The sequence below is a fragment of the Nocardia sp. NPDC050406 genome, assembly GCF_044459025.1.
GTDB lineage: Bacteria > Actinomycetota > Actinomycetes > Mycobacteriales > Mycobacteriaceae > Nocardia.
This window is the reverse complement of record NZ_JBITIM010000001.1, coordinates 1,394,420-1,503,032: the sequence shown is the minus strand read 5'-3', so window position 1 is coordinate 1,503,032 and position 108,613 is coordinate 1,394,420. Positions and strand designations below refer to the sequence as shown.

Annotated in this window: 117 protein-coding genes, 7 tRNA genes and 2 pseudogenes (2 of these 126 cut by a window edge); 63 read left to right on the top strand and 63 right to left on the bottom strand. The window is 67.0% G+C overall.

The features are described 5' to 3' along the window. The 4 genes from msrB to ACIBH2_RS07200 form a co-directional block, all read right to left on the bottom strand. On the bottom strand, nt 1–321 hold the 5' portion of the coding sequence (msrB, locus tag ACIBH2_RS07215) for a peptide-methionine (R)-S-oxide reductase MsrB (protein ID WP_397114396.1). Its footprint begins 123 nt before the window's first position; 321 of the gene's 444 nt are visible here — the first part of the coding sequence; the start codon lies at nt 319–321; its stop codon lies beyond the left edge, outside the window. A gap of 28 nt (nt 322–349) precedes the next feature. Further along, the gene (locus ACIBH2_RS07210; RefSeq protein WP_397114394.1) at nt 350–1,669 is read right to left on the bottom strand and encodes a glycosyltransferase family 87 protein; all 1,320 of its coding nucleotides are present in this window, start codon (nt 1,667–1,669) and stop codon (nt 350–352) included. Nucleotides 1,670–1,768: 99 nt separating this feature from the next. Further along, nucleotides 1,769–3,328 (bottom strand): alpha/beta hydrolase, encoded by a 1,560-nt coding sequence (locus ACIBH2_RS07205; RefSeq protein ID WP_397114392.1) that lies wholly within the window; start codon nt 3,326–3,328, stop codon nt 1,769–1,771. Nucleotides 3,329–3,395: 67 nt separating this feature from the next. After that, nucleotides 3,396–4,160, bottom strand: coding sequence for a pyrimidine reductase family protein (locus ACIBH2_RS07200; protein ID WP_397116862.1), 765 nt, complete (start codon nt 4,158–4,160; stop codon nt 3,396–3,398). Between the two features lie 44 nt (nt 4,161–4,204). Here ACIBH2_RS07200 and zapE point away from each other — a divergent pair, with 44 nt between their 5' ends. Both zapE and ACIBH2_RS07190 read left to right on the top strand, forming a co-directional pair. Beyond that, entirely contained in the window at nt 4,205–5,227 is a 1,023-nt protein-coding gene (gene zapE / locus ACIBH2_RS07195) for a cell division protein ZapE (RefSeq protein WP_397114390.1), read from the top strand. Between the two features lie 98 nt (nt 5,228–5,325). Next, a complete protein-coding gene (locus ACIBH2_RS07190; RefSeq protein WP_397114388.1) occupies nt 5,326–6,132 on the top strand; it encodes a tyrosine-protein phosphatase in 807 nt (268 codons plus the stop codon). A 54-nt stretch (nt 6,133–6,186) separates the two neighbouring features. Here the strand turns inward: ACIBH2_RS07190 and ACIBH2_RS07185 are convergent, their stop codons facing one another. Next, nucleotides 6,187–7,137, bottom strand: a complete 951-nt coding sequence (locus tag ACIBH2_RS07185) for an oxygenase MpaB family protein (protein WP_397114386.1) — start codon at nt 7,135–7,137, stop codon at nt 6,187–6,189. 159 nt (nt 7,138–7,296) lie between these two features. Here ACIBH2_RS07185 and ACIBH2_RS07180 point away from each other — a divergent pair, with 159 nt between their 5' ends. Further along, on the top strand, nt 7,297–7,977 hold the full coding sequence (locus ACIBH2_RS07180) for a TetR/AcrR family transcriptional regulator (protein ID WP_397114384.1): 681 nt from the start codon (nt 7,297–7,299) through the stop codon (nt 7,975–7,977). A gap of 1 nt (nt 7,978) precedes the next feature. On the opposite strand, the gene ACIBH2_RS07175 is transcribed toward ACIBH2_RS07180, so the two are convergent. The 3 genes from ACIBH2_RS07175 to ACIBH2_RS07165 all read right to left on the bottom strand — a co-directional run bounded on the left by ACIBH2_RS07175 (nt 7,979) and on the right by ACIBH2_RS07165 (nt 10,252). Next, nucleotides 7,979–8,476, bottom strand: a complete 498-nt coding sequence (locus ACIBH2_RS07175) for a GbsR/MarR family transcriptional regulator (protein WP_397114382.1) — start codon at nt 8,474–8,476, stop codon at nt 7,979–7,981. A 73-nt stretch (nt 8,477–8,549) separates the two neighbouring features. Continuing rightward, entirely contained in the window at nt 8,550–9,329 is a 780-nt protein-coding gene (locus ACIBH2_RS07170) for an ABC transporter permease subunit (RefSeq protein ID WP_397114380.1), read from the bottom strand. Nucleotides 9,330–9,364: 35 nt separating this feature from the next. Further along, the gene (locus ACIBH2_RS07165; RefSeq protein WP_397114378.1) at nt 9,365–10,252 is read right to left on the bottom strand and encodes an ABC transporter ATP-binding protein; all 888 of its coding nucleotides are present in this window, start codon (nt 10,250–10,252) and stop codon (nt 9,365–9,367) included. A 284-nt stretch (nt 10,253–10,536) separates the two neighbouring features. On the opposite strand from ACIBH2_RS07165, the gene ACIBH2_RS07160 reads away from it, so the two are divergent. Both ACIBH2_RS07160 and ACIBH2_RS07155 read left to right on the top strand, forming a co-directional pair. Continuing rightward, nucleotides 10,537–10,713 carry a hypothetical protein gene (locus ACIBH2_RS07160; protein ID WP_397114376.1) on the top strand — a complete coding sequence of 59 codons (177 nt, stop codon included), beginning with the start codon at nt 10,537–10,539 and terminating at the stop codon, nt 10,711–10,713. After that, a complete protein-coding gene (locus ACIBH2_RS07155) occupies nt 10,656–11,390 on the top strand; it encodes an alpha/beta fold hydrolase (RefSeq protein WP_397114374.1) in 735 nt (244 codons plus the stop codon). Before ACIBH2_RS07160 ends, ACIBH2_RS07155 begins: the two co-directional genes overlap by 58 nt. 4 nt (nt 11,391–11,394) lie before the next feature. Here the strand turns inward: ACIBH2_RS07155 and ACIBH2_RS07150 are convergent, their stop codons facing one another. Both ACIBH2_RS07150 and ACIBH2_RS07145 read right to left on the bottom strand, forming a co-directional pair. Then, nucleotides 11,395–11,922, bottom strand: a complete 528-nt coding sequence (locus ACIBH2_RS07150; protein ID WP_397116860.1) for a GNAT family N-acetyltransferase — start codon at nt 11,920–11,922, stop codon at nt 11,395–11,397. Between the two features lie 11 nt (nt 11,923–11,933). Beyond that, on the bottom strand, nt 11,934–13,148 hold the full coding sequence (locus ACIBH2_RS07145) for an MFS transporter (RefSeq protein ID WP_397114372.1): 1,215 nt from the start codon (nt 13,146–13,148) through the stop codon (nt 11,934–11,936). Between the two features lie 346 nt (nt 13,149–13,494). Here ACIBH2_RS07145 and ACIBH2_RS07140 point away from each other — a divergent pair, with 346 nt between their 5' ends. Beyond that, a complete protein-coding gene (locus tag ACIBH2_RS07140; protein WP_397114370.1) occupies nt 13,495–14,334 on the top strand; it encodes a hypothetical protein in 840 nt (279 codons plus the stop codon). A 98-nt stretch (nt 14,335–14,432) separates the two neighbouring features. On the opposite strand, the gene ACIBH2_RS07135 is transcribed toward ACIBH2_RS07140, so the two are convergent. Continuing rightward, nucleotides 14,433–14,936, bottom strand: coding sequence for a cation transporting ATPase C-terminal domain-containing protein (locus ACIBH2_RS07135; RefSeq protein WP_397116858.1), 504 nt, complete (start codon nt 14,934–14,936; stop codon nt 14,433–14,435). A 465-nt stretch (nt 14,937–15,401) separates the two neighbouring features. Continuing rightward, nucleotides 15,402–17,402: pseudogene (locus ACIBH2_RS07130) on the bottom strand (HAD-IC family P-type ATPase); the annotation flags it as partial. Nucleotides 17,403–20,192: 2,790 nt separating this feature from the next. Between ACIBH2_RS07130 and ACIBH2_RS07125 the strand changes: the two are divergent. Continuing rightward, complete coding sequence (locus ACIBH2_RS07125) at nt 20,193–21,206, top strand: hypothetical protein (protein WP_397114368.1); 1,014 nt, start codon at nt 20,193–20,195, stop codon at nt 21,204–21,206. Nucleotides 21,207–21,266: 60 nt separating this feature from the next. On the opposite strand, the gene ACIBH2_RS07120 is transcribed toward ACIBH2_RS07125, so the two are convergent. The 9 genes from ACIBH2_RS07120 to ACIBH2_RS07080 all read right to left on the bottom strand — a co-directional run bounded on the left by ACIBH2_RS07120 (nt 21,267) and on the right by ACIBH2_RS07080 (nt 31,276). Then, nucleotides 21,267–22,451, bottom strand: coding sequence for a hypothetical protein (locus tag ACIBH2_RS07120; RefSeq protein ID WP_397114366.1), 1,185 nt, complete (start codon nt 22,449–22,451; stop codon nt 21,267–21,269). Between the two features lie 112 nt (nt 22,452–22,563). Further along, nucleotides 22,564–22,848, bottom strand: a complete 285-nt coding sequence (locus ACIBH2_RS07115) for a hypothetical protein (protein WP_397114364.1) — start codon at nt 22,846–22,848, stop codon at nt 22,564–22,566. Between the two features lie 164 nt (nt 22,849–23,012). Further along, nucleotides 23,013–23,085, bottom strand: a tRNA-Gly gene (locus ACIBH2_RS07110). Nucleotides 23,086–23,843: 758 nt separating this feature from the next. Then, complete coding sequence (locus tag ACIBH2_RS07105) at nt 23,844–25,787, bottom strand: hypothetical protein (RefSeq protein ID WP_397114362.1); 1,944 nt, start codon at nt 25,785–25,787, stop codon at nt 23,844–23,846. Further along, on the bottom strand, nt 25,784–27,427 hold the full coding sequence (locus tag ACIBH2_RS07100) for a cutinase family protein (protein ID WP_397114360.1): 1,644 nt from the start codon (nt 27,425–27,427) through the stop codon (nt 25,784–25,786). Before ACIBH2_RS07100 ends, ACIBH2_RS07105 begins: the two co-directional genes overlap by 4 nt. A gap of 42 nt (nt 27,428–27,469) precedes the next feature. Continuing rightward, the gene (locus ACIBH2_RS07095) at nt 27,470–28,087 is read right to left on the bottom strand and encodes a hypothetical protein (RefSeq protein WP_397114358.1); all 618 of its coding nucleotides are present in this window, start codon (nt 28,085–28,087) and stop codon (nt 27,470–27,472) included. Continuing rightward, nucleotides 28,084–28,908 carry a MinD/ParA family protein gene (locus ACIBH2_RS07090; protein ID WP_397114356.1) on the bottom strand — a complete coding sequence of 275 codons (825 nt, stop codon included), beginning with the start codon at nt 28,906–28,908 and terminating at the stop codon, nt 28,084–28,086. The genes ACIBH2_RS07095 and ACIBH2_RS07090 overlap by 4 nt, the downstream gene beginning before the upstream one ends. A 75-nt stretch (nt 28,909–28,983) precedes the next feature. Beyond that, nucleotides 28,984–29,742: a hypothetical protein gene (locus tag ACIBH2_RS07085; RefSeq protein WP_397114354.1), complete on the bottom strand. Its 759-nt coding sequence runs from the start codon at nt 29,740–29,742 to the stop codon at nt 28,984–28,986. Between the two features lie 67 nt (nt 29,743–29,809). Further along, complete coding sequence (locus ACIBH2_RS07080) at nt 29,810–31,276, bottom strand: hypothetical protein (RefSeq protein ID WP_397114352.1); 1,467 nt, start codon at nt 31,274–31,276, stop codon at nt 29,810–29,812. 330 nt (nt 31,277–31,606) lie between these two features. Here ACIBH2_RS07080 and ACIBH2_RS07075 point away from each other — a divergent pair, with 330 nt between their 5' ends. Next, complete coding sequence (locus ACIBH2_RS07075; protein ID WP_397114351.1) at nt 31,607–32,239, top strand: hypothetical protein; 633 nt, start codon at nt 31,607–31,609, stop codon at nt 32,237–32,239. Nucleotides 32,240–32,283: 44 nt separating this feature from the next. Here ACIBH2_RS07075 and ACIBH2_RS07070 read toward each other — a convergent pair whose 3' ends face one another. The 3 genes from ACIBH2_RS07070 to ACIBH2_RS07060 all read right to left on the bottom strand — a co-directional run bounded on the left by ACIBH2_RS07070 (nt 32,284) and on the right by ACIBH2_RS07060 (nt 35,497). Beyond that, entirely contained in the window at nt 32,284–33,192 is a 909-nt protein-coding gene (locus tag ACIBH2_RS07070; RefSeq protein ID WP_397114349.1) for a ketopantoate reductase family protein, read from the bottom strand. A gap of 90 nt (nt 33,193–33,282) precedes the next feature. Beyond that, nucleotides 33,283–34,113, bottom strand: a complete 831-nt coding sequence (locus ACIBH2_RS07065; protein WP_397114347.1) for a DUF559 domain-containing protein — start codon at nt 34,111–34,113, stop codon at nt 33,283–33,285. Between the two features lie 157 nt (nt 34,114–34,270). Then, nucleotides 34,271–35,497 (bottom strand): cytochrome P450, encoded by a 1,227-nt coding sequence (locus ACIBH2_RS07060; RefSeq protein ID WP_397114345.1) that lies wholly within the window; start codon nt 35,495–35,497, stop codon nt 34,271–34,273. Nucleotides 35,498–35,567: 70 nt separating this feature from the next. Here ACIBH2_RS07060 and ACIBH2_RS07055 point away from each other — a divergent pair, with 70 nt between their 5' ends. Continuing rightward, the gene (locus ACIBH2_RS07055) at nt 35,568–36,014 is read left to right on the top strand and encodes a hypothetical protein (protein ID WP_397114343.1); all 447 of its coding nucleotides are present in this window, start codon (nt 35,568–35,570) and stop codon (nt 36,012–36,014) included. Nucleotides 36,015–36,121: 107 nt separating this feature from the next. Beyond that, nucleotides 36,122–36,508 (top strand): phage holin family protein, encoded by a 387-nt coding sequence (locus tag ACIBH2_RS07050; RefSeq protein ID WP_397114341.1) that lies wholly within the window; start codon nt 36,122–36,124, stop codon nt 36,506–36,508. Nucleotides 36,509–36,511: 3 nt separating this feature from the next. Here the strand turns inward: ACIBH2_RS07050 and ACIBH2_RS07045 are convergent, their stop codons facing one another. Continuing rightward, on the bottom strand, nt 36,512–36,955 hold the full coding sequence (locus ACIBH2_RS07045; RefSeq protein WP_397114339.1) for a hypothetical protein: 444 nt from the start codon (nt 36,953–36,955) through the stop codon (nt 36,512–36,514). A gap of 270 nt (nt 36,956–37,225) precedes the next feature. Here ACIBH2_RS07045 and ACIBH2_RS07040 point away from each other — a divergent pair, with 270 nt between their 5' ends. After that, a complete protein-coding gene (locus ACIBH2_RS07040) occupies nt 37,226–37,735 on the top strand; it encodes a hypothetical protein (protein ID WP_397114337.1) in 510 nt (169 codons plus the stop codon). Between the two features lie 16 nt (nt 37,736–37,751). Here ACIBH2_RS07040 and ACIBH2_RS07035 read toward each other — a convergent pair. Both ACIBH2_RS07035 and ACIBH2_RS07030 read right to left on the bottom strand, forming a co-directional pair. Continuing rightward, a tRNA-Val gene (locus ACIBH2_RS07035) sits at nt 37,752–37,826 on the bottom strand. A 12-nt stretch (nt 37,827–37,838) separates the two neighbouring features. Then, nucleotides 37,839–37,911 (bottom strand) — tRNA-Gly (locus tag ACIBH2_RS07030). A gap of 233 nt (nt 37,912–38,144) precedes the next feature. Here ACIBH2_RS07030 and gvpJ point away from each other — a divergent pair. Genes gvpJ through ACIBH2_RS06990 form a run of 8 tightly spaced genes read left to right on the top strand, consistent with a single transcriptional unit; the run spans nt 38,145 to nt 41,535 of the window. Further along, a complete protein-coding gene (gene gvpJ, locus ACIBH2_RS07025; protein WP_397114335.1) occupies nt 38,145–38,624 on the top strand; it encodes a gas vesicle protein GvpJ in 480 nt (159 codons plus the stop codon). Continuing rightward, nucleotides 38,621–39,388, top strand: coding sequence for a GvpL/GvpF family gas vesicle protein (locus tag ACIBH2_RS07020; RefSeq protein ID WP_397114333.1), 768 nt, complete (start codon nt 38,621–38,623; stop codon nt 39,386–39,388). Before gvpJ ends, ACIBH2_RS07020 begins: the two co-directional genes overlap by 4 nt. Next, nucleotides 39,385–39,612: a gas vesicle protein GvpG gene (locus tag ACIBH2_RS07015; protein ID WP_397114331.1), complete on the top strand. Its 228-nt coding sequence runs from the start codon at nt 39,385–39,387 to the stop codon at nt 39,610–39,612. The genes ACIBH2_RS07020 and ACIBH2_RS07015 overlap by 4 nt, the downstream gene beginning before the upstream one ends. 3 nt (nt 39,613–39,615) lie before the next feature. After that, a complete protein-coding gene (gene gvpO, locus ACIBH2_RS07010) occupies nt 39,616–39,912 on the top strand; it encodes a gas vesicle protein GvpO (RefSeq protein ID WP_397114329.1) in 297 nt (98 codons plus the stop codon). After that, a complete protein-coding gene (locus ACIBH2_RS07005; protein WP_397114327.1) occupies nt 39,909–40,274 on the top strand; it encodes a gas vesicle protein in 366 nt (121 codons plus the stop codon). Before gvpO ends, ACIBH2_RS07005 begins: the two co-directional genes overlap by 4 nt. Next, nucleotides 40,264–41,031, top strand: a complete 768-nt coding sequence (locus tag ACIBH2_RS07000) for a GvpL/GvpF family gas vesicle protein (protein ID WP_397114325.1) — start codon at nt 40,264–40,266, stop codon at nt 41,029–41,031. The genes ACIBH2_RS07005 and ACIBH2_RS07000 overlap by 11 nt, the downstream gene beginning before the upstream one ends. Further along, nucleotides 41,028–41,246, top strand: a complete 219-nt coding sequence (locus ACIBH2_RS06995) for a gas vesicle protein (RefSeq protein ID WP_397114323.1) — start codon at nt 41,028–41,030, stop codon at nt 41,244–41,246. Before ACIBH2_RS07000 ends, ACIBH2_RS06995 begins: the two co-directional genes overlap by 4 nt. Then, the gene (locus tag ACIBH2_RS06990; protein ID WP_397114321.1) at nt 41,239–41,535 is read left to right on the top strand and encodes a gas vesicle protein K; all 297 of its coding nucleotides are present in this window, start codon (nt 41,239–41,241) and stop codon (nt 41,533–41,535) included. The genes ACIBH2_RS06995 and ACIBH2_RS06990 overlap by 8 nt, the downstream gene beginning before the upstream one ends. Nucleotides 41,536–41,575: 40 nt before the next feature. On the opposite strand, the gene ACIBH2_RS06985 is transcribed toward ACIBH2_RS06990, so the two are convergent. Beyond that, complete coding sequence (locus ACIBH2_RS06985; protein ID WP_397114319.1) at nt 41,576–42,526, bottom strand: NAD(P)/FAD-dependent oxidoreductase; 951 nt, start codon at nt 42,524–42,526, stop codon at nt 41,576–41,578. A gap of 79 nt (nt 42,527–42,605) precedes the next feature. Between ACIBH2_RS06985 and ACIBH2_RS06980 the strand changes: the two genes are divergently transcribed. Together ACIBH2_RS06980 and ACIBH2_RS06975 are read left to right on the top strand one after the other, a co-directional pair. After that, nucleotides 42,606–43,187, top strand: a complete 582-nt coding sequence (locus ACIBH2_RS06980) for a helix-turn-helix domain-containing protein (RefSeq protein WP_397114317.1) — start codon at nt 42,606–42,608, stop codon at nt 43,185–43,187. A 299-nt stretch (nt 43,188–43,486) separates the two neighbouring features. After that, nucleotides 43,487–44,467, top strand: a complete 981-nt coding sequence (locus ACIBH2_RS06975) for a cation diffusion facilitator family transporter (RefSeq protein ID WP_397114315.1) — start codon at nt 43,487–43,489, stop codon at nt 44,465–44,467. An 8-nt stretch (nt 44,468–44,475) separates the two neighbouring features. Here ACIBH2_RS06975 and ACIBH2_RS06970 read toward each other — a convergent pair whose 3' ends face one another. Beyond that, complete coding sequence (locus ACIBH2_RS06970) at nt 44,476–45,276, bottom strand: hypothetical protein (protein ID WP_397114313.1); 801 nt, start codon at nt 45,274–45,276, stop codon at nt 44,476–44,478. Between the two features lie 89 nt (nt 45,277–45,365). Beyond that, nucleotides 45,366–45,797 carry an AbfB domain-containing protein gene (locus ACIBH2_RS06965; RefSeq protein WP_397114311.1) on the bottom strand — a complete coding sequence of 144 codons (432 nt, stop codon included), beginning with the start codon at nt 45,795–45,797 and terminating at the stop codon, nt 45,366–45,368. Nucleotides 45,798–46,062: 265 nt separating this feature from the next. On the opposite strand from ACIBH2_RS06965, the gene ACIBH2_RS06960 reads away from it, so the two are divergent. From ACIBH2_RS06960 to ACIBH2_RS06945, 4 genes are all read left to right on the top strand, one after another. Beyond that, nucleotides 46,063–46,362, top strand: coding sequence for a hypothetical protein (locus ACIBH2_RS06960; protein WP_397114309.1), 300 nt, complete (start codon nt 46,063–46,065; stop codon nt 46,360–46,362). A gap of 124 nt (nt 46,363–46,486) precedes the next feature. Further along, on the top strand, nt 46,487–47,170 hold the full coding sequence (locus ACIBH2_RS06955; RefSeq protein ID WP_397114307.1) for a GAP family protein: 684 nt from the start codon (nt 46,487–46,489) through the stop codon (nt 47,168–47,170). A 140-nt stretch (nt 47,171–47,310) separates the two neighbouring features. Next, complete coding sequence (locus ACIBH2_RS06950; protein WP_397114305.1) at nt 47,311–47,655, top strand: hypothetical protein; 345 nt, start codon at nt 47,311–47,313, stop codon at nt 47,653–47,655. 328 nt (nt 47,656–47,983) lie between these two features. After that, nucleotides 47,984–48,352, top strand: a complete 369-nt coding sequence (locus ACIBH2_RS06945; RefSeq protein ID WP_397114303.1) for a hypothetical protein — start codon at nt 47,984–47,986, stop codon at nt 48,350–48,352. A gap of 102 nt (nt 48,353–48,454) precedes the next feature. On the opposite strand, the gene ACIBH2_RS06940 is transcribed toward ACIBH2_RS06945, so the two are convergent. The 3 genes from ACIBH2_RS06940 to ACIBH2_RS06930 all read right to left on the bottom strand — a co-directional run bounded on the left by ACIBH2_RS06940 (nt 48,455) and on the right by ACIBH2_RS06930 (nt 50,588). Continuing rightward, nucleotides 48,455–48,970 (bottom strand): hypothetical protein, encoded by a 516-nt coding sequence (locus ACIBH2_RS06940; RefSeq protein ID WP_397114301.1) that lies wholly within the window; start codon nt 48,968–48,970, stop codon nt 48,455–48,457. A 192-nt stretch (nt 48,971–49,162) separates the two neighbouring features. Next, nucleotides 49,163–49,591 (bottom strand): hypothetical protein, encoded by a 429-nt coding sequence (locus ACIBH2_RS06935; protein ID WP_397114299.1) that lies wholly within the window; start codon nt 49,589–49,591, stop codon nt 49,163–49,165. Between the two features lie 94 nt (nt 49,592–49,685). Then, entirely contained in the window at nt 49,686–50,588 is a 903-nt protein-coding gene (locus ACIBH2_RS06930; protein WP_397114297.1) for a LysR family transcriptional regulator, read from the bottom strand. 122 nt (nt 50,589–50,710) lie between these two features. Here ACIBH2_RS06930 and ACIBH2_RS06925 point away from each other — a divergent pair, with 122 nt between their 5' ends. Then, on the top strand, nt 50,711–51,022 hold the full coding sequence (locus ACIBH2_RS06925) for an EthD family reductase (RefSeq protein WP_397114295.1): 312 nt from the start codon (nt 50,711–50,713) through the stop codon (nt 51,020–51,022). A 349-nt stretch (nt 51,023–51,371) separates the two neighbouring features. On the opposite strand, the gene ACIBH2_RS06920 is transcribed toward ACIBH2_RS06925, so the two are convergent. The 4 genes from ACIBH2_RS06920 to ACIBH2_RS06905 all read right to left on the bottom strand — a co-directional run bounded on the left by ACIBH2_RS06920 (nt 51,372) and on the right by ACIBH2_RS06905 (nt 53,177). Continuing rightward, nucleotides 51,372–52,106, bottom strand: a complete 735-nt coding sequence (locus ACIBH2_RS06920; RefSeq protein WP_397114293.1) for an alpha/beta hydrolase — start codon at nt 52,104–52,106, stop codon at nt 51,372–51,374. An 803-nt stretch (nt 52,107–52,909) separates the two neighbouring features. Next, nucleotides 52,910–52,984: transfer RNA gene (locus ACIBH2_RS06915), tRNA-Val, on the bottom strand. A gap of 26 nt (nt 52,985–53,010) precedes the next feature. Beyond that, nucleotides 53,011–53,081: transfer RNA gene (locus ACIBH2_RS06910), tRNA-Cys, on the bottom strand. Between the two features lie 23 nt (nt 53,082–53,104). Further along, nucleotides 53,105–53,177: transfer RNA gene (locus tag ACIBH2_RS06905), tRNA-Gly, on the bottom strand. A 368-nt stretch (nt 53,178–53,545) separates the two neighbouring features. On the opposite strand from ACIBH2_RS06905, the gene ACIBH2_RS06900 reads away from it, so the two are divergent. Continuing rightward, nucleotides 53,546–53,620, top strand: a tRNA-Val gene (locus ACIBH2_RS06900). 380 nt (nt 53,621–54,000) lie between these two features. Here ACIBH2_RS06900 and ACIBH2_RS06895 read toward each other — a convergent pair. Continuing rightward, nucleotides 54,001–54,249, bottom strand: coding sequence for a hypothetical protein (locus ACIBH2_RS06895; RefSeq protein WP_397114291.1), 249 nt, complete (start codon nt 54,247–54,249; stop codon nt 54,001–54,003). Nucleotides 54,250–54,297: 48 nt separating this feature from the next. Here ACIBH2_RS06895 and ACIBH2_RS06890 point away from each other — a divergent pair, with 48 nt between their 5' ends. The 3 genes from ACIBH2_RS06890 (at nt 54,298) to ACIBH2_RS06880 (ending at nt 55,921) form a co-directional block, all read left to right on the top strand. Then, nucleotides 54,298–54,942 (top strand): class I SAM-dependent methyltransferase, encoded by a 645-nt coding sequence (locus ACIBH2_RS06890; RefSeq protein ID WP_397114289.1) that lies wholly within the window; start codon nt 54,298–54,300, stop codon nt 54,940–54,942. A 216-nt stretch (nt 54,943–55,158) separates the two neighbouring features. After that, nucleotides 55,159–55,578, top strand: a complete 420-nt coding sequence (locus ACIBH2_RS06885; protein ID WP_397114288.1) for a hypothetical protein — start codon at nt 55,159–55,161, stop codon at nt 55,576–55,578. A gap of 142 nt (nt 55,579–55,720) precedes the next feature. Continuing rightward, a complete protein-coding gene (locus ACIBH2_RS06880; RefSeq protein ID WP_397114286.1) occupies nt 55,721–55,921 on the top strand; it encodes a hypothetical protein in 201 nt (66 codons plus the stop codon). Nucleotides 55,922–55,980: 59 nt separating this feature from the next. On the opposite strand, the gene ACIBH2_RS06875 is transcribed toward ACIBH2_RS06880, so the two are convergent. Next, complete coding sequence (locus ACIBH2_RS06875; RefSeq protein ID WP_397114284.1) at nt 55,981–56,451, bottom strand: carboxymuconolactone decarboxylase family protein; 471 nt, start codon at nt 56,449–56,451, stop codon at nt 55,981–55,983. 733 nt (nt 56,452–57,184) lie between these two features. Here ACIBH2_RS06875 and ACIBH2_RS06870 point away from each other — a divergent pair. Then, a complete protein-coding gene (locus ACIBH2_RS06870; RefSeq protein ID WP_397114282.1) occupies nt 57,185–57,730 on the top strand; it encodes a peroxiredoxin-like family protein in 546 nt (181 codons plus the stop codon). A 33-nt stretch (nt 57,731–57,763) separates the two neighbouring features. Here the strand turns inward: ACIBH2_RS06870 and ACIBH2_RS06865 are convergent, their stop codons facing one another. Next, nucleotides 57,764–58,237 (bottom strand): hypothetical protein, encoded by a 474-nt coding sequence (locus ACIBH2_RS06865; RefSeq protein WP_397114280.1) that lies wholly within the window; start codon nt 58,235–58,237, stop codon nt 57,764–57,766. 290 nt (nt 58,238–58,527) lie between these two features. On the opposite strand from ACIBH2_RS06865, the gene ACIBH2_RS06860 reads away from it, so the two are divergent. The 3 genes from ACIBH2_RS06860 to ACIBH2_RS06850 all read left to right on the top strand — a co-directional run bounded on the left by ACIBH2_RS06860 (nt 58,528) and on the right by ACIBH2_RS06850 (nt 61,691). Beyond that, entirely contained in the window at nt 58,528–59,316 is a 789-nt protein-coding gene (locus tag ACIBH2_RS06860) for a response regulator transcription factor (RefSeq protein WP_397114278.1), read from the top strand. 161 nt (nt 59,317–59,477) lie between these two features. Beyond that, nucleotides 59,478–60,671, top strand: coding sequence for an NAD(P)/FAD-dependent oxidoreductase (locus ACIBH2_RS06855; protein WP_397114276.1), 1,194 nt, complete (start codon nt 59,478–59,480; stop codon nt 60,669–60,671). Between the two features lie 111 nt (nt 60,672–60,782). Continuing rightward, nucleotides 60,783–61,691: an RNA polymerase sigma-70 factor gene (locus ACIBH2_RS06850; protein ID WP_397116856.1), complete on the top strand. Its 909-nt coding sequence runs from the start codon at nt 60,783–60,785 to the stop codon at nt 61,689–61,691. A gap of 121 nt (nt 61,692–61,812) precedes the next feature. Here the strand turns inward: ACIBH2_RS06850 and ACIBH2_RS06845 are convergent, their stop codons facing one another. The 7 genes from ACIBH2_RS06845 to ACIBH2_RS06815 form a co-directional block, all read right to left on the bottom strand. Further along, nucleotides 61,813–62,121 carry a hypothetical protein gene (locus ACIBH2_RS06845; protein ID WP_397114274.1) on the bottom strand — a complete coding sequence of 103 codons (309 nt, stop codon included), beginning with the start codon at nt 62,119–62,121 and terminating at the stop codon, nt 61,813–61,815. Then, nucleotides 62,121–62,528: a ricin-type beta-trefoil lectin domain protein gene (locus ACIBH2_RS06840; protein WP_397114272.1), complete on the bottom strand. Its 408-nt coding sequence runs from the start codon at nt 62,526–62,528 to the stop codon at nt 62,121–62,123. Before ACIBH2_RS06840 ends, ACIBH2_RS06845 begins: the two co-directional genes overlap by 1 nt. A 122-nt stretch (nt 62,529–62,650) precedes the next feature. After that, nucleotides 62,651–63,115, bottom strand: coding sequence for a DUF6653 family protein (locus tag ACIBH2_RS06835; RefSeq protein ID WP_397114270.1), 465 nt, complete (start codon nt 63,113–63,115; stop codon nt 62,651–62,653). 34 nt (nt 63,116–63,149) lie between these two features. Continuing rightward, the gene (locus ACIBH2_RS06830) at nt 63,150–63,602 is read right to left on the bottom strand and encodes a hypothetical protein (RefSeq protein WP_397114268.1); all 453 of its coding nucleotides are present in this window, start codon (nt 63,600–63,602) and stop codon (nt 63,150–63,152) included. Beyond that, complete coding sequence (locus tag ACIBH2_RS06825; RefSeq protein ID WP_397114266.1) at nt 63,595–63,888, bottom strand: AbrB/MazE/SpoVT family DNA-binding domain-containing protein; 294 nt, start codon at nt 63,886–63,888, stop codon at nt 63,595–63,597. Before ACIBH2_RS06825 ends, ACIBH2_RS06830 begins: the two co-directional genes overlap by 8 nt. Before the next feature lie 57 nt (nt 63,889–63,945). Next, entirely contained in the window at nt 63,946–64,623 is a 678-nt protein-coding gene (locus ACIBH2_RS06820) for a hypothetical protein (protein ID WP_397114264.1), read from the bottom strand. 11 nt (nt 64,624–64,634) lie between these two features. After that, complete coding sequence (locus ACIBH2_RS06815; RefSeq protein WP_397114262.1) at nt 64,635–65,285, bottom strand: LemA family protein; 651 nt, start codon at nt 65,283–65,285, stop codon at nt 64,635–64,637. A 294-nt stretch (nt 65,286–65,579) separates the two neighbouring features. On the opposite strand from ACIBH2_RS06815, the gene ACIBH2_RS06810 reads away from it, so the two are divergent. Beyond that, on the top strand, nt 65,580–67,124 hold the full coding sequence (locus ACIBH2_RS06810) for an alanine/glycine:cation symporter family protein (protein WP_397114260.1): 1,545 nt from the start codon (nt 65,580–65,582) through the stop codon (nt 67,122–67,124). A gap of 6 nt (nt 67,125–67,130) precedes the next feature. On the opposite strand, the gene ACIBH2_RS06805 is transcribed toward ACIBH2_RS06810, so the two are convergent. After that, nucleotides 67,131–67,910 (bottom strand): hypothetical protein, encoded by a 780-nt coding sequence (locus ACIBH2_RS06805; protein ID WP_397114258.1) that lies wholly within the window; start codon nt 67,908–67,910, stop codon nt 67,131–67,133. A 20-nt stretch (nt 67,911–67,930) separates the two neighbouring features. On the opposite strand from ACIBH2_RS06805, the gene ACIBH2_RS06800 reads away from it, so the two are divergent. The 3 genes from ACIBH2_RS06800 (at nt 67,931) to ACIBH2_RS06790 (ending at nt 71,107) form a co-directional block, all read left to right on the top strand. After that, complete coding sequence (locus tag ACIBH2_RS06800; protein ID WP_397114256.1) at nt 67,931–68,482, top strand: hypothetical protein; 552 nt, start codon at nt 67,931–67,933, stop codon at nt 68,480–68,482. A gap of 177 nt (nt 68,483–68,659) precedes the next feature. Beyond that, the gene (nhaA, locus tag ACIBH2_RS06795; RefSeq protein ID WP_397114254.1) at nt 68,660–70,048 is read left to right on the top strand and encodes a Na+/H+ antiporter NhaA; all 1,389 of its coding nucleotides are present in this window, start codon (nt 68,660–68,662) and stop codon (nt 70,046–70,048) included. Between the two features lie 441 nt (nt 70,049–70,489). After that, nucleotides 70,490–71,107, top strand: coding sequence for a class I SAM-dependent methyltransferase (locus ACIBH2_RS06790; RefSeq protein ID WP_397114252.1), 618 nt, complete (start codon nt 70,490–70,492; stop codon nt 71,105–71,107). 59 nt (nt 71,108–71,166) lie between these two features. On the opposite strand, the gene ACIBH2_RS06785 is transcribed toward ACIBH2_RS06790, so the two are convergent. The 4 genes from ACIBH2_RS06785 to ACIBH2_RS06770 all read right to left on the bottom strand — a co-directional run bounded on the left by ACIBH2_RS06785 (nt 71,167) and on the right by ACIBH2_RS06770 (nt 75,852). Then, complete coding sequence (locus ACIBH2_RS06785; protein ID WP_397114250.1) at nt 71,167–72,354, bottom strand: zinc-dependent alcohol dehydrogenase; 1,188 nt, start codon at nt 72,352–72,354, stop codon at nt 71,167–71,169. A 43-nt stretch (nt 72,355–72,397) separates the two neighbouring features. Beyond that, nucleotides 72,398–73,414, bottom strand: coding sequence for a DNA topoisomerase IB (locus ACIBH2_RS06780; protein ID WP_397114248.1), 1,017 nt, complete (start codon nt 73,412–73,414; stop codon nt 72,398–72,400). A gap of 220 nt (nt 73,415–73,634) precedes the next feature. Then, on the bottom strand, nt 73,635–74,843 hold the full coding sequence (locus ACIBH2_RS06775; protein ID WP_397114246.1) for an FAD-dependent monooxygenase: 1,209 nt from the start codon (nt 74,841–74,843) through the stop codon (nt 73,635–73,637). Between the two features lie 40 nt (nt 74,844–74,883). Further along, on the bottom strand, nt 74,884–75,852 hold the full coding sequence (locus ACIBH2_RS06770) for an alpha/beta fold hydrolase (protein WP_397114244.1): 969 nt from the start codon (nt 75,850–75,852) through the stop codon (nt 74,884–74,886). 78 nt (nt 75,853–75,930) lie between these two features. On the opposite strand from ACIBH2_RS06770, the gene ACIBH2_RS06765 reads away from it, so the two are divergent. From ACIBH2_RS06765 to ACIBH2_RS06755, 3 genes are all read left to right on the top strand, one after another. Continuing rightward, entirely contained in the window at nt 75,931–76,056 is a 126-nt protein-coding gene (locus tag ACIBH2_RS06765) for a hypothetical protein (RefSeq protein WP_397114242.1), read from the top strand. 120 nt (nt 76,057–76,176) lie between these two features. Further along, nucleotides 76,177–76,569 carry a YciI family protein gene (locus tag ACIBH2_RS06760; protein ID WP_397114240.1) on the top strand — a complete coding sequence of 131 codons (393 nt, stop codon included), beginning with the start codon at nt 76,177–76,179 and terminating at the stop codon, nt 76,567–76,569. Beyond that, on the top strand, nt 76,566–77,801 hold the full coding sequence (locus ACIBH2_RS06755) for an RNA polymerase sigma factor (protein ID WP_397114238.1): 1,236 nt from the start codon (nt 76,566–76,568) through the stop codon (nt 77,799–77,801). The genes ACIBH2_RS06760 and ACIBH2_RS06755 overlap by 4 nt, the downstream gene beginning before the upstream one ends. Nucleotides 77,802–77,807: 6 nt before the next feature. Here the strand turns inward: ACIBH2_RS06755 and ACIBH2_RS06750 are convergent, their stop codons facing one another. Continuing rightward, nucleotides 77,808–78,314 carry a nitroreductase/quinone reductase family protein gene (locus ACIBH2_RS06750; RefSeq protein WP_397114236.1) on the bottom strand — a complete coding sequence of 169 codons (507 nt, stop codon included), beginning with the start codon at nt 78,312–78,314 and terminating at the stop codon, nt 77,808–77,810. A gap of 74 nt (nt 78,315–78,388) precedes the next feature. Here ACIBH2_RS06750 and ACIBH2_RS06745 point away from each other — a divergent pair, with 74 nt between their 5' ends. Together ACIBH2_RS06745 and ACIBH2_RS06740 are read left to right on the top strand one after the other, a co-directional pair. After that, entirely contained in the window at nt 78,389–78,892 is a 504-nt protein-coding gene (locus ACIBH2_RS06745; protein ID WP_397114234.1) for a hypothetical protein, read from the top strand. Nucleotides 78,893–78,949: 57 nt separating this feature from the next. Beyond that, nucleotides 78,950–79,972: a DUF6301 family protein gene (locus ACIBH2_RS06740; protein WP_397114232.1), complete on the top strand. Its 1,023-nt coding sequence runs from the start codon at nt 78,950–78,952 to the stop codon at nt 79,970–79,972. 64 nt (nt 79,973–80,036) lie between these two features. Here ACIBH2_RS06740 and ACIBH2_RS06735 read toward each other — a convergent pair whose 3' ends face one another. Beyond that, nucleotides 80,037–81,032, bottom strand: coding sequence for a DUF6301 family protein (locus ACIBH2_RS06735; protein WP_397114230.1), 996 nt, complete (start codon nt 81,030–81,032; stop codon nt 80,037–80,039). 180 nt (nt 81,033–81,212) lie between these two features. Here ACIBH2_RS06735 and ACIBH2_RS06730 point away from each other — a divergent pair, with 180 nt between their 5' ends. The 7 genes from ACIBH2_RS06730 to ACIBH2_RS06700 all read left to right on the top strand — a co-directional run bounded on the left by ACIBH2_RS06730 (nt 81,213) and on the right by ACIBH2_RS06700 (nt 88,712). After that, on the top strand, nt 81,213–81,830 hold the full coding sequence (locus ACIBH2_RS06730; protein ID WP_397114228.1) for a TetR/AcrR family transcriptional regulator: 618 nt from the start codon (nt 81,213–81,215) through the stop codon (nt 81,828–81,830). A 189-nt stretch (nt 81,831–82,019) separates the two neighbouring features. Beyond that, on the top strand, nt 82,020–83,300 hold the full coding sequence (locus tag ACIBH2_RS06725) for a cytochrome P450 (protein ID WP_397114226.1): 1,281 nt from the start codon (nt 82,020–82,022) through the stop codon (nt 83,298–83,300). 52 nt (nt 83,301–83,352) lie between these two features. Next, a complete protein-coding gene (locus tag ACIBH2_RS06720; protein ID WP_397114224.1) occupies nt 83,353–84,429 on the top strand; it encodes a glycosyltransferase family 1 protein in 1,077 nt (358 codons plus the stop codon). Continuing rightward, a complete protein-coding gene (locus ACIBH2_RS06715; RefSeq protein ID WP_397114222.1) occupies nt 84,426–85,538 on the top strand; it encodes a glycosyltransferase in 1,113 nt (370 codons plus the stop codon). The genes ACIBH2_RS06720 and ACIBH2_RS06715 overlap by 4 nt, the downstream gene beginning before the upstream one ends. Further along, entirely contained in the window at nt 85,535–86,536 is a 1,002-nt protein-coding gene (locus ACIBH2_RS06710) for a glycosyltransferase (protein ID WP_397114220.1), read from the top strand. The genes ACIBH2_RS06715 and ACIBH2_RS06710 overlap by 4 nt, the downstream gene beginning before the upstream one ends. Then, the gene (locus ACIBH2_RS06705) at nt 86,533–87,393 is read left to right on the top strand and encodes a glycosyltransferase family 2 protein (RefSeq protein ID WP_397114218.1); all 861 of its coding nucleotides are present in this window, start codon (nt 86,533–86,535) and stop codon (nt 87,391–87,393) included. Before ACIBH2_RS06710 ends, ACIBH2_RS06705 begins: the two co-directional genes overlap by 4 nt. A 500-nt stretch (nt 87,394–87,893) precedes the next feature. Continuing rightward, nucleotides 87,894–88,712: a bifunctional allantoicase/(S)-ureidoglycine aminohydrolase gene (locus ACIBH2_RS06700; RefSeq protein WP_397114216.1), complete on the top strand. Its 819-nt coding sequence runs from the start codon at nt 87,894–87,896 to the stop codon at nt 88,710–88,712. Nucleotides 88,713–88,777: 65 nt separating this feature from the next. Here the strand turns inward: ACIBH2_RS06700 and ACIBH2_RS06695 are convergent, their stop codons facing one another. Next, nucleotides 88,778–89,155: a hypothetical protein gene (locus ACIBH2_RS06695; protein ID WP_397114214.1), complete on the bottom strand. Its 378-nt coding sequence runs from the start codon at nt 89,153–89,155 to the stop codon at nt 88,778–88,780. Between the two features lie 153 nt (nt 89,156–89,308). On the opposite strand from ACIBH2_RS06695, the gene ACIBH2_RS06690 reads away from it, so the two are divergent. Beyond that, nucleotides 89,309–89,926, top strand: a complete 618-nt coding sequence (locus ACIBH2_RS06690) for a hypothetical protein (RefSeq protein WP_397114212.1) — start codon at nt 89,309–89,311, stop codon at nt 89,924–89,926. Nucleotides 89,927–90,237: 311 nt separating this feature from the next. Here ACIBH2_RS06690 and ACIBH2_RS06685 read toward each other — a convergent pair whose 3' ends face one another. The 3 genes from ACIBH2_RS06685 to ACIBH2_RS06675 are packed head-to-tail and all read right to left on the bottom strand — an operon-like array spanning nt 90,238 to nt 93,703. Beyond that, nucleotides 90,238–91,407 carry a zinc-binding dehydrogenase gene (locus ACIBH2_RS06685; protein ID WP_397114210.1) on the bottom strand — a complete coding sequence of 390 codons (1,170 nt, stop codon included), beginning with the start codon at nt 91,405–91,407 and terminating at the stop codon, nt 90,238–90,240. Between the two features lie 5 nt (nt 91,408–91,412). Beyond that, entirely contained in the window at nt 91,413–91,991 is a 579-nt protein-coding gene (locus ACIBH2_RS06680; protein WP_397114208.1) for a nuclear transport factor 2 family protein, read from the bottom strand. Between the two features lie 23 nt (nt 91,992–92,014). Next, complete coding sequence (locus ACIBH2_RS06675) at nt 92,015–93,703, bottom strand: AMP-binding protein (protein ID WP_397114206.1); 1,689 nt, start codon at nt 93,701–93,703, stop codon at nt 92,015–92,017. A gap of 222 nt (nt 93,704–93,925) precedes the next feature. Here ACIBH2_RS06675 and ACIBH2_RS06670 point away from each other — a divergent pair, with 222 nt between their 5' ends. After that, nucleotides 93,926–94,450, top strand: coding sequence for a DinB family protein (locus tag ACIBH2_RS06670; RefSeq protein WP_397114204.1), 525 nt, complete (start codon nt 93,926–93,928; stop codon nt 94,448–94,450). A 139-nt stretch (nt 94,451–94,589) separates the two neighbouring features. Here the strand turns inward: ACIBH2_RS06670 and ACIBH2_RS06665 are convergent, their stop codons facing one another. Further along, on the bottom strand, nt 94,590–95,033 hold the full coding sequence (locus tag ACIBH2_RS06665; protein WP_397114202.1) for an SRPBCC domain-containing protein: 444 nt from the start codon (nt 95,031–95,033) through the stop codon (nt 94,590–94,592). Between the two features lie 44 nt (nt 95,034–95,077). Between ACIBH2_RS06665 and ACIBH2_RS06660 the strand changes: the two genes are divergently transcribed. After that, the gene (locus ACIBH2_RS06660; RefSeq protein WP_397114201.1) at nt 95,078–96,001 is read left to right on the top strand and encodes a MerR family transcriptional regulator; all 924 of its coding nucleotides are present in this window, start codon (nt 95,078–95,080) and stop codon (nt 95,999–96,001) included. Between the two features lie 63 nt (nt 96,002–96,064). Next, nucleotides 96,065–96,568, top strand: coding sequence for a DUF6301 family protein (locus ACIBH2_RS06655; RefSeq protein ID WP_397114199.1), 504 nt, complete (start codon nt 96,065–96,067; stop codon nt 96,566–96,568). A gap of 3 nt (nt 96,569–96,571) precedes the next feature. Here ACIBH2_RS06655 and ACIBH2_RS06650 read toward each other — a convergent pair whose 3' ends face one another. After that, entirely contained in the window at nt 96,572–97,237 is a 666-nt protein-coding gene (locus ACIBH2_RS06650; protein WP_397114197.1) for a hypothetical protein, read from the bottom strand. 181 nt (nt 97,238–97,418) lie between these two features. Between ACIBH2_RS06650 and ACIBH2_RS06645 the strand changes: the two genes are divergently transcribed. Next, on the top strand, nt 97,419–98,117 hold the full coding sequence (locus tag ACIBH2_RS06645) for a bleomycin resistance protein (protein ID WP_397114195.1): 699 nt from the start codon (nt 97,419–97,421) through the stop codon (nt 98,115–98,117). Nucleotides 98,118–98,218: 101 nt separating this feature from the next. Here the strand turns inward: ACIBH2_RS06645 and ACIBH2_RS06640 are convergent, their stop codons facing one another. Continuing rightward, nucleotides 98,219–98,602, bottom strand: a complete 384-nt coding sequence (locus ACIBH2_RS06640) for a hypothetical protein (RefSeq protein WP_397114193.1) — start codon at nt 98,600–98,602, stop codon at nt 98,219–98,221. A gap of 5 nt (nt 98,603–98,607) precedes the next feature. Then, the gene (locus ACIBH2_RS06635) at nt 98,608–99,165 is read right to left on the bottom strand and encodes a GtrA family protein (RefSeq protein WP_397114191.1); all 558 of its coding nucleotides are present in this window, start codon (nt 99,163–99,165) and stop codon (nt 98,608–98,610) included. A gap of 117 nt (nt 99,166–99,282) precedes the next feature. Here ACIBH2_RS06635 and ACIBH2_RS06630 point away from each other — a divergent pair, with 117 nt between their 5' ends. The 3 genes from ACIBH2_RS06630 (at nt 99,283) to ACIBH2_RS06620 (ending at nt 102,796) form a co-directional block, all read left to right on the top strand. Next, a complete protein-coding gene (locus tag ACIBH2_RS06630; RefSeq protein WP_397114189.1) occupies nt 99,283–100,215 on the top strand; it encodes a M48 family metalloprotease in 933 nt (310 codons plus the stop codon). A 59-nt stretch (nt 100,216–100,274) separates the two neighbouring features. Then, nucleotides 100,275–101,924, top strand: coding sequence for a bifunctional 3'-5' exonuclease/DNA polymerase (locus ACIBH2_RS06625; RefSeq protein ID WP_397114187.1), 1,650 nt, complete (start codon nt 100,275–100,277; stop codon nt 101,922–101,924). A 320-nt stretch (nt 101,925–102,244) separates the two neighbouring features. Continuing rightward, nucleotides 102,245–102,796, top strand: coding sequence for a hypothetical protein (locus tag ACIBH2_RS06620; RefSeq protein WP_397114185.1), 552 nt, complete (start codon nt 102,245–102,247; stop codon nt 102,794–102,796). Nucleotides 102,797–102,813: 17 nt separating this feature from the next. On the opposite strand, the gene ACIBH2_RS06615 is transcribed toward ACIBH2_RS06620, so the two are convergent. Then, nucleotides 102,814–103,257 carry a hypothetical protein gene (locus ACIBH2_RS06615; protein ID WP_397114183.1) on the bottom strand — a complete coding sequence of 148 codons (444 nt, stop codon included), beginning with the start codon at nt 103,255–103,257 and terminating at the stop codon, nt 102,814–102,816. Nucleotides 103,258–103,510: 253 nt separating this feature from the next. On the opposite strand from ACIBH2_RS06615, the gene ACIBH2_RS06610 reads away from it, so the two are divergent. From ACIBH2_RS06610 to ACIBH2_RS06590, 5 genes and pseudogenes are all read left to right on the top strand, one after another. Continuing rightward, a complete protein-coding gene (locus ACIBH2_RS06610) occupies nt 103,511–104,053 on the top strand; it encodes a TetR/AcrR family transcriptional regulator (RefSeq protein ID WP_397114181.1) in 543 nt (180 codons plus the stop codon). Nucleotides 104,054–104,221: 168 nt separating this feature from the next. Beyond that, entirely contained in the window at nt 104,222–105,808 is a 1,587-nt protein-coding gene (locus tag ACIBH2_RS06605) for a GMC oxidoreductase (RefSeq protein WP_397114179.1), read from the top strand. Between the two features lie 34 nt (nt 105,809–105,842). Then, a complete protein-coding gene (locus tag ACIBH2_RS06600) occupies nt 105,843–107,144 on the top strand; it encodes a lipase family protein (protein WP_397114177.1) in 1,302 nt (433 codons plus the stop codon). Nucleotides 107,145–107,213: 69 nt separating this feature from the next. Then, the gene (locus tag ACIBH2_RS06595; protein WP_397114175.1) at nt 107,214–108,200 is read left to right on the top strand and encodes an LLM class flavin-dependent oxidoreductase; all 987 of its coding nucleotides are present in this window, start codon (nt 107,214–107,216) and stop codon (nt 108,198–108,200) included. A gap of 350 nt (nt 108,201–108,550) precedes the next feature. Beyond that, nucleotides 108,551–108,613: pseudogene (locus ACIBH2_RS06590) on the top strand (M23 family metallopeptidase); its annotated part runs 366 nt beyond the window's last position; the annotation flags it as partial.

Sequence of the window (108,613 nt, the reverse complement as noted above, 5' to 3'; positions counted from 1 at the left end):
GGCGCACAGCACCTCCACTCGTCGCATCCCCAGGCTGTCGTCGGCGCGCAGGATCACCGCCTCCGACTTCGCCGGGTCGAAGAACGACGGCCAACCGCAGTGGGAATGGAATTTCTCTGTGCTACGGAATAGTTCGGCCCCACACGCCCGGCAGGAGTAGACGCCCTCGGTCTCGGTATCGGTGTATTCGCCGGTATAAGGACGCTCGGTCCCCGCTTCGCGCAGAACCGCGTATTCCTCGGGGGAGAGCTTGGCTCGCCATTCCTGCGGCGTGAGCTGGATGCGAGGTGCCGGTAGCGAAGTATCAGCGTCGGAACTCATATCCCCACGCTAATACTTCGCGGCGGTGTCAGCGGGTGCGGCCGTTGATTCCCGCGGGTTCGACGGCGGGATCCTGGCTGCGGCCATTGCGGGAAACAGCGGCTTCGGTGGCGGGTTCCGCAGCGGCTTCCGCATGCATCCACGCCGGGTCGAGAGTCTTGCCGTCGCGCAGTCGGCCCTCGCGGCGGGCGGCGAGGTAGCGGTCGCCGAGGACGCAGAAAACCACGACCAGCAGCAATCCCCAGCCGAAGGTGGTGCGCAGGTATTCGACGGTGCGACCGGTGCTCTGCCAGCGGTCCGACAGCCATTTGTCGTAGGACATGAAACCGAAGACGGCCACCCAGGCGGGCCAGTTCCGCAGCACCGAATTGCGCAGCACCACGGTCATCAGGAATGGGAACAGCAGCATCGAGTAGTACATCTGGCCGAGCGACCCCAGCAGCCACTGCGCGGTGAGCAGTACACCGGTGGCGGTGCAGACGAAGAACAGCTCCTCCTCGCGGTAGTAGCGGTACAGCAGCCACAGGCTGATCAGCACGATCGCCGCCATCGCGAGGCGAATGATCCAGGTGAGCCAGTCGGCGACACCGTAATAGGCCGCATTGCCCACGATGGCGCTGTTGAAGTAGTCACGCGACTCGGCCAGATACGGCAGGGTGTGGGTGAAGAAATCCTTCGCGTCCTTCATCATCGGCCACGCGATAGCGGTGAGCGCGACGGGAACACCGATCGCGGTGACGAACACCTTCCACTGCCCGCGGACCAGCACGATCAACAGCATCGGCGCGAGCACGGGTTTCACCGCGATCGTCAAACCCATTGCCACTCCGGCCCATAGGTCCCTGCGCTTCAGCAGCAGCTGAATGAACACCACCTCGGCCAACAGAACACAGCCGTTGACATTCGTGAACACCAGCGTGTTGATCACGGTCTCGGACATGAACATCGCCAGCAGAAGTGCCGGTGCGGCAACGGACTTCAGCGTGAAGTCGAACAGTCGCAGCAGCAGATACCCGGCCAGAATGATCGCCGCGGCATTGAGCAGGATGAAACACCAGCGCGATTTCTCGGGATCGAGAATTGCCAGCGGTGCGATGAGCAGCGTGCCGCTCGGGGGATACAGGTAGTGCGGGTCGGTCGAATCGAAATTGGCGGTGTAGACCGGTTGATGGTTCAGGAACGCCAGCGAAGCGTTGTACACCGGGCGATAGTCATCGGTGATATTGCCGTTGACAGCCTTGATGAACACGCGGTTCAGCACAGTCAGGATCGCGAACGGCCACAGTGCGAAGTTCAATACCTCGGCGGTGGTCCGCGCGGTGCGGGGCTCGAGCTGACGAAGGAACACTGGGGCACGGTACACCGGAACCCACCGTCATGCGTGCGCGGACCCGCCGTAGACGTGCCAGACCGCACATCCGAGCGACACGCGGCTGACCGGGCGGGCTCAGGCGGGGCAGGCGGTTCCGTCGGCGGGCAGTTTCGCGTCCGCGAGGTACTCGGTGACGGCCTGCTGCGCACAGGCAGAATGGGTCAGCACCGGATGCCCCCAGCCCTGCCATTCCACGGTCGCCGTGCGCGCCCCGGCGGCGCCGAGCGCACCGGTCACCGACGAGCGGCCCTCGTCGCCCACCACCGGGTCGGCCTTGCCGGTGAGCACCAGCGTCGCCCGGTCGAATTTCTCCGGCATGGCCTGCGGTGCGGTGGCGGGCCACGCCGAACAGGTCATCAGGTCGATGGCCGCCACGCGCCCGAACGCCGGGTACTGGGTGCTCCAGCTGCCCAGCACCTCCTTGGCCCGCGCGGGGGTGGCGGGCTGCGCGTTGTCGCTGCACCGGTTCACGAATTCGCCGTCATTGGTGATGGCGGCCTGCGCGCCCAGCACGTACGGTCCGATCGGCGCGGCGTTGCCGCGGCCCAAAGCCGCCAGCGCGTCGGCGAATTCGGTGAGGCGCTCATTGACGGCGACGCGCGGATCGCTCAGGAATCCGGAGATGGCCGTCACCAGCGCGGCCGCCGACAGATCGCCGAATTCACCGCGCCCGGCCCGGTTCACCAGCTCGACGGTGGCCGCGCGCGGATCCGCGCCGAGCGCGCAGCCCAGCGAGGCGCACCGCTGCGCGAAGGCGGTCAACGCGGCCTCGGAGCCCTTGACCTGCTGTTCGGCCCGCCCGAGCGCATCGGTGTTCACGGCCTCGGGGGCGTCGACCACCAACCGCGCCAAGTGATCTCCGTACTTGCGCGCGTAGGCCAGCGCGACCCGTGCGCCGCTGCCCGAGCCGACCAGCGCGATGTGCTCCACCTGCCACTGCCGCCGCAGCTGTTCGATGTCGTCGGCGGCGTGGGCCGCGTCGAAGGTGCCCTGTCCGGGTTGCAGGTAGTCCTGGCAGGAGATGGTGGCGTCCTGGCTCAGTCCGGCCACCGCCTGCACGGGATCGTTTGCGCCCGGGCTGAATTGGGCCTGGTCGAGCATGGGCTTGCGCACCTCGTTGCCCATGCAGTTGATCGGCTCGGAGCTGCCGATGCCGCGCCGGTCCACCGCGACGACGGGCCGGGCGGACAGCAGCGCGCTGGTCGGTCCCGCGGCGAATCCCGCGAGGGTGGCGGTGGAGGCGCGATCGGAGCCGGAGGTCAGCACCAGCGGCGCGGCGTCGAGGGGCGTCTTGTCGTAGCGCGCCCGCATGGCGGCGGTGCGGAAGTTGCCGCCGACTCCGCCGGTGGCGTCGACCTGTGTGGTGTACTCCGCGCACTCCAGGATCAGTCCGGCGGGCGGCGCGCCGAGCGCGAGCAGGTTGAAGCTCGGCACGGTGCAATCACGCCAGGCGAGCTCGGTTTTCGGTACCTCGGGCGCGGGCGGCGGTGCCGCGGCGGTGGTGGTCTCCACCGCACCCGCCTGATGCGGGCGTTCCACGGCGACGGCGGGGCGGTCCGACGGTCCGGCCCCGCAGGCGGTGGTCACCAGGATCGAAAGTGTCGACGCCAGCAGAGCGGCCCGAGTCCAGCGCATGCGCTACAGCCTGCCAGGTCCGGCAAGCGCTTTCAGCGCTGGGTGTGCGACCTGGGCCGCGACCCGCTCAGGGGTGCGGGTGGCAGCGCTCCCAGCGCATGAGCTGAGTGCCGTCCACGGCGACGATCAGATGGCGGCAGGCCATGGGTGTCGGCATGGCGTTGGGCGACAGCGCGATTCGCCGTCCGGAACCGCCGACCAGCAGCGGTGTCACGGTCAGGCACAGGTCGTCGACGGCCTCGGCTTCGATGAGATCACCGAAGAGCGCGGGACCGCCCTCGCACAGCACCCGCAGGAAGCCTCGCTCGGCCAGAGCGGTGCGAATTCCCCCGGCGGTGCACGCGGTCTCGCCCGCCTCCACCACTTCGGCTCCGGCGTCGGTGAGGGCCTTCTTGCGGTCGGCGGGCGCGTCGGCGGTGGTGAGAATCAGGGGGTGCGCACCGCTGTCGGTGAACAGCCGACTGGTCGGGTCGAGTGCCGCGCTGGCGGTGACCACCGCGATGCGCGGCGGCGCGCCGTCGGGATGGCCGCCGAATCCGTGGTGGTGCAGCCGGATTCGCAGGCGCTCATTGGTGTGCGCGGCCCCGTAGTTCTCCGCCCGCGCGGTGCCCGCGCCGACCAACACCACATCGGCGAGGTCGCGCAGCAGATGGAAGACCTTCTTGTCCGACGGCGTCGCCAGTCCGCCCGAACGACCGTCCAGGGTGGCCGCTCCGTCGATACTGGCGACGAAGTTGACGCGCATCCACGGCCGATCCAGTCGCGCCGGATAGGCGTACATCCCGACGAGTTGGTCCTCGCCGAGATCTGCGAGCTGAGTCACATTGGGCATACGCTGCATGACTGTCCATCACACCACGTCAGTACGCTACGCGCGTGCAACAACGCCTCGTCGATCGCCATCCGGAGGTTCCGGCAGATCAGCTCGTCGCCCAGATGGTGCCTCCGCCCACCTTCGACGAGGTGAGCTTCGCCTCCTACATCCCCGACCCCAAGGAGCCCTCGCAGGCCGCGGCGGTCCAGAAGGCGGAGGAATTCGCCCACCAGGTCGCCAAGGTGCGCAAGGCCGCCGACAAGAAGGGCCTGTTCGGCAAGAAGAAGCCGGTGCAGGGCGTGGGCCTGTACCTCGACGGCGGGTTCGGTGTCGGCAAGACCCACCTGCTGGCCTCGATCTTCCACAGCGTCCCCGGCCCGAAATCCTTCGGCACCTTCGGTGAGGTCACCAATCTGGTTGGCGCACTGGGCTTCAACAATGCCGTCGAGCGGCTCAGCGCCAACAGCGTGCTGTGCATCGACGAATTCGAGCTCGACGATCCGGGCGACACCATGCTGGTCTCGCGCCTGCTCGCCGAACTCACCGCGCGCGGCGTGTCGGTGGCCGCCACCTCCAATACCCTGCCCGGCCAGCTCGGCGAGGGCCGTTTCGCCGCCCAGGACTTCCTGCGCGAGATCAAGAAGCTCGGTTCGCTGTTCGAGGCCGTGCGCGTGGACGGCCCGGACTACCGCCACCGCGACCTGCCGCCCGCCCCGGAGCCCACCGCTCCCGAGCTGCTGGCCGAAAGGGCCGCCGCCACACCCGATTCCACGCTCGACGATTTCGACGAGCTGTGCAAGCACCTGAGCACGCTGCACCCCTCGCGCTACAACGCGCTCATCCAGGGCGTGTCGGCGGTGTTCGTCTCCGGGGTGCATCCGGTGAGCGATCAGGCGGTGGCGCTGCGCATCGTGGTGCTGGCCGACCGGCTCTACGACGCGGGCACCCCGGTGACCGTGTCGGGGGCCAAGCTCGACCAGATATTCACCCAGGAAATGCTGGACGGCGGATACCGCAAGAAGTACCTGCGCGCCATCTCCCGGTTGCTGGCGCTGTCGCGCTTCGCGGAACCGGCCGCGTCCTGACCTGCCGACGCGAGATGGTCGCCTGTCCGGTACGTTGCTGAAGTATTGCCAGTCCCGTGGTTCGGGCGCGCTCCACGGCTGATCCAGGAGAGGAAACCGTGCTACGCACCCGAGCCTTCCAGGCCGCAGTAGTTCTCACCGTCGGCATGTCGGCGACCGTCACCTCGACGGGTATCGCCCTCGCGGTCGACCCGCCCGCCACCACCAGCAGCGTCGCGGTGAACACCGACGACCGCTCGCTGCACCTGCAGGGCGTGCTGAACGCGCGCGACGGGGGCGGCTACCGCACCACCGACGGCAAGACCGTCCGCACCGGCCTGGTGTACCGCAGCGGCGACCTGAGCAAGGCCACCGACGCCGATCTGACCGAGCTCGCGCGGCGGGATGTGAAGGTCGTCGACGATCTGCGCACCTCCTACGAGCGCGCCATGTCCCCGGACAAGCCCGTGGCCGGTGCGCAGGAGAACTACGACGACATCATCGGCCAGGCCCCGCCGCAGGTGCTCGCGTCCACGCTCTCCGCCGGAACCGACCTGTACCGCGCCTTCATCACCGCGCCCGGCGCCAATGACGGCTTCGCGAATGTGCTGCGCGATATCGCCTACACCGACGGCGCGGTGCTGTTCCACTGCACCGCGGGCAAGGATCGCACCGGCTGGACCAATGCCGTGCTGCTCACCATCCTGGGCGTGGACCGCGACACGGTCACCTACGACTACCTGCTGTCGAACTACTACCGCGGCGCGAGCGAAGGCGACATGCTCAACGGCGTCACCGCCTCGGCGCTGGATTCGGCGTTCGACCAGGTGAACCAGAGCTACGGCAGCTTCGACGACTACGTGCACGAGGGTCTGAAGCTCACCGACGCCGATATCGCCGCCCTCAAGGCGAAACTGCTCGCCTGACAGCGCGTTACGAAAGGCCCGGCCGGAATTCGCTTCCGGCCGGGCCTTTTTCGATCAACTCGCCTCGGCGACCGCTGGAATGGTGTTCCCCCGCAAGCTGTACAGCTCCCGCGCCCGCGCCGGGGTAATGGTCTCCAGCGTGGTCGGCGGCTCGTTCTTCAAGTGCTGCTTCAGAATCTGTCCCGCCATCGGCGCGATGAACGGCGCGGCCTTGATGAGCCCGAACGACCCGAACAACGTGAACGCCCACACGATGAGCCGCGCCGGAATCTTGACCAGCGGATCCACGACGCGAGGGACGTTGTAGCGCCCCAGCTTTCGCATCCACATCGGGGTGATGGCCGACGAGGCGAGCGACAGCACCCGGCTGCCGAGTGCGTAGGACAGACCCGCGCCATTGCGCGGCGAGGTGCGCAGCAGATGGTGCATTCCGGCTTCGGCGCGTTCGGAGCTGCACAGCCGCGACCGCACCCGCTCGTAGTAGGCCCGCATTTCCTCGCGGGAGCGCGGCACATCCTCGGGCTTGCAGGTCTGCAACTCCGCCGCGATGGCGCACTCCTCCCAGAACCGCGTCTCCTCCTCGGGCGTCAGCCCCGGCCCGAACACCTCGTAGGCCTTGAGCACCGAATGCCACCCGGTGATGTGAATCCACAGCTGCGTCTCGGGGCTATTGGCGCTGTAGCGCTTGCCGGTGATCGGCTCGATCCCGGTCATGGGCGCGTGCACCTGCATGAGGTGCTCCGAGGCCTGGATGGCGGTGCGTCCGTCGGCGATGGCGACCAGCAGGAAGTAGGCGAAGGTGTTGTCGAGGCGCTTGCGCGGATCGCTGTAGATGCCCTGCGAATCCGCGACGGCCGCGGTCAGGAAGGGATCGAAGTGTTCGAGAACCACCGCGCGCTGGAAGCCGATGACCGCGGTCGGCGAGGTCCACACCTTCCAGCTGGGTGATCCGGGACCGAAGAATCCATAGTCGTCCCGGCGAAGAGTGGTCGGATCGAAGCCCATCAGCTGCTCCCTCGTACGGCGCGCCCGCGTTGGCGAATACAACGCCACCGTAGCAATTGAGCGGCCTCAATACAACGGTCCCGTAGTATTTGTTGGGGAGCCGTTGTCCGAGAGCCGGGCCGGGGCTGACACCATGGGCGGCGTGGAGGTGAAGTGGCGGTGACGACATCACGGGCGGCGGCGAGCGCCGGGTCCGACGCTGACGAGCGGGCGGCGACGACCAAGCCACGCCGCCGCTACGCGCCGCGACTGCCTCCGGCACAGCGCCGGATTCAACTGCTCGATGCCGCCTACGCCGTACTGAGTCGGGTGGAACTGCACGAGCTGAGCATGGAGGCGGTCGCCCAGGAGGCGGGCGTGGCGAAACCGGTGCTCTACACCGTGTTCAAGACGCGGGCGGAGTTGGTGCAGGCGCTGTTGGAGCGCGAACGCGAACTAGGTCTGGAACAGGTGGCCGACACCCTGCCGACCGACCTCGTCGGGGCCGATCCGGTGCTCGCCGCCTCCTCGACGGTGGCCGCGTTCGTCGGTGTGGTGCTGGAGAATCCGACGCGCTGGCGGTTGATCCTCACCTCGCCGGGCAGCGCGCCGGAGGAGTACCGCGCGGCCCTGCGCGATTCGCGCACCGGCATCTTCGATCAGGCGGAGGCGCTCATCCGCATGGGGTCGGCCCTCGATTCCCGCTGGGCGGCAATCGATTCCGGGCTGCTGGCCAACTCGTTGCTGACCATTGCCGAAATGCTCGGCAGGCTCGCGGTGAGCGAACCCGCCGACTATCCGAAGGAGCGGCTCGAGGAGTTCGTTCGCTCGATCGTCCGACTGCTGAGCGGCGTCGGCTGAGTCACCGTGTGCCGCTTTCCCGTTCGGCGTACCAGCGGTCCAGCAGTGCGGGCAGTTCCTTGCCCATCCAGACGAAGAAGTCGTGCATGTCGCGCACGCGTGCGGCGTCGGCTCCGTTCGGATCGTCGAACAACGACAGTCCGCGCGAGGTCATCTCGGTGAGGCTGTCGTACATGCCGCTCTGCTGCCGGGTCAGCTCGGGCAGAATGCCGGGCCGGACCGAGTAGTAGTCGCGGCGGTCGCCGGGCTTGCTGGTCTTGTCCACCCAGCGCATGGTGGTCAGGGTTTTGAGCGAGCTGGAGATGGACCCCTTCGAGGCGCGCAGGGCCTCGGCGATCTGATTGAAGGTCTGCTCCGGCGGGTCGCAGATGAGCAGCCAGCCGACGGTCCGCCCGACCATGCGGACCAGCCCCATCTGTTCGAGCACGAGCGCGAAATCCTCCACGAAGGCGAGTTGCGCGTCGGTGGGAGCGGTGGTCGGTTCGGGTGCGCTGGTCATGGGATGATTATCCTTCCGCTGGATACGACTGTGCGGGGCGGGTTCTCGGAACCCGCCCCGCCGGGGCAATGTCTCACACCGCGAGGTCACGGCGTTCGAAGACGGTGAGCGCCAGTCCGACCGCCGCCGCGGCGAGTACCGCCAGCACCGCGAGGTGGCCGATATTCCAGCCGTTCACCAGTGGCGAGTCACCGATCGCGTAGTAGAACGGCGACAGGTTCTTCAGCCACGACGCTCCGTCGACCAAGCCGCTGAGGCTGTTCGCCAGGTAGCCGCCGAGTACCAGTAGCGCCGCCAGTCCCAGGGTCTGCGCGCGGTGCCCGCTCACCGCGCCGACCAGCTGTGTCAGCGCCCCAACGGCGAGTCCGAGCAGTCCGAGTCCGGTGACGGCGGCGACAATATTGCCCGCGGGGATCTCCATCTTCCCCACGCTGGCACCGGCCAGCACGCTGAGTCCGAGTGTCGCGGTGACGATGGCGATCTGTGTGGCCAGCGCCGCGAACCGCTGCCGGATCAGGCTGGCGCGGCTGATCGGTTGCGCCAGAATCACATCCAGTGTTCCGCTCTCCTCCTGGGTGGCCGACCGGGTGCCCATGGTGACCGCGAAGATCACGATCAGCAGCAGTCCCATGAGCGCGAAAATGGTGGAGTGCAGGTATCCGGCGGCCGAGGCGAAGTCGCCCATGCCCATGGCGTCGTAGAGGCTGCTCTGCTTGATGTTCAGGGAGCCTTGCTCTTTCAGCGATTGGTAGGAGGGCAGGTACAGCATCGGCACGACGGCCAGGCCGACGGTCCAGCCGATCAGGCCGCGCTTCTGTTCCTTCAGCGTCTGGGTGTAGACCGAGGTGGTCATGGTGAATTCCTTTGGGTGCTTAAGCGGGTTGGTGGTCAGCGGCCGTAGAGGCTGAAGAACATCTGCTCGAGGTCGGGTTCGGTGGACAGCACGCTCACAAGTGGGTATTTGGCGGCCGCTTTGAACAGGGCATCGACCTCGCCCTCGGTGGTGCAGTGCAGGGTGCGGTTCTCGATACGCAGGTCGCGCAGGTTCGGCAGGTGGGCGAAGTCGTCGGCGAAAACGTCCGCGCCGAAGACCATTTCGACCGAGCGGGGCGCGCGGCGGCGCAGGTCCTCGACATTCTCGGTGGCGAGCAGCTGTCCGGCGCGCATGATGACGGCGCGGTCGGCGGTCTGCTGCACCTCGGTGAGAATGTGCGAGGACATGAAAACCGTCTGCCCGTTGTGCTTGGCCGCGGTCACCAGATCCAGAAACCGTTGCTGGAGTAGTGGATCCAGTCCGGACGTGGGTTCGTCGAGAATGAGCAGGTCGGGGGAGTGCATGAAGGCGGCGATGATCCCGACCTTCTGCTTGTTGCCCTTGCTCATGGAGCCGACCTTCTTGGCCAGGTCGAGGTCCAGCAGCTCGGCCAGTTCCTCGATGCGTCCGGCCGCTACATTGCCGTGCTGATCGGCGAAGAAGGTCAGCAATTCCCTTGCGGTATTGCGTCCTTCCAGGGCGAGCTCGCCCGGCAGATATCCGATGCGCCGCCGCAACCGCGCCCCGCCGACGCGCGGTTCGATGCCGAAGACCTCGACCTGTCCGGAGGTGGGGCGAATGAGGTCCAACAGAATGCGGATGGTGGTGGACTTCCCCGCGCCATTGGGGCCGAGGAAACCGAACACCTCGCCCTGGGCGACCTCGAGGTTCAGGTCGGTGAGGGCGGCGTGCTTGCCGTAGCTCTTGTGCAGGCCTGCGACGCGGATGGCGGGGGCGGTCATCTCAACTCCTATTGGCTCTACATGTTCTGTAGGTGCGATGTGTTCAGTAAACACTGAACATGTAGAACGAGTCAATCGGCGCGTGGAAACGCCTGTTCATAAACGCTTTCTGGTCTGTAGGGCGCGTTCGTGCACCGCATGCCGGGCCGGTTGGTGGCCCGGAAAATGCCTTGCTCGCCCGATGCTGCATCCGTCAGGGTCGGGTCGGGCTGGGTACTCCGGCCCTAGGGGTGCCGGTTGTCCGCGCGCCCGGTCAGTTCGCCGCGAACGGAAGGATCGGCCCCATGCTGCACTCGGACCCCGAGCGACTCGGCACCACCGAACTGGCGGACGGCAGAACCCTCGCCTGGTCGGAATGGGGTCCGCGCGACGGTACGGCGGTATTGTTCTGCACCGGTGCCGGATGGGGCGCTGGCTCGGCTTCGGCACGGAAGACCTTGCCGCCCTGGATATTCGGCTGATCGCGGTGGACCGCCCCGGGCTGGGCGCTTCCGATCCGGATCCGGAGCGCACCCTGCTCGACTGGGCCGACGACATCCGCGCGCTCGCCCTGCCGAATCCGGCGGTGGTCGGCTTCTCGCAGGGCGCGCCGTTCGCCTTGGCCTGCGCCGCAACGGGTCTCGCGTCGGCGGTGGCGATCGTGTCCGGGGGAGACGAGCTCGCCTACCCGGCCTTCGCGGATACCCTCATTCCCGAGGTCCGCCACCTCGTGCGGCTGGCCGAGACCGATCCCGCCGCCGCGGAGATGGCGTTCACGCCGTTCGCCGAACCGGAAGCCATGTGGCGCATGGGGATCGACGCCAGCCCCGCCGAGGACCGGGCCGTGTACCTGGCCCCCGAATTCGACAAGGCCTTCCGACGGGCCCTCGCCGACGGGTTCACCCAGGGACCGTCCGGATATATTCGCGACACCCTGCTGCACATGACGCCGTGGCCGTTCGACCTGTCGAAAATCGCTGTCCCCGTGGACCTCTGGTACGGCGAACGGGATACCAACCCGACCCATTCACCCGACCACGGGTCGACGTTGGCCGCCCGCATCCCCGGCGCGCACCTGCACCTGGTTCCGGAGGCGGGCGGCGCGCTGCTGTGGACGCACGCCCGCTCGATTCTGGAGACCCTGCTCGCGCGGCGCTAGGGGATCACAGGTCGCGCTGCATGACGAAATCGCTGTGCAGCTGAGTGCCGACCAGGAAGGTCTTGACGCCCACCACCTCGAAGCCTTGTTTGCCGTAGAAGCGTTGGGCACGAAGGTTTTCCTGGTTCACGCCCAGCCACACCGCGGCCACGCCGTCGCCGCGGGCGATCTCGACGGTCGCGGCCATGAGCGCGGCGGAGACGCCATTGCCGTGGTGGCCGGGCAGCACGTACATCTTGCTGAGTTCGAGCACGGGGCGCACCGTCACGGCCGCGGCGACATCCGGATCGGCCGGTTCGGCGGCGTGCAGCAGGCTGTAGCCGATGATGCGGTCACCGTCGACCGCCTTGAGGACGGTGCGGGTCGGGTCGGTGAGATACCGCGAAAAGCTCTCCGGGGAGAGCACATCGGCGACGAAGGCGGCGATGTCCTCGGCGGTCGAGCCGGGCGGGCAGGCCAGCGGGAAGGTGACGGCCGCGACCGCACTCAGCTCGGCTGCGTCCTGTGTGTCGGCCCGTTCGACGGTCACCACGGAATTGCTGCTCACCGGTCCAGTGAAGCACGGCGCTCGGAGCTCGTCGGCGTGACCGTCGCGGCCGGGTGGAAGGCACGGGCGAAGCCGACCAGGATCGCGGCGAAGATCAGCGACAGCACGAACCCGACCCGCTGGTTCACCAGGCCCGCGACCGCGCCGATCACCGCGCCGCCGACCAGGGTTCCGGCGTAGTTGAACAGGTTCAGCCGGGCGATGAGCGCGTCGAGGCCGCGTCCGCTGGTGAGCCGTCCCGCCTCGCCGAAGGCCAGCGGCGCGAGCACGGGCAGACCGATTCCGGCGATGAGGAAGCCGACGATCGCCACGGTCGGACCCGGTGCGGCGACCACGACCGCCAAGCCCACGGCTCCGAGCGCGGCGGCGGCGCGCACGACCGCGCGCGGGCCGAAACGGCGCACCCAGAAATCGCCGGTGAGGCGGCCGGTCAGTGACGCGCCCTGGTAGGCGGCCAGCGCCAGCGCCGCGGTCGACGAGGACGCCAGCAGCTCGTCCTTCAGGTACAGCGCCGACCAATTGCCCACCGAGAAGTCCACGGCGAAGACCAGCGCCACCACCGCGCCGAAGGCGAGGAAGGCGCGTCGGGGGACGGCACCGGTCGGGACCGCCTCGGCCGGGCCCGCTTCCGCCTCCCGGGTGCCGAGCAGTCGTCGTCCTGCCAGCGCGCCCGCCACCAGGACGAGCGCCGCGGCGCCCAGGAACGACTCCCGTAGCGCCACATCGAATTTCTCGCAGGCGGCGACGAACAGCGCGCCGAGGATCGACCCGGCGCTCCACGCGGCATAGAACGACGACAGGATGAATCGGCCATAGCCATGCTGTATGAATACCGCTTGCATATTGGTACCCGCGTCCACGATGCCGACCGCGAGCCCGTAGCAGGCCAGCGCCGCGAAGAGCGCGAACTTGTTCGGCGACAGGGCGATCGCGACGCCGAAGGCCGCGAGGAGGGTCAACCCGATCCGCAGCGCCGTGCGACTGGACCAGCGCAGCGCCAGCCGCTCCGCGAGCAGGCTGCCGACCCCGGCCACGATCGACACCATCACGACAGAGGCCACAATGAGCCCCTCGCTGAGATCGAATCGGTCACGCTGCTGCGGGAGTTCGGTGAGGACGACCGCGAGGAGGAAGCCCTGGAGTCCGAACGCCACCGAAGTGGCGGCTCGCGCCGCGACGAGCTGCGGAAATAGGGGTGCCTGCGCCGACATCTCGAAAGGGTATCCGTCGCAACGCCGTCCGGCATCCGTTGTGAGGATTACTTTTCGCGCCTTCGATGATCACGTACACCTCGCGATCGGGTAACGAAAGTAGTCACTGTCGTGCTTGGTTCCCCACTCGCTGCGGCACTCTGGAAGTACGGCTTTGGCTGGTGGTTTTCCGGACCGACGGGAAGCGGCCTGAGCCGTGAGTTGTTGGGGCGGTGATCGTGTGAGCACGAGGCGAGTTGAGGTTCCGCGTGGGCGGTCGGTAGTGCTGGCCGAACCCGCGCCGCCCATCGAACGTGTGGAGCTGCGAAGTCCGGAGACGGAGGCGAGGGGCCACCGCCCGGGGGAGGTGTGCCGCAGACCCGGGTGCGCCGACTGCCGATGGGACGAGCAGCGACTCAAGTACTGGCTACGGGGGCGTCTGCTGGCCGCCGGTGCCGAAGAGGCCCATGTCGATGCGACCGTCGGGCCGCTCGACCCGGATGTGCTGTGGCGGCTCGACGATCGGGTGTGCGCCATCCAGGTGACCAGCGTCGTACCGGATCTCACCCATGCCCGCGCCCGCACGGCAGCCCTCAAGGCGGCCGGGTGCACGGAGGTGCTGTGGTTGTGCCCGCCCGGTTGGCAGACCGCGCATCTGCCCGCCCTGGCCGTGGCGGATTTCGCGGCCGAGGCATGCGAATATCGCGCGGTCGGCGGCCAACTCTCCGCTGGCCCGGGCGGTTTGGCGACTCCCAGCGAAACGCCCTGGGAGGTACGGGATTTCATTGCAGGATGGGTCACGGGTGAGCTGGCGTACGGCTACCGCGACGAGCACACAGGAGGATGGGCGACGGTGACCGACTGGGAACGGCACACCCGCACACAGGCCGCTGTCATCGCACGGCAGCGCCGCGAACTCATGAACCAGCGCACCGCCCTCGCCCTCGCCCGCAAGGCCACCCGGGAGAAGGCCAAGCAGTTGATGAAGGCGTCGCATCGGCTGGAACGTGCGGAGAGCGCCGCCCAACAGCACGCCGATGAACTGGCCTTGGCGCAGCGCCGCATCGCCGACCACGACCGGGTTGATGCCACGCTTCGCTTGACGGTTCGGGGGCAGAAGCAAGCGCTCATGCATTGGCAGCTGATCGCTTGGTTCGCGCTGATGGTGATTGTGACGTTTTTGGCCAGTGCTTTCGTGGTGCTGTAGGGGAGTTGGCCTGAGCGGTCGGAAAAACCACTTGGAACCCGTATTTCGCGGGTTCAGGAGGATTTTCGACCGCTCAGGCCAAGCGGACCACCACCCCCCTACGCGAGCGACTTCCCGGTGTAGGCCGCACCCACGGTGCCCGCCACCGCACACCCCCCGACAATGCTCCAAGCCACCGGCCCCAGCGGCACACAACCGAAGAAGTAGTTCACGCCCGGCGTCATGATGATCGCCGCGAGCAGGGCTGTGCTGCCCGCGACCGTCGCCCACACCAAGGGACTGTTACGCCCGATCATGAGCGTCTGGCCGAGCTGGGTGCAGATGAGCGCTGCCAAGGCCATGGTTTCGGCCCGCTTGGGGCGGCCGGTGGCCCGGCCCAGGATCCAGGCGGCTCCCGCCCCCGCGGTGGTGTACGCGCCGCGGATGGCGACGGCGCGCAGGAAGTCGCCGCCCAGTTCGGGTTCGGGGAGTTCGCGCAGGGTGTCGCCGGTGTCGGCCGGGGTGGTGTTGTCTTCGGCGGTGCGAGTGCCCGACAGCGCCACCGCCATGGCGGGGCCGAGGTCGGTGAGGAGGTTGACCAGCAGGAATTGGCGGGTGCCGATCGGTGCGCGACCGGAGACCATGGTGCCGAGAACGGTGAACGCCACCTCGCCCGCATTGCCGCCGACGAGCACCCCGATGGCGTCGCGGACCCGCTGCCACATGCCGCGGCCTTCGACGAGTGCGCTCAGCAGGACGGTGAGGTCGATTCCGCTTGCGGCGCCGGGTGATTCAGCGGTCGCCTGCTCGGGTTCGGTCGTGCTGGTGCCGCTCTCTCGCCCGCGTCCGGCCGCATTGGCGCTCGCTTGCTCCGATCCCGCGGCAAGGCCGCCCCGTCTCTCGGCGCGTTGTCGCTGGATTCCGTCCTTGTCCGCGCGTTTCCGTCCCGAGCATTGCCGCTCGGATTCGGCGGAACCGTGTCGCTGGGAACCATTCGCGTCGCGCGCGTCATCCCGGTCCTTGTCGGAACGGACCTCATCGGAGCCGGTGATGATCAGATCCGCCGCCTCACGCGCCGCCACCGACCCGCGTGCGGCGAGCCCGATGCCGATGTCGGCGGTCCGGATGGCCGCGGCGTCATTGCTGCCGTCGCCGGTCATGGCTACGACGTGGTCGCGCTTCTGCAGCGCGGTGACTATGCGCACCTTGTGTTCCGGGCTCACCCGCGCGAAAACGGTCGCACGGTCGATGAGTTCGGCTTGGGCGTCCTCGTCGAGTTTGTCGATGTCGGAGCCGGTGGCGATGGTATCCGCCGGAATGCCGAGTTGTTCGGCGACGGCGCGGGCGGTCACCGGGTGGTCGCCGGTGATCATGCGCACGCTGATGCCGGTGCGGGTCAATTGTTTGACCAGGTCCCGGGTTTGCGGGCGCGGGGTGTCGGCGAGGCCGATGAAGCCGAGCAGGGTGAGCTGTTCGATCTCGTCGATGACATCGTCGGGTGTGCTGGGGAAGTCGCGGCGCGCCACCACCAGTACGCGCAGGCCGCGTTCGGCGAGCCGCTGCACGCACTCCTCGGCATGGGCGCGTTCCTCCCGCGTGAACTCGATGCGGGTGCGTCCGCCCTCGCCGTTGCCGCGCAGCACTTGGGTGCAGCGCGGGAGCAGGACTTCCGGCGCGCCCTTCACCGCCAGCCGAATGTGGTGCGCGGTATGCCCCACCGCCGCGGCGTAGCCGCGATTGCTCTCGAAGGGGATCTCCTCGATCGGGTCCCAGGTGTGCGCGGCGTCCGGTCCGAGGGTCGCGTCGGCGGCGCTCACCACGGCGCGGTCGGTGGCGTGCACGAGCGGACCGTCCTCCGGGTGCGGGCAGGCCCGGGCCGCCGCGCGCAGCAGCCGCCGTGATTGCGGTGAGTCGGAGGCCTTGTCGGTGTCCCAGGTTTCGTCGAGATCGGCGAGCGCCTCCAAGTGCAGGCGTCCGGCGGTGAGCGTGCCGGTCTTGTCGAAGCACACGGTGTCGAGTCGTCCGAGTGCCTCGATGGTGCGGCTGGAGCGCACCAGCACACCGCGGCGCGACAGTCTGCGGGTGGCGGCCAACTGCGCGACGGTCGCCACCAGCGGCAGCCCCTCCGGGACGGCCGCGACCGCGACCGCCAACCCGTCGGCGAGCGCGGGTCGCAGCGGCAGGCCGCGCAGGAAACTCGTTGCGGTGACCAGGGATCCGCCGCCCAGGGTGAGCGGCAGTACCCGCTCCGACAGCGACCGCAGATGCTCCTGCACACCCCCGGTGCGCGGCGGTCCGGCCACCGCGAGCGCGCGTCCCGCCTCGGTGGCCGAACCCACCGCGACCACCACCGCGCGGGCGCTGCCGTTCACCACGACACCGCCCTCGAACACCATGCAGGCCCGATCACCCAGTGCCGCACCGGGTGTCGCGGCCGTCTGCTTGTCGACCGTGACCGATTCGCCGGTGAGCCCCGACTCGTCCATCTCCAGGCCGTCGGTCTCGATGAGCCGTGCGTCGGCGGGCACCACGTCGCCGTTGCGCAGCACGATCACATCGCCGGGCAGCAATTCCTCTGCGGGAGTCTCGATTTCACCGTCGTCGGTGACGCGTCGGGCGAGCAGCCGTTCGCCGACCAGCAGCCGGTGCAGGGATTGCCCCGCGCGTCGCCGCTGCATGGCTGAGACCACCGCGTTGAGTCCCAGCACCGATCCGACCAGCACGGCGTCGGTGGGGGAGCCCAGCAGCGCCGAGGCCACCGCGCCGACCGCGAGCAGCGGTGTCAGCGGATCCGACAGCTCCTTGCGCACCTGCTGCGCCAGATCCGCGAAAGTCGCCGCGGGAGAGGCGAGCCAGTGCGTCGCGCGTAGCGCTTCGGTGACCACCGGCCCGTGCTGCGGTGCCTCCCGTTCGGGCGCGGGCAGTCGCGCCGACACCTCATCGGGTTCGAGCGCGTGCCACGGCACCAACGGCACCTGCGTGACCGAGTCCTCGCGCCCCGCCCTGCGACCGGCGAGCAGCCCGCTCGCGAATCCCAGCAGCGTGGCCGTCGCCAGCGGCGAACTCGCCGACGCGGGCCGCGAACCCATCGGCCCCGAGGCCAACAGCAGTCCACTCAAGGTCGCCGCCGACAGCGTCAGCACCCGCCCCCGCTCACTGACCTCCCGCGCGGTCCCCGCGGCCGCCACGATCCGCCGAGCACACCGCAGATCCGGGCACACCACATCCGCCTGCCACGGCACCCGCACCGTCTCGCCGTCCCGTTCGGCCAACCCGATCCCGAGATCCGCCACGGCCAGGGCCTTGTGGGCATGCCCACTGAGCACCGCCACCACATGCCCCTGCTTCTGCAACCGCCGCACCAACCCCGACGTCGACCCACCCGCGGCCACGAATTCATCAGCACTACGCCGCAATTCAGCCGTCGAATCATCCCCGATCAGCACCACCCGCAACCCCGCCTTACGCGCCGCCGCCAGCAACCCCACCGCCTCCGGATGCAACTCCCACCCGATCAACACCCGCCCCACAACCCGATCCCCCTCACGCAGCTCATGCCACCGCGGCTCACCCTGCTCCGAATCAACCTCTGCCGGAGCGGGTTTCGAGGTATGGGTGCGGTACGACGACGCATGATTCGCGGCCGGTTCATCGGTAGGTGTGTGCTGCGCATCGGCCACCGTGGATTCCGTGACTGTCACCTCGGTGTCGATATGGTTCGACGGGGGAGCGGCGACCGTGCGAGCCCGATCGGCCCGGTCTCGCTCACCCGCGGGCGCGGTACCCGGTGACGTGGTTTCCCGCTGTTCGGCTGTCTCGGTAGCGGTCTGGTGATCGGCTACCTCTGCGGGATTCTGATCGTCTGCCTCCGGGGCGCTCTGGCGAGTGGCCTGCTCTGCGGAGGTCCTCTGATTCGCTACTCCAGTCGGGGTTTCCTGATCGGCTGTTCCGACAGCGGCTTGCTGATCGGTTTTCGTAGTCGGGTTGACCTCGGTGCCTCCCTCATGCGTGGCAGGCTCATCGCCGCCATCTGCGGCGGTGGAGTCTGTCCGCCGCTGGGATGTGCTGTCGGAGTGCGCTTCCGGGACCAGGCCCATGTGGTCGCGGTGGCGGCCGCGTGGGGGTGGGATGGGGAGGTCGCCGTCGCGCCAGAGTAGGCGTTGGGCGACGCTCCAGACGTGTTCGGTGGACCAGTCGGAGGTCGCGGGTTCGGCTGCCAGGACGACCGGGCGGTCGCCGCGGACGGCGTGGCGGTCCACCACCAGCGCGGAGGCGCGGTCCAGGCGTCGCCACAGTTGTGGGTCGAGGGTGAGGACGCCCTGGGTGGACATGATGGTCGCCAGTGTTCCGGCGAAGGTTTCACGACCGGCGCGGGCGGCCTTGGGCACGCCCGCGACGACGGCGTCCGCGGCGTCGGAGGTGCCGCGACCGCCCGTCAGGGTGGCGAGGGAGACCAGGGCCGAGCCGGTGCCGAGTTGCGCGGTGCAGCGCTCGACCGGACCGGGCGGCAAGGGCGCCGGGCGCGACTTCGGCGTGCGGTAGTCGTACACGCCCGGATGGTGGGGTTCGCCGAGCAGGTCTTCCCATTGCCGCCACCGGCTGTATCGCGCGGTGGCCTCGACGAGTCGCACGGTGCGGCCCAGACTGTCGGCGACAAGCCCGGTGACCTGTCCGTCGAGGGCCTGCCCGAGTGCGTTCCCGGCGGCGATGAGCGTATCGGCGCGGCTGCGGCCGAGGCGCTTCTCCAATGCCTCGCGCAATGCCGGTTGACCGTCCACCAGCGCCACGCTCGCGCGCACGAGATGTGCGGGGGTCGAGGTGGGTAGCGCGGATTCGACCACCGCCAGGCCGAGTCCGACAATGTCCCCGGCGAGCTGAATGGCCGAGGTGAGCACCGGTTCGCGGTCCGAGGGATCCTCGAAATGCCTACTCCATTGCTCGCTCTCGGTCCCCGCGAGCCGCTCCGCTCCGCTCAGCAACTCCTCGAGTTGCGCCATCCCGAACCGCGCCGAATCCACCGCGACGGTCACCCGCCCCGTGGCCGCGTTCACCCGATGCCAGCGCACCCCTTTCGCGCGGCCGAGCCGATCGGTGACCGCCTTGGCGACCCCCTCGGCCCCATCCGACCGCAGCCCCTTGACCTCCGCGTGAATCCGATTGCCCCGCACCAGAACCCGCCGCTGCTGCCGCCGAGGCCCCGGATCGAGCAGCGCCTCGACCTCCCTGGCGAGATCATCGGTCAACTCGGCCACGGTATCCGGCACCATCGGCTCCACCAGCGCCCGAGTCTGCCGTGCCACTCCCACCACCGGCTTACCGACGAACGTCACCGCCGCCGCAGCCGTCATCACCGGAATCCGAACTGGCGCGGTCACCAAAGACCGCCACGACCCCATCGCCATCACTCCACCGACCGCCCCGGCTTACGCTGCGCCCCCCGCACCCCCGGCGTCCGCTGCCCCCGCTCACTCCCAGGCCGACTCCCCGCAGCCGCCCTCCGCCGTCTCCGCAAACCGGCCTCAGCATCCTCACCCCCAACAGGCCCAGCCTGCGGGCCATCGCTCACGCCCGCGCCACCTGCCTCGCCGAGCGCGTCGCGCCCTGCACCCCCACCGGCCTTCTGACCCTCACCTTCAACCTGAGGGGCCTTACGGCCCTTGGCTTTCGACGACGCCCCACCCGCAGCTTTTGGTGACATGCCGCTACCGGTATCGCGCTTGTCAGTCCCTTCGAGAACACCCCCCTCCGCAGTGCGCCTCACATCATCAGCCTCAGCCCCCGCCGCCCGGAGAGCCCCACGCTCACCCCCGCCCCTTTTCGCCCGAGCACCCCCACTGGCCTTCCGGTCCTCATCTTCAACCTTCGGTGTCTTGCCGCCCTTGGCCTTCGACGACGAGCCGCCCACCACTGCCGATGCCGCGCTGCCCACGGCTGGTGCCGCGTCGCCCACTGCCGTCGGTGCCGTGCTGCCCACGGCTGTTGGTGCCGCGTTGCCCACGGCCGTTGGTGTCGTGCTGCTGCCCACGGCTGTTGGTGTCGCGTCGCCTACCGCCGTCGGTGTCGCGCTACCCACGGCTGTTGGTGCCGCCTCGCCTACCGCCGTCGGTGTCGTGCTGCCCACGGCTGTTGGTGTCGCGTTGCCCACGGCCGTTGGTGTCGTGCTGCCCGCGGCTGTTGGTGTCGCGTCGCCTACCGCCGTCGGTGTCGTGCTCCCCACCTCTGAAGGTGGCGTGCCGTCTGCTGGCTTCGTTGACCTTCCGGCCCTGGCCTTCGAAATGCCGCTTTCGGTCTTTCGTTTGCGGGTGCTGGCCTTTGGTGGGTCTTCGTTGTTCTTGCGGGTGCGGTTGCTGGGCTTGGATGCGTCGTTGCTGGTCTTGCGTGTGTTGGTGGTTTTCTTCGTTGGGGGATTGGCCGTTTCAGGGGTGCTGATGGCGTCGAGCGCGTGGCCGATGGGGGCGGGCACTTGGGGGGTCTTCTTCGCGGGGGCGTCGCCGCCGTTCGTCGAACCCTCTTGCTGCCGCTTCTTTTTCAACACGTACACGACCCCGGCCAAGGCGCCCGCGCCCAACACCACCGGCCACTCCACCACGCCCGTCAACCCCGCGGCGGTTGCCCCGAGTACCACCGCCGTCGGCTTGTCGATCCTGGATTTCGCCCCGGAGTACGCGCCCGTGACCGCTCCGCGGGCCGCGCCACGCGCTGCGCCGACGGTGGCGCCCACCACCGTCGCGCCGACTGCACCGACCGCGTTGGCCGTCGCGCCGCCGAGCACACCGAAGGTTTTCGTCGTCACCGCGCCTACGCTGCCGACCGCATGCGCTGTCGCGGACGCCGTGTTGCCCAATGCTTTCGCCGTGCCCGATGCAATGCCCATGATCGATCCCCGGGGATAGGAAGTTGCAGACGGTTTGGGCGTGCCCAGCTATAGGGAAGGCAAACCTGTGGGGGAGTGATCAGGACGTGCGGGCGAGACGGAATGGCCCACGGTCCCAACGCCACTCGTGCTTCAGGACGAGGGCGGCGAGATCGAGGAGTTCCATACCGGTTTCGTCGCGGCAGCGGCGTAGTTCGTCCCAGTCGACCGGTCCGTCCGCTAGTCGGTTGCGGAGAATGTTCTCGATGCGCGGATCGACGGCGCGGCGCGCCAGATCGGCGACCCCGGAGTGGCTTCCGGTCCAGACCAGCCACCCCCACCCGTGCGCGTGCGCGTATGCCCGCCCGGCGGCCGCCTTCGCGCGATTGGCGTGCACGGCGGCGTGCCCGAGCGGCATCACGTCGATGAGCACCACCCGCCCGTCGCTGAAGCGCGCGACGGCCGTGGGGTAGTGGACCCGATCGGCCCCGTCGAGCTCGTACTCCACCCCGACCGGCGACTCCTGGAACGCCTCGACGCGTTCACTCCCGTCCAGCATGCGCAGCAGCCGCGCCTGCAACCCGGTATCGAAACTCACTTCGCGGCCCAGCTTCTCGGCGAACATGGACCCGCGCCCGTCGTCGGCGTAGTCGAGCACGCGAGCCGGACCGTCCGGCAGCTCGTCGGGCGTGCCCTCGGCCCACTCCACCCGCCGCAACCACGGATTCCACGCCGCCGCCGGAACCTTCTCGACCTGCGCACTCGGCAGCAGATGCCAGCGCCCCTTCTGCTGCCATCCGGCAATGCGCTGAAACACGAACCCGGCGAGCCGTTTCGAATCCTGCAGATCGTGTCCGGCCAGCCGCAGTTTCAGATACGCCCAGTCCTGCGCGGCGATATCCCCGTCGGTGGCATAGGTTTCCGCCAGCAAGGTCCGCACCAGCCGCTGCTCACCCCACCCCACGGGATAGCGTTCGGCGAATACGGCGGTCTCCGGATACCCGGTCGCCTGCACCCGCCGCACCATCTGCCCCACGGCTCGCGTGTACAACTGCCGCGCCCGATCCCGCGACACCCCGGCCCGCGCCCCCAACAGGGTGAGCGTCTCCGGACTCTCACCGTCGAGCCCCAGCCGACAGGTGACCAACTCCCGGTCCCGGGGCCGCTCCTCGGCCTGCTCGTCGACCATGATGGCAACCACCTCGTTGACGTCCTCGAGTCCGAACGTCACACCGTTGCTCGGGTCGTCGAGCAACCCGCTCGCACTCCGCACCGTTCTCGTCACCCGCGGCCCCTACCGTGTTCGCCAGTCTGTTCGACGAGATTAGCGTCGCCCACCGACAACCACGTCCATCCGCGCCCGTGTTCGGCGAACTCGGCGCGCGGAGCGAGCCGCGTCAGCCGATGGCGGCGTTCATGATGGTGCCCGCGCTGGTGGCGATGATGCCGCCGATCATGGCGCCCGCCACCATCTTCGGCGATTGCAGTCCGCCGCCGGTCCACTTCTCCCAGGCGAACTTGCCGCCCGCGAAGGTGATGCCCAGCACCCCCGACAGCAGGACGAACCACGTGAAGTACCGCACCAGCTTCATGAGCTTGTCCGCCGCGGGCGGCGTCTCGGGAGTCGGGTTCCCGATCTGGGCGAGCACGGTGTCGTGCAGAGCGCTGATGATCGTCACCACCCGAAGGTACCGCGAAATCGCCCCGGGGTGTTCCCGAATGTGCGCGAGATCTACTGTGCCCGAGTACCTTTCACAGGCCAATCACCCCGGTAACCGCCGATCCCCGACAAATATGACAAAAGCCCCACTACAAACCGATTGGTCCGTAGTGGGGCCTTCGAGAGAGCGGATGACGGGATTCGAACCCGCGACCCTCACCTTGGCAAGGTGATGCGCTACCAGCTGCGCTACATCCGCACACACTCACCAGGGCTTTCACCCCGCCTCGTGCGAGAGAAGACATTAGCCGACGACCCACCGATTCACCAAAACGCCCCGCACGGGTGCGAGATTTCACCGGTGAGGCCGGTCAGACGCGGGTTCGCGTCCAGTGGTCGAGGGGTAGGTCGCTCGCCGAGATGAACCGGGTCGCGTGGCTATTGATCGGGAACGATGCAGCGGCCCACCGTCGCGTCGACATCCATCGAGGCGGTGAAAGCACCTCGGTGGTGCCCGGGCAAGGGAGCTATCTGTGGTTCGCGGGGCGGTCAGCGGATGCGCCCGGAATGAGGTAGCCGTGGTGCGCGCGGTCAGCGGATACGGCGGGGGAGGGAGGTATCTGTGGTTCGCGGAGCGCTCAGCGGATGTGCCCGGAGACGGTCGGCGGATGTGCCCGGAGACGGTCGGCGGATGTGCCCGGAGACGGTCAGCGGTTGCGCCCGGAGACGGTCAGCGGTTGCGCCCGGAGACGGCCAGCGGATGTGCCCGGGGAAAGGAAACAGCTGCGGTACGCGCGGTCAGCGGCTGCGGCCGGGAGGGAGCTGGCTGCGGCACGCTCGAGGCAAGTGGACGTGCTTGTAGGGCCAAGTGATTTCGGGTAGATCTTCGGGGGCGGATGTGCCGGGGTGGCCGGGGGCCGTGGAGGTTTGGCCTAGGCGGTCGAAATTCCCACTGAGGACCCGGTTCTCGCTGTCTCGGCTCGATTTGTGACCGCTCAGGCCAAACCCTCCGAACATTCACCGCGGGGCTACATCATCCGCCAACGGCACTATCGCGGTAATCACCGTCCGCTCCCCCCTAGCCGTGGTCATAACGAGCTGCGGACTCCAAATCCGTGTGGTCTTGTCCGGCCGGAACTCGGTGATGATGACCGTGTACTGGCCGGAGAACGCACCGGGAGAAATCTGCACACAATGTGTGGTTCCCTCCGGGACGGTATCGATCCCCGCCTGAATCTCCGGTGCCGACGGAATCGAGGCGTCGAGGTCGACGAGGCTGCGGACGAGAGCGCCGGAGCGCGCCACGTAATAGGCGTGCTGGAGCGCCAGAATCGCTTCCGGCCCGGTCGCGTACCCGCCCGGCCCGTTGCCGCGGACATGCGAACCGTTGGTCTCGGCCGGGCAGTCCCCGCCGGTGGCCGCGGCGGGTGCCGCCGGTTCGGTCGCGGGTTGCAGTTGCGGTGGCGCTTCCGCCGCCGCGGCTGGTGGCGGCGTCGCGTCGGACTTGGTGAGCTGCACCGTCACAGCTGCCCCGATCGCGCAGATCCCCAGAATGCCGAGCAATGGCACCGCCCACCGCTCCCGCGACTCCGCGAGCCATTCCCGAATCGCCCACCCCTCCCAGGACGATCCGCCCCGTCGCCGATGCGACGCGGGCGCGCGATGCAAGCGCGCCGCGGCCGACGCCGCGGGCCGCGCCTCCCCGGGCTCGAACTCCGCTCGCGAGCGCGTGGACGACCGCGTCGCGTATTCGACATACGGTTCCGAGTCGCCGAACGCATGTGTGCGGTACCCGGTTTCGCGCGGTTCGCCGGAGCCCGCCCCGCCCGGCCGAGACGCGGCGGCGCGTGCCCGTGGGTCGACCGGAGCCTGAGCGCGGGCGGCCGCACTCGAGTACGGATGCGGAATCGCACTGGCCGCAGGCGCGTCTGGAATCCAATGCGGATCCGACGACGGAAACGGATGCGGCCGAACCTTGCGCCCCCGCCGCGCCCCAGCGACCTGCCCTCCCCGCTGCCCACCTACAGGCGACCCGCTCCCGCCACTCGCGCCCCTCTTACCCCCAACGCCGGTGCCACCCCCGCTGCCCCTGAACCCCGCCTGCACGTCATCCGCAACAGATTCACCCTCGTCCGCCCCTGATTTCGCCCGGCGCACATCGAACTCGTCTTCTGCAACCTCCGGCTTCACCTGGCGAGCGTCAGATTCGCCTCCTGCACCCTGTGGCTTCTCCTCGCGTGTGCCGGAGACGTGTGCTGCATCCCCCTCCCCGCGTGTATGGGAGACATCTGCTGCATCCCCCGGCTTCTCCCCGCGTATATCGGAGACGTTCGCTGCATCCCCCGGCTTCTCCCCGCGTATATCGGAGACGTCCGCTGCATCCCCCGGCTTCTCCCCGCGTGCATTGGAGACGCCTTCCGCAGCCTCCGGTTTCACCCCGCGCGCGTCGGAGACGCCTTCTGCATACCCCGGCTCATCCCCACCCACATCAGCCTCACCGTCGCCCGCCCCCGGTCTCGCCTCGCGCGCAGCAGACCCAGCAAAATCTGTACTCGCTTCGTCCACACCGGAACCGAACTCCTCGCCACGCCCTCCCGCTTCCATCGCGGCATAGGCGAGCGCTCGCGCACTGGATTCGGCGTCGGCCTCGTCGTAGTCCAAGTCCTCCTCAGAGCCGGTGTCGAGGTCCTCGAAGTCAGGGCCGACTTCATCGACATCGAGTGGCACCTCGGAGTCGTATTCGTCCCCAGCGCCGCTGTATTCAGCCCAGTCGTCCTCCGAACCGTCGTATTCGTCCGGGGTGCGGCCGTACCCGTCGACCTCGTCGTATCTCCCCGCGTAGAACTCCGCCGCCCGTCGACGGCGGGCGGATCGTTCGCTCCCGCCGATGCTTTCGCCGATCCAATCGGCCCAACTTCCGGAGTAGCCGTCCGCTGCCGGGTTGTGGATGTCGGTGTTCATGGTGTCGCCTGCGGGGTGTCGGGTGCGAGCGGGAATCCGCTGTAGCCACTGGGATTCGTGGTGGGAGCGGTGGAGGTGAGGACCGGCGGCTGGCTGGTCGTCGTCGGGGCGGCTCCGAGGTCGCCGAGGGGGAATTGACCATTGGACGTGGTGGTGGGGGCGGTGCCGGTGGTCGAGAAGTCGAATCCCGCACTGGGACGGTCGCTTCCGCCGCGCGGCGTCCCACCGGCCTCGGCCACGCCGGAGAGATCGACGGCGAGCGCCGCGAACCACTGGCCCACGAACATGGCGGGACTCTCCCCGAAACCGCTGCCCTGCGGGTTGGAGTAGTCGTGCTTCTGGGCCGTCTGCCAGTACCGCACCCAGGTGGTCACATCCAGCAGATCCTGGTTGTCGGTCAGATTCTCCTTGACGGCCGAGAACGCCGACGTCACCAGGTTGTCCACCGTCGTGGGCGTCACCAGCTGCGTCACCGCGCCGACGACCTTGGTGCCGAGCACCGCGAGCCCCGCCAGCGGATTGGCGAGGCCCGCGGTGGCGATCTCGGCGATATTTCCCGCCGTGAGCACCGATTTCGCCACGCTCACCACGGTGTTGATGGCGATGGTCCCCAGCTTCAGCAACGCTTGGAACGCCCCGGGAATATCCACGGTCGCCTGCGGATCCGACGCCTCGGCCAGCCGCTGCGAAATCGATTTCTCCGGCGAGTACGTCACATCGCCGATGGTCTTGCCGGAGATATCGTTGTTCACCACATCGGTGAAGGTCTTGATCGACGTGTACGCCAACGCCTGCCCGATCGAGATGAGCGACCCGATCGGGTCCGCCCCCGAAATCTTCACCTGCCCAGAGATATTCGCCACGACCTTGAGCAGCGCGGCATTGTTGGGCACATCGCAGGCGAGATCACCGGAGGTGCAGAAGCTCGCCACCCGCCCGGTGAGCTGCCCGAAATTGGCCGCCTGATCCCGCTCGGGCGCGATCCCGCCGCCGGTGGCAGCCTGCGGCGGCACCGCGGTCACAGCCGCCAACTGCGTGCCGTCGGTGCCGGGCGCGGGATCGGGCGTGGTCTTGCCGGGCGACCCGGGGAACAGCGCCGCGCCGGGATTGCGCGTCGGATCCCCGAACAATGCCACGGCCGCGACCTTGTCGGCCGGAACCGCCCCTCTGCCCGCGCCCACTTCCTGCGCGAACAGCGAAGCCACATGGGCCCCTTGGGAATACCCGGTCACCGCGAGCCGCGTGTTCTCACACCGGTCGAGCACCGATTTCGCCATGGACTTCAATGTGTTGAGCCCATTGCTCACCGAGGTCATGTACGGCGTCGTATCGCTGGACACCGCCCCGCCGAACGAGGATTCGTAGGGCACGTACGCGCGATCGACCAGCCCCTCCTGGGGCGCACCGGCCATCATGGGCCGAAACACCGTGGACAGCATGCCGGTATCGGTGCTGACCGCGGCGTCGGGGGAGGATTCCCCGGTGCCTTGAATGCCCAGCGCGTACAGCGCCGGACATTTGTCGATGGGTGGTTGCGCCTCGTCCGGCGCGGCCGACGCACCGCCGACCGCGACCGTCGCGATGACGCAGACGGTGGCCGTGACAATGGCCGAGTGTCGAATTCTTGCCCCTGACAGCAATGTTCGATCCTCCTCGTGTGGTCGGCGGGACGCGCGGACGGTTCAGCCGGTGTTGCGGTGCACGGTGTGCTGGTCGGTGAGGCGCATGCCCACGGCACGCGCCGCGAGGAAGATCTGTTCGGCCACCTGTCGAACCGGTTGCGGGGGAGTGCGTGTCGCGTCGCCTTCGTCGACCGGGCGGGTGACGGCATCGGGTTCCCACACCGGCAGCCGGTGCGGTTCGAGTTCACGCCACTGTTCGATCCAGGGCAGCCGCCACGGTTCCGCGCCCATGTCGAGGACCCGCGCCTCGACGGCTTCGCGCCGACGCGCGACGGCCGTGGGCAGCGGTCGGGCCGAATCCGCCACTGTCACAACGCCTACCAGCTGACTTCCGGCGGGCGTCGCGTCGTTCTCGTGGGCGAGCACGGCGTGTTCGAGGGCCGCGACACCGCTCATATGCGTGCGCGCCACCAGGACCACCAACGGCGAATCCATATCGCGCACCAGGCCGATCCGTCCCGGCCAGCGCCGCCCGGCGTCGCCCGCCCAACTCATACTGGCCGCGAGGCTGGTGGTGCCCGCGCCGCCGTGCACACCCACCAGCCACAGCAGCGGCGGCCGACCGGACTGATTCGGTACGGCCCTGTGCCACATGGGAACCGGCGGCCAGGCGTTCATCGCAGCACCCCCAGCAGCCGCAGGTAGGCGTCTCGGGTCTCGGCCGCGAGCCGATGCCAGGAGATGATCCCGCCCCCGGCGAGATGTACGTCGAACGGGATGGTCACCACATCGCGTACCCAGCTGCCCAGGTAGGTGCGCACATGGTCGACCGACGCCTTCCCGGAGTCCTTGACCTGCTCGGTCAAGACGATCACCGCGTCGCCGATGAGGAATTCGCTGTACTGCTCATCGAGCCAGCGCAACGCCGGTTGCAGCCGATTGACGGCGTCGGGTCGCGCGGCCACGGTAATCGCCAGCCCCACACGGGGATCGGCGAGCAGCGGTGCGGCGAGGCGGCTGGTGACCGGTGCGCCCGCATCGAAAACCGTGAGCAGCCCGGCGGTTTCGAGATGCCGTGCCACCGAGACGAGGGTTTCGCGGCGCGGCAGCGGGTCCGGGCTGCGCGGGAGCACCCGCACACCCGTGGTGGTGCGTCCGGTGCACGCCTGCACGGTGGACGCGAGTTCGGGATGCGCTGTGTCGAGCCACTCCTGGAGCGTGCTCACCGGTTTGGCCGCATCGCAGCCGCGCAGCGCGACATCGCCGCCGCCGAGCGTGGCATCCACCACTATCGGCCAGATATCGCCGTCGCTGTCGGCGACCGCGGCGGCCGCGAGCCCCAACGCGGTGGTGGAGGCCCCCGACGATCCCGCCGTCCCGAGTACCAGCACCGACGGCAGCGCGGCCCGCACCAGCCGCCCCTGCCCGCCGCGCAAGGGGACCGGATCGGTCGGCGCACCCGGCGTCGCCGTGATCGACAACTCCACCGCCTCGGACATGGCTCACCGTCCTTCCGAGGCGATCGGAGCGGCGAGGATGTCAGGTCGGGCAAAGGTGCTGGGGCAGGCCATCATTCATTGTCCTTCAGCCGCCACGATCGCGGTGACGAATACGCGCCCGTCGCGCTGTGCGGTGGTGATCACCTGTTGCCAGGTGGCCTGCGATCCGTCGGGATGCTTCTCGTCGACCGATACCAGCCAGCGGTCGGCGGGCAGCGGCACGAGGGTGACGCAGTGCTTCGTGCCAGCGGGGACCGCCGCGATCGCCTCGCGCGTAGCGCTTTCCGGGGCGACCTTGGCATCCGGCGCGAGGAGCGCGCGCACGGCGGCCGCGTCGCGCTCGACATACCAGGCGTGTTCGAGCCGCATGATCACGCCGACCGCGGAGGTGGTATCACCCGCGCCCGCCCCGATCACCCGCTCGGGCGTGGCCGAGGCCTGGCACCAGGTGTCGGCCGCCGGAACCACGGCGGCGGGTGCAGAGCTCGTGGATGTCGGTGCGGCCGTGGGGGTCTCGTCGCTGGTGAACATCCACGCACCCGCCGCGACCAGGGTGATGACGGCGATCAGCGCGCCCAGTGCGGCGACCCGGGTGACGAGCTGCTGTCGCCGTCGCATGGCGATGGTGCGCCTGCGCGCCTCCTCGACCAACGGGGCCATCGGATCCTCGGCGTGCAGATCCCGCGAAAGTTCCTCACCCACACCGTCATCCGCGTCCTCGGCGGGCTCGCGTGGGCCGCCATCGGTGGGCGCGAGCCAATCCGACCATTCGGCCGCCGTCTCCGACCCCGCCGCGCGATCGTCCCCCTCTTTGTCGAGGGACAGAGCAGGCATCTTCGCCCCTGGCATCTTGGCGTCGTGCCGCTCAGACACCGATCTCACTCCATTCGGTTGTGCTCGTTCAGCGCGGCGCCTGAATACCGGCCACCACGCCATTGACGAAGTCCGCCGCCGCGCCGAGCTCGGGGCTCAGCGGCGGCATGGTGGCGACCGCATCCTGCAGACTCGTGACCACGGCCTCACCGACCGGCCCGGAGTCGGCGATGGCCTCGACGGTCGTCGAAACCTGCGTTGTCACTTGCGCGATGGGCTCGGCGTACTCGGGCGCCGCCACCGGATACGACGGCTGCGCCGCGACCGGTTCGGCCTCGACCACCGGAGCGTCGTACACCGGCGCTGGCTCGGCAACCGGCGCGGCCGCGGGCTGCACGGCCGGAGCCGCCACCGTGCCGACTCCCGGAATATCGATCCCCGGCGCGTCGGCGACCGGAGCGGCAGGCTGCGCGAGCGGTGAGGTGACCGTGAGGATTCCGGGGATCTCGATCAGCGGTGCGGGAGCCGCGTCGGAGACCGGAGTGGCGGGCTGGGTCAGCGGCGATGTGACCGTGAGGATTCCGGGAATCTGGAACAGCGGCGCGGGAGCCGCATCGGAGACAGGTTCGGCCGCGGGCTGGGCAACCGGCGCGGCCACGGTCAAGATGCCGGGAATATTGATCAACGGCGCGGGAGCCGGGTTCGAAACTTGCGCGGCCACAGGCTGATCCACCAGCGACGGAGCCGGGGGCTGCGGCTTCGTCGAATCGCCGCCACTCAGCGCGCCGCCAGCCAGTGCCGCCAGCGCACCGCCACCGACCACCAGCGGCACACTCACCAGACCACCGATCGAGCCGCCACCGACACAACCCGCGATGCCGCCGACAATCGCGCCCGCCGGTGCGCCGACTCCGGCGGTGGGGATCCCGCCGATCAGGCCACCCGCGACCGCGCCGACCGCCGCTCCGATACCGCAACCCACCGGCACCAGAGCCGCGGGCGCGAGCGCCCCCGCCGTTCCCGCGCCGAGCAAAGCGCCCAACGAACTGGTGGCGGCCATGCGATCGGACTCCTCGCGCGAGAATCCGAAGCTGTCGTAGGCGGCGGCGATCTGCCACTCCGCGTAGTCGGCGTAGGCCTGCGCCTTGTCGCGGGTCTTCACATCGACCCAGTCGGGCAGCGTGACAACCCCTGTGCCGAGCCGCAATTGGTGCGGGTCCGCGGGAATGACGGCGGGCGCGTCCATCGCGGGGGGCTCCTCGACCTCCGGCTCCGACTGATCCTGCTGTGACGGCGGCTGCACCCACGTATCGATATTCGGCTGCGTCTGCTGCTGCGGCCGAGGGCGCGCGGGCGGTGGCGGCGGGTCCGGAATCCAATCCGCCGGGCTCGGCGCATCCGGCACGACGGGCGCCTGCGGCGGCTGGCTCAGCCCCGGCTGCCCTTCGCCGGGGACCGCGAGCCCCGGCTGTCCGGGCGCCGCTCCGGCCACTCCACCCGCTGCGAGCACGACCGGTAAAACGGAGAGTGCGGTGAACTTACGTCTGGCGGTCATTCCGGATCCCCTTATTCGCGGCGCTGTTCGTCCGACCGCACGTCCCAACCTCGGACGCGCCCAATGCGGTCGGCCGCACCACCACGGATGACGTATCTCCGAACCCGCGCCAATACCCCGCGATGAGTCCCCGTCACCTGCGATGATGTTGTTGCCGGGATGATCGTACCCGAAACTGAGGTCCAGCAACTGAATACGGACGAGTCGGTATGAATTCCTCTGAATGGCCGCCCACCTCGTAATCGCACACAATATGATCGACGAGACGGTGCGACAGTCATGCCCCGCAACGGCTTTGAAATACCCGCCGGTCTGCAAGAGGGGAATCCTTTGCGCAAAACAGCAATTCTTCCGCGAACTTTTCTGGCCCTCGCTGTGGCGCTCACCGCGACCGCCTGCGGCCTTTCCGACACGCCGCCCGCCGCGCCGACGTCGGCGCCCCTGGACCCCCACCGCGCCCCCGCCGACATCCGTTGGGAGCCTTGGCAAGGCGTGAATCTGCCCTACGGCCGCACCGACGGACCGTCGAAGGTGAGCGAGGCGGCCCTCGGCTACACCCACACCCCGCAGGGCGCGGCCCTCGCCGCCATCCAACACCGAGTCCGCATCTCGCTGGCACCCGACGCCACCTGGGCCAGACTGGCATCCCAGGCCCTCATGCCCGGCCCCGGCAAGGACGCGTGGGTCATGGCCCGCGCCCAGGTCTCGCTCACCCAACCGGCCTCCCCGGTCATGGCCCCCCGCATCACGGCCTACAAATTCACCACCTACACCGCAGACCGCTCCAACCTGATCGTCTACAGCACCTACTCGGACAACAGCATCACCGCCAACAACGAAACCGTCGTCTGGTCCAGCGGCGACTGGCGACTGCTCCTCCCGGACCCGGCCACCAAAACGAAAGTGGTCGAATCGGTTTCGGAGATCCCCCCGGACGTCGTCCGACTCCCGTCACCGACCTAGGCGGTCCCGCCCCTCGATCGGAGGCGGGCCGCCCGACTCGGGCGCTATCCGGCGCGACCCCCTGCCCGTAGTTCCGCCACCAGCCGCGCCGCCACCGGCGTCGCTATCCCATGCCGCTGCGCCGCCCGCAACAACGCCCCGCCGATCGCATCCAATTCCAGCGGCCGCCCGGCCTCGGCATCCCGCTGCATCGACGACTTGGCCTGTGCGGGAAAGGAATCGTAGCGAGCGAGCGTCGCCGTGGCATCCGCCGGTCCACCACAGGCCCGGCTCACGGCCACGGTCTCCTCGGTCAAAGCCAACAGCTCGTCGCGATGTTCGGTGCGTACGGTGCCGATCGGCACCGCATACCGAGTGGTCAGCAGCGCGAAGGGCGCGAGAAACGACAGCTTGGCCCAGAGCACGGTCGCCTCGTCGTCGAGCACCTTCACGGCGATACCGGCGTCGGCGAACGCCTGCCCGAGCGCGTCGACTCTGTCGCGCGGTACGGAACTCTCGGCCAGATCGATCTCCGTGAACGGACTCCCGTGTTCGACCACTCCCGTCGCGACGCGCGTGGACTCGACCCGAATCACGGCCGGTACCACCAGCTCCGGCCGATACCGCTCGCGCAACAGCTCGAGATGCTCCACCCCGTTCAACAGCGGTACGAGCAACCCGTCGCCGAGCACGGCCACCGGAACCCGTTCGAGACTCTCCGCGAGCCCCGTCTGTTTGACCGCGACCACACACGCGTCCACCGGTTCCCGCAGCACGGTATCCGCCTCGACCCGAGCCGTGAATTCCCCGAACTGCCCACTGCGCACCCGGATTCCCTCGGTGCGCAGCGTCCGCGCCGTCTCCTCCCGGGCCAGACAGATCACCCGATGTCCGGCCCGTGCCACCAGCGCCGCCACCAGCCCGCCCACGCCCCCGGGACCCAGTACCGCCACGCTCATTGCATTGTTCGACATGCGTAGTTCCTTTCGACAGGTCGGCCCCGTCACCCGGTGGCCGCCTCGCTCCGATCATGGCACCCGCCGCCCGGTTCGGCCGAACCCGGCTCATGTCCTGCGCCGCCGCACCACGGCGACCACCTCGTCGGCACAGCGATCCAAATACTCGTAGACGTCCGCGGCGGCGTAGCGCAGCACGAACCACCCGCGCGTTTGCAGCCAGTTCTGCCGACGGCGATCCCGCCGAAAAGGTTCGGCCGCACTGTGGAATTCCCGCCCGTCGATCTCGACGATGGTGCGTGTCCTCTCGTGCACGAAGTCGCACACGTACGGACCGACGGGATGGTTCGCCAACATATCCAGTCGACGGCGCGTCAAGGCGCGGGCGAACAACCGTTCCGGCTCGGACAACGCGCGCGTGGCCGCGCAGCTAACCTGCCGCCGCAGCGCGGGCGATCCCGTCCCGCCGGTGCGGCACAGCTCGCGCACCTCGGCGAAGGGAACCGTCCGCCCGAGATGACCGTCGACGAGCTCGTCCCCGCGCGCCGTGGGCAATACCGCCAGACAGTCCATGAGCGTCCGCGCGGGCGAGGTGACCGGCAGCCCCCACGCGTCGTCGTAGTCCCGCTGCGGCAGATCCCGCCGATAGAGCGTCAACCACTCGGGTGTCTTCCGGTGCGCCCCAGCGGGAATGGTGGCTTCGAACACCGTCGGCTCGGGCAGCATATTGCGCAACCACGCCGCGGTGCGGTGACTCAGGGTGGCTTCCGGTAGCCAGGCAACGATGGCGTGGCACCGGGCGAGGCCGGTGACCGGGCCGAGGCAATAGGTGCGCGGCAGTATGCGCAGGTAAAGCCCTTGCCGACAGCGGTAGTCGATGGTGGACGGCGAGATCCCGGTCGCTATCAGCTCGTCTCGCGTGCGGATGCCATGGGTCACATGCTCAGGGTGAGGGAGGTGGGTGACGGGAAGGGCGGGTGTGGGGGAGGGGCTGTGGATAAGTGGTGGGGTGTGGATGATTGGCCTGAGCGGTCGGAAATCGCGGGCGGAGGGCGGATTTCGGCTCGGCGGGGGGATTTTCGACCGTTCAGGCCAATCACCCCTCCATCCGCACCGGCAGCCGCCGCAACCCCGTATGCCGATTGCTCCTGGTCCACTCCACCTCCCCCGCCAGCTCGAACCCCCGAAACCGTGCGAACAGCTCCTCGAACACCACCCGAATCTCCAAGCGCGCCAAATGCGCCCCCAAGCAGAAGTGCACCCCATGCCCGAAGGACAGATGCGGATTCGGGTCCCGCCCGATGTCGAACACCATGGGCTCGCTGAACTTCCGCGCGTCGCGATTGGCCGACGCCTCCCACACGAGGACCTTCTGCCCCGGCTCCAAACGTTGCCCGTGCAGTGTCGTCGGCCGGGTGACTGTCCGTCGCTTGGACGGCGAGGGCGCGGTCCACCGCAGCATCTCCTCGATCGCCGACCCCAGGAGCCCTGGGTCGCGTTGCAGCGCCTCGAGCTGTCGCGGGTGCTGGATCAGCGAGAGCAACCCTCCCGCAATGGCATTGCGCGTGGTCTCCGACCCGGCCGAGAACAGCAGGTTGAAGAACGACCGCAATTCCTGATCGCTCAGCCGCGACGGCTCCGCCTCCGGCATCTCCGCGTGCGCGACTATCGACAGCATGTCGGTGCCGGGTCGCTCGCGCCGCTGCGCTATGAGCGCGGCCCCATACTCGTACAGCTCACCCATGGCTTCGGCCCGCGCCCCCGAGCTCGACGAATAGTCGTGCGCCCCCGTCAGATCGAAGAGGTGCTCGATGCGCTGGAACAGCCAATGTCGATCGTCCTCCGGCACGCCGAGCAGGAAGCAGATCGCCTGCATGGGCAATTCCGCCGCAACCTCCACCAGGAAGTCGCATTCCGTATCGATGCCGTCGAGGAGCCGTCGGGTGCGCGCCCGCAGATCCTCCGTCAGCGCGCGAACCGTCGTGGGCGTCAACCCCTTCGAGACCAGCCGCCGAATCCGCAGGTGTCGGGGGTCGTCCATCATGTTCAACACCACTCCGGCGACGGGCAGATCCTGCAATACCGTGCCGCCGTAGGCCCGCGTCCCACCCGTTTCCGACGAGTACACCTCCGGTGTGCTCAACACGCGCAAGGTCTCGTCGTAGGTGGCGACCGACCAGAAACCCTCCCCATCGGGCGTATGCGCCGTCGGCTCGTGCCAGAACACCGGTGCCTGTACGCGGTGCCGCTCGAAGACCGCGTGCGGGAAGCCGTGCGCGAAATTGTCCAGGTCCGTCAGGTCCACCGAGGAGAGTGCCACCATACGAGAACACGTTATACATTTGGCCCGAATGTCATGGCAGGATCGATCTTCCATCGACCTAGGAGCGACCGTGTCATCCAGCCGCGCCCAGCCGATTCAGGCGCAGCCCATCGGCCCTGTCGGGGGTGCGTTCTGTTATGCCGTGGCCGTGGCGCTGCTCGGTGCCGGACCGTTGTGCGCGTTGCTGGACAAGTCGTGGTTCGCCGGGGTCATCCCTGGAATCTTCACCTTCCCTATCGGTGTGGCCCTGGTGGCGCATACGGTCATGTGGCGCAGTCAAGCCCGCCAGTTGGCCGGGGGGGCGGAGGCCATCGCCGAAATACTGTCCGTCGACAGGATCCGTCCCACGGGCGAAGGCGATGAGACGGCCGAGCTGACCATCCGCCTGTCCGGCCCGGGCTTCGAACCGTACGACGCCCCTTGCGAACTCCCCGTCCGCAGCCGTCCCTTCGCGGTCGGCGACCGGTTCGACGCGGTGGTCGACCCAGACGACCACACCTTCGCCATTCTCGGTTGACGCCGAGGTGTCGCCGTGCGCCGACCGGGTAGCCCCGGGGTGAATGGGCCGCACCGGGCCGCGGGCAGAGCCGCGGCCGGTGGCGGCCGGAGGATGAGGAACCGAATATGGCTGACACAGAGGGCTTTCGACCGCTCGACGCCGGGCGCGCCGTGGAATTGAGCGGTGCCATCACCGACCAGGTGCGCGATGTGGTGCGCGAACAGATCGAACTCGCGCTCCGCGAAACCTTCGGCAGGATCCCCCGACTCGGAGCCAGTGCGAAGCTGCGGGTGGCGGCGGGCGTGCTCGCGCTGTACGCGGGCGGAACGCTGATCGCCGCGATCGTGCTGCTACTCGCCCTGGTCATTCCGGCCTGGGCCTCGGCGCTGATCATCGCGGCGGTGCTGGCGGCAGCGGCGGCGGTCCTGCGCGCGAAGGCGAAATCGCATACGGGCCACGAGGTGTCGCCGCTACCGGAGCAGGCGCCCAAGGCGCCTGACCTGCCGCGATAACGCCTACGGCACCCAGAGATACCACTCCGCGATCTGGCCTTGCAGCGGCCAGGTGTTCGCGAAGAGTTTGGCGGGCCCCATCCCCACCCACAGGTCCGCGGTGACGGTCCGCCCGGGTGTCGCGCCGGTGTGCACGTAGACCGTGTGCGAGCGCGCACCCGCCGAACCCACCCAGGCCAGCGCGACATGGTTGCCGCACGGCCCGTTCAGGTAGCCCAGCGGCGTCACATGCGCGAGTACGCGCCCGGGTAGCCGCGGCGTGGCCTCCAGCACCACCGCGATGGACCCGGCGCAGAAATTCGCGTCGCCGAAGGTGTAGAGCGTGGTGCCGAACGGAGCCCACTGCGGCAAGGGATCGGCCCGCGCCGGTGTCGCCCCGATGCCACAAACGAATGCACCGACCCCCACGCTCGCCACGATGGTCGCGAGTATCCGACGTACCGTCATCAGCCGATATCCTTCCCGCACAAGGGAATTCGTGGCCGCACTGCCCGGTCCGACCCGAAGGCCGGGAGTGACTCTCGACGACATGACCCCGGGAGCCGCTCCATCAGCCAGCGTATCGAACAGCCTCCGCCGCGGGGCCACATCCGCGCGCCACACCGTTCGCATCCTGCGAATTCGCGATACCGGGCGGGTCGCCGCACCACGCTTCTACGATGGAAGAGCTCGGTGTGGTCCCCATTGGATGCTCGTGATCGACGAGAGGGCAACCTCATGATCCTTCTCCCACTCAGCGCCGTCAGCACCGCCACCCACCTGGAGTTCTCCGCGCCCGGGGCGTCGGGCGACGGCGGCCAGATCGAGAACGCGCTCATCCATGTGTACGCGGGCTGGATCCAAGTGGGTTTCGCGGCGGGCGATATCAACGCCGTCGCACAGGAGAGCTACAAATCCTTTGTGCCCCTTGATGTCAACGGCCGAGTGCTCACCTACGACCCCGGTGCGCCGTTCAATGTCACGGTGTCCGTCGCGCCCGCGAGCTTCGCCTGTAGCTCGGATTTCGAGGACGAGCCCGGCACCACCGCGGTGAACTCGGCGACGGTGGCCCTGGAACCGCAGATCTTCGGCGGCGTCGGAGGCACCCCGAACCTGTTGGTCCTGCGAGCGGAACTCGCCGCCCAGCGGAGCACGATCTTCTCGATCACCTATCAGGTGACAACGGCCGCACCGGCGGCCGCCGTGCTCGACGAACTGAACCTGTCCCTCGGTGCCGCACCGGCATAACCGACTTCACCAATCCTGGTGCGCGATACTGGGATTGAACCAGTGACCTCTTCCGTGTCAGGGAAGCGCTCTCCCGCTGAGCTAATCGCGCGGAAACCCCCAGAGCGGATGACGGGATTCGAACCCGCGACCCTCACCTTGGCAAGGTGATGCGCTACCAGCTGCGCTACATCCGCACGCTCCCGGGGGCTTTCGGCCCTCGGGCTTGCGAGGAGAAACCATAGCCAGCACCTGCCGCATTCTCCAAATCGGCTCCGGCGAGCGGGTGCTCGCGCCGATCGTCGCCGCAACCCCGTTGTGCCGAGATCTGTAGTGCGACAAAGGATCAACCCCCCTCGACGGACTTGGCGCATGTAAACAACCACCCCGGGTAGCACGTGATTAGAAGCAATCACAAGGAGCTACTTTCATGACTACTGCACTACAGCCACGCGGAGGCGGTGGCGGCGCGGGTCGCCCGTCCTCGAGCAGTCTGGCCGAGGTGCTCGATACGATTCTCGACAAGGGACTCGTCATCGACGCGTTCGTGCGAGTGTCGTTGGTGGGTATCGAGATCCTGACCATCGACGCACGCGTCGTCGTCGCCTCGGTCGACACCTATCTGCGATTCGCCCAGGCCGTCAACCGCCTCGATATCGCCGCCGAGAAGCCCGGGCTACCCGATGTCATCAAGGACGCCGCCTCCGGTGGCAAGGCCTCCGCGGCCAAGGAAGCCATCGAGGAACAGGGCCAGAAACTGATGCAGGCCCTGGAAGGCAAGGGCGACAACAAGGACACCATCGAAGCGGTGGGGCAGAAGCTGCTCGGCGCCCTGACCTCCGGCCAGGAGCAGGAACAGGAAGCGGACAAGCCCAAGAGGACCACTAGCCGCCGGAAGACCCAATCATGACCGAACAGAAGGAAACAGACGCCAACACCGCCCTGCTCATCTACGGCATCGTGCCCGCGGGCACCGAACCGAAGGTCGAGGGCATCGGCGAGACGCCCGGCCCGGTCCGCATCGTGAGCCACGGTGATATCGCGGCACTGGTCAGCGAGATCCCCGTCGATCAGCCTCTCGATCGCGCCGAGGACCTCCAGGCATTCGCCCGTGTGGTCGACGGCCTGGTCACCGAAACCTCGGTCATCCCTTTGCGTTTCGGTGCCGCCCTGGAGAACCCGCAGGCCGTCGAGGATGGCCTGCTGGCCCCCAACGAGGGCCGTTTCCGCGCCGCCCTCGAGGAACTGAAGGGCCTCGCCGAATTTCTGGTGAAGGGCACTTACGTCGAGGAGACGGTGCTGCGCGAAGTACTGGAAGAGAATTCGGATGCGGCCGCCTTGCGCGAAACCATCCGTTCCTCCCCGCCCGAGCTGACCCGCGACTCCCAGATCGCCCTCGGCGAGATCATCAATGCGGAGATCGAGGCCAAGCGCGAGGCCGACGGCCAGCTGGTTGCGGACGCGCTGGGTCAGGTCACCCGGGATCTGACCGTGCGCCCGCCCACCCAGGAGCTCGAGGTCGTCGATATCGCCGTCCTGGTCGCGCTGGAGAAGCAGGAAGAGCTGCTAAAGGCCGTGAACGTCCTGGCCGAGCACTGGCAGGGCCGCGTCGAGATGCGCGTCGTAGGCCCGCTCGCCGCATGGGATTTCGTCGCCTTCGAAGGTGTCGAATGATCGGGACGCTGTTCACCCTGCCCTGGCTCCCGGTGCGCGGGGTGATCGCGTTGGCCCGTCTCCTCGCGGAGGAGGTCGACAAGGAGATGTACGGCATGCCCGCCATCCGTCGACAGCTCGACGAGCTGCAGCGGCGGCGGGCCGCCGGGGAACTGGCCGAGGAGGAATACCGGCAGGCGGAGCAGGAGGTACTCGCTCGGCTGATGAGCCGGAAGAAGGGCTGACCCATGACCGAACGGGCACGCAAGCCGTCCGGGGACAACGGACGCGCGGGCGCGATGGAGACCGCGGCCAGCGGCGTCCGGCACATCGCGGCGCTGACCGGACGAGAGGTGTTGAGCGCCACCGCGGTCCGGCCCAGTGACGCGGGCTGGACCGTCGAGGTCGAGGTGCTCGAGGACGCCCATATCCCGTCCTCGGCCGACATTCTCTCCATCTACGAACTCGAGCTGGACGAAGACGGAAACCTGCTGTCCTACCGTCGAATTCGACGCGGACGCCGCGCCACGATCGGAGACTCATGAGTGTGCCCTCCGGCATGTACTCCGGCCGCCAGCTCTCCCGGCCCGGCGGCTCGGAACCCACGAACCTCGGCGACATTCTCGAACGCGTCCTGGACAAGGGCATTGTCATCGCGGGCGATATTCGAGTGAACCTGCTGGATATCGAATTGCTCACCATCAAACTGCGTTTGGTGGTCGCGTCGCTGGAGACGGCGAAGCAGGTGGGCATCGATTGGTGGGAGCGCGACCCGTTCCTGCGCGGCGAACGAGCGCTACAAGGCGATGGCGAGGCCAAGGCGCTCGCGGCCTCCGACGAATTGCGTTCGGAGAACGAACGTTTGCGTGAGCGGATCAAGGAATTGGAGGAGCGCGGTGACAAGTGAGGCGCTGTGGGTCTACGCCGTGCGGCGCGCCGACACCGCGCTGCCGGAGCTGCCCGGAGTCGCGGGCGAGAAGCTCCGAACCGTCGGCGCGGCAGGGCTTTCCGCCGTCGTCGGCGCGGTACCGCTGCCGGATTTCGGGGTGGAATCGCTGGCGCGGCACCTCAATGACCTGGACTGGTTGGCCGCGACGGCCCGCACGCACAATGCCGTCATCGAGGCCGTGGCCTATGACAGCACCGCGATTCCGGTGCGGTTGGCGGTCATCTTCCGCGATGACGAGAGCGTGCGCGCCCTGCTCACCGAGCACCGCGACGAATTCGATGCCGCCCTCGACCTGGTGGAGGGGCGCGCGGAATGGGGCGTCAAAGCCTTCCTGCGCCGCCCGGCCGTCGCCGAACCGGCCGCCGCGCCGAGCTCCGGAGCGGACTATCTGCGTAGACGTCGAGAAGCCTTGCACCGCAATCGCACCGAACGCGAGATCGCCGAGAAGACGGCCGACGAGATCTACCACGCGCTGAGCCCCTTCGCGGTCGGCGCGCGCACACGCCCGGCCGTCGATCCCTCGCTGAGCGGTTTCGCCGAACCGATGCTGCTCAATGCCGCCTACCTCGTCGATGACGCCCGCAGCGGCGAATTCCTCTCCGCCGTAGCGGAACTGACCGCCGCGCACCCGGAGATCACGATCGAGCGCACCGGTCCGTGGCTGCCCTACTCGTTCGTCGGCGGCGTCGGCGATATCGCTGGAGACTTCGCATGACAGTGCACGATCTCGATCCGCTCGCCCGGCCCGCCATCGACCGGCCCACCTACGCCACCCGCGATGTGGCGCTGGTCGACCTCCTCGACCGCGTCTTGGCGGGCGGTGTCGTCATAGTCGGCGACATCACCATCTCCGTGGCGGATATCGACCTGGTCCATATCTCGCTGCGCACCCTCATCTCCTCGGTCGGCAGCCTCCTGAACGATGAGTGAACGCGAAACCCCCACGGGCCGACTGCATCTCGACACCGATACCGTCGAACGCGGTCTGGCGACACTGGTGCTGACCATTATCGAACTGCTGCGCCAGCTCATGGAGCGCCAGGCCATCCGGCGCATGGACGCGGGCGATCTCAGCGACGAGCAGATCGACCGGCTCGGCACCACGCTCATGCGACTGTCCGAGGCCATGGATGAACTGCGCGACCATTTCGGCTTGGACCCCGAGGACCTGAATATCGACCTGGGGCCGCTCGGACCGCTGCTTCCGCGCGATATGTAGTGCTGTTGTCCCGTAGGCGATTCGCCTACGGGACAACACATCAGCGCTCCCGACGCGCGGCCACCGCTTCGCGAGTCTCCTGCGCCACCAGGTCGGCATTGATCTGCGCCCCCGCCATGGCCCCTGCGGCGGCCGCAGCGCCCACCTGCGCGGAGAGATCGGTGAGGTTGCCCGCCGCCCACACCCCCGGCACCTCGGTGCGTCCGGTGGCGTCGGCGGGCAGGTAATCACCCATCCCCGAGGGGTGCTCGATCGGCTGCAAACCAAGTCCCGCAAGGAATTTCGCCCGCACCGTCATCCGCGAACCGACGGTCAGCGCCGAACGCGGTACCACGGTGCCATCGGCCAATCGCACACCGACAATGCGGTCATCGGCGATTTCCACGCCAGCGACCGTGGCTTCCACCACCTCGATGCCGCGCGCCGCCAACTCCTCGGCCTGCTCCGCGGTGGCGGGCGTACCGAAGAACGTCACATCGGAACTCAACTGGCGGAACAACATCGCCTGATGCACCGACATCGGCCCGGTCGCCAGCACGCCGATCGCCTCGTCGCGGATCTCCCAGCCGTGGCAGTAAGGGCAGTGCACCAGATCGCGGCCCCAGCGCTCCCGCAGGCCCGGAATATCGGGCAGCTCATCGACCAGGCCCGTGGTCAGCAACAGGCGACGCGCGCGCACGGACGCACCGTCGGCAAGGGTCACCACGAACCCATCGCCCTCCCGGCCCACCGTGGTCACCTCACCGGACACCACATGCCCGCCGTACCCGCGCACCTCGCCGCGCCCGCGCTCCAGCAACTCGCCCGGCGGCATGCCCTCACGGCCCAGCAGCCCGTGGATGCCGTCCGCCGGGGCATTGCGCGGCGCGCCCGCGTCGATCACCAGCACCGACCGGCGCGAGCGCGCCAACATGAGCGCACCGCTCAGCCCGGCCGCGCCGCCGCCGATCACCACCGCGTCGTACTCGTTCCGAATCTCTTCGGTCACCATGACCACCTCCTGCGCTCGACCATGCGCCCGCGACGGCGGTTCCGGCAATGTTCTTTGCCGAAATGGCAAACTGGAAGCCATGGACGACCTCGATCAGGCGCTCGACGCGGTGGGGCCGCGGCTGCGCGCCCTGCGCAAACAGCGCGACACCACCCTCTCCGAACTGTCCGACACCACGGGCATCTCGGTGAGCACCCTCTCGCGCCTGGAATCCGGGGCCCGCCGCCCCACCCTCGAACTGCTGCTGCCGTTGGCCAAGGCCCATCGCGTCACGCTCGACGAACTGGTCGGCGCGCCGCCCACCGGTGACCCGCGCGTGCACCTGCGGCCGGTGACCCATCACGGCATGACCATGGTTCCGCTCACCCGTCGCCCCGGCGGCGTCCAGGCCTACAAGCTCGTCATCAACCCCGACTCCACGCGCCGCGAACCCGATCCCAAGAGCCATGAGGGTTACGAATGGCTCTATGTCCTCAATGGCCGCCTCCGCATGGTCCTCGGCGAACACGATGTCGTTCTCGTCCCCGGTGAGGCGGCCGAATTCGATACCCGCGTGCCGCACTGGTTCGGCCCCGCCGACGACGAGCCGGTCGAATTTCTCAGCCTGTTCGGAAAACAAGGTGAGCGTGCCCATCTGCGTGCCCGTCCCGCCGCGAAATAGCCGCTGCGACAGGCTGATCGGAGTGTGACGCTGGACAGTCGCGGCAGGCCGGAGGAAGATCGACGGAGGAATCGCCGACGCTGAGGTCGCCCGATTCGAGACAACTCTCGACCCCCGGCACCTGGCCGCGCGATGGTCACCGTCGTCGATGTCGAGGCTCACGGGCCGATCTCGTCGGCCGCTGGATGAAGGCACGGTACTCCGCCTCGGAGGCGGGACATTCCGACCTAACCTAACTATTGCATTCATAGTGATGCATGCATATGGTGTGGAACGGTTCTGACAACGAGGAGGGTGACATGGGTGCCGGACACGATCACGGGCATGCGCACGGGCACGCGCACGGCGCGTCGCCCGAGAGCGACAAACGGTGGCTGAGCGGTGCGCTGGCGGTCATTGTCGTCTTCATGCTCGGCGAGGTCGTGGTCGGCGTGATCGCGGGCTCCCTGGCCCTGCTCTCCGATGCCGCGCACATGCTCACCGACGCGGCTTCGATCGTCTTGGCGCTGTGGGCGATTCGCCTGGCCGCCCGCCCCGCCGCCGGGCGCATGACGTTCGGGTGGAAGCGCGCGGAAATCCTCTCCGCGCAGGTGAACGGCCTGACGCTGCTACTCCTAGCCGGATGGTTGGCGTTCGAGGCGATCCGCCGCCTGTTCGAGCCGCCGGAGGTCGAGGGCACCCTGGTGCTGGTCACCGCGCTCATCGGCATCGTGGTGAATATCGCCGCGAGTTGGATGATCAGCCGCGCCAATCGCACCAGCCTCAATGTCGAGGGCGCGTTCCAGCACATTCTCAATGACCTGTTCGCGTTCATCGCGACCGCGGTCGCCGGTGCCATCATCATGCTCACCGGTTTCGCCCGCGCCGACTCCATCGCCTCGCTCATCGTGGTGGCGCTCATGATCAAGGCCGGTGTCGGGCTGGTGCGCGCCTCCACGCGCATCTTCCTGGAGGCCGCGCCCGCCAACCTCGACCCCACCGAGATCGGTCAGGCCATGGCCGCGGTGGATTCGGTCGTCGAGGTGCACGACCTGCACATCTGGGAGATCACCTCCGGCTCCCCGGCGCTGTCGGCGCACATTCTGGTGCAGCCCGGCCGCGACTGCCACACCGCCCGGACCGCGATCGCCGACATGCTGGCGACCGAGTACCACATCGACCACGCCACGTTGCAGGTCGATCACGCCGAACCCGCGGTGCTGCAAGTCGGTAAGCCGAATTCGGCGGCGCACTGCGAGGATTCGCACGGCCCGGCGCATCACAGTCCGGGTGCGCACTGATCCTGTTGTCACCAGCCGCCGTCGAAGAAAGCGGAGAGCGCGGGGGTCGGGTCCGCGGCGGTGCCCGTATTCGCCACCGCGACAACGATCATGGCGAGTGCGAACAATGCTGAGGCGATACCGAACGATGCGAGAACGCGTCGGGCACGGCTGTCGGACGCCTTCGCGAAGGTGATCCAGGACAGCGCGCTCGCGGCGATGAGAAGCACCGCGACGCAGGCGGCGATCACGGCCATGGCGGCGTGATACCGCGCGAAATCCTCGGTTATCACGTCGAGGACCGGTGTCTCCGCGTGGTCGGCGAGTCGCTGCCTGATCTGGCCGAGGGTGTCGGCGAGTTCCGTATCGGTTGGGCTGTCCACCACCATGGGAAGCAGCGACGAGAAGGGCGCCACCGCGCCTTGGATATTCGCCATCACCAGTAATGACGCGACGACCGCGAGCACCGACACCACCGTGCCGGAGGCCAGCAGCGCAGTGCCTCCCGCTCTCAGGAACGCCCGCCAGAGCACGACGGCGAGCGCGACGAGAGCCACCAGCAAGACCGCGGCGATGACCGCTTTGGCCAGGTGATAGCGCAACCAGAAATCGACTATCCGCTCCAGGCTCGGAGTGAAATCCCTACCCCCGGAACGCCAGTACTCGACGAAGGCCGGGCGCAGCGACGCCCGCAACTCGCTCTCGTCGGTGAAATCGCCACCCGCCAGAATGCGCGGCGCGTAGACGAAGGCGGCCGCCAGGAGAATGCTCAGTACGGCGAGCACGCGGGGGAGTGCGGCGGATCGCGGCGTGGCTGCGGTGCGGGGCAAGAGGGTTTCCTTCGGCTCGATGCGGACTGGCTGCGTGACAGTCGAATTCAACCAGCGCTCCCCATGCCACCGCACCCGTGCGCGCCGCGCTAGACCGTGATGCGCTTGAAGGTCGCGTCCGCCGCCAGTTTCGGTTCCTTGCTGTCCATGAACAAGTGGAAGTTGCGGTGCCGTATGAAGTGACCGGGGAAGTTGGTCGACTCGTAGGAGCGCCACCCCGCCTCGGGATCACCGCTCAGGCCGCGCCTGCGCCGGAAGGTCGAATCCTTGCGGAACAGCGACGACCGGTCGTCGGGTTCGAGGACCATACGGAAGTCCTTGTGGCGCAACAGTCGATCGGGGAAATTCTTCGACCGGAAACGAACGAGGGTGAATCCCTCGGCATCGGTTCCGGCGAATTCCTCTTCCCAGGCGAAGTCTTCGACGAAGCCGGGAGTGTTCAGCTTCATCAATTCGCCTTCGAAGTTCTGATGCCGAACGAAGAATTCGGGGAAATTGAACGATTGGAGTCGAATGGCCATGACGCGACCTCTTCGGTGAGAGCGGATGATCGGTGCGGACATGTCCGCCGTCCAATTCTGCGGCCGCGAGGGCACTCTGACGCGAGTAGTTCAGTACTCGAAAACCCCAGCTCAGAGCGGCAAAATACCTGCTTTCGGCGACGTCCGGTGTTTGTCGGTCCCGATGCTGGGTACAGAGGGAAGTGTGCCTTTTGGCACCGGCCGTGATCACTCCCATGGTTTTTCGGCTGGCCGACTTGTCACGAAGCTAGGAGGAATCACGCATATGTTGATGGTCACCCCCACCGCAATCGAGGCCGTTCGCACCATTACGTCCGCCGAAGGCACGCCGAGCGACGCCGGACTGCGGATATCCAGCAACGACGGAGCCGCCACCCTGTCCTTGGCGATCGTCGAGGGCCCCGCCGACCAGGACCAGGTTCTGGCGGTGGAAGGCACCCGCATCTTCCTCGACGAGCAGGTCGCGGGCTTTCTCGAGGACAAGGTCCTCGACACCGGCCTCGACCCCAACGGCCAGGGCACCTTCATCCTCGGCCAACAGGACGGCGACGCCCCGCTCGTCTGAGCTTCCCGGCGTGCGGTCCTGCGGAAACAGGCCGCAGGGCCGCACGACGTGGGCCCGGCGCTCGAGATAGGCCCCGTCATCGGCGCAGGGGCCGACCAGTACCTACCGTATGGTCGGTGGCGTCATGCTCACCTTCTTACTGGCGCTCGCGGGGTTCGCCCTGCTCGACTCCCTGCACGTGCTGAATATCGGCATCACGGCCGCCGTGGTGGTCGACAGCCGCCTGAGTCGCCGCTCACCCATCCCCGGAGCCGCGAGCTTCATCGCCGGAATCTTCGCCGTCACAACAGCTTTCGGCATCTGCACGGTACTCGGCCTGAGTTTCCTCACCGACCTCGTCGACTTCGACATCACGCCGACCATCCGCTATTGGGCAGAACTCGCGGTAGGCGCGATCCTGCTGCTCCTCGGCGCGATCCGACTCCCGACCACCGCGACGACCTCCATCCCGCCCTGGGCAGTAGAGGCCCGCCGCCGCCCGTTGCTCCTCGGCCTGATCGGAGCCGTCATAGGCCTAGGCCAAGCCCCCACCGCCGTCCCCTACCTGGCGGCCCTCGCGATGCTCACAGTCCGAGACCCCCGCCCACCCCTCTGGCCCCTGATCATCGCCGCCTACTGCCTGATCGCCCTCCTCCCCCCAATCCTGGTCCTCTACACCGCCACCCGAACCACCCCCCGAGCCCGCCACTTCTACCGCCGCTTCACCCAAGCCCTGACCCGCTTCGGCCCCCTCTCCGTCCGAATCCTCTTCCTACTCTTCGGCGCTGCCCTCGTCTTCGACGCCCTCCGCAACTACTCGTCGCTCTAGCGCGCCGACAAGGATCACCGCAAGGGTTCATTGAGGATCTTGAAAGCCCCCAGCGGTTCAATAGATCTCGGTTCGGTTGGAAAGCATTGAGCCCCAGAGGGATTCGCTCCGCTCGTCGGACGCGTCAGGGAGGTAAGAAGATGAAGTCGATCACCACGCGCATGAGCCTGACACTCGTGGGCGTTGCCGCCGCCGCGGTCCTGGCCGCCCCCGCCGCTCAGGCGGATTATCCACGAGGGGCATGTCTGGTGGTGGAGAACAACCGCTCGAAGGCCGTCGAGATCACGGTGAAGAACAGGCCGTACAGCGGGAAGAAATGGACCATCGACAAATTCACGCACTCGGTCCTCACCATGAACGGAAAGAAGATCACGAACCCGGACACCGGCTGGCTGATCAACGCTCCGCAGGGCGAATGGCGTTACGAGAGCGGCAAATACGCCGGACAGGGATGCAACGGCACATGGATCTTCCGACTCGCATGAGGCCCTGCGGCCACGCGTAAGGGGCGGAGATCGAGAAGGCGCACCCGAGCGCACCCGTTGCTCGGTTGAGGTAGATCCGCGACGCGAAGTAGGCTCGGGAAGAAGGGGAGTGCATGGCACCCGGCCACCGCGGCAGCCGCAATCGCGACGATCCGCAACCGCCGAGTTGAGGGCTACGCTCCGTGGTCGCGCCTCGCTCCGCCACTCTGCACCGCGAATCCCCTTATCGCTCTGGTTAACTCACCTGATGGGATGGGTAGAAAGATCGACGCGGATCCTTGCCGGACTCGGCGGAACAGTCGCTATCGGATTGGTCCCCTTACACGGCTTGGCGCTGCTCTTCGGCGTGTTCGGCGGCACACCCGACGAAGATCCTCAGCCCGCCGTTCAGAACGTCCTGCTCCTGATCAAATCGATTGTTGTCGTTGCCGCGGCTATCGCGCTGATAACCGGCGCGATAACAGGACAGACCACGGCGATCATCGGCGGCTGCTCGCTGTTCGTCCTGGATTTCGTTCTGCTGTCCATCTGGTATACGAATTTCCTCGTCGCGCCGGAAGACTTGCCCATCGACCACGGGACTTCTACGCCGACGTCGCCCGGGATCGCGCTGACAGCATGGGTGGTCTGGGTAGCCCTACCTGTCGTGACAACGCTGCTCGCCGCAGCGCGGGGACGTCGCAGTGTGAGTGCCTAACCACCGGATTGGCGCGGGAACCCCCGAAGACCGACGGGCTCATGCGATCTCGATCATCTGCAACGCGCGGAAATGCAGAATGCCATGCGTCCTGTCGGAGTGTCAGAGTTCGGACCATGCGACCCCGGACCACGGTGAGGTTCGTCCAGCTAGCAACTGGAGGTGGAAGTCGGGGCCGTCATGTGTCCGATCCTCCTCGGGATCGGCGAGTTGACTGATGGTGCAGATGTAATCGCCGTTCGGTAGTTCGATACCGGACCCGTATGTGTCCTTGTCGTCGTCCACGGCGGAGTCCGCGAACTGGGCAGCCATGCTGACGGTGTGCAAATTGACGACGACCAGCTCACCGCGCGTCACGGTGATGGGGCCGACGATTTGCCTGAGGATCGGCAGCTGCGGATCCACCGGCGAATCCGAAAGGTCGATCCGCCATCGCTCCTCGCCGCCGGTCCCCCAGAGCAGCATCGTTCGCCGCCGCATCTCTGATGCGACGCGCTCGAACAGCATCTCCAAGGCCCAGTCTTCGCCCACGAAAGACGTGTACGCGTGTGGGTCGACAAGGCCGAGATATCCCGAGTCATCGGTCATTTCGTCAATCCGATGCTGAAGCTGCGCCACGCGGTAGTCCTCCCGGATTGATCACCGAACCCTACCGGCACGACGCTCGGTCGAACACCGAGCTCATCTACCGGCCCCACCCTGCATGTATCAGGTCAGCAAGGCACTCTCGTGATCAGAGGTAGGTCTGCGGAAGGTCAACGGGCAGAGATCATCTCAGTGTCAACACGCCAGATGCTGATGAGCGACTGCTCAGACCGCGCCGGAGGAGCAGGTTGTGACGATCGCACCCGATGCGCGAAGCGCAATCGCTAGAACCTCCATTTCGACCCGGGTTCCACTGAGTCCCCTATTGTCGAGCTCCTCGGCCATCGCCCGGGCTTCGATGAGCGACAGCGCTCTGACCTTTCGAAGAGCATGCATCACGGCCGCTGGCGTGGCACTACCAGCGGCGAGCTGAAGATCGGTCGAGCCGTTGGTGCCCAAGATCGCCGCGCGCATCCCAGGCAGCGGGCTATCGTAGCCCCATTCGTTCCAGCGGAACCCACACGCTGTGCAATCACCCTCGATATCCCACTGATGTACACCGGCTGTGAGCACCTCGACGACCGTGACTTCTATCAGCGACTCGCATTTGAGGCATTCGGCCATATAGGGCGCGGATTCGAGCACGGTATTCACCTGTCGAATCCTAGATTCGACGCTCCCGCCAAGCCGGGCCGACGAACGATCTCACCATCGTCTTCGGGTCGCACATAACCATTCGATCTGCGCGTCAGTCCGGTAGCCAGTGCAGCTCGTGCGCCAGGGTTTTGGCGATAGTGCGGATGCGGCGGTGTGGGGGCGACTGCACGCGGGGGAGGACAAGGTGGATTGTTAGAGGGGGCGCGCCCCGCAGTGGTCGCCAGGCGAGACCGGCAGGTTGCGTCGAGACTGCGGCTTCACTGGTCGGGGCGAGGGTGCGGCCGTCGTGTAGGTCGTGTTGTGACATGTCGAAAGATGCTGGCCGCGTGTGGAATTGAGGGGTCGGCACAGTGTCACGGAACATTGCCGCCAGTTGATCGTGGATTACGGGGTTGGCCGTACGGTGGGGGAGTCGCACAGGGTACGCGGCAGCGGCGGCGATCTCGATCTCCGGGTGGTCGGCCAGTGGATGATGCTGTGCCAGTTGAACTCCGACGCGCAGACGCCGCAACGGGTATCGGCGCACGCCACGACCCGGCTGTTCACCGCGGGTGATACCCGCATCGAGGCGGCCGTCGGCGACAGCGGGGGATATCTCCGGTGTCGCCATCGGGACCGCGCTGACCTCGAGCCCCGGGCTGGCGCGAATGAGCCTGTCCACCAAGGCCGGTGCCGTCTCGGCCCCGGTGCTGATGCTGTACCCGATCCGCAGCGTGCCCAGCTCACCGGCCCCCGCACGCCGAGCGGTATCCCATGCCCGGTCCAGCGCCGCCAGCGCGGGCGGCGCGGACTCCGCCAAAGCCGCTCCAGCCGTGGTCAATTCGACGCTACGCGTGTTGCGAACCAGCAGACTCGTACCGAGTTCCGCCTCCAACCGACGCATTCGGGCGCTGAGCGCGGGCTGCGCGATACCGATCCGTGCGGCCGCGCGGGTGAAGTTCAACTCCTGCGCCAGCACCAGAAAGTACCGCAGGCTCACCGTATCCGGCGCCACATGCCCTCCCGGCCGATTGATAACGATCCGTTCTGAGTCTATCCCGTATCGGTCTTTCCCCCGACCACACATCGACCCCTAACCTGCGCATATGACGATTCAACACACGCCGGGAGGTAAACGTGCATAAGTTGGTAGTCCTTTATCCCAAGCCCGCCGACCCTGACCATTTCCGCGACTACTACGTGACCACCCACCTCCCACTGGCCACCAAAATGCCCGGTCTACTGGCCTGGCGCTACAGTTTCGACATAGCCGCGACCAACGGAGAATCGCCATATTTCGCGGTCTTCGAAGGCGACTTCGCCGACGCCGACGCCCTGGCCGCGGCGCAGGCGTCGCCGGAAGGCCAGCGGGCGGCCGCCGATGTCCCCAACTACGCCACCGGCGGTGTGGTCATCATCGACTACCCGGTGCGGGACGGCACCCGCTGAGGAGGCGTCGCTAGCCCAGAACAGCAGAAAGGCCTATCGCGCTCGAGCCTCGAATGCGTTCCTGCCAGCGAAAATGATTACCTGCCAGTGACTTTCGATGGAAGCGCTTGTAAGAAGCCGATGAGCACCGGACACGGCTACGGCTCGGACGGAATTCCAGGAGCGGTACAGGCACATCCAGACGGACGCTGCGGGCGTGCCCAATGGCCGCTCCGAACCGCGCTCTATGCGGCATGGCAGCGCGTCGGTGGCGGCCGACCGCCGCTATCGAGGAGGGCCGGGACCTGTCCTCGATAGCGGTGTACTGGCCGACGGGTCTATTGGTTTCAACCGGTCCCTCGGCCCGGCCTCACCTCAAATGCCGGGTGAAGAACCGGCCCGCCTCCTCCCCAGCGTGCTGCGGGACGCCGGTGTGCCCGCCCATATTGGCGTGCAACGTCTTCTCCTTGGATCCGAAGGCGTCGAACAGATCCAGGGCCATCTGCCGATCATTTCCTTCGTCGTCCCACTGGAGCAGGACGTGCAGCGGAATGCTGACCTGGCGGGCCTCCTCGAAGATAGCGCGGGGAACGTAACTCCCGGCGAACAGCACGGCGGCCTCGATGCGCGGCTCGACTACCGCCAGCCGGGTGCCGATGGATATCACCCCGCCCGAATACCCGACCGGGCCGCCGATTTCGGGCAGCGTGAGGACGGCGTCCAGAGTGGCCCGCCATTCCGCCACCGCCGGGTCGAGTAGCGGGAGGATGAGCCGATCGACGATGTCGTCGGTGACCGGCTCACCGGCCGCCAGCGCCCGCTGCAGGTCGGCGACGGCCTGTTCGACCACGACGTTTCGGGGTCGGTGACCGCTGCCGGGTAGCTCGATGGTGGCCGCGGAGAAGCCCCCTGCCACGGCGTGCCTGGCCCTGGCCAGCAGTCGCGGGTATGCCCTCCGCAGCCCGACCGGAGGAGGGCCGAGCAGGATCAGTGGAGTCGGCGTGGGGGCGGATGTGGGTGTCCACAGGATGCCGGGGATCTCGCCGAGGGTGAATTCGCGTTCGAGGACACCTTCATCGAAGCGCCGTTCAGAAGTGAATTGCATGGTCGTGCCTTTCGGGAGTGCTGAAAACGGCGCTCCCGGACGACCCCTATCGCCCGACCGTGACCCCGGAGGGGAGCACCCACATCGATACTGCGTTCACGGGTACCACCTCCTCGTTCTCCGGCACAGCCACCCCGAAGGTAGCAGTGGTCCGCGGTCGTCCACCAACGAATTTCTGCGGTGACTGTTTCGCTGGACGCACGCAACTCGGCATGAGCGCGCACCATCGGCGGCGCTGACACGATCACGCGTCCCCGGACCGAGGGTGACAGGCACGCCATCATCGGCTGCTCGCCGCCGCCCTGGAAAACACCTGGGCCGCAATCCGATCCCGCCACCCGACGTGGTGCTGACAATCGGAGCGGGATCAACCGGGGGCAGCAAACTCACGCTCGGGCACTTCGCACCACGAGCGATTCCGCACGCTCGGGACCGAACGGGGCCCACTCTCGCGCACGATCCCAAGCTCGGGTGGACGATTTCCAGCGTGCCGGACCAGACCCGGCAGACATACCGAGAGGATTTGGACGGACTCGCGTTTGCCTTGGTGGCCTACCGTCGACGCGAGCCCGACCGGCGCGGCGGGCGGAAGTCGAACAACAATGGGCTGGCGGCCGAGTGCGACTGTGGCGCAAGGTCCGAGGCGCGCGTAGCACGTTCGAAGCTGGGCCGATCTACTGCGGAACCTGTCGGGGAGCGTTCGAAGCGAGGGCGAACCTGGAACCGGCACCTCAGTTCAGTTCACGTTGAGTTCACGACAGCAGAAAGGCCCGGTGAAAACCGGGCCTGATCTGTATGAAACTTGGTGCGCGATACTGGGATTGAACCAGTGACCTCTTCCGTGTCAGGGAAGCGCTCTCCCGCTGAGCTAATCGCGCTAGCGTTGTTCCTCTTGCTGAACAAGAGGCGGCGACGGGAATCGAACCCGTGTGCACGGCTTTGCAGGCCGTTGCCTCACCACTCGGCCACACCGCCAAGCAAGGCCGGGATGGCCTTCGAGCGGATGACGGGATTCGAACCCGCGACCCTCACCTTGGCAAGGTGATGCGCTACCAGCTGCGCTACATCCGCATTTCGTCCCCGGGGCCTTGTGGCTGGTCCGGCTGACGAGAGAGAACATTAGCCGACTATCCGCGCAAGCAACAAATCGCCTGGTGAGAGGGGGTGAATATGAACTACAGACATGTAGTTCTGCCACTCACCCCGACCTGAACCCAACCAAGCGAGCGCCCGTCCCCAGTGCGCACCTCCCCGGCGACAACCCCATGACCCCCAAGCAACGCCCCGATGAAACCTCCCCCGTCACAACGCACCGTAGAACCCCTGTTTTACGCCGTTGTGCACGCGATTTGGTGTGACGGCCGTGATGCTTGTAATGTTCTCTCTCGTCCGGAGCGGCACAAACACCGACCCGGACCGCCGCTTCCGCGGTAACCCACGGTTCTATAGCTCAGTGGGAGAGCACTCGCCTCACACGCGAGGGGTCGCTGGTTCGAACCCAGCTAGAACCACCATAAGGGGCTTATTCAAAACAGCGTCCGCTCGCTGGCTTGGGTAAGCCCCTTTCGGCTTTCTATGGGATGTGCGGCTTGGGCAGGTGCCGTGGCGGCCTTCTCGTCCGGCAGCGCTTCGGTATAGGCCAGCCGGGAGTATCCGTCGATCGCGGAGTGAAAGTAGACGTATCCAGACTTCGCGCCTCGTATCTTTGTGCGAGCTACAGCTTTGGCGCGTCAGCATCGACGTCGTGTGCAAGCGCCTCGGGCACGCCTCGACCGGGACAACGCAGATTTACACCCTGCTCGCGGACAAGGGGGTCGCCGTAGTATCGGCCGAATTTCGGGCGGATATGGCGTAACCCGCTGGTAGAGGGCAAGTTCCGCGCGCTGGGTGCTGGTCAGGCCGGGGGTTGTCGGTTGAGGCGGTCGCGGTAGATCCGGTATGCCTTGCGGTCGGCGGCAGCGTTGCTGTGGGCGAGGGGTTCGGCGGCGGCCAGCAGTGCCTGGTGGATCTGTGGTGGTGCGGTGACGTGCAGGCTGTAGCCCTGGCCTCGCCGTATCTCCCGGCCGTCGCGTAGGGCGTGGCGTTCGGTATCACCGAGGTCGGCGGTGTGGGCGGTGAGGTGGTGGGCGAGCTTGCCCGGCATCTCGATTCGGATCGAGCGAGGTCGTGATCATGGAATATCGTGCCGGTCATGACCACGAATGACTGGTTGGCCGACACCCGAACCTCCTATGACACGGTCGCGGTCAGCTATGCCGACCAAGTGCGCGGCGCCCTCGCCGGACACCAGTACCTCCGCGCGGCTCTGGCGTTGTTCGCCGACAGCGTGCGGGTCGCTGGCGGCGGGCCGGTCGCGGACGTCGGCTGCGGCCCCGGTGAAGTCACCGCCCACCTGCATGAGCTCGGTGTCGACGCCTTCGGTGTCGACCTCTCCCCGGCGATGATCGACGTGGCCCGGCGCGACCACCCCGGCCTGCGGTTCGAGGTGGGCTCGATGACGGACCTGGACCTCCCCGACGCTTCGGTGGCAGGCCTGCTCGCCTGGCAGTCGTTGATCCACATCCCTGACGACGAGGTGCCAACCGTGTTCGGGCACTTCCACCGAGCATTGCGTCCCGGCGGACCGCTGCAGCTGCTGTTTCACGTCGGCGACGAGTCGTTGTTGAAGACCGACGGCTATGGCGGTCACCCGATGAGGGTCCATGTCCACCGCCGTCAGCCTGACCGGGTGGCATCCTGGCTGCGCGATGCCGGATTCGTGGTCGAGGCTCAGATGCTGCTCGACCCGGACGCGAAAGCTCAGCAAGCGATTCTTTTCGCACGCAGTAAGTCCTGACTTCTGCATATGTCGGGCTCTCCAGTCGGATCCGGAGCCGATGCCCGAGATGGACGCCGACACTGCGCTATACCCTCGGCGCGACCAGCCAGCAAAGCACTAACAACCCAATCCCGCAGCGCGGCAACCCCAAATACCACCACTACCAGCGGGTTACGCCATATCCGCCCGAAATTCGGCCGATACTACGGCGACCCCGGTTTCGCGGGAGCGCGGGTGATCGGCGCGTGCGCCTACTCTGGACCGATCCGGTCCACCCAGGGAGGGATCCGCGAAATGCGAAGCCTGGCAGACAGATACACCGACAACATCGAACGGTCGAAACGGATCGACCGCGGTACCCCGCAGTCGGAAATCGACGAGATCCGCAAGGAAATCGAGATCCTCGACTACGAACTGCGGCACACCACCTTGGAGCCGTCCCAGCGACGGGAGCTGCTCAAACTGAGCGGTGAGGCTACGGCCGTGCTGGCGCGCCAGATCGGAGCCGCACGCCACCCGCTCGTGATCGATCCCGCGCCGCGCACGCACGACAGTTCCCCCACCCGATCGGCAGTATCGCGACCGATGAATGCCTTCGCCGAGCACACACTTCGCGAGCGGGACTATCGCCGGGACTACGGCATGGAACGGTAGCTAGCTTCCTAGCTACATCGACCCGCGTGTCTGGCAGGCGGTCTGGTGGGCGTCGCTGTCGGCGGAGGAATGCGCCGCGGTGCTCGCCCGCCGCAAGGACTGACCACCAGGGCGCGGCATCGCCCGCAAAACCCAAGACGGGTTGGAGGCTGCGGCGAAGCGTGGCCGAAACGGCGGGCGGCCCAGCGTCGTCGACGACGACAAGCGCCCCGCGAGCCTGGCCCGTCACGCCGAGGGCCAGGCGCTGCGCGAGATCCACCGCGGCGTCGGCGTGAGCCTCGCGGTCGTCCACGGCGTGGTAGCCGCCGCCAGGTCGACCGAGACAGCCGAGGAGACAGTTTGATGTGGTAGGTCTCGCCCTTCGGCTCCGTGGTTGTGACTGGAAACCGATCGTGCGGATGGCTACTGGGCGGGCTGGTAGGCGCCGCCGCGCTGCCGGTTGATGACGGCGAAGCGGTTGGTGGCGTTGATGAGAGCGATGAACGCCACCAGGGCGGTGAGTTGGTCCTCGTCGTAGTGCTCGGCGGCGTTCGCCCACGCTTCGTCGGTGACGCCACCGGCACCGTCGGCGATGCGGGTGCCCTGCTCGGTCAGCTCCAGCGCGGCGCGCTCGGCGTCGGTGAACACCGTGGCCTCGCGCCATACGGCGACCAGGTTCAGGCGGTTGGCGGTCTCACCAGCGTGCGCGGCGTTCTTGCCGTGGACGTCGGTGGCGTAGCCGTCGCCGTTGATCTGGCTCGCGCGCAGCATGACCAGGTTCTGCGTGACGGTCGGCAGCGTCGACTCGTTGATGAGCACGGGGGCCGCTGCGCCATAGTGCTGCAAGGCTTTGGCGACGACCGGGCTGCCGAAGAGGTTCAGGCGGGTTTCCATGATTGGGCTCCTTGTTGGTGCGGCTGATCGACCATGAGATGCCGGTGACCCGGTTCCCGTGACACACACGAGTGCGTGATGTGCGCCACACGAGTTAAGGCTGGATCAGGTGAGCGGCGCACCAAGCCAGCGGTGAGGAGCCTCCCGCGCGTATGGCGCGATCCTCTTCGCGGTCCGGCTGGTCGCCGACCACGACTACTGACCCGATGCCGAGCCCGCGCGGCGGCTGATTGCCCAACCGCGATGAGCCGATCAGGATCCCCAGTGATCTGCCGTGGTTACTGATGAAAATCAGTGTCTTTGGGAGGGCGAGCTGATGACCACAGGGGGACTCCCACGCCGTAGCAGCTCGGCATCGGGTCATTGCCGATCGCTGGTTGAGGCGTCGTTCGATGTGGCGAGGCACCCGAGGCTGGGATGCGCGGGGATTCCTTCATCGGCGGGGGAGAACGGTGGTCGTCCAGCGCTGATTTTGGCGCGGGCAGCCTCGAGTTTCTGCAGGTCAGCGCGTTTGGAATAACGTCCAGCCAGGTCCACCATAAGATGGCCGGTCAACGCAGCTTTGCGGAGATCGGCCATTTTTGTGCAACGGGTTTGGGTGCGGTACCGATCCGTCCGCTGCTGGCCGCCCGCGATCATCCGTCCAGCGGGGCAGCGAGTTTCATTCGCACCCCGCGGTCGGCCGAATGACAGGATCGCCCCGTACGGCCGCCGCGAGTGGTTGGCTGACCGTATGGCAAGGATCGACATCGGCGACATGCTGACACCGAGGACATGGCAGGCGATCGACGGGACGGAGATCTCGATACCGGACCCAGAGCGACTGGTGCATCTGCAGTTTCGCCGCTTTGCCGGGTGCCCGATCTGTCATCTGCATCTGCGGACGGTCGCGCGGCGGCACGACGAGATCGCCGCTGTGGGCGTGGCGGAGATCGTCGTCTTCCACTCCGACGCCCCCGCGTTGCGTAGGTACCAGGCGGACCTGCCGTTCGCGGTGATCGCCGATCCCGAGCGTGCGCTCTACACCGAGTTTGGTGTGGATTCGTCGCCCATGGTGGTGGTGGATCCCCGAGCCTGGGCGGCCGCGGCGAAAGGCGTGCTGCACCAGCGATCACTCACCGGCGCATTGGGTTTGGGAGAAGATCACTTCGGAAGGCCCGCGGACTTTCTCGTCGCGCCCGACGGGCGCGTGCTGGCCCGCAAGTACGGCAGCCATGCCGACGATCAGTGGCCGGTCGATGAAATCCTCGCTCTCGCAGCACGATTCCGATCGACATAGCCGATCGACGGCACGAGCCCGCGGCTCAGGCCTTCAGCCCAGGTGGATCGGGCCGGTATGGATGGTGGGTTCCTCGCCTGTGAACCGGTGGATCAGCTGTGTTCCCCTGGCCTGCAGGTCGAAGTAGGTGATACCGGTTTCGGGGTCGTGCAGTGTCAGCCCTGCGAGGTCCCAGTTGTCGGTGGTCTCCGGCCAGGACGGATTGGAGATGGAGGTGATCGCGAAACCGTCGGCCAGTTCCGAGTTCGGGACGCATCCCTCGAACTCGCCGAACCGGGTGTCGACTGTGTTGCCCGGTATTCCGCCATCGACGAGGAAGCTCTTCGTACCCAATGTCACTTGGACGAGAGTGTTGCCGCGCAGGTCGTCACCGGCGATGCGGAAGGTCATATCGACCAGGCATACCGCGTTGGGGGCTGCCGAGGTCGGGCCCGCGGCCTGCGTCGCGGTGACGCCGACTACGAGACATCCGATCAGCGCACGAAGGGTGGTTCGGAGGGAAGGCATGGGAGTTGCTCCTGTCTGTGCGGTCTTCGAATTCGAAAGGCGAACGGCCCGCAGCGGTAGCTGAGGCGGTGCCCCGGGAGTCGTTGTCGCGCAGCGCATGTGGCGGACTGGCACGGTACGCCCCCGCGAGTTCGGGATCGCGCGTGCTGTCGCCGGGAACTATTCGCGGTTGCGTGCCTGCGCGTACTCCAAAGGTAGATTTCGGGCCGCGCCTGACCCATACGAACAATTTCGTATGGCGTTTTCCAGAATCGGCTGGTCCACGGAATCGGTTGGCGCACAATACCGGTGTGAGGCCGGGACCTGACTCGAGCGCCACAAAGATCCGCGACCTGGCACTGGCGATCATCACCGAACGCGATCCCGTGCAGATCTGGCCGCTGCTCATGCTCCGGCTGGTCGCCGATCTTCCCTGTGACCTCGCGGTACTGGTCGATCTCGACTGGCGCGCAGGCACCGGGCACGCCCGCACCGGCGCACCGGACTGGTTGTTCGAAGCGCCATTGGACGCGCTCATCCACGCGCACATGCGGTCTCATCCGCTATTGCGCCACTACGCGCACACCGGGGACACGACGCCACTGACTCTCGACGAGGTCGCTGACGATCGGTGGTGGAAGGGCGAGGCATACCGTGCGGGCAAGGCGGCCATCGGCATCGATCGGCAGCTGGCGATACCACTGTCCGCCCCGGACGGGCGCATCCGCAGCGTCATTCTCAGCCGCGGCGGTCACGGATTCAGCAACGCCGACCTCGAGTACTCGCTACTGGCGCGCTCACTGCTCGACGCGGTGAACTCCCACCACAGCGCGGTGTCTCGATACCGCGGCCCAGGCGATCCCAGCGACTACCGTCTCACGCCCCGTGAACTGGCCGTCCTCGGACTCCTGTGCGAGGGCCTGACCACGCGAGCCATCAGCTCCCGACTCGGTGTCGCGCCAGCGACCGCGACCAAACACATCGAGAACCTCTACCGCAAGCTCGGTATCCACGACCGCGTCGCAGCGGTGCGCGCTGCCCAGGAATTGGGCCTCTACGTCCCTCGCCCGACCGTCCGGGTCCTTGACGGCCCAAGGTGAACTCAGACCATTTCACCGTGTTGAGCTTCCGTAGGGGTCGTCGAGGTTGTTCCGGACCGACGAGGCGATTTTCCGACAGGCTGTGATCTGCTTCACAAGGTGTCAGGTTTTTCGTCGCCACGGTGTCTAGTTCTCGACCCACTCGGATCGAAGGAGACACCATGGACAAGAGCATCAAGGTAGTCGTGGTCGGCGGCGGATACGCCGGAGTGATGGCTGCCAATCGTGTACGGCAGCGCGACGACGTGACCGTGACCGTGATCAATCCGCGGCAGGTCTTCGTCCCGCGGCTGCGTCTGCACCAGCTGGTGGGCGGGACCCACGATGCGGTCGTCGACTACCGGGAGGTACTCGCCGAGGGCGTCGAGTTGGTAGTCGACAATGCGACGCACATCGACGCGACGGGACGCACCGTGACCCTCGCTGAAGGCGGCGCCATCGACTACGACTACCTGATCTACGCGGTCGGTAGCAGCGGCAGTGTTGGCGCGCAGGTGCCGGGTGCGGCCGAGTTCGCTTATCCGGTAGCGACTTTGGAGACGGCGCAGCGGCTGAAGTCGGTGCTTTTCGACACGCCCATGTCGGCTCCGGTGACGGTCGTCGGCGGTGGTCCGACCGGTATAGAGACCGCCGCGGAACTCGCCGAGCAGGGCCGCAGCGTCAGATTGGTCTGCGGCCGGGTCGTCGGCCCGTACCTGCACCCCAAAGCTCGGCGCAAGGCCCGCAAATACCTGACCAGACTGGGCGTCGAAGTGCTGGAAGGCTCGGAGGCGTCGGTTACCGCGGTGACGCGGGAGTCGGTGGAACTCGCTGGCGGTCACCGTCTGGCGAGCCGGGTCACCATCTGGACTGTCGGCTTCGATGTGCCGGACCTGGCCGCCCGCAGCGGATTGCGCACCGACGACATCGGCCGTCTGCTCACCGACGAAACCTTGACCAGCATCGACGACGATCGCATCGTCGCGGCTGGCGACTCGGCGGCACCCTCGGACCTGCCGTTCCGGATGAGCGCCTACACCGCGTACGGCCTGGGCGCTCACGCCGCCGACACGCTGCTGGCTCGGATCGCGGGCGAGCAGCCCGGGCCGATCGACCTCGCTTTCCGCGCTATGTGCCTGAGCTTCGGCCGAGACGCTGGGATCTACCAACTCGGCCACAAGGACGAGACCGGGATGTGGCTGTACTTCAGCGGGTTCGCGGGGCGCAAGCTCAAGGAGTTCGCCTGTGAAGCAGGCATCAAGCACCTGGCGACCGAGGCCAGCAGCCCGGGCTCGCATCACTGGTTCTCCGACGGCAAGTATCGGTCTGGACTGCTGGCCGCACGGCAGGGTAATGCGGCAGCGCCCACGTCCTAGACCGTCGTCGGTGTCGCTGGCCGCCAACCACTCGGAGGAGGCGAATTCATGGACACGACAGGCGAAGTGGGTCCGGGCCACCAGCATGCCGGGACCGCGGGGAGCGGCGACATGGGTCTCAGCGATGGCGACCACGCCACACTCGCTGCGACGGAACTGTTTGTGGCGCACCGCAATCTGCTGTTCACCGTCGCCTACGAGCTGCTCGGATCCGCGGCGGACGCCGATGACGTCCTGCAGGAAACCTGGTTGCGCTGGGTCGGCGTCGACGCGGCACACGTCGACGACCCGCGCGCCTACCTGGTTCGGATCACCACGCGGCAGGCGCTCAATCGGCTGCGTTCGGTGAAGCGCCGCCGAGAGGCGTACGTGGGCTCGTGGCTGCCGGAGCCACTGCTCACCACGCCAGATGTGGCCGCCGATGTCGAACTCGCCGAAAGCGTGTCGATGGGCCTGATGGTCGTGCTCGAAACCTTGACCCCGACCGAACGCGCCGTCTTCGTGCTGCGCGAAGCGTTCGGGCTCGGCTACGACGAGATCGCGGCCGCGGTCGACAAGACCCCCGCCGCCGTGCACCAGATCGCCCACCGCGCCCGCCGCCACGTCGAAGCCGGTCGACCGCGCCGCGCGGCCACCGCGCGCGAGGTGCAAGTGGCTGTCGAAGCGTTCGGGCGTGCACTCGAGACCCGGGACCTACAGAGTCTGCTCGACGTACTCGCCCCCGAAGTGGTGGCGATCGGCGACGGCGGCGGCATCAAGCAGGCCATGCCACGGCCCGTCATCGGCGCGGACAAGGTGGCGCGGTTCATGGTCGGGGGGCTCGCCAAGCACGACGTCGCGCTCACCGTAGAGCCGACCGCGATCAACGGCAGCCCCGCGCTGGCACTGCACGTCGACGGGGAGCTCGACGGCGTCCTCGCGGTGCGGGTCGAGGACGCTCGCATCACCGGCCTCTACTTCGTCCGCAACCCGTACAAGCTGACCCACATCGACGCCGAAACCCCACTCACCCTGCGCTGACACCGAACGACCTCGGCATCGCGACGCCTCGAACCCAGACCATGCAATACCCGTCGCCACATGACCCGTAGCGAGCAGCGCGGGGCTGCTCGGCCTAAGAGCCCAGGCCGATGGGCTCATCTCATCTGCCACCAACGGTGTCGCGGCCGCTTTCGTTGCGGTTGGGCTTGCTACCGCGAGGGCCGGAGCCGTTGGGGCAGGCCGTTTTGTCCGCGTTCTTGCACTTGGTGGGATTGCTCCCGCTACCGCTTCCGCGATCCGGATTCGCGGCGACGAAGGATGTCTGCGCGATATCGGGCGTTGCCGCAGAAGCCTGGCCGACCCCCAACAAGCTGAACGCCGCGACCATGGTGGCGGCGATTGCCGACTTCATCGAATTCTCCTTACGTTGTTCAGTACTCGCTTTGGCTGCCAGCCGGTCGTCGTCCATCACCACTGCTGCGCTCGCCCTCCGTTGCAGGCGTACATCTGGACCTTGCCGGTGAGTGTGCGACCGTCGAGGGTCTGGGCGTCCAGGCACAGGCCCTGATTGAGGCCATTGCGCAGACTGTTGCCGGAACCGCTTATCCACTGCTGCGCCCGTCCTCCGTTGCAGGCGTACATCTGGACCTTGCCGGTGAGTGTGCGACCGTCGAGAGTTTGGGCGTCCAAACACAATCCGCGGTTGAGCCCGTTGGGCAATGTCGTGCTCGCGGCCCAGCTCGACGGGGCGCTGAGCATCAGCGCCGCGGCGGCCAGCGCTGCCCCTTGCCCGAGCAGAGTCGCGAAACGTCGCCGTGCTGTCCGCGATGAGTTTTCCGAGGTGCGATCCACATGGATGGCGGCCGAGTTCGTCATAGTGTTCCCCTCCGAATCGCAACCGTCGAACGGAGCGACTTCCTTTGCGGCTGAAGGCTTTCCAGCCGAGCAACACCACTATGACGGGTGCCGGTTTCAAGATCCTCAACGATCGCTTATCGTCATCTGCTCACTGTGTGTCGACGATCCGGCATGACGCTGTCTGGTTTCCGATCGCTCTCGTAGACCTCGGCGTAGCGCCGCCACCCGTACAGCGTGAGCGCCATGGTGGCAGCTACTCCCAGCGCGGTCGGAAGTTTCCGACGCTGCTGGGCGGCGAGCACGGATCCGCCGAGGAAGATGGTGCCAATCACATTGACGGCGCTCATTGTTCGGTCCAGATCGCGGTGCGCGAGCCATCGCTCCTCGCCGAGTATGGCCCGGGTGGCGAACGAATTCCGTTGCGTCGGTTCAGGAGTCATGATCGGGTTGACCGCTAACCAGACCAGGACTCCAACGGCCACGTCCGCCCTGCGGGTCCAGAATGGCGCGACGACCAATGGGGTGGTGATCAGCCGGGTCGAGGCGCTGACCGGGTGGGAGTGCCGGGCGAAGACCCATTGACGCAGGCGCTGTGAGCGGTTCATTGTCGTTCCTTCCCAGGACAATGATGCGGCAGAGTCAGCGAAGGATGCCCCGGGTTTTCAGTCGCCGACAGTAGAAGACAAATCCTGCGGTCAGCAGCAGCACACCGAGATCGAAGAGGGCCAGGCGTGGTCCGAGCATCTGCCAGCGATCACGGAAACCGAAGGTCAGGATGTTGAGGACGACCTGACCAGCCAACCCGGCGGCAGCGACCGGCAGTGCCCATCGGTTGCGGAGCAGCAGAAGTACCGCGGCGAGCAGGCCACCCCAGACACCGATGGTCCAGAAGACGGTAGGCAGGAGGGGATAGTCGGTGAAGTACTGGACCTGTTCGCTGTCATAGTTCTGCGCTCGGAAATATTCGGCGTTCTCGCTGAGCGCCATCACGTAGTCGTAGACACCGCCGAGAGTGAGCAGGATGAAGACGACGCCGACAACCCACACGTGCCGGGGTGTCGAGCGCCGCGTATCAGGTGCCGCCTCAAGCATTCTCGGCGTTCCCTCCGGTCGCGTCGCCACGTGATGCGTCCAGGATCTGCTGGAGCAACTCGGAGGACCCTTGCAGATTCCGCAGCAGCACTTCGAGTTTCATCAACGCCAACCCTTGTTCGGGATCGCCGAGTACGAGCAGTTTGTCCCCGGGCTCGATGCCGTGATCCCGTCGCGCCTGAGCCGGAATCACGACCTGACCGCGCTCACTGACCGTCACCGCCCCGTAGAACCCACGCCCTCCCGGCCCGTACGAGGCCGCCTGATCCGACTGCTTCTTCGCCATCGCCTACGCCTGTCCTCGCATGAAATACACGTAATACATGATATTGCGGAGAAGCGATCAATACCGCCACACGAAGTCCGGTACGAGTTCGAGCACGTCGTGCAGATAGTCGGCGAAGAACCACACTTCGTCCGGTCGTAGGTTGCCCGCGCGCACCGTGATAGCCCACTGGCCCTCGAGGCGGAATCCGAAGGTGTTCGCGCGGGCGTCGGCGAGTAGCCACTCCATCGTCCGCGGGTTGAGCACGTCGTAGGCGAAACGCTCACTGGCGGTGTCGATTCGGAAGCGTTCGTTGAACTCCTGGCTTTCCAGGAGCAGGCCCTTGCGGCCGGGGCGGGAGAACAATCCGCCGGTGTCCCGTCTGAGGTTCAGCCACGGGCGAGGTACCGGCATCGCCACCGCGACGAACTGCCAAGGGTGGACGATGGTCGACTTGTTGTTCTTGGTGGTGTAGCGGTACTCGCCGAAGACGATGGCCCGTCCTCGGTAGGTGCCGCGGAAGATGTTGTGCCCGACACGGTTATTGCCGACGCCGAACGGCGGGTGGGCCGAGAGCGTCGCGATGCCGCGGTCGTTCGGCGTGTAGTGCAGCCCGTTGTGCTGGGCCCAATGATGCAGGCGAGCCATCTCCAGTCGGCGGCTCTGCTGCTGATGCACCGCGCTTGCCACGGCGATGGCGACGCCCACGACGGCGACCAGCATTGGAAGAGTCGCCAACGCCAGTAAGAACTCCATGCGCTATCCGCTCAGTGCGCAGGCGGGAAAGACTGTGGCGGATAGGGGAATTGAGATGGCTGCTGGTGCGACGGCTGTACCTGATTCCAGGCACCACCGATCTGCGGTGCTTGGCGGGCCTGTTGATCGGTGAGTTCGAAGTATTCGACAGGAGTGAACGAGAACATATCGGCGATTAGGCTGGAGGGCACCGTCTGCAGCCGTGTATTGTATTGGCGCACATTCCCGTTGAAGAACCGCCGCCCCGCGGCGATCCGATCCTCGGTTTCGACGAGTTGCCGCTGCAGATGCAGGAAGTTCTGGTTCGACCGCAACTGCGGATAGCTTTCCGCCAGTCCGAACAAGCCGTGCAACGCGCCGCTCAGCGCCGATTCCAGTTGCGCCCGGCGGCCGTGGCCGACATCCGGCATCTGCCGAGCCCCCATCGCCTCCGCCCGCGCATTCACCACTGCCAGCAGCGTCTGCTGCTCGAATCCCGACGCGAGGCGGACGGTTTCGACGAGATTCGGAATCAGATCGTGCCGCCGTTGCAACTCGACATCGATCTGCCGCCATGACTCCTCGATCGTATGCCGTTGCCGGACAAAGCTGTTGTACGACGAGAACACCGTCACGAGCACCAGCCCGACGATGAGAAGCAACAAGAAGAACGCGACTGCCATGATCTCAGCTTTGCAGGTAGCCGATCCGCTCGCTACGCGGTTTCGGACCACACCGCATTGGCGACGTGGGTGCTTTCACCGCATTCGCGGAGTAGCGGCTCCGACGCCTGGTAAGGACGGCCGAGAGTAAAAGCGTGGCGTCGGCCGTGGCGGATCGTGCGGTAGCGGCCCGAGCGTGTTGCCATTCGTTGACCTAGATCGACTAACACCGTTGTGACAAATCGGTAATATCCGACCCGCTGGAGTATGCGAACATCGTCGGTCAATACCGGCACCACACTGGGAGAACGCGCTTTGACCGAATTGCTGAATACGCTCAACGGCTACATCTGGAGCGACGGGCTGGTTTATCTCTGTCTGGCCGCGGGCGTGTACTTCTCCCTCCGGTCCCGGTTCGTCCAGGTTCGGCAGGTGCGGGAAATGATTCGGGTGATGTTCCAGGGCGAGAAGTCGCCGTCTGGTGTGTCGTCGTTCCAGGCGCTGGCCATGTCGCTGTCGGGCCGGGTCGGCACCGGCAATATCGCCGGTGTCGCGACCGCTATCGCGTTCGGCGGGCCGGGCGCGTTGTTCTGGATGTGGGCGGTGGCGTTCCTCGGGGCGTCGACCTCGTTCGTCGAGTGCACGCTCGGGCAGATCTACAAGACGCGAGATCCGCTCACCGGTGAATACCGCGGCGGACCGGCCTATTACTTCAGCAAAGCGATGGCGCACACCCGCGCGGCGGGCCCGTTCAAGGTCTACGGGTTCGTGTTCGCGGCGGTGACGGTGCTTGCCTGCGGTTTGCTGCTGCCCAGTGTGCAGTCGAACTCCATGGCGTCGGCCATGAACCAGGCGTGGGGTGTCTCGACGTGGGCGGTGGCGATCGGCACCGTCATCGTGCTGGCGTTCGTGATCATCGGCGGCGTCAAGCGGATCGCGGCGTTCGCGGCGGTGGTCGTGCCGTTCATGGCGATCGCCTACATCGCGGTCGCGCTGATCATCGTGTTCGTCAATGCCGCAGAGATTCCGAATGTCGTGAGCATGATCTTCCGCAGCGCCTTCGGCGCGGACTCGGTGTTCGGCGCGATCATCGGTTCGGCGGTCATGTGGGGCGTCAAGCGCGGCGTGTACTCCAATGAGGCGGGGCAGGGGACGGGTCCGCATTCGGCGGCCGCCGCCGAGGTCTCGCACCCGGCCAAGCAGGGTCTCGTGCAGGCCTTCGCGGTCTACATCGACACCCTGTTCATTTGCACCGCAACGGGTTTCCTCATTCTGTCGACCGGCGCGTACCGGGTCTTCGAGGGGGAGAGCGCGAGCGGGGCGGTGCTCGCCGATGGCGGCGCGCTGCCCTCGGACGCGGCCGTGGGACCGACTTTCGCCCAGGTGGGTGTCGACACGCTGTGGAGCGGTGTGGGCTCGACTTTCGTCGCGGTGTCCCTGGCGTTCTTCTGCCTGACCACGATCATCGCCTACTACTACATGGCCGAGACCAACCTGCGGTTCATGCTGGGCAAGTTCTCGCCGGTTCCGGTGCCGCTGATTCGCGGCACGATCGGCTCCAACGCCACCCTGCTGCTCCAGGCGCTGATCCTGGTGTCCTGCGCGGTCGGCGCGGTGTCGACGGCGACCGAGGCGTGGACGCTCGGCGATATCGGCGTGGGATTGATGGCCTGGCTCAATATCATCGGCATCATCATCTTGCAGCAGCCCGCGTACAAGGCCCTGCGGGACTACGAGCGGCAGCGCAAGTCCGGCCTCGACCCGGTCTTCGATCCGCTGGCGCTGAAGATCCCCGGTGCGACGTTCTGGGAGACCTACGAACCGACGGGCGGCAAGGATCCGGTGAAGGTCGGATCCTGACAGCGCTCACCCCTCGGGTCGGTCAGGTGTTCTCTCGAACGCGGTGAAGTCCGGCACGGTGATCGAATCATGAAGGCGCACACCGTTGTTGTTGAGTTTGGCGGCCGCGCGGCTGATCGGCGTCGGCAAGACGTTGATCAGCCGCACGGCATTGACCATCGCCCACAGTTCGAAGCGACGGACCGGGATGAGCGATTTCGCCGCGGCGGCCGCGAACCCTCGGCTGCGGCGAACGTAATCCGCCATATCCGCCTCGTAGGGGGCGAAGGCCCTGGCGTACTCACCCACGTGCTCCGCGAGTCGACCGGCGAGAATGTAAGCCCCCACCACCGCCATACTCGTGCTGCCGCCGACGGCTGGCCCCGGACAGTAGGCGGCGTCGCCGACCAACGTCACCCGGCCGCGTGACCACGTCTCCAACCGCAACTGGGTGATCGAGTCGAAGTAGAAAGTCGGCGTCTGGTCCAGTTCGGACAGCAGCCGCGGCACCTCCCAGCCCATATCGCCGAAGTGATCGCGCAGCAACTGTTTCTGGCGCTCGGTGTCGCGGTGGTGGTAGTCCAGCTGCCGCGGCGGACGCAGGAAGAACCCGGCGCGGGCATCGTCCATGTGGGCGACACCGTAGATGCCTGCGCCCCGCCGCAGGTCCACGGTCAGCTTCATCACGCCGTCGAGATTCAGGTAGTTGGGGACGGACAGTATCGCGAGATATCCGCCGAGCCAGTGGTCCGCGGAGCCTGCGTCGACGGTGCCGAGGAGTGTGACGGCGGCGAATTCGAGCACCACGCCCGCTACAGTCCATGACCGTGGAGCAGACCCAGCAAGTACCGGCATCGCCCGTGATCTTTCGGCCTTCCTGGGTCCGCGGGGTGGAGCTGGTGGCGTTGGGGCTGATAGGAATCGCGTGCGGCTGGTTGCTGCACATGACCACCACCGATTCGGCGCTGATGTTCCCGGTGGTGGCTCCAATGGTCATCGGAGCTCTTGCGCTTTTCCTCGGATTGCACCACCTCATCCGCCCCTCGACCCTGTCGGTCGATGACGAGGGGGTGACGCTCGACCCGTTCGGCCGAATCCCGTGGGCCGCGATAGCTCGGTTCCATCTGATCACAGCCCACGGCACGAGGTACCTGGCCATAGAACTGGTCGAGCCCCGTCCGCGAATCACCGGAGGGCGTTGGAGCAGATGGGTCCACGGCCCGATAGGCAAGATCGCGGTGGGCAACCCACTCGCAGTCTCGGGACGTTGGCTACGTCCGATTCAGCTTGACGACATCACCGCCGAACTTCACCGGCGCAACCGCGGCCTCGTCATCGCGGCGTCCGAGCAGGGAGCTTTTCGGCGAACCGTCTCGTAGGAGACGTAGTGGTCGTCAGGATTCCGAAAAGATTTCGGTGGGGAGCGTCAAAGAGGCGTCGAACTCCTCATCGGGGGCCGCGGATGTGCTAATCGGGCGAACCAGATAATGTGAACGAAAGCGTCATCTCATGGCGTGGGGTGTGCCGGGAAGTCTGGTCGGCGTGTAGGGGCTGCTATGCCCGCGCGTCGACGCCCCGGAGGTTGTGCTGTGCCGTCCACTCCAGAAGAGCGCAAGACTTTCCTCGACCGGCCGTCCTGGCCGGAGCGCACCGCTGTCGCCCGGGCCTTGCGAGCCGAGACCGTCGGCGGGATGGTGTTGTTGGCCGCGGCGGTCGTGGCGTTGGTGTGGGCGAATTCGCCTTGGTCCGATGTTTATACGCGAGTTCGCGATTTCCATGTCGGTATTCCGGTGCTCGGCCTGGACCTGTCGGTCGGACATTGGACCGCGGACGGGTTGCTGACGATTTTCTTCCTGGTCGCGGGCATCGAGCTGAAACGTGAGTTGGTGGTCGGGGAATTGCGGACTCCCGCTACGGCCATCTTGCCCGCGGTCGCGGCTGTCTGCGGCATGGTGGTCCCGGCCTTGGTGTACCTGGCGGTCGTGCGGACCGGGGGCGGTGAACTCGGCGGCTGGGCGGTGCCGATGGCTACCGATATCGCGTTCGCGCTCGCGGTGCTGGCTGTGCTCAACACGCACCTGCCCGCGGCCATGCGCGCGTTCCTCCTCACGTTGGCCGTGGTGGACGATTTGGGCGCGATCGCGATTATCGCGATCTTCTTCTCCGACGACCTGAATCCGCTCGCGCTGGGCGGGGCTGCCGTGGCGCTGATTGTCTTCGGGGTCATGCAACGCCTGCGGGTGCGCGGCTGGTGGTGGTATCTGCCGTTGGGACTGGCCATCTGGGTGCTGATGTACCACGGGGGAGTGCACGCCACTGTCGCCGGTGTCGCTATGGGTTTGTTGCTGCGCGCGACACCGGACGGCGAACGCGGGGAAGGGATTTCACCCGGTGAACGTGCCGCCCACATACTCCGTCCGATCTCCGCGGGCGTAGCCGCGCCACTGTTCGCGCTGTTCGCGGCCGGGGTGAGCGTGTCGGGCGCGGGGCTGGCGGCGGTGTTCACCAAGCCCGAATCATTGGGCGTAATCCTGGGTTTGGTGGTGGGCAAGACGCTGGGAATCTTCGGCGGCACCTATCTGGCGGCCCGATTCACCAGGGCCCAACTGAACAAAGACCTGCGCTGGGCCGATGTGCTCGCGCTCGCGGCGCTCGGTGGCATCGGCTTCACCGTCGCCCTGCTGATCGGCGAACTGGCTTTCCCGCAGCCGGACATGATGGCGGGGGTGAAGACCGGTGTCCTGGTGGGTTCGGTCATCGCCGCGTTGGTCGCGGCGCTGTTGTTGAAGCGGCGCAACGGCATCTACCGGCGGCTGTACGCCGAGGAGAATCTCGACGAGAACGCCGACGGCATCCCCGACATCTACCAACAAGGCGCGGAGGACGAATCGGAGCCTGCTGTAGGCCAGCCCGAAGCGAATTCTCAACCACGCCATACCGACTGATCGCCGATCTGCTTTTCGAGTTGCGCCAGTGGCCGCTGCGGTGATCGGCGGCGGCGGGCTCGGACTGGTGAGTATCGCGCCAAATGACCCGCTGGTGGTCACGCTGGCCGATATCGCTTCGTTCACAGTGCTTTTCGCCGACGGCCAGCGCCAATGTGCGTGCGGTGTGCGAGGGGTGGCGGCTGTCGGGGCGGGCCCTCGGCCTGGGTATGTCGTTGATTCTGCGGATCGAGTCCATGGACGATCTGCCCACCGGCCTCCCGGCGATGCCGACCGCCACCGCTTCGCCGACCATGGTCGAGGGCCACCGCGCTCACCCGTACCGCACGCGAGAACTCCGACCAGACTCGAACATCGCATCATGGAAGCTGAATCACGCACCGGCGCATCGACATTCTCGAAGTGCCGCGGTAGGCCAAGGGCACACCGTAGCGTCGGGACATGATGTCGAATCCCGGCGAAGCCGATACCGGTGTCTCTGTGCGACGTTGGCAGGACATACCCGGGTGGTTCACGTGGCGAGATGCTCAGGAGGAAGCGGTCGCTCATTTTCCCGGCGGCGGTACTTTCGTCGAGGTCGGCAACTATCTCGGTCGCAGTCTGTGCTCGCTGGCCGAGGTTGTCGCGGACAGCGGTAAGTCCTTCACTCTCGTGGGTGTGGACACCTGTCGCGGTAGCGGACCAGAAGGGCCGCGCGGCATCGACGCCCACGGTGCCGCCGTCGCCGACGGTGGTGGGACCTTCGCCGGTCTTCTCCATCGCAATCTCATCGCGTGCGGCTTCGCCGACCAGGTCCTGATCGTGGTCGGCGGTTCGGTTCCGACGGCCGACCTGTTCGCTGACGCCTCCGTCGCCTGGGTCCACATCGATGCCGGTCACGACTACGACAGTGTGGCGGCAGACATCACGGCGTGGCGGCCGAAAGTGATGCCTGGCGGCTGGTTGTCCGGCGATGACTACATCGCCTCGGCGTGGCCCGGTGTCGTTGCCGCGGTGCATGACTTGCTGCCGCGAGCCCAGCCTTGGTCGACGATCCAGTGGCGATGGGTGAACGAGTAGAACTTGTGGGGCGCAGCGGCTTTCCGGGCGAGATCAGCTGGCTCATCCAGCCGGGTCAGTCATATGGTGGGGTCGAGGACGATCTTGATCGCGCCGTCGGATTTCCGTTGGAACAGGTCGTAGGCCTCGGCCGCGGAATCGAGCGGCAGTCGGTGGGTGGCGAAGGTTTCCACACCCAAGGGGTCGTCGTCCCCGAGCAGCGGCAGGATGTCGTCTGCCCAGCGCTTCACATTGGCCTGCCCCATCCGCAGTTGAATCTGCTTGTCGAACAGGACACGCATCGGCAGTGGGTCGAGCATGCCGCCGTATACGCCGATCAGCGAGATCGTGCCGCCGCGGCGCACGATGTCGATCGCGCTGTGCAGCGCGGCCAACCGATCGAGGCCCGCGGCATCGATCACCCTCTGCGCCAGCGCATCCGGCAGATAGGCGGCCGTGCGTTGCGCGATCGAGGCGATCGGCGAACCATGCGCCTCCATACCCACCGCGTCGATGACCGAGTCGGTGCCCCGGCCCTGGGTCATCTCGCGCACCACGTCACCGACGGGCTGATCGATCGCGTTCAGATCGATTGTCTCGATTCCGCGTTCGGCCGCCCGACGCAACCGTTCCGGCACCAGATCGACGCCGATGACGCGGATTCCACGGTGGGCGGCGACGCGGCAGGCCATATCACCGATCGGGCCGAGACCCAGCACCGTCAGCGAGCCGTCCTTCGGCACCGCCGCGTATTCGACCGCCTGCCACGCGGTCGGCAGCACATCCGAGAGATAGAGGAAACGGCTGTCGGGCGGTCCCTCGGGAACCTTGATATGGGTGAAGTCGGCATGCGGGACTCGCAAGTATTCCGCTTGACCGCCAGGAACCTGGCCGTACAGCTTCGAATAGCCGAAAAGCGCTGCGCCGCTGCCCTGTTCGCGCACCTGAGTCGTTTCACACTGGGTACTCAATCCCTGCCCGCACATGAAACAGGAACCACACGCGATCTGGAACGGGATCACCACCCGATCCCCCACCGACAGCTCGCGAACGCCCGGCCCGACCTCCTCGACCACCCCCATGGGCTCGTGCCCGAGGATGTCACCTGGGCTCATGTACGCACCGAGGACCTCGTACAGGTGCAGATCCGACCCGCAGATACCAGAGGAACTCACCCTGATCACCGCATCGGTCGGCACCTCGATCCGCGGATCGGGCACGGTCTCGACGCCGACCTTGCGCTTGCCCTGCCACGTCACTGCCTTCATGTTCGCTCCAAACTGTCAGCTCATTGAGAAGAAGAGGGCCGTCTCAGCCCTTGCGGACGCGGCGCAGTAACCGAATCACCGCCCGCTCCACGATGCGCTGGCTCTCCTGGTCGGAGTCGGCGGCGGCCGCCCGGCGCAGCGCGGACGAAATCGTCGAGCCCTGCTCGAAGGCCTCCAGCACCCGCGGATCGACGTAGGATTCGCGCGCGACGGCGGGCGTATTGCCGAGCGCCGCAGCGACATCCGCGATCACAGCGCGCTCGGCCGCCTGCCGTGCTCGGCTGGAACTCGGCCGGTCGATAGCGGCGAAACCGGCGGCGGCGAGCACGGTGCCGTGCCAGGTTCGCAGGTCCTTGACACTGCAATCGCACCCGGACAGCTCCCGAAATCGGTCGTTGATGTCCTCGGCGTGCAGTTCGCCATAGCGCGAGCCGTGCCGATAGACCAGCAGCCGCTGCGAACCGGATCGGCTGCGACGCAGCGAACGGATAGCGCAGGCCAGATCCGGATCCGATATTCGCACCTGTCGCCGGATGCCGCCCTTGGCCGGGTAGTCGAACCGCATCTCGTCCCCGGAGAGGCGCACCTGCTCGCGCAGCAAGGTCGCCACACCACGGGTGCCGTTCTCCTCGGCATAGGATTCGCCACCGACCCGGAACACGCCCCGGTCCACCAAGCCCAGGGCGACCGCGGCCACCCGTTGCCGGTCCAGGCCGGTTCGGCGCAGATCGGCGTGGATTCGCTCGCGCACCGCGGGTAGTTCGGCCGCCAGCTCGAGGACTCGGTCGAACTTCTCCTCGTCCCGGTCCTGACGCCATTTCTCGTGGTACAGATACTGACGCCGCCCGGCCGCATCGACCCCCACCGCTTGGATGTGGCCATTGGCGTACGGACAGATCCACACCTTGCGCCACGCGGGCGGGATCGCCAGGGCGTGAATCCGGTCGAGCGTCTCCTCGTCCGCCACCGGCTCGCCCGCGTCCGTGACATAGCTGAAGCCGCGACCCCGACCGACGCGCCGAAGCCCAGGTCCGTACGGCGTACTCCGCCGCAACCGCATCGCGACCCTCCTGCCCAACTCGCGCATCCGCCATCCGAGGTGCCGCATACGACATTCCCGGCAGTTGTTCGGCGAAACCGAGCTCCTGGAGAGCGCGCGCCATCGAAGCCCCGGCCAGCAGTGCGCCACCGGCTACGGGGATCCGGCCCCCTGGGCCTACCGGATCCGCTCTGACGTGTTACGACGACCTCGACGCGGACCGACAGCCTCGGCGGTGGTGTCAGCTGGAGCGTGGGAGTTCGTAGTGCGGTAGTGGCGCAGTGGTTTTCGGGGCCATGATGTTGGCGAGTCCGGCGACTGTCTTCAGCAGTGGTAGTCGTGCGATGGTGTTGCGGGTCCAGATGCCTCGGCGGGTTCGGGGGACCATGAAGCGGAGATTCGCGTCTACTCGTTGTTTGCGTTCGACGAGGGGGCGCTGTTGGTGTTGGTAGCGGGCGAAGGCGGTTCGATGGTCTCCCGCTGCGGCGGCGAGTTCACCGGCCAGTACATAGCCGCCGGTCAAGGCTAGTTCGGCGCCTGCGGCCGAGACGGGTGCGGCGCAGTAGGCGGCGTCGCCGACCAGGGCGATTCGTCCGGTGGACCAGGACGGCATGCGGATCTGGCTCATCGCGTCGAAGTAGAGGTCGGGGTCGGCGAGCGCGCTGGCGAGTAGGTCTGGGACGAACCAGGTCGTCACATCCGCGAAAGCCGCTGCGAGAAGCCGCTTTTGGTCAGCGGGATCGCGCGGGTCGTAGGGCAGCGGCTTGGCGCTGTGAAAAGCGAAGTAGCCCTTGACTTGTCCGCTTCCGCGCCCGTGGTAGACACCCACCATCCGTCCCGGGGTGTTGTACAGGGTCATCTGGCCTTCGGGTCCCAGTGCTGGGTCGGCGTCGCCGAACGCGACGTAATGTCGAAGAAATCGGGTGTAGCCGTCCGGTGCCCCGAACGCGAACCGCCGCACGGTGGAATGCAGGCCGTCCGCGCCGATCACGAGATCGAATTCGCGTTCCGGAGCGTGCTCGAAGGACACCGCGACGCCGGTGTCGTGCTGCCGCAACGATCGGATCGAGTCGCCAAAGACACACTCCGCCCTGTTTCGCACCAGCGCGTAGAGGATAGCGATCGCATCGGGGCGGGGAATGTCGATACTGCCGTACTGACTTCGGATACCCCGCATATCGGTCGTTGCGAGACAGCGGTTTTCGGCGTCGACCAATCGCATGCCCTCCACTTTGTCGTTGTGCTTGCGCATTTCGTCTTCGACGCCCATCCGTCGAACCACCTCGAGTGATTGATCGCGCACATCGACGGTCTGCCCGCCAGCCGAAAGCGCGGGTCGCAACTCGACAACGGTCGGTTCGAATCCATACTCGGACAACCAATATGCCGTCGTCAGACCCGCGATCCCCGCCCCGGCAACCAATACCCGCCTATTCGTCAACTCGGTCATACCTCCACGATCCGCCTGGCGGGAAGTTCGCGCACGAGCCCTAGGGTGATGTGTGAATCATGCTGAACTCCAACAAGATCGCGGCGGTTCGTGACGGATCCTCGAGCATGGGGGAGTGTCCGATACCCGGTAGCAGGTCTACGCGAGCACCGGGCACCGCGCGATAGTTCGTGGCGGAGGACGAGCGCCATCTGCGGTCCTCCTCGCCGAAGATCACCAGTAGCGGTTTGTTCAGAGCGGTGAGGCGATCGGGGAGTGCGCGTTGCTCGAGGTAGGCGGTGGACTCCTGGGAGGTGGCGGTGAGAGCGTGGTAGGTCACGCCGCGGAGGTCGTCGACCAGCTGTGGCGGGATCTCGATGTCGCGGGTGACCGCCGAACTCATCGACTTGCGGATCAGGTCATCGGAGCGGAATCGCCAAAGAAGCTGTCCTGCAATGGGAACCGTCAACAGATTGCCGATGACGCCGGAGGAGATGAAGGCGTCGCGGTGCGGTCCGGTGTTGACGAGGGTCAGCGCGGTGACCAGATCGGTGCGCTGCTCGGCGAGGGCGGTGGCGACCGACCCGCCGGTCGAGTGGCCGACCACGAGCGCGCGGGTCACCCCGAGACGGTCCAGCACGGCGCCGACCCGGCGGCCCTGCTCCGGAATCGAATAGCCGCCACCAGCCGGTTTCGCCGACCGGCCGTGGCCGAGCAGGTCGATGCGGATGACGCGATAGGACGTCGATAGTGCCGGAACCACTGGGTTCCACCAGTTGGCCGAGCCGCCCAGTCCGTGGATCAGGACGATTGTGGGGGCGCTGTGAGGACCGTCCTGGTGGACGGCGATATCGTCGCCGTCGACCGAAACGAGGTAGTCCCCGGTGGCGGCAGCGGCCTGTCGATTCACGACCAGCGCGTTCAGTAGCAGACCCGCGATCGTGAAAAAGCCGATAGCGGCGATGATTCCGCGGCGCGCTGTGATTCGGCGGGGCTGTGGATCCGGCGGGGCGGGTGCTGAAGTAGCCATGCGCCCACTGTCACCCTGTCCCTCCATCCGCGTATTGCACGAATGTTCCGAACATGCGGGGTCGGTTAGCTTTTGACGATGCGCTCCGTCGCGGGCGATGCCAGCGACGCGGCAGTGTGGGACGTCCTGCGCCCGCCGCGCCCCAGTCGCGTGCCCGGCGTCCGCGTGGCCGGATTCCGGGGTTCGTGGCCGCGCCCCCGGTGACCATCGTCGACGACTTCGCCAGGGCCGCCGAACAGTCGATGTCGACATCGCGTCATCGACTCCGACGTTTCAGGTAAGGATGGGTCATTCGGGCGCATCCGCGAACGCGAAGGAGCCGTGATGAAGTACGTGATCCTGATTCACTCCAATCCGCAGCCCTGGGGGCATCCGACCAGCGACTATCTGCCGGAGTATCAGGCGATGTCGCAGCAGGAGCGGGATCGGGTGAACTCCGATTTCGAGAAGCTGCTGGGGGAGATGCAGGAGAAGGGTGAGCTGGTGACGGGGGAGGCGCTCGGCGCGCCCGAGTCGGCGCGGCTGTACCGGTGGGGTGACGGCAAACCGCTGGCGACCGATGGGCCGTATTCGGAGGCCAAGGAGCATCTGGCGGGGTTCTTCCTGATCGACGTCGACAACCACGCCCGCGCGGAGGAGATCGCCGCGCAATTCGCCGGACCCGGGGAAACCATCGAATTGCGGCCCGCGATGTGGCCGGGCGGCGACGACCAATGAGCCGGGTGGTGCAGGACGTGTGGCGGCGCGAGTCGCCGCACGTCCTCGCCGCTCTGCTGCGCAGGCACGGTGACCTCGGTGACTGCGAGGACGCCGCGCAGGAAGCGGCCGAGGCGGCGACGGTGCAGTGGGTGCGCGACGGGGTGCCCGCCAATCCTCGGGGGTGGCTCATCACCGTGGCCTCGCGGCGCTTGATCGATCGGGTGCGGGCCGACCGAGCGCGAGCCGGGCGCGAGGAGGCCGTGGGCGTCGCCCAGCCTGGTGACGCGTACCTGGTGCCGCCGGTGGATCAGGCGGACGACGGCGACGACATGCTGCGGATGCTCGTGCTCTGCTGCCACCCGAGTCTGAGCCGCTCCTCACAGGTCGCGTTGACCCTGCATGCCGTGTGCGGGTTGGGAACTCGCGAAATCGCCGCCGCGTACCTCGTTCCCCAACGCGTCATGACCCAACGCCTCACCCGCGCCCGGTCGACCCTGCGAGCGGCCGCTGCGGTGTTCGAACTCCCGAGCCGACCGGACCTGCCCGCGCGCATCGCGTCGGTACTCGACGTGTGCCATCTGCTGTTCACCGAGGGGCACACCCGTTCCGTCGGCGACGCACTGATGGATTGGAGCCTGGCCGAGGAAGCTATCCGGCTCACCCGCCAATTGCATTGCGCGATACCGGATCACGACGAAGTCGCGGGCGCACTGGCCCTCATGCTGCTCACGCACTCGCGAGCGGCCACTCGGACCGAAGGTGGCAATCTGGTGCCGCTGGCCGAGCAGGACCGTTCCCGGTGGGACCGGGAATCGATCGCCGAAGGCGTGGCCATCCTGGAGCGGGTGCTGCCTCGCGGTCATGTCGGACGGTTCCAGTTGCAGGCGGCGATCGCCGCGGTGCACGCGGAGTCGCCCACGTGGGAGCGCACCGACTGGCCGCAGATCAGCATCCTCTACGCCATGCTCGATCGCGTGGCGCCCAGCCCGATCGTGACCCTCAACCGTGCCGTCGCCGTCGGCATGGCCTTCGGCCCACAACAGGGCTTGGACCTGATCGCGCCGCTGCTCGACAACCCCTCGATGCGGCGTCATCACCGGACCCACGCGGTGCGCGCACACCTGTTGGAGATGATCGGCGATCGAGCGGGCGCGATCGACAGCTATTGCCGCGCAGCGCAACTCGCCACGAGCGTCCCGGAACAGCGGTACCTCAACGGTCGTATGCGTCGCCTCGCCGACGCCAGCTAGCCGCGCTCAGCTCTCGCTGTCGAGAGTCAGCACCACCAGAGGCATCGGACGGTCGATCTTGGACTGGAAGTCCGCCAGCAGCGGGTTGTTGACCAGCACCCAAGCCGCGAACTCGTCGTAGTCCGCGCCTTCGAGCACCTTGCCGGTCGCCTGGTACGTCTTCCCCCGAAGTTCCACGGTGACTTGCGGATTCGCCTTGATGTTGTGCCACCAGGCCGGGTTCTTGTCCTCCATGAACGAGCTCACGTACATGATGTCGCCCCGGTACGCGGGCCCCAGCGGAGTCGTGTGCCGCTTACCGCTCTTGGCTCCCGTAGTGGTGAGCAAGATGAGTTCCGCCCCGGCATAAGCCCCACCCACCACGCCGGAATTCTCCCGAAACTCCTTGATCACATCATCATTCCCGTAGGCGTCGCCCTGATCCCACTCCTGGTTCCAGGGCGCGTTCGGATCGTCATACCCGGTGATATCGGCCTGATTCCGCTGTGCCGCAGTCGCTTCGGATTCGCTCATGATTCGAGTATGTCGGCAAGATAGGACAGTTACCGCCCTAAGTCGGTTGCGCGTTGGACCGCTACTGTTGCGGCGTGGGACATGTGATGCAGGTCTATCTGGGCGACAAGGCGCAACTCGAGGGGGTGATCGGCAGCAAGGACGAGGCGTTGTTGAGTCGGCTCCTCGACGCTGCCGCGACCGAGGATGCGGTCGACCCCAAGATATTTCGGGCGATCATCGACGGTGGGCCCTTCGATGAGGACGACGCGGACGAGTACACCGCGGCCATGTATTCCATCTGCTCGATTCTCGGCGGCCAAAGCATCGATTCGGTGGTCTTCCATTTCCGAAGCTGCCCGGACATCGCCGACATCTTCTACGACTGGGCGTTCGAAGACCTGCTGCCCCCGCCCGAAGGATCCGGCTGCGCCATCTGGACCAAGGAGAACAACGCCGAGGAACTCGCGGAGCGCACCGCGGACACGGGCACCGACGTCAATGACGGCGGAGAGGGAGATGAGGTCGACGACGAAATCCACTGGATGAACGAATCCCTGCTCGCGGGTAAGGATCTCATCTTCTTCTGGGGTGTCTAGCCTCCTCGGCCGTTAAGGTAGCCAGCGGTTCACGAGTGTGGAAAGAAGGAATCGACAGTGCGTGTCGACATGGAAGGTGCGGTCCAGATCGCTTGCCTGGCAGCGGGTTTCGATTGGGACTGGACGAAAGCGAACGTCGAACGGTTCTGTCGGCATGCGGGTTGGCAGAGTGCCCGGACAGGACCTACCGGCACCGGCCCCGAATACGCTCGGTTTCGGACCAGCCTGCGGATCGCGACTCCTATCGGAGAAGTGGAGTACGACCCAGAGTTCTTCGAAAGGCGGAGAATACACGGCGCAGAGGTCAGAGAGATCGTCGTGTATCTGACCGACCTCGTTGACGAGTCTTCACCGACGGGGCGTGCGTTCCTCGTCGATACCTTCGCCGAGTTGGCTGAGCGGCTGTCGCTGGCGTTCGGATTGCCATCGCACCGAGTCAACGACATCAACTTGAAGGTCGTTTGGACACTGCCGCGAGCTGTCTTCTTTCTCGCCATCGACCGTCAGGATGGTTCGATCGGGTTGCGGATCGTCAACCCGGTCTACCAAGACCACCTGAACCGTCTTGCCAGGGAGTACCGAGGAGACGACGACTTCGACGACGAGGATTTCGACGACGACGAGGATTCCGAGGACTCGCTAGCGCAAAGCGCCGAGTTCCCCAGTACCTGGCCGGATTTCGTCTCCGCGCTCGCGTTGACGTTGACGCGATTGCCTGTGGACGGGATCCTGGCACTGACTGCTTCTGGCGGCGACACCGGTGTGTGGTTCGAGATGGGCTGGCACGAACTGCAATGCCTCGTCACGTGGGGCGACGGCCACTCGCAGGAGCACCACGCGAAAGCGGTCGACCTGGGTTGGTCGACCGCTGCCCCGATTCATCACGCGAATTGGGAGCGATCGATCAGTTGGCCAGCCCCGTACCGTGCATGCGAAGCGTTGGCCGAAGGCGCGGTCATCATCCTGCGCGAAGTTCTGGAAGTGGCTCAGCCCACCGATCTACAGCTGGTTGCCGGAAACGATTCCGACTCCGACCTCATGCCGGATGTTGCCGCGTTCCTCACGGCATCCGGCCGCTAAAGCTAGCCCCGCGTCGCCACCAGCCCATGCCGCAACCAACTGTCGACGGCGGCCAGCGGTTCGTTCACCTGCGAATGCCGAAGGCTGTGATATCCGGATACGAATATTCCGAGGCGTTGCTCCAGCCGGTCACTGCCAGATCTGTGGGTGAACCCACGCCGATGACCTCGCGTAGGGCGAGACTGACCGCTTCGGCGGCGGCCTCGAACTCTTCGTAGCGAGCAGGCCACCGCAGGGTGCGTTGCCACCAGCCTTCGTCAGGTCCGGTGCCGATCTGCCAGTCGTCGGCGGTCATAGCTGCTCCAACTGTGCCCGGAATAGTGTGGACCACAACATCTTTCATGTCCGCGCGCACGAAGCAGGCTATCTTGAACCAATCCATCTCGAATTGCGCGATTGCGTCCTGTCCGCTGGTCATCACCACTTGATCGTCGGAGTGCAGCCGGTTCAGCGTCAGGGCCAACGCTGAGGAGAACGCGGACCAGCTGCGTGGTTGGTCCGGCAGCGCGTCGCTGTCCTCGTCGTCGCTGTCCGTAGCCCCTTCGTCCCCGTCGTCGCGGGCAGTCCAGCGATCCCACCATTGCTGATAAATCGGATTCACAATCCTCAGCCCGACCGAATCCTTGTCCATACGAACGATCAGCACGGTCGTCGACAGCGTCCAACGGACGTGCGACGGATCCCCAGGCGAGGGTTTCGATGGCTGTCCGAGTTCCGCGACCAACCGGTCGAACAAATCCGCGAAAGTGTTCGTCAACCACCGATGTCGTTGCGGGGTGGCGTCTTTCACCTGACTCGTCACGGTGACGAGGATCTCCGAGATCAGCTGCTCGGGTGAGCCTTCGCGCTCGAAAAATCTGCGGTTGTAGATCGCCCGCCCGACAGGGTCGGGAATGTCGAGTCCGGTTCGGAGGTCTGTGCCGCGTTCGCGTGGGCGCTGTCCGACGACGGTCCAGCCTGCCGCGGCACTGAACCGCTGGACGTCTTCCGCTGCCCAGGTCCAGTCGAAATCTGCCGCGAGGCGGGCGATCCGGACTGCCTCGTCGATATCAGCGTGCATGGTCGGATCGTACGGCTGAGGTCCGCGTCAGCGGTGACGCCAGATCTTGAAGGCCGAGAGCGGTGGCAGGCGGCCAGGGCTGGGATGAGGGTGGTGCTGAGGCCGTTCTCGTCGATGCTTGGCTCCTTGCCCCGTTCCGGCGGCGGTGCCGTTACGGTGAAGGCCGAGGAGGTGGCCAGCATGGTCGATGAGGGAATCGCCGCGGCGCGGCGGGAGCGGCGGCGCGCGATACTGGCCGCGGCGGCGGGGCTCTTCGCGGCCTGCGGGTACCGCGCCGCGAGTATGGATGAGATCGCTTGCCGAGCGGGGATCAGCAAACCCGTGCTGTACAAGTCGTTTTCGAGCAAGTTGGAGCTGTATCTGGCGACGTTGTACGAGGCGTTGGAGGTGTTGGACCAGACGCTCACCGGCACCCTCGAACGCGCCGAAGGGCTGCAATCGATCGTGACCGCGACGGTGACCGCACTGTTCGACTTCGCCGATACCCATCCGCGCAGCGCCGCCCTGCTGGCGGGAGCCGCCGTCACCGACGAGCCCTCAGCCCAGCGTGTGGCACATCAGGCCGCTTCGATCTGCACCGCGACGGTTTCGCGCGCGCTCGCGCCCTACCCGTTGCCGCAGGCCACGCAGGGGTGGCTGATCACCGCCGAATTGGTGGCGATCGCTCAATCCTGCGCGCGTGACTGGGCGGCGACCGGCAAGCAGTTGGCCAAGCGCGATGCCGTCGCCACCACCGCGAGCCTGTGCTGGACAGGCCTGTCCGGGGTGCAGCTGGCTCGCCAAGCCCCGCCGCGATGAATGGCGGAGCGGCGATGAGCTGGCTATCCGCTTCGTGTCGCCGTCGAGTGTGGTCGAGTCGACTGGGTTAGCGTCAGGTGTCGCGGGTACGCGGTGCACATGATCAACTCGGCGACTGTGACACGCTCAGGTAAACGGCTCGGTGCCGATATCAGGTCGGTTACCGACACCGCGCGCATCCTCGCCGCGGTGGGATTTCCGACCCTGGCGCAGGGCGTCATCATTCGACGGCCGGTCGCGGTGGCGCTCGCGCAGCGACTGCGCGTCGACGAACGAGCCGTGCGCCTGCTGAGCCAGCTGCGTGCGCGTCGCGGCCCGGCTCCGCTGCGGCTGTCGATCCCCGGACGCAGCGTCGCGGTCGTCCTCGACGGGGACGACGTGGAGCGCCTCTTGTCCGCGCCGACAACGGAGATCGCGACCACCACCCCGGAAAAACAGGCCGCGCTCGGACACTTCCAGCCGCATGGCGTCCTCGCCAGCACCGGCGAGGACCGCGAGAGGCGCAGGCTGTTCAACGAAACCGCGCTGCAAACGCCGCAGGCGCTGCATTCCGCGGCCCCGGCCCTCCTACAGCGAGTCCAGCGGGAAACCGCGGAGTTGCTGACGGAGATCGATACGGCCGGTGCATTGACCTGGGACCGGTTCGCGACCGCGTGGTGGCGCATTGTTCGCGGCGTGATCTTCGGAGACGCCGCGCGTCTGGATGATCGCCTCACCGACGACCTCGCCGCCCTGCGAAGCCGAGCGAACTGGGCCTTCGCGCGCCGCCGAGACGATCAGCGCCGCAGTAGATTCCACGACGCGGTGCGACGCTACCTCGACGATCCCGCTCCCGGAACACTGGCCGAGGCGATCGCGCGCGCTCATCCCACGCCGGACCTGGCGGCCGCGGATCAGGTGGCGCACTGGCTGTTCGCCTTCGATGCCGCTGGCATCGCCACCTTCCGGGCGCTGGCACTGCTGGCCGCACACCCCGCCGACGAGCGGTGGGTGCGGGAAGAATTCGAGGCCGACGCGTCTGTGCCGCGGGTACTCGACCGCGCCCGTGGCTGCGTACTCGAGGCCGTGCGGCTGTGGCCCACCACGCCGATGATCCTGCGCGAAAGCGCCGTCGACCTGACGTGGCACGGCGAGCGCTATCCGCAGGGCACGACGTTCGTGGTCTACGCCCCGCTGTTCCATCGGGACGCGTCCACCCTCGAATTCGCGGATACGTTCGCCCCGCGCATCTGGTTGGACGGGCAAGCGCGGCGGCATCCGGAGCTCGTTCCGTTCAGTGCCGGTCCCGGTGCGTGCCCGGGGCGAAATATCGTGTTGTTCACCGCGAGCACCACATTGGCCGCGCTGATGCGCACGCACTCCTACCGAGTACAGGCCGGTGCGGACCTTTCCGATCCGGTACCCCCGTCGCTGGACCATTTCCACCTCGTCCTGCGTGCGCGTCCGTTTGCCGAGCATTCGCGCGGGTAGCACAAGATGGTGACCGGCCCCCCGGTGGTCGATCCGCGAAAGGAGGGACGACATGTCGCGGCGCGAATCGACCGATACGATCCGTGTGGCGTCGGTACCGGCCTCACATGTCTACGTCCGCCATCTGTCGCCGGTGCACGGCGCCGACGCGGTGACCCGGTTGGCCGATCCGGCACCCGCCGACGGCCGCACGGTTCCCGGTGGCTGGTGGCCGCCACTGATGCTCGAACCCGACTGGATTCGTGAGCATTACGATGAATTCGAGCTATTCCACATCCATTTCGGATTCGACGCGGTACCGACCGACACCCTCGGCGAGGTCATCGAGCTACTGCGCGCACATGGCAAACCGCTCGTGTACACGGTCCACGACCTGCGTAACCCGCACCAACCGGATCCCACGACCCACGATCGGCTGCTCGACACGCTGATACCCGCGGCCGACGCGTTGATCACCCTCACGCCCGGCGCGGCCGAGACCATCGCGCGACGGTGGAACAGGTCGGCCGATGTCCTGCCCCACCCGCACGTCGTCGAACCGGACCTGGTGCGGGCGCCGCGGCCGCGCGAGGACCGATTCGTGGTAGGTGTGCACGTGAAGAGCCTGCGCGCGAATATGGATCCACTGCCGGTGCTGGAGACCCTGTGCGAGGTGGTCCCCGCTCTGCCGGGCGGTGAGCTGCGGATCGACCTCCATGACGAACTCTTCGAACCCGGTAACCACTGGTACGACCCCGAGACCGGCGACGCGCTGCGCGCCTTGGGTGATCGGCCCGGGGTTCGGGTTCACGTGCACCCCTACTTCACCGATGACGAACTGTGGCAGTACCTTTCGTCGCTCACCGTGTCGGTGCTGCCCTACCGTTTCGGCACCCACTCCGGCTGGCTCGAGGCCTGCCACGACCTGGGAACCGCCGTGGTCGCGCCCGACTGCGGCTTCTATCATCAGCAGCGCCGCTGCGCCGTGTACGAGTTCGACGAGCGGCATTTCGATCCCGACTCGCTGCGGCGGGCGATCACCGCCACCTATGGTGCACGCGTGCCGCGTGCGACCTGGCCGGAGCGTCGTAGCGAGCGCGAGTCGCTCGCGGTCGCGCACCGGCGCCTCTACGAAAACCTGTTGCGATGAGCGGGTCGGCGCGCCGCGGCCTGCGCATCGCGGTGGTGGCCTCGAACCGGCATCCGATAGCGCAGCCGTTCGCGGGTGGTCTCGAGTCCCACGTGTGGCAGTTGACCCGCGCCCTGCACGACGACGGGCATCGGGTCACCTTGTTCGCGGCCGAGGGAAGCGATGCGGCGCTGAGCGCGGAATCGATTCCGGTACAGACGATCCGGGTCAGCGAGGCCGCCGCCGGTGATGTCTCCATGCCACCCGAGGCGTTTCTGGCCGACCACCACGCCTATCTCGAACTGATGATGGAACTCGTCGCCGACGACGGTCGGCGCTTCGACGTGATCCACAATCACAGCCTGCACTATCTGCCGATCGCGATGGCTCCGTCGCTGACGGTGCCGATGCTCACCACGCTGCACACGCCGCCGACACCCTGGCTCGAATCAGCCGTCGCCGTAACCGGTGGCGCCGGTTCGCAATTCGTCGCCGTCAGCCGGTATACGGCGGATTCGTGGTGCCATGTGCTGCCGTCGGTGGATGTTGTCAGCAACGGCATCGATCTGACGGCGTGGCCGCCCGGCCCGGGCGGCAGCGATCTGATCTGGTCCGGCCGAATCGTGCCGGAGAAGGGGACGCACCTGGCGATAGAAGCCGCTCGAATGGCCGGGCGTCGCCTGCACGTGGTCGGGCCGATCGGCGACGCCCATTATTTCCGTGCCGCGGTGGGCCCGCGGTTGGGCTCCCAGGTGCGCTACCACGGCCATCTGTCGTCCAGATCGCTTGCGGCGCTGCTAGGTTCGTGCGCCGCGGCCCTGGTCACGCCCGTGTGGGACGAACCGTACGGACTCGTGGTGGCCGAGGCGCTGGCATGCGGCACCCCCGTACTCGCCTTCGCCCGTGGCGGCATCCCGGAGATCATCGACAGCAGTTGCGGACGACTCGTCGCGCCCGGTGACACCGAGGCGATGGCCGATGCGGTCGGTGAGGCCACCTGCCTGCCCCGGGAGCAGGTGCGCCGACGAGCGGTGCGGGTCTGCGGCCACCGCCGCACCACCGACGCCTACGTACGCCGCTATCTCGCGTTGGCGAGGTCGGCGCGGGTGCGGGGAGCGAAGCCCGCATGATCGGCTACTACATCCATCATCAGGGCAGCGGACACCTGATGCGAGCGCGGGCGATCTGCGCGCGGCTCGACGTGCCGGTCATCGCGCTGACCTCTCTGCCCGACGCGACCGGCCCGTTCCAACACGTGTTGCGGCTGCCGTCCGATGACGGCGCCGAGGATCCACAGGACGTGACCGCCGCGGGCACCTTGCACTGGGTGCCGCGGCACGATCCCGGGCTGCGTGCGCGAATGGCCGCGATCGCGGCGTGGATCGCCGCCGCCCAACCCGAGGCGATGGTCGTGGACGTCTCGGTCGAAGTCGCGCTCTTGGCACGGTTGCACGGCATTCCGGTGATCTCCATGGTCCTACCTGGCACGCGTACCGACCGGCCGCATCGTACGGTGCACGAGCTGGCCGACGCACTGATCGCGGCGTGGCCGCGGCGGCTCTACCAGCCCGACTGGCTACGGCGGTACGACCACAAGACCCACTATGTCGGAGGGATCACGCGCTTCACCGGGACGGGATTCTCGCCCGCGCACCGTGACCGAGCGGAGCGGCCGACGATCATGGTGGTCTCCGGCACCGGAGGCGATGGGTTCACCGCCTCCGCCGTCGCGGCGTGCGCTCGCGACCATCCGCGATATTGCTGGCGCACAGCCGGGTCGGCGCAGTGGGTGGACGATCTGTGGCCACGGCTGTGCGCGGCCGACATCGTGGTCGCCCATGCGGGACAGGGGACTGTCGCCGATATCGCCGCCGCCGAGCGGCCCTCCGTCATCATCCCCCTACCGCGTCCGTTCGGGGAACAGCGCGCGACCGCTGACGCCCTCGAATCCGCCGGTCTGGCAACGGTTTCCCACGCCTGGCCCACCGCGGCGCAGTGGCCCGACATATTCGCGCGGACCGCGAGGCTCGACGGCCGACGATGGCGGGAGTGGGAAACCGAGGGCGCGGCGCGGCGGGCCGCCGAGGCCATCGCGTCTGTCCGCCGCACCGTGATGGTGCCGCGATGAGAACGGCCCTCATCACCATCGCGGCGCGGCGAATCGGCCATCTCCGCAACCAGATCGAGGCCGTGGCGTTGAGCGACCGGGTGCCCGACGAGTACATCGTCGTGGCGATGAACGACGCCGGGGTACTCGACGCGGTCCGCGACGGGCCCGCCCGTGGGATATGGCTGCCGACGCGCCCGCCGTTGCCGTTGGCCGCGGCCCGTAATCTCGGTGCCCGTGCGGCACTGCGCCACGACGCCGAATTGCTGATCTTCCTGGATGTGGATTGCATGCCGGACCACCACACCGTCGAGCGCTACCACGATGTGTGCGCCGCCGATCCCGATGCGGACGCACTGCTGTGCGGCCCGGTCACCTACCTTCCGCCACCCCCGTCCGCGGGGTACGACGTGCGCACGTTGCCACAGCGACGCGACCCGCACCCCGCCCGACCCGCGCCCCAGGACGATCAGGTACTGCCAGGCGGCGACCACAATCTGTTCTGGTCGCTGTCCTTCGCTGTGCCTGCCCGAACCTGGTGCAGGACAGGCGGTTTCGACACCCGGTACCGAGGATACGGTGCCGAGGACACCGACTTCGCCTACCGCGCGGCGCACGCCGGTATCGACCTGCGGTGGGTGGGCGGCGCGCACGCCTACCACCAGCACCACCCCATCTCGGATCCACCGACCGAGCATCTGGCGGATATCGTGTCCAACGCCCGTATCTTCTTCCGCCGCTGGGGTTTCTGGCCCATGCGCGGCTGGCTCGACGAGTTCACTCGGCTCGGGCTGCTCGAATGGGTTGGGGGAGCGCGAGGGTGGATGCCGGTCGGCGAGCGCCAACCGCAGCACGGTTCAGCAGGACGCTGCGTCTGAACCGGCTTCTACCGTGTGCACCGTCACCACGGTGTCAGGGGCGGCATCCTCGCCCGCCGCGGACGCGGGCGCGTTGCCTACGGAGGGCTGCTCGCAATCCTCCGCGCCAACCGGAGAAACGGTGGGTCCCATGCATCCGGCGAACACTGGCAACGAGAATCCGGCGTACGGATCATCGAAGATCGCACACCGAAACGACCCGCTGGGTGATGGGCTACGGCGAGGCTGTCCTCGTAGACGTGGTGGCGGGTGATTTCGCGGTAGTGCTCGGCCGCGTCGGCGCGTGTGGCACGGTGTCGAATCCACGGGGTGGTGGGAATGTGGTCGCACGGCGTCGGAGGGGCCGCCGTTGTTTGTGGTCGCGTGCAAAGCTACGGATCCGGCTCGTTTCGGGGGCGGTCGGCATGTCGTTTCGCACGATTGCCTTCACCTGTCGGCGGCGCATATGTTCGATGCTGAGACTTTGCCGCGAACTTCGATCCGATGGGAAATTGGCACACTTGAGCGAGCCGACGTACTACGCACCCGAGGGCGGTCTGCCGTCCCAGTCCACGCTGCTGACCGACCGGGCGATCGTGAAGGAGGCGTACACGGTCATTCCGCGCGGTGTGCTTCGCGATATCGTGACCAGCAACCTGCCCGGGTGGACCAATACGCGGGCGTGGATTCTCGCCAAGCCCATCGCCGGGTTCGCCACGACGTTCGCGCAGTACATCGTCGAGGTGTCGCCCGGCGGCGGCAGCACCCGGCCCGAGCCCGAGCGCGGCGTCGAGTCGGTGGTCTTCCTGCTGACCGGCACCCTGAACCTCGTCATCGACGGTGACAAGCACACCCTCACGCCGGGCGGGTATGCCTACCTCCCCGCGGGCGTGAGCTGGTCGGTAGCCAATGAGGCCACCGAGGTGGCGACGTTCCAATGGGTCCGCAAGGCCTACGAGCCGCTGGAAGGCCACACCCCGCGAGCATTCGCGGTGCAGGAACAGGACATCGCGCCGACTCCGATGCCCGACACCAACGGCGCCTGGTCCACCACCCGCTTCGTGGACCCCAACGACCTGGCCCACGACATGCACGTCAACATCGTGACCTTCGAGCCGGGCGCGGTCATCCCCTTCGCGGAAACCCACGTCATGGAACACGGCATCTACGTCCTCGAAGGCAAGGCCGTCTACCGCCTCAACGACGACTGGGTAGAGGTCGAGGCAGGCGACTTCATGTGGCTGCGCGCCTTCTGCCCCCAAGCCTGCTACGCGGGCGGCCCCGGCAAATTCCGCTACCTGCTGTACAAGGACGTCAACCGCCAGATCAAACTGACCTGACGAAACCCGCTCGGACCGCCGGGTTTTCGGCGGTCCGAGCATTCAGGCCGTAGCGGATGACCGGGTTAGTGGTCGTACAGCGCTCGGCGCACCGCACGGCCGATCTTCCTCTGCAGACTCCGAAGGATCTGGATCGTCTGCTCATCCGGGTAGCCCGTGGTGATCGACCAGTCCTGCCCGGCCCCGAAAACGTCACTGGCGAAAACGAATTCGGTCGCCACCAGCGTCCGTCGCCAATCGCGTGCGCTCAACGCCTCGTTCGAGATCAGCTGCGCCCGCAACCACTTTCCCTGCTCCCACAGGTCCGCCACACTTTCGAATCCCATTGCGACAGCGAGAGCTTCGGAGCAACGCGCCGGACCGCCCCATTCGCGCAGTCCACAGCGCAGCACCTCACCCTCGTCCTCGGACAATTCGATCGCGATCAGCCCATCCGAATCCACGCACCCAATATGGCCGATGGATCGGTGTCTCGCGCGATCGACTCGACTGGATGGGGGCCCACCCGACAGCCTCCGCGCCTGCTAAAGACGCGCTGTCCTGCTGGATCTAACTCGAGCGACCGACTGGTTTGGTTTTCGTTGCACGCTGGAAGTTTGCTGCTTAACCTCGAAACAGACGATGTTGATGTCGCCGCTCCACTCCGATCAACGATGATCCAGAGAGAGGTGCAGGACATGTCGAAATTCCGGAAGGCCCTTGTCGCTACGGGGGCTGGAACCCTTCTCAGCGCCGCTGTGTTCACCGGCGGGACCGCATCCGCTGAATCGCTCGACAATGGCGGCTGTACGGCGGGAGCGATCACCTGGCAGGCGCATGGTCCTGGCATGACGGGGAGTTCGCAGGCGCCGATGGGCAGCAATGTGGGTGGTCACCTGCTCGGGTGCCGCGGTGGGCCTACCGATATCGGGGTGGGGACCATTTTCGGGTCGGCTTTCGAACCCGCGGCCACCTGCTATGGCAGCCGGGGTGGGCGGGCCGATCTGCTCGTCATCTGGGACAACGGGCAGAACAGTCATCTGATCGGGCCTTGGGAATGGTCGCTCGGGCAGCAGTCGACCAACACGCTGAAGATTGTCGGCGGGTTGGGTTCGGGCCGGGCGGTGCAGATTGTGACCGGGCCTCCGGAGGTGAGCCCCGCGGCCGTCACCGGATGCATTTCGGGCGGTTATCGCGCAGGTAGTTATCAGGTGCTGAGCGCGAAGATCGTCTGACCGACCAGAGCCGGGGCGGCAACGTGGCCCGATCGGTGACTCCGGATCGGGCCACGGCCTGCCGAACCTATTTGAAGTTCTCCTTCGCTGGTCAACGTCGGCGAAGGAGGACGCGGAAGGGCGGCTACTCGCAGCCGATGCCGTTGTTGTCGCGGTCCAGGCCGTACTCGTCGGGGCCGATCACTCGTACGCGGCCGGTGTAGGCGTTGCCGTTGCCGTGGCCGCCTTCGCAGTCGACGTCAGTGGTGATGGGTACGCAGGGGTCGTAGGAGCCGTGGCAGTTGTCCTGGGGTGGTTGTGAGGGTGGCGGATCAAGTCGCGTACGGCAGTGGCGTGGTCGCGGTGCTGTGGGGGTCGACGAGGATTTTGGCGTGCTGGTCGGGGGAGGTGAGGGTGGTGAAGGCGGTGTTCACGCCGTCGAGGCCTACCGTGCCGGTGATCAGTGGCGTGGCGTTCACCTTGCCTTCGGCGAGCATGTGGAGGGTGTCGCGGAATTCGCCGGGGTCGTAGCCGAGGGCGAAGCGGAGTTCGACCTCCTTGTTGATCGCCAGGGCGGGGCGGAGGCGGTCGGGCTGCATGCAGACGCCGACGACGACTATGCGGGATCGAGGTGGGCAGACGGCGATGATGTCGTCGATGACGCCGGGGGCGCCGACGCATTCGAAGACCACGGGGCCGGAGGGGCCAAGGTCGAAGGTGTGCAGGGCGCGAAACATCCACCACCACGGGAGGTTTGGGATGCGGCGCAGGCGCTGCATGATGTCGAAGCCGAGGTTGAGGGTGTCGACGGCGTTGTGTCGCTGGGTGGGGTCGAAGTCCCACGGTGCCGCGACGGCGGGGTCGATGACGATATCCGCGCCGCAGCTGGCGGCGAGTTCTCTGCGCCTCGGGGAGAAGTCGCTCGCGATCACGGTGCGGACACCGGACGTCTTCAGGAGGGCGATCACCGCGAGACCCACTGGGCCACAACCGATCACGAAGGCGGTGCGTCTGGATGTGACTCGGCCTTTGCGCACGGCGTGCCAGGCGACCGCCATCGGTTCGGTCAGGGCGGCGTGGTCGGCGGACAGGCCGTTCCGCACCGGGAAGGTCATGCACTCCTGCACGAGGACCTGTTCGGCGTAGCCGCCCGAGGCTTGTTGCGACAGTCCGGTCGGATAGGGGTCGCGGCCGTGTCGAAGCATCGGCATGGCTACGACAGGGGTGCCGGGTTTCCAGCGGCGGCGGGTAGCTGGACCGTATTCCACTACCTCACCGCAGAATTCGTGACCCATGACCACGCGCTGATTCGAACGCATCATGGTGTCGAAGCCGGTGAGGGCGAACAGATCGGCCAGCTCGTCACAGTGGGTTCTCGCGTGCAGGTCCGAACCGCAGATGCCGCAACGCAATACGTTCAACAGCACCTGGCCCGCGCCGGGACGGAGCGCGGGGAGGGTCTCGACGCTGAGTTCGCCGTTGGCGCAGACAACCGCGCGCATGGAACTCACGCGTCCTTGCTCGCGGAACCTGTTGCCGCAGAGCCGTGTACGAGGTCGATGTACGCCTGGGGCAGCTCGTCGAAGGACAGTTTGGTGATGCTTGCCGGACCGGAGTGATAGGAATCCTCACCCTGGAGTTTGCCGTTCTCGTCCACCGGCCACAGCAGCAGCTGACGGAATACGATGAGGTAGTCGGCGGTCTCGTCGTCCACCGACATGCCCATCTGGGCGGCCACGGCGCCGGGGTAGATCTGCTTGAGGAAGCCCTCGGTCACCACACAGTGGTCGTCCACGACGAGCCGATCCAGTTCGAAGGCCAGGATATTGGTGCGGCTCTCCAGGAACGCCGTGTAGTAGGCGTGCACGGCCTCGGTGCCTTTCGCGCCGACATCCTGGCCGTCGAACCAGAAGTGATAGGCCGGGTTGGGGGAGAGGGTGGCCATGAGGCGGTCCATATCGGGGGCGGCCTCGGCCTTCATATGTTCGAGCACGACATTCAAGACGGTGCGGTGGCGTTCGTTGGTCGTCTCCGCCAGACGCTTCTCGACGAGCTCCCAGGTTCGGGATTGATCGATGACGGCCATGTAATTCTCGCTTCTCTCGTAGGTCACAGCAGTCGGCCGCGGCCGAATCGGTCGAATTCGGCTTCCAGTGCGGCTTTTTCGGCTGAGGACATGGGGTGGTACTCGGGTTCGCCCCGGGCGGCCCAGTGGTAGACCGGGTCATCGGTGCGCCAGAGCTGGTGTTGGAGTTCGCGTTTGAGGACCTTGTTGGATCCGGTGACGGGCAGTCGTTTGGACAGGCGTAGGAAACGCGGTGTGGCTTTCGTGCCGAGATCGGCTTGCGTGGAGAGGAATTCGGTGAAGGCGGCGATATCGAAGCTGGCCGGGTCGGCCACCTCGATCGCGGCCATGACCTGATCGCCCGAACGTGGATCGGGTACGCCGTACACGCCGACGGCGATCACTTCGGGGTGCCTGCGCAGGACGCGTTCGATGACCAGCGCCGAGGTGTTCTCGCCGTCGACGCGAATCCAATCACCGTGGCGGCCAGCGAAATAGATGAACCCGGCCTCGTCGATATAGCCCAGATCGCCGGTCCAGTACCAGCCGTGGCGGATGCGGTCGGCGTCGGCGGCGTCGTTCTTGTAGTAGCCCTCGAAGGCGCGCACCCCGGCTTTGTTGACGATCTCGCCGATGGCCTGATCCGGATTGCGGACCCGGCCGTACTCGTCGAGTCGCGCCCGATCGCATTCGCGCAGCGTCTCCGGGTCGATGATCGCGATGCCCGCGTGCGCGGGGCGGCCCAACGCGCCCTCGGGGGCGTCGGGTGCGAGTTCCACCGCGCCCGCGCCCTCGCTGGATCCGTAGCCCTCGTACAGCACGGCGCCGAAGCGTCGCTCGAATTCGGCTCGATCCTCCGGTGACGCCTCGGTGCCGAATGCGCGTTCCAGGCGGTTGTCGCCGTCGTGCGGCGTCTCCGGCGTGGCCATCAGGTATCCGAGCGCCTTGCCGACATAGGTGAAGAACGTCGCGCCGAAATACCGCACGTCCGAAAGGAATCCGCTGGCCGAGAACTTCGGTGTCAGGCAGATTGTCGCGCCGTTGGCCAAGGCGGGGGCCCAGAGCGCCATGATCGCGTTGCCGTGGAACAGCGGCATACAGCAGTAGTCGACATCGCCGCGGTGGTGGCCGAATTTGGCGCTCGCCGCGTATGCCGTCCAGGCCAGGCGGCCTTGGCTGCACTTGACCGCCTTGGACGCGCCCGTGGTGCCCGAGGTGAACAGCAGCAGGAACAGGCTCTGCTCACCGACGGTCGGCGCGACCGCGGGTTCGACACGGTGCTTGTGGAGCGCCTGGGCGTAGGCGGGATCGTCGATGAGGAGAAAGCGATCCGCTTCCAACCCCAGATCCAGGCCTCGCAAGCGAGCCATTCCCGCCGTATCTGTGACGATGAGTTGGCAATCCACATAACGGATTTCGGCCTCGAGTTCGGCGGCCCCGCGCGTCGGATTGATCCCCGCGACAGTCGCACCCACCAATGCCGCTCCGCCGAGCCAGAACACGAAATCGGGAACATTGTCGAGCAGCACCCCGATATGAAACGGGCCCTCGCGCCGCATCGACTCCGCCAGCGCGCCCCGTGCCGCCGACTCCCGCACCACGGCATCCCAGGTCCAATCCCGGTCCCGGGTGCGCAGACCGAGATGCTCGTCGCCGAGCCGATCCAACAACAACCGCGCGATATCCGCGCGCTGGGGCGCTCCCCGCGATTCGGCGTCGCTGTCCGTACTCATAGAGCCTCCCTCAGCACTCCTGGATATCGCTACGCCGTGCAGCGATATTCAGCACCGTAGACACTCCTCGGCGCTCGAAGTGACATGGTCCCGGTCAGCGGACCTGTCCGTCGAAAATCGGTGCCTGACAGGGGGATCGCTGCGACAATCGCGCCCTCGACCACGGGTATGACGGGCAAATCCGGTTGTCAAGGCGTGGGAGGGCTGGGCAGGATGCGGCGTATGGATACCTCACGGTCCGCCGTCTTGCGCCAGCAGTTCGACTTGGTGTGGTCGCTGCTGGACTACCACCTCGACCGGCTCGTCGCAGAGGACTTCCTCTGGGAGCCTGCCGATTTGATATGGACGATGCGTGAGAGTGAGCAGGGCTCCTGGGTGCCCGACTGGGCGGATTCCGAGCCGGACCCCATTCCGGTGCCGACCATCGCGTGGCTCAGCTGGCATATCGGTTGGTGGTGGAGCGTGACCATGGACCACCTGCGGCAACAGCCTCCGCGAGACCGCGCCGCGATTCACTGGCCCGGCCCCGACGCCACCGTCGACTGGCTGCGTCGGCTGCGCACGGAGTGGGATGGGCTGCTCGGCGGACTCACGGAGGCCGACCTCGAAGCGCCGATCGGCTTCCCGTGGCAGGACGACCCCACCAAGGCCACGGTGCACACCATCGCCTGGGTCAATGCCGAGCTCATGAAAAACGCCGCCGAAATCGGGCAACTACGGCTCCTGCGCGCGGCCGGAAACCGGTAATTGCTGCCTATTCGCTGACATCCTTTCCGGGTATCTCTTCGTGCAAGAGGCTGGCGCTATATCGGGAATAGCGAGCCAAACTCGAGCAGAAGGAGCGAAGAATGGCGATGCGAAGTTGATGATCGCACCCGCGCCTGAGTCAGTGGTCGAGCACCTCGCCGAGACGCGGCAGGAGGCGGCGTTTCCAGGTGCGCTCCATGGCGTTGCGGGCCATCTTCTGCTGACGGTCTTCGAGGTCGAAACCGGTCTGTGTCAACAGAAGTCGGGTACCGAGGCCTTGAGGTCGCAGGGTCCAGTCGATGATCCAAGGGGTGGGATAGGTGGATTGGGGATAGGTCCAGCTGTAGGTCAACCGGTCGCAGTGCCGGGCGATCAGCACCTCGCATTCGACTTCGTCGACCGAGGCGTCCGGGATGGTGAAACCGAAGCGGGTTCCGGCGGTCGCGGAGAAGCCGGTCGGTCGAAGTAGCCATTGCCCCAAGAGATCCGGTTCGGTCAGCGCGCGCCACACGGTGTCGAGCGGGTGTGGGAAGAAGATGCCGAGCTCGATCGCGGCGGGGTTCAACTGAGGGTCGGCGATCATGGCATTACGCTAGGAGCTCCACCGGGGTGGAGGTTCAACAGGTTGTGACGGACGACATACGCGACGGCGCGTTGGTGAGCATCGGGGAATTGGCGCGCAGCACCGGTTTAGCGGTGCGCACGATCCGGTTCTATTGCGACGAAGGTATTGTGGAATCGCGCCGCAGTGCGGGTGGGCATCGCCTGTTCGATGCCGAGAAGGCTCGCGAACGGCTGCTGTTGGTGCGGCGGTTGCGGGCGCTCGGCCTCGGGTTGGGGGCGATCGCCGAGGTTTTGCGTGGAGAGCGTTCCATTGCCGAGGCCGTCGCCGCCGAAAGTGCGCGGCTCGATATCGAATTCAGGGCCATGGCGTGGCGGCGGGCGTCCTTGCGCGCCGTCGAAACCGCCGACCCGGCACAGCGTGCCGAGCGACTCGCGGTGCTGGCCGCCGCGGAGAACAGCGATACCGCGCATGACCGGCTCGTCCAGTTCTGGCGACAGATTCTCGCGCCGATCACCGGCCGTGACGTCACCGCCTGGCTCTGCGGAAACGTCCCCGAACCCCCCACCGACCCGACCGTCGACCAGGTCGTCGCCTACGCCGAACTCACCGCCCTAGCCGCCGATCCCGCCATGACCGCGGCTGTGCGACAACAACTCTGGCGAACCCAACCCCACCTGGTCCACGACCCCCAAGGCCTGTACGACCGAATGAGCGAACTCATGACAGACGTCGCAGCCCTCGTCTCCGAAAACGTTCAACCTCACACAGGCGCCGAACTAGACCGCTTCGTAGCCGCCCACGCCCACGCCCGCGGCGAACGCGACTCCCCAGCCTTCCGCACCCAATTACTCACCAACGCAACAGATTCCGACCCCCGAATCCACCGCTACTGGACCCTCACAGAACAACTCCTCGGCACCCGCCTCATAGTGGGCAACGTCCACCACTGGCTCTACGCCGCCCTGACAGACTCCAGGTCGAAATGATTGAACCAAAAAAGCGTAGTGAAGGGCGGTCGCCAGGGCTGTCCGCGAGGAAGAAGTGGATTTATGAGTCAGTTCGCTGATGTTGAAGGTGCGGCTCGGGTTGCGCGGGTGGGGGCTGGGTTCGAGTGGACGTGGACGCGGGGGGATTTCGCGGGGTTTTGTGCGGCTACTGGGTTTCGGGAGGAGCGGGGGAGCGTGTTGGGGGTTGTGTTGCGGTCGGATCTTGATGTGGGGCGGCGGGAGGTGTACGTGTTCACCGATCGGGGGGACGCGACCGATATCGCTCGGGCGGGGCAGGAGATCGAGGATATTGTCATGTGTGCGGCGGATCTTGCCGAGGTGGCGGCGGGGGATATGAAAGCTGAAGTGGCTCGGCATTATTCGGTGCTGTGTGATCGGCTGGTGGCGGAGTTGGGGTTGCCTACTCGGTCGGGTGCGCGGGAGGTTCTGTGGGATCGGCCGCGGGTTGTGATTTCGCTGGCGCCGCTGGACAACTCGGTGGCGTTGAGTTTCACTAATCCGATTTATCAGGAATGGGATGACGCGCAGGCTATGGCGGAGTATTAGGGGTCAGAAGCTATCGGGGGTGGTGGTTCGGTGGGCTTGGCAGTATTCGACGTGTAGCCATTCGGGGCCGCCGTCTATCGAGATTTCGGCGCAGCAGTGGAGGTCGGGGGTGTGGTGCATTTGTTGGGGGCCGTCTTCGACGAGGGTGCGTAGGAGGTGGCCTTGGAGGTCGAATGCTGTTCTGCTGCCGACCAGGAAGACGGTGTCGGCGGTGATGGTGGGGAGCAGTCGGTCTTTGAAGTCGCGGTGGGATTGGGCCGCGAACGCGTCTTGCAGGTCGTCTGCCGAGGGGAGTCCCCGGCATACCACGGTGTGGGGCCGTCCGGGGCCGAGATTGGCTCGAAGCTGCTTCCATCGCGACACCGGGAAGCGCAGGCTGTGGTGGAGTAGGACGAGGTCCAGGGGGTGGCCGTTGTCGAAGTCGTTGCATTCGACGGTGCTGTGGCGCAGGGGAAGATAGACGATCGAGTGTGGTGATCGAGCCGCCAGCGCCCATGCCATGGCGAGCGTGACCGCGGCCGACTTGTCGACGGTCATCTGTATGCCGGGCAGGCCCTCGTTCAGCGGTGCGTGTTCGATCGGCTTGGCGGGCCGGATCACGCGGTATTCGTCCCGGCCCAAGCGCACCGTACTGATCAGCGTGTGCCACCGCAGTCCCTCTAGCCGCATACATCTATCCGAACAGACCACGAACCGATCCGCTAAACGAATATGCGGATGAGACTGTAGGGCAACGCTTTCCGTGCGAGCCGCACGCCCCCAGATAGATCCGAATCGTCGATGACCAGGGAAAGTTGGGGTTCTCACTTTCATGTGCGGGTGGGGAGTCGGGGGCTCTACCTTCGGGGGCATGACGGAGAAGACGATTCCCAGGTTGATGACGGCCTCCATCGAGGCGGTGGCGGAGTTCTATACGGCTGTGGGGTTCGAGACCACCTTTCGGCAGACCGCGCCGTACCAATTCCTCACTGTGCGGCGCGGGGGGATCGAGCTGAATTTCTATGGGGACAAGAAATTCGATCCGCAGACGTCCACACATGGATGCCTGGTCGACACCGATGACGTGGATTACTTGTACGCGGTGTTCACCGAGGGATTGCGGGAGAGGTTCGGTTCCGTTCCCACGCAAGGTGTTCCGCGAGTGGGCGCGCTGAAGGATATGAGCTACGGCGTGCGGCAATTCCTGGTGGTGGATCCCGGCGGGAATACGCTCCAGATCGCGCAGGCGATCAGCGCGGACCAGCGGCACCGGCCGCTGCCGAAGGCGACCTTCGATCGGGCCATCCATATGGGATCCCTGTTCGCCGACGCGAAGCAGGATATGGCGATGGCCGCGAAGGTGCTGGACCGCGCGTTGAATCGAACCGACGAGGAACCGACGGCGAGCCAGTTGGTGAAGCTGCTCGTGCTGCGCGCCGATGTGGCTGTCCGCCAGGGTGATTCGATGCTGGCCAGGGAACTGCTGGCTCGTGTCGGGACGGTCGAGGCCAGCGGCCCCGAACTGGTCGACGATCTGCGGCGGGCAGCGGAACTCGAAGCGGGGCTGTGACTCTCGACTCTGGTGCACACGGACGTGCTCGAGCACGGTCGCACGCTCCAGCCGGTCGTTGTTCTCGGCCTCGCGCACCGGCAGCGGGCTGCGCCGGTGGCTCAGTTCGCGTCGAGCACGCTCACCGCGACCCCATAGGGCAGGAATCGCACACGACGGCGTTCATCGGTGTTGTCGCGATGGGCCCGCAGCGCCTCGAGCTCGCTGGGGAAGACCTGGTCCACCCGGGCGCTGCCCGTCTCGTCCACGGTGTAGATCGCCCAGACGCCGCTGCCGGACTCACCGGCGGTGGCATCCTCCGGCGGCGCGGGCCGCGTGCGTTCCGGCTGCACGAACTGCCCCAACAGCCCGGCCAACGTGTTCACGCTGGTCCGGTCGACGTACTCGGCCGCCTTCCCCAGCAGGTCGCGGACCTCGATCCCCGCCTCACGCAACGCGCGTTCGAAATCCTCCGGATCAATACCGAACGGTCCATTGTTAGCCATCGCATCTACTTCCTGAAGAGAACTCGGGCGCTACGCCCAGTGTCCTCGCGCAACCCATCGCGCGCCACGTCGATCTCGGGCATCTGATCGGGGAAGACGAATTTGCGCATGGCCCACCAGCGGAAAACCGTGGCGAGCAGGGTGCCGATGATCGAGGCGCTGATGAAATCGGCGATGTTCTCGACGAGCAGCGAGACATTGGGGGTGCGAAGCCCGAACAGATAGCTCGAAATCGCAAGGGGCAGTTGGTTGATCGCCATACCAATCCCGGCGACCAAGAAGAAGAGGGCGGCCTCGTGTCGGCGCTGGCGACCGCCTCGCGCGGTGAAGGCCCATTCACGATTCAGGACGTAGGACACCACGGTCGCCAGGAGCACGGCGATGACATTCGCGGTGACCGGCTTCTCGTGCAGCACCGTCCATTTCAGCCCGAAGAACAGCACCGTGGTCGTGACGAAAGCGATCGCGCCCACGGTGAGGAACTTCAACAGTTCGGCATTGCGGACGAAGAAGGACAGCATTCGATTCGGCACACGCGCGGCGACAGCCTCGACCAAGAACACCCGGCCCACCCTAGCCGAGGGATATCGTCGATGGAGATTTCACCTCCGGGGGCCCCTATGTCGACACCTCGACCGGAACGCGCGGATTCCAGGGAACGCGCTCGTTATCGTGCCCGGTTGCTTTGGCACCAGCGAATATCCGCGCTGGCCCATGTACTCGCGTCCCTGCCTTCGATTGTGTTGGCGGGGATGCTGGTGGCGCGCCTCGGCGGGTTGATGGGGTCGTGGGGGATGGTTGTTCTGCTCGGGGTGTGGCTGTTGTCCGGGGTGCCGGTGCTGCTGTTCTTCCTCGCGGTGGAGTCGGGGCGTCCGGACGTGCGGGAACCGGAGTGGACTCCCGCCCAGGCCAGTCGATTGGTTCCGGCGTGGCGCGATGTGGTGGAGGCGGCGGGGGTCTGCGCCGACGACTATGTGGTGTTGATCGACAAATCCAAGAAGGTCTCGGGGTACGCGCGCGATGGGTGGACCATCGGGGTGACCAGCGGTGCGGTGCGGAACCTGCGGCGGCCGCAGTTGAGTGCGTTGCTCGCTCACGAGCTCGGCCACCTGTTCAGTTCCCACCGTTCGAGCATCAGGATCGCCGCGCTCTGGTACGCGGCGCCGTTGTATCTGCCCGCCCTGCTGGTGAGCCTGATCGTGGCGATGCCGACGGCGGTGCTGGACAGTGGCGTGCTCAGCAAGCTCTGCGAATTCGTCGCGACGGTGGCGCATCTGGCCACCACGGCCGGAGTGCTGATCCTGTTGTTGGGTACGCGGCACGCGCTGGTCGCCGCCGCGCTACTGGCCGCGCAGGTGCTCGCCAAGCAGATGATCCGGCGGCGCAATGAACGAAAGGCCGATCTGGTGGCGGTCGATCTCGGATTCGGTGCCGGACTGGCGGCGCTCCTGCGCGAGGACGGCCGCGAGCCGTGTTTCCACCCTGCCGAACTGCCGTGGGTGGAGCGGCTGTCGCGGTTCGTCTTCGGACCGCTGTCCACCCATCCCTCGACGCGCAGGCGTATTCGCACGATCGAGTCGCGGATGCGCGCCCGGGGTGAACCGACGGTGTGAGCGCTGCCGACCACCGCCGATGCCGAGAATTGTCGCCGCCCGATGCGAGACTCTGGCACATGAGATGGGCGGTCGCGGAGATGAGCGGGGGAGGTGCGCGTCTGTGCCCCCTGGATCAGGATGGCCGACCCGCGGGACCGGTGGTGCGGGAGGCTTCGCTCGCGGACGCCGTGCGCGCACGGCCGGACGTCGAACGGTGGGTGTGGCGCTCGACCTCCGAGATCTACCGCCGCCTGTTGGCCGCCGGGGTGCGCGTCGAACGCTGCTATGACGTGGAGGCCGCCGAAGCGCTGTTGATCGGCCACGAGGAGGGTCAGTCGGGGCAGGCGCACTCCTTGGCAGCCGCGTGGGCGCGACTACACGGTCTGCCCGTCCCGCCCGACGCTCCCGCCCGCGCCGCCGAAACTCAACCCTCACTGTTCGAGTCGGCCCCCGCGCCGCTGCCGCCCGGCACGGACGAGTTCACCGCCCTGCTGGAGGTGTACGCCGACCAGGTGGCCCGCACCGCGAAAACCGAACACCCCGAGCGCATGCGGCTGCTGCTCGCCGCCGAATCGGCGGGCATGCTGGTGGCCGCCGAGATGAACCGCGCCGGGATCCCCTGGCGCGCCGACGTGCACCGCGAGCTCCTCGAAAGCCTGTTGGGAGAACGCATTTCGGGCGGGGAACCGCGCCGCATGGTGGAATTGGCCGAGGAGGTGTCGCGGGCCTTCGGGGTGCGGGTCCGGCCCGACCTGCCCAACGACATCGTCAGAGCCTTCGCGCGGGTGGGAATCTCGTTGTCCTCCACCAGGAAATGGGAACTCCAGGAGATCGACCACCCCGCGGTGGCACCGCTGCTGGCCTACAAATCGCTCTACCGCCTCTACACCGCGCACGGCTGGTCCTGGCTCGACCAATGGGTCCACGACGGCCGCTTCCGCCCCGAATACCAGCCGGGCGGCACCGTCACCGGCCGCTGGACCACCAATGGCGGCGGCGCTCTCCAGATACCCAAGGTCATTCGCGCCGCCATCCGAGCCGATCCGGGATGGCGCTTGGTCGTCGCCGACGCCGATCAGATGGAGCCGCGCATTCTCGCCGCCATCTCCCGCGATCCCGGCCTGATGGAGGTCGCCGGTCGCGGCGACGACCTCTATGCCGATCTGGCGGCCCGCGCCTTCGGCGGCGACCGCGCCCAGGCCAAAATAGCGATGCTGGGCGCGATCTACGGCCAGACCTCCGGCGATGCCCTCACCCATATGGCCGAACTACGCCGCCGCTACCCCGCCGCGGTCGCCTATGTCGACGACGCCGCCAGCGCCGGTGAACAGGGCCGCCTGGTGCGCACATGGCTGGGCCGCACCAGCCCGCCCGGCACCGAAACACCCTATGAGGAGGGCCATTCCGTCGGCTACGGCAGCACCCCCGCCGCCCGCGCCCGCGGTCGCTTCACCCGCAATTTCGTCGTCCAGGGCAGCGCCGCCGACTGGGCGCTGCTGGTCCTGGCGGGCCTGCGCCACACCCTGATCCGTGCCGACCTGCGCGCCGAACTCGTCTTCTTCCAGCACGACGAGGTCATCGTGCACTGTCCGGCGGCCGAAGCGCCCACGGTCGCCGAGGCGATCACCACCGCGGCCGAAGCGGCGGGGCGCATAGCCTTCGACTCGACCCCGGTGCGTTTTCCTTTCACGACCGCGGTGGTGAAGTGCTACGGCGACGCCAAGTGACGCGCGGCGAATACCCCGGAAACCGAGTTCGACGTCGGCGCAGCGGCTTTCGCGACGCCCGGCGCGCCTCGCTCGTGTGAACCTTGGGCAAGTCGATACCCGTCGGGCCGATGATGCTCTCCGACATTGCGTTATGGCCTACGAATCCACGCCCGAGGTAACTGTTTCGCGAGAAATCAAGAACGCCAGCAATTTCTGGGTACATAGCGCGCAAGCCGGGCGGGACCCGGAGGTATCGAGTATTAAGTAGTACGACCATGCGTAGAGCAACGGCGCTCTTCGCCACTTTACTGTTGGCAATTTTCCTTTCCATCACCCACATGGCTGCCCCACAAGCCCAGGCCGACAACTGCGTCGGTGACTGGGCCATCGGAATCGGCGGGCTCGGCGACAACTCCTCGTCGGTGTTCGCCCCGTTCGTGAATCAGCCCGTGGGTTACAACTCCGCCGACCCGATGTCGGGGTTGAACGAACTCGACCGGCTGTTCTGGCAGCACCGCAACCAGTGCCCGGGCGATCATATCCGACTGATCGGGCACAGCGAGGGCGCGGGCATTCTGCACGCCTGGGTCACCGCACATCAGGATGTCGGCAATGCGAACGCCATTCTGCTCGCCGATCCCAAACGCGCCCCCGGCCCCGGCTGGGGCGGATTGTCGTCGACTCCGGGAAGCGGGATCATCGGATATCCGCTTGCGGGCGTGGACGATTGGTTCGGCGGTTTCCCGGTGCTGACGGTCTGCAACCGTGACGACCAGATCTGCGATACCTCCGCTGGTTGGTGGGGTTACCTCTTCGCGGGTGCGCACAGTCGATACGATTTCAACGTATGGAACTACGGCGCTTGGGAATCCGGCGTCTGGTACCGGTAGCTCATGATTCATGGGGATCAGTAGCCGTGCGGCACTGGTCCCCATTGACTGAACCCGTGCCCCATCGACGTGCACACCGCCGCGCCCAGAAAAGTGATTTGGCACGTCGCCCCGGCATGGGTCACCGAGTATCGCGGATCGTGGTAGTTCACCTGTGTGAGGCGCGGTAAGGCCGGATTTCCGCCCGGCAGGGTGTGACGGCCCGCCGAGTTCCATTGCGGGTGCGCGGGCCACATCGCCGAATCGATGATGATGGCGGGCACATTCGGCACGGGAATCTGCATTCCGAGGTACAGCACATTCATCGTGGCCGCCGGGACCGCGAGGTCGCAGCCCACCGCGCCGTCCGCGCGGATCGAACAATTCCAGTCGCCCAGCGCGAAATACGCGGTGCCGTCGACCAGCACCGGACCGGGCGGGGCGTCCGCCCGCGCGGGACTCACGGCGAACAGGCACAGCATTGCCCCGAGAATTGCTCCGCAAACCCGTGCGGCGACTTTCACAGCCCTGGACACGGCATCTCCCTCGATGCGCAGCGAGTTTTCAGGTCCGAACGACCATAGATCGAAATTATCACTTTACGGCGTGAAGGCAAGAAAATCCGTCGAGGGGGCTTACGCGAATTCCGTCCTGAAGGCCGGTCGTGGCGGACCCGAATTCGGCAATAGGGGAGCGGATTTGGTTCGTCCGACGGTATGCGTCGATAATACCGGCATGCGGTCGCAGGCCAAGATCTTGGAAGCCACGCTCGAGGTGATTCGCACCGACGGCTTCGAGGGTGTCAGTATCGCGGCGGTCGCCCAGGCCGCCGGTGTGTCACGCCAGACCGTGTACTCCATCTTCGGTTCCCGCGAGGATGTGGTGTCGCAGGCGATCGCCGGACTGGTCATGCGGGCCATGGCGGGGATTCGCTCGCGCCTCGAATCGGCCGATACCGCCTCGGAGTACGTCGTCGAGCTGATTGTCGCCGCCCGTGCGGTCATGCGCGCCGACCCGGTGCTCACCACCCTGCTGGCGGGTGGGCACGGCAATCCGGTCCACGACCCGGATATGATCTCGCGCGCCAAACCGGTTGCGCACGAACTGCTTTCCCCTGTTCTGGCCTTTGATCCCGGCCTCGAACCGTACCTGGACGATATCGCCCAGATCGCGATCCGCCTGGGTCTGTCGGTCGTCATGTTCGACGATCAGGCCATCGAATCCGACGACGATCTGCGCGGATTCCTCACTCGCTGGCTGGTCCTGCCCACCTCCTGACCGCACGGGAACCCTTGCGTCGCAATATCTTGACACTTCGAGTGAGGAGTGTCTAGTTTTAGCCTCGCCCAGTCACCGCTGGAGCATCCTTCCGCCCGAAATCGGCTCACCGGTCACGACACCGGAGACTGCCCCGGGCTCTACTCCGCTGTGCTCTGGAGGTCCACCATGTCCGCGTTCACCCGTCGCTCGTTCCTGGGCGCGGCAGCGCTCGCGCTGGCGGGTTCCGGTGTGGCGCAAGCCAATACCGGGATCGCCACCGATACCCGTCGGGTGCGGCTGGTTCGTGAGGAGCACCGCGCGATCGTCATCGGCTCGGGTTTCGGCGGCGGCGTCGCCGCACTGCGGTTGGCGCAGGCCGGAGTACCGGTCCTGGTGTTGGAACGCGGGCGGCGCTGGCCGACCGGACCCGACGCCGACACGTTCCCGAACCCCATGGCACCCGACAAACGGGCGCTCTGGTACCGCTCCAGTCCCGAATTGTTCGGCAGGCCGGTGCCTTTCGAGCCCTACACCGGCCTGCTCGAGGCGGTATCGGGCGAGAATATGACCGCCTTGTGCGCGGCGGGCGTCGGCGGCGGATCCCTGGTGTACCAGGGCATGTCGTTGCAGCCCGCCGAGGCGGTGTTCAATACGCACCTGCCCGAGCGGCTCGATTGGGCGACCATGGACCGCGTCCACTACCCGCGCGTGGCGCGCATGCTGCGGCTCGCTGTCGCTCCGGAGGAACTCGTCCAGGCGCCGAACTATCGGGCCGCCAGGGCGTTCGCGCACAATGCCGAGCGCGCGGGCCTGCCGGTGTCGAAGATTCCGATGCCCATCGACTGGAATTTCGCGCTCGACGAACTGCGCGGCCGCATGCGCCCCTCCTACACCGACGGTTCGGGTTCGCTCGGCGTGAACAACGGCGGCAAGTTCTCCGTCGACGTCACCTATATCGCCGAGGCCGAGGCGACCGGCCGGGTAACGGTCGACATCCTGCACCACGTCACCGATATCGAGCGCGCGGCCGATGGGCGCTGGACCGTCTACGTGGATCGCATCGACACCTCGGGCACCGTCGTGGAGAACAAGATCCTCACCACGCCCGCGCTGATCATGGCGGCGGGCAGCCTCAACACCACCAAACTGTTGGTGCGCGCCGCCGCGCAGGGCCGTATCCCGGATATGCCCGAGGGGCTCGGCGGCAACTGGGGCACCAATGCCGACCGCATCTACGTGTGGACGAGCCTGGATCAGGAATTCGGTGCGGCACAGGGCGGCCCGGTCGTCTACGGCAGTCTGAACTGGGACGATCCGGCGTCGGCGGCCACGGTCATCCAGGCCTCCATTCCGCCGTTGAGCGCCGACGCGCACAGCACCATGCTCGTCGGCTACGGCGTGAGCGCCGACCGCGGCCGCTTCGAGTACGACTCGGCCACCGAGGAAGCCGTGCTGCGCTGGCCGAAGGAGGGCGACGCGGCGATCCAACACGGCCGCATCGACCCGACGGTGCGGAAAATCGCCGGACCCGCATCGGTCCTGACCGACACCAATGACCTGTTCCCCTCGACCTGGCATCCGCTCGGCGGCGCGAGTATGGGCTCGGTCTGCGACCTCGACGGCCGAGTCCTCGGCCAACGCGGGCTCTACGTCCTCGACGGCGCGCTGATTCCGGGCAATGCCGCGGCCTGCAACCCCTCCATGACCATCGCGGCCGTCGCCGAACGCGCCCTCGACCACCTGGTCGCCCGAGATGTCGGAACCATTATCTGACGGCTCGAACAGAGCTCAGCCACAAGGAGATTCGATGCAGTATCAGTACCGGTCGCGGTGCGCCGCCGTGCTGGCGACCGCCGTCCTCACGGCCGTGGGTGCCACCCTGGCACCGGCCGCCGTGGCCGAACCGGTGAGCGCCTTCTACGTTCCGCCCGCCGAGCTGCCGACCGAACGCGGCGCGATCGTCAAGACCCAGGCGATGTCGGTGTTCGCCGTGCCCCCGGGCAAGGACGGCGTCTGGCCGGTCGCGGCACAGCAGGTCATGTACACCTCGCGCACCCAGGACGGGCAGCCCGTCGCGGTGTCGGGCACCTATATCGAGCCGACCCAGCCGTGGCAGGGCTCCGGCCCGCGTCCCACCGTCGTCATCGCCCCGGGCACCGCCGGGCAGGGCGATCAGTGCGCCATGTCGGTCGCCTTCTCGACCGGGCTCGCGGTGAGCACCGATCCGCTGTCGGTGTCGGCGAATCAGGAGTCGATGTCGGCGGCCGCGTGGAGTGGCCTCGGCGCGCGCGTGCTGGTCACCGATTACATCGGGCTCGGCACCCCGGGTATCCACACCTACGTGAATCGGATCGAGTCGGCGCACGCCGTCCTCGATGCCGCCCGCGCCGCCCACCATCTCGCGGGCACCGGACCCGAGACGCCGCTGGCCTTCTGGGGGTACTCCCAGGGCGGCGGCGCGGTGGCGGCCGCGGCCGAACTCCAGCCGCAGTACGCGCCGGAGCTGAATCTGAAGGGCACCTGGGCGGGTGGCCCGGTGGCCGATCTGGCGGCGGTGCTGGCGCAGATCGACGGGAATCTCATCGGCGGCGCGATCGGGTTCGCGCTCAATGGCTTCACCGCCCGCTATCCGGACCTGCGAGCCTCGCTGAACGAGCGCACCACCCCCGAAGGCCGCGCGCTGCTGGACCGTCTCAGTACCGCCTGTATCGGCGACGTCATCCTCGAAAAGCCGTTCACCCGAACGGATGCGCTCACCGTCGACGGTCGCCCGCTGCTCGAACATCTGCAATCGGTCCCCGGCGTGGACCGCGTCCTGAGCGATCAGCGCATCGGCACCCTGCGCCCGACCAGTCCGGTGCTGATCACCAGTGGCCGCAACGACGACACGGTGCCCTACTCCCAAGCCCGGCAACTGGCGGTGGACTGGTGCGACAAGGGCGCCGCGGTCACCTTCCGCACCAACGAATTACCGCCCATCGCCCCCGGCACCACCTTCGTCAACCACTTCGGGCCGGAACTCATCGACGGCTTCGGCACCAACAACGCCATCTCGTATCTGGTCGACCGCTTGAACGGCACAGCGATTGAGGGCTGCACGTTCGACTGAGCGCGGTCGGTCGAAGAGGCAGTGGAAGTGGGCCACAACGGGTTTCGAGCTCCGGGTTAGCGTGGAGCCATGATCGATGTACCACTGTCCGTACTCGAACTGTCCATGACCGAGGACGGCCGCGATGCCACGGCGGCGTTCACGGCGACCACGGCGGTGGCCCGCCGCGCCGACGAGCTCGGCTTGCGTCGAGTGTGGACCGCCGAACATCACGGGTCGACCGCCATCGCCAGCGTGGTCCCGCCGGTGCTGATCGCGCACCTGGCCGCCGCGACGGCACGGATTCGGGTGGGATCCGGCGGGGTGCTGGCGCCCAATCACGCGCCGCTCGCGGTGGCGGAGCAGTTCGCCACCCTCGCCGCGCTGCACCCGGATCGTATCGACCTCGGAATCGGGCGCGGGCCGGGGACATTCGACCAGAACATGGTGCGGGCGCTGCGGCGCGGCGCGGCGCCCGCCACTGCCGAGGACTACCGCCGCGATATCACCGAACTGCTCGGGCACCTCTCCGGTGCGAGCGGGTTGCGGCTGCTGCCCGGTCCGGTGCCCACGCCGCTGCCGTGGGTGCTCGCCTCCAGTACGGGTGGTGCGGAGCTTGCCGCCGAGTTCGGGCTGCCGGTGGCCTTCGCGCACCATATCCGCCCGGAGAACACCGTCGCGGCGGCCGAACGCTATCGCGGTGCGTTCCGCCCCGGCCGGTGGAGCGACACGCCCTATGTGATCGTGGCCGTCGAAACACTGTGCGCGCCGACCGATGCCGCCGCCGCGACCCTCGCCCGTCCCGGTGACGTGCTCAAGGCCTACTTGCTCAGCGGTCGCGGCGACACCGGGCTGCGCACCCCCGAGGCGGCGGCCGAGCACGAATTCCCCGTCGAGATAGCGCAGCGCATAGCCGAATTCCGTGCCACCCAGGCCCAGGGCTCCCCGGAAACCGTGCGACGCCAGCTGAACTGGCTCGCCGACAAAACCGGCGCGGACGAATTGATGCTGGTGACAACGGTCTACGACCCCGCCGCCCGGCTGCGATCCCTCGAACTGGTCGTCCACGGCGAGTAGCGGAGTATTCGCTGGTCGGCGGAGTTCACAGTTTCGAGTGGTATGGTCTCGCACCCGGACCAGGATGAGGGAAGGGTGCGGGTGTGTTGCAGGCGCTGAGAGGCCGGATTGTGGTCGCCGCGGTCGCCATGGGTGCGGCGGTGTCGGCGGTACAGGCGGGGACGCAGCAGGCGTCCGCGCACGACGGCGGTGAAAGTGATTCGGCGACAATGGAAGTCGCTGCCATGCCGGTCTCCGACCTGGGCGGCACCGACGCGCACTTCCCGGAGATTCTCGACGCCGGACCCGTGGCCGATCCGGGCGACATCCAGAACATTCTGCACAATGGCGAGCACTTCGCCGCCGATGACGCGCTGCGGGCGGCGGCGGGTTTGCGGCCGCTGTTCACCAAGTTCGCCCAGGGCGTGTTCACC

Excerpts from the sequence above, each read along its gene's own strand:
- ACIBH2_RS07205 (WP_397114392.1), bottom strand. The coding sequence starts at position 3,328 with ATGCGCTGGACTCGGGCCGCTCTGCTGGCGTCGACACTTTCGATCCTG.
- ACIBH2_RS07200 (WP_397116862.1), bottom strand. The coding sequence starts at position 4,160 with ATGCCCAATGTGACTCAGCTCGCAGATCTCGGCGAGGACCAACTCGTC.
- ACIBH2_RS07185 (WP_397114386.1), bottom strand. The coding sequence starts at position 7,137 with ATGGGCTTCGATCCGACCACTCTTCGCCGGGACGACTATGGATTCTTC.
- ACIBH2_RS07175 (WP_397114382.1), bottom strand. The coding sequence starts at position 8,476 with ATGACCAGCGCACCCGAACCGACCACCGCTCCCACCGACGCGCAACTC.
- ACIBH2_RS07170 (WP_397114380.1), bottom strand. The coding sequence starts at position 9,329 with ATGACCACCTCGGTCTACACCCAGACGCTGAAGGAACAGAAGCGCGGC.
- ACIBH2_RS07165 (WP_397114378.1), bottom strand. The coding sequence starts at position 10,252 with ATGACCGCCCCCGCCATCCGCGTCGCAGGCCTGCACAAGAGCTACGGC.
- ACIBH2_RS07160 (WP_397114376.1), top strand. The coding sequence starts at position 10,537 with ATGCTGCACTCGGACCCCGAGCGACTCGGCACCACCGAACTGGCGGAC.
- ACIBH2_RS07155 (WP_397114374.1), top strand. The coding sequence starts at position 10,656 with ATGGGGCGCTGGCTCGGCTTCGGCACGGAAGACCTTGCCGCCCTGGAT.
- ACIBH2_RS07145 (WP_397114372.1), bottom strand. The coding sequence starts at position 13,148 with ATGTCGGCGCAGGCACCCCTATTTCCGCAGCTCGTCGCGGCGCGAGCC.
- ACIBH2_RS07105 (WP_397114362.1), bottom strand. The coding sequence starts at position 25,787 with ATGAACACCGACATCCACAACCCGGCAGCGGACGGCTACTCCGGAAGT.
- ACIBH2_RS07095 (WP_397114358.1), bottom strand. The coding sequence starts at position 28,087 with ATGAACGCCTGGCCGCCGGTTCCCATGTGGCACAGGGCCGTACCGAAT.
- ACIBH2_RS07090 (WP_397114356.1), bottom strand. The coding sequence starts at position 28,908 with ATGTCCGAGGCGGTGGAGTTGTCGATCACGGCGACGCCGGGTGCGCCG.
- ACIBH2_RS07085 (WP_397114354.1), bottom strand. The coding sequence starts at position 29,742 with ATGCCTGCTCTGTCCCTCGACAAAGAGGGGGACGATCGCGCGGCGGGG.
- ACIBH2_RS07080 (WP_397114352.1), bottom strand. The coding sequence starts at position 31,276 with ATGACCGCCAGACGTAAGTTCACCGCACTCTCCGTTTTACCGGTCGTG.
- ACIBH2_RS07070 (WP_397114349.1), bottom strand. The coding sequence starts at position 33,192 with ATGTCGAACAATGCAATGAGCGTGGCGGTACTGGGTCCCGGGGGCGTG.
- ACIBH2_RS07060 (WP_397114345.1), bottom strand. The coding sequence starts at position 35,497 with ATGGTGGCACTCTCCTCGGTGGACCTGACGGACCTGGACAATTTCGCG.
- ACIBH2_RS07050 (WP_397114341.1), top strand. The coding sequence starts at position 36,122 with ATGGCTGACACAGAGGGCTTTCGACCGCTCGACGCCGGGCGCGCCGTG.
- ACIBH2_RS07045 (WP_397114339.1), bottom strand. The coding sequence starts at position 36,955 with ATGACGGTACGTCGGATACTCGCGACCATCGTGGCGAGCGTGGGGGTC.
- ACIBH2_RS07040 (WP_397114337.1), top strand. The coding sequence starts at position 37,226 with ATGATCCTTCTCCCACTCAGCGCCGTCAGCACCGCCACCCACCTGGAG.
- gvpJ (WP_397114335.1), top strand. The coding sequence starts at position 38,145 with ATGACTACTGCACTACAGCCACGCGGAGGCGGTGGCGGCGCGGGTCGC.
- ACIBH2_RS07020 (WP_397114333.1), top strand. The coding sequence starts at position 38,621 with ATGACCGAACAGAAGGAAACAGACGCCAACACCGCCCTGCTCATCTAC.
- ACIBH2_RS07015 (WP_397114331.1), top strand. The coding sequence starts at position 39,385 with ATGATCGGGACGCTGTTCACCCTGCCCTGGCTCCCGGTGCGCGGGGTG.
- gvpO (WP_397114329.1), top strand. The coding sequence starts at position 39,616 with ATGACCGAACGGGCACGCAAGCCGTCCGGGGACAACGGACGCGCGGGC.
- ACIBH2_RS07005 (WP_397114327.1), top strand. The coding sequence starts at position 39,909 with ATGAGTGTGCCCTCCGGCATGTACTCCGGCCGCCAGCTCTCCCGGCCC.
- ACIBH2_RS06995 (WP_397114323.1), top strand. The coding sequence starts at position 41,028 with ATGACAGTGCACGATCTCGATCCGCTCGCCCGGCCCGCCATCGACCGG.
- ACIBH2_RS06990 (WP_397114321.1), top strand. The coding sequence starts at position 41,239 with ATGAGTGAACGCGAAACCCCCACGGGCCGACTGCATCTCGACACCGAT.
- ACIBH2_RS06985 (WP_397114319.1), bottom strand. The coding sequence starts at position 42,526 with ATGGTGACCGAAGAGATTCGGAACGAGTACGACGCGGTGGTGATCGGC.
- ACIBH2_RS06980 (WP_397114317.1), top strand. The coding sequence starts at position 42,606 with ATGGACGACCTCGATCAGGCGCTCGACGCGGTGGGGCCGCGGCTGCGC.
- ACIBH2_RS06975 (WP_397114315.1), top strand. The coding sequence starts at position 43,487 with ATGGGTGCCGGACACGATCACGGGCATGCGCACGGGCACGCGCACGGC.
- ACIBH2_RS06965 (WP_397114311.1), bottom strand. The coding sequence starts at position 45,797 with ATGGCCATTCGACTCCAATCGTTCAATTTCCCCGAATTCTTCGTTCGG.
- ACIBH2_RS06960 (WP_397114309.1), top strand. The coding sequence starts at position 46,063 with ATGTTGATGGTCACCCCCACCGCAATCGAGGCCGTTCGCACCATTACG.
- ACIBH2_RS06955 (WP_397114307.1), top strand. The coding sequence starts at position 46,487 with ATGCTCACCTTCTTACTGGCGCTCGCGGGGTTCGCCCTGCTCGACTCC.
- ACIBH2_RS06950 (WP_397114305.1), top strand. The coding sequence starts at position 47,311 with ATGAAGTCGATCACCACGCGCATGAGCCTGACACTCGTGGGCGTTGCC.
- ACIBH2_RS06920 (WP_397114293.1), bottom strand. The coding sequence starts at position 52,106 with ATGCAATTCACTTCTGAACGGCGCTTCGATGAAGGTGTCCTCGAACGC.
- ACIBH2_RS06895 (WP_397114291.1), bottom strand. The coding sequence starts at position 54,249 with ATGCCGGGCAAGCTCGCCCACCACCTCACCGCCCACACCGCCGACCTC.
- ACIBH2_RS06890 (WP_397114289.1), top strand. The coding sequence starts at position 54,298 with ATGACCACGAATGACTGGTTGGCCGACACCCGAACCTCCTATGACACG.
- ACIBH2_RS06875 (WP_397114284.1), bottom strand. The coding sequence starts at position 56,451 with ATGGAAACCCGCCTGAACCTCTTCGGCAGCCCGGTCGTCGCCAAAGCC.
- ACIBH2_RS06870 (WP_397114282.1), top strand. The coding sequence starts at position 57,185 with ATGGCAAGGATCGACATCGGCGACATGCTGACACCGAGGACATGGCAG.
- ACIBH2_RS06865 (WP_397114280.1), bottom strand. The coding sequence starts at position 58,237 with ATGCCTTCCCTCCGAACCACCCTTCGTGCGCTGATCGGATGTCTCGTA.
- ACIBH2_RS06855 (WP_397114276.1), top strand. The coding sequence starts at position 59,478 with ATGGACAAGAGCATCAAGGTAGTCGTGGTCGGCGGCGGATACGCCGGA.
- ACIBH2_RS06850 (WP_397116856.1), top strand. The coding sequence starts at position 60,783 with ATGGGTCTCAGCGATGGCGACCACGCCACACTCGCTGCGACGGAACTG.
- ACIBH2_RS06845 (WP_397114274.1), bottom strand. The coding sequence starts at position 62,121 with ATGGACGACGACCGGCTGGCAGCCAAAGCGAGTACTGAACAACGTAAG.
- ACIBH2_RS06840 (WP_397114272.1), bottom strand. The coding sequence starts at position 62,528 with ATGACGAACTCGGCCGCCATCCATGTGGATCGCACCTCGGAAAACTCA.
- ACIBH2_RS06835 (WP_397114270.1), bottom strand. The coding sequence starts at position 63,115 with ATGAACCGCTCACAGCGCCTGCGTCAATGGGTCTTCGCCCGGCACTCC.
- ACIBH2_RS06830 (WP_397114268.1), bottom strand. The coding sequence starts at position 63,602 with ATGCTTGAGGCGGCACCTGATACGCGGCGCTCGACACCCCGGCACGTG.
- ACIBH2_RS06825 (WP_397114266.1), bottom strand. The coding sequence starts at position 63,888 with ATGGCGAAGAAGCAGTCGGATCAGGCGGCCTCGTACGGGCCGGGAGGG.
- ACIBH2_RS06820 (WP_397114264.1), bottom strand. The coding sequence starts at position 64,623 with ATGGAGTTCTTACTGGCGTTGGCGACTCTTCCAATGCTGGTCGCCGTC.
- ACIBH2_RS06815 (WP_397114262.1), bottom strand. The coding sequence starts at position 65,285 with ATGGCAGTCGCGTTCTTCTTGTTGCTTCTCATCGTCGGGCTGGTGCTC.
- nhaA (WP_397114254.1), top strand. The coding sequence starts at position 68,660 with ATGCCCGCGCGTCGACGCCCCGGAGGTTGTGCTGTGCCGTCCACTCCA.
- ACIBH2_RS06790 (WP_397114252.1), top strand. The coding sequence starts at position 70,490 with ATGATGTCGAATCCCGGCGAAGCCGATACCGGTGTCTCTGTGCGACGT.
- ACIBH2_RS06785 (WP_397114250.1), bottom strand. The coding sequence starts at position 72,354 with ATGAAGGCAGTGACGTGGCAGGGCAAGCGCAAGGTCGGCGTCGAGACC.
- ACIBH2_RS06780 (WP_397114248.1), bottom strand. The coding sequence starts at position 73,414 with ATGCGGTTGCGGCGGAGTACGCCGTACGGACCTGGGCTTCGGCGCGTC.
- ACIBH2_RS06775 (WP_397114246.1), bottom strand. The coding sequence starts at position 74,843 with ATGACCGAGTTGACGAATAGGCGGGTATTGGTTGCCGGGGCGGGGATC.
- ACIBH2_RS06770 (WP_397114244.1), bottom strand. The coding sequence starts at position 75,852 with ATGGCTACTTCAGCACCCGCCCCGCCGGATCCACAGCCCCGCCGAATC.
- ACIBH2_RS06765 (WP_397114242.1), top strand. The coding sequence starts at position 75,931 with ATGCGCTCCGTCGCGGGCGATGCCAGCGACGCGGCAGTGTGGGACGTC.
- ACIBH2_RS06760 (WP_397114240.1), top strand. The coding sequence starts at position 76,177 with ATGAAGTACGTGATCCTGATTCACTCCAATCCGCAGCCCTGGGGGCAT.
- ACIBH2_RS06755 (WP_397114238.1), top strand. The coding sequence starts at position 76,566 with ATGAGCCGGGTGGTGCAGGACGTGTGGCGGCGCGAGTCGCCGCACGTC.
- ACIBH2_RS06750 (WP_397114236.1), bottom strand. The coding sequence starts at position 78,314 with ATGAGCGAATCCGAAGCGACTGCGGCACAGCGGAATCAGGCCGATATC.
- ACIBH2_RS06735 (WP_397114230.1), bottom strand. The coding sequence starts at position 81,032 with ATGCACGCTGATATCGACGAGGCAGTCCGGATCGCCCGCCTCGCGGCA.
- ACIBH2_RS06730 (WP_397114228.1), top strand. The coding sequence starts at position 81,213 with ATGGTCGATGAGGGAATCGCCGCGGCGCGGCGGGAGCGGCGGCGCGCG.
- ACIBH2_RS06720 (WP_397114224.1), top strand. The coding sequence starts at position 83,353 with ATGTCGCGGCGCGAATCGACCGATACGATCCGTGTGGCGTCGGTACCG.
- ACIBH2_RS06715 (WP_397114222.1), top strand. The coding sequence starts at position 84,426 with ATGAGCGGGTCGGCGCGCCGCGGCCTGCGCATCGCGGTGGTGGCCTCG.
- ACIBH2_RS06710 (WP_397114220.1), top strand. The coding sequence starts at position 85,535 with ATGATCGGCTACTACATCCATCATCAGGGCAGCGGACACCTGATGCGA.
- ACIBH2_RS06705 (WP_397114218.1), top strand. The coding sequence starts at position 86,533 with ATGAGAACGGCCCTCATCACCATCGCGGCGCGGCGAATCGGCCATCTC.
- ACIBH2_RS06685 (WP_397114210.1), bottom strand. The coding sequence starts at position 91,407 with ATGCGCGCGGTTGTCTGCGCCAACGGCGAACTCAGCGTCGAGACCCTC.
- ACIBH2_RS06680 (WP_397114208.1), bottom strand. The coding sequence starts at position 91,991 with ATGGCCGTCATCGATCAATCCCGAACCTGGGAGCTCGTCGAGAAGCGT.
- ACIBH2_RS06675 (WP_397114206.1), bottom strand. The coding sequence starts at position 93,703 with ATGAGTACGGACAGCGACGCCGAATCGCGGGGAGCGCCCCAGCGCGCG.
- ACIBH2_RS06670 (WP_397114204.1), top strand. The coding sequence starts at position 93,926 with ATGGATACCTCACGGTCCGCCGTCTTGCGCCAGCAGTTCGACTTGGTG.
- ACIBH2_RS06665 (WP_397114202.1), bottom strand. The coding sequence starts at position 95,033 with ATGATCGCCGACCCTCAGTTGAACCCCGCCGCGATCGAGCTCGGCATC.
- ACIBH2_RS06655 (WP_397114199.1), top strand. The coding sequence starts at position 96,065 with ATGAGTCAGTTCGCTGATGTTGAAGGTGCGGCTCGGGTTGCGCGGGTG.
- ACIBH2_RS06650 (WP_397114197.1), bottom strand. The coding sequence starts at position 97,237 with ATGCGGCTAGAGGGACTGCGGTGGCACACGCTGATCAGTACGGTGCGC.
- ACIBH2_RS06645 (WP_397114195.1), top strand. The coding sequence starts at position 97,419 with ATGACGGAGAAGACGATTCCCAGGTTGATGACGGCCTCCATCGAGGCG.
- ACIBH2_RS06640 (WP_397114193.1), bottom strand. The coding sequence starts at position 98,602 with ATGGCTAACAATGGACCGTTCGGTATTGATCCGGAGGATTTCGAACGC.
- ACIBH2_RS06625 (WP_397114187.1), top strand. The coding sequence starts at position 100,275 with ATGAGATGGGCGGTCGCGGAGATGAGCGGGGGAGGTGCGCGTCTGTGC.
- ACIBH2_RS06620 (WP_397114185.1), top strand. The coding sequence starts at position 102,245 with ATGGCTGCCCCACAAGCCCAGGCCGACAACTGCGTCGGTGACTGGGCC.
- ACIBH2_RS06615 (WP_397114183.1), bottom strand. The coding sequence starts at position 103,257 with ATGCTGTGCCTGTTCGCCGTGAGTCCCGCGCGGGCGGACGCCCCGCCC.
- ACIBH2_RS06610 (WP_397114181.1), top strand. The coding sequence starts at position 103,511 with ATGCGGTCGCAGGCCAAGATCTTGGAAGCCACGCTCGAGGTGATTCGC.
- ACIBH2_RS06605 (WP_397114179.1), top strand. The coding sequence starts at position 104,222 with ATGTCCGCGTTCACCCGTCGCTCGTTCCTGGGCGCGGCAGCGCTCGCG.
- ACIBH2_RS06600 (WP_397114177.1), top strand. The coding sequence starts at position 105,843 with ATGCAGTATCAGTACCGGTCGCGGTGCGCCGCCGTGCTGGCGACCGCC.
- ACIBH2_RS06595 (WP_397114175.1), top strand. The coding sequence starts at position 107,214 with ATGATCGATGTACCACTGTCCGTACTCGAACTGTCCATGACCGAGGAC.